Below are 114,308 nucleotides of genomic sequence, written 5' to 3'. Positions count from 1 at the left end.
CGAGATGATTCGCCGCACGATGTCCATTCCGTCCTCGCCGCCCGCGAGCGCCATCTCCGGCTCGTGCCGGTACTCGGGCGGCAGGGCTGCCATCGACGTCGCGTTCACGTACGGCGGGTTCGTCAGGATCACGTCGTAGCGTGCGTCGGGTTCCGCGCGGAACGCGGGCAGCGGCGCGTAGAGGTCGCCGCGATGCAGCGTGATGCGCTCGTCGAGGCCATAGTCGCCCACGTTGATCCGGGCGACTTCGAGTGCCTTGTCGGACAGGTCGACCGCGTCGATCTCGGCGTTCGGGAACGCGCTGGCGGCGAGGATCGCGAGGCAGCCGGAGCCGGTGCACAGCTCGAGCACAGCGCCGACCTGCTCGGGATCGGCGACATACGGCTGCAGCCCGTCGTCGAGCAGCTCGCCGATGAACGAGCGCGGCACGATCACGCGCTCGTCGACGTAGAAGCGGTGGCCGTGCATCCACGCTTCATGCGTGAGGTACGCGGCCGGCACGCGTTCGGTCGCGCGTCGTTCGATCACCGCGAGCACGGCCGCGATTTCATCGGGCAGCAGGCGCGCATCGAGGAACGGCTCGAGCGTGTCGAGCGGCAGGTCGAGCGTGTGCAGCACGAGGTAGGCGGCTTCGTCGTACGCGTTGTCCGAGCCGTGGCCGAATGCGAGCTTGGCCTTCGAGAAGCGCGTGACCGCGTCGCGCAGCAGGTCGCGAATAGTTGCAAATGGTGTCGTCATGCGAGGCTCCGTCAGGCGATCAGTTGTTCGAGCACGCGTCGGTACACGTTCTTCAGTGGGTCGACGAAGCGCACGTCGATGTGCTCGTCGATCTTGTGGATGCTGCCGTTCGGCGGGCCGAACTCGATCACCTGCGGGCAGATGCGCGCGATGAAGCGTCCGTCGGACGTGCCGCCCGTCGTCGACAGCTCGGTCGTGAGGCCGGTCTCGGCGCGGATCGCGTTCTCCAGCGCGTTCGACAGGTCGCCGCGCGGCGTGAGGAACGGCAGGCCGCTCACCGACCACTTCAGCGTGTATTCGAGGCCGTGCTTGTCGAGGATCGCATGCACGCGTGCCTGCAGGCCCTCGACGGTGCTCGCCGTCGAAAAGCGGAAGTTGAACATCAGGTCCGCGTGGCCGGGGATCACGTTGGTCGCGCCGGTGCCGGCATGCAGGTTCGACACCTGCCAGGTGGTCGGCGGGAAGTATTCGTTGCCTTCGTCCCACTGTTCGGCGGCGAGCTCGGCGAGCGCCGGCGCGAGCAGGTGGATCGGGTTCTTCGCGAGGTGCGGGTACGCGATGTGGCCCTGCACGCCCTTGACGACCAGCTCGCCCGACATCGAGCCGCGGCGGCCGTTCTTCACGACGTCGCCCAGTTCCGTGGTCGAGGTCGGCTCGCCGACGATGCAGTAGTCGAGGCGTTCGCCGCGCGCTTCGAGCAGTTCGACGACCTTCACGGTGCCGTCGGTGGCCGGGCCTTCCTCATCGCTCGTGATCAGGAACGCGATCGCGCCGCGGTGGCCGGGGTGGGCCGCGACGAATTCCTCGGATGCGACGACGAACGCCGCGAGCGACGTCTTCATGTCGGCCGCGCCGCGGCCGTACAGCTTGCCGTCGCGATGTGCGGGGACGAACGGCGGCGAGGTCCACTGCTCGAGCGGGCCGGTCGGCACGACGTCGGTGTGGCCCGCGAACGCGAGCAGCTTGCCGTCGCGGCCGTCGGCGCCGCGCTTGACGGCCCACAGGTTGGTCACGCCATGCGACGCGATGGTCTCGCATTCGAAGCCGAGCGCGGCGAGGCGCTCGGTCATGATCTGCTGGCAATGCTGGTCGTCGGGCGTGACGGACGCGCGGGCGATCAGCTGTTCGGTAAGGGCTAGGGTGGCGGACATGGTTCGGACCACTTTCGATAAAAAATGCCGGCGCGGTGGCCGGCAGTGACGAGACGTCGGGCTGCACCCGCGGGCGCAGCGCGGGCGGCCCTAGGCGGCAAACAGCGCCGCGTACTGATCGGCCACGAAGCCGAGCGATTTCACGCGGCCGTTGACGACGAGCACGGGACGCTTGATGACCGACGGCTTGTGGATCATCAGCGCGACCGCGCCGGACCGCGTTTCCGCGGCCGCCTTCATGGCATCGTCCAGGCCGCGCCACGTCGTGCCGCGCTTGTTCACGAGCGCGTCGAGCGACACGTCTTTCAGCCAGTCTTCGACGAGCGGTGCGCTGACGCCGAGCTTCTTGAAGTCGTGGAACTCGAACTCGACGCCGTGATCGTCGAGCCACACGCGGGCCTTCTTCACGGTGTCGCAGTTCGGAATGCCGTAGACGACCACGGTGTGCGGCTTGGCCATCAGTCGCCTCGCAGCAGCTCGTTCAGGCCGACCTTCGCGCGGGTCTTCGCGTCGACTTTCTTCACGATCACCGCGCAGTACAGGCTGTGCGAGCCGTCCTTCGACGGCAGGTTGCCGGCAACGACGACCGAGCCGGCCGGGATGCGGCCGTAGCTGACTTCGCCCGTTTCGCGATCGTAGATCTTGGTGCTCTGGCCGAGGTACACGCCCATCGAGATCACCGAGTTCTCCTCGACGATCACGCCTTCGACGACTTCCGAGCGCGCGCCGATGAAGCAGTTGTCCTCGATGATGACGGGATTCGCCTGCAGCGGTTCGAGCACGCCGCCGATGCCGACGCCGCCCGACAGGTGCACGTTCTTGCCGATCTGCGCGCACGAACCGACCGTTGCCCACGTGTCGACCATCGTGCCTTCGTCGACGTACGCGCCGATGTTGGTGTACGACGGCATCAGCACGACGTTCTTCGCGATGAACGAGCCGCGGCGCGCGATGGCCGGCGGCACGACGCGGAAGCCGCCCGCGGCGAAGTCTTCAGCGGTGTAGTTCGCGAACTTCGACGGCACCTTGTCGTAGAACTGCGAGTAGCCGCCGGCCGGCATCGGCGCGTTGTCCTCCAGGCGGAACGACAGCAGCACGGCCTTCTTCAGCCACTGGTGCACGGTCCAGTTGCCGTCGATCTTCTCGGCGACGCGCAGTGCGCCTTTGTCGAGTTGCTCGATCGCATGAGCGACGGCTTCGCGGACGTCGGCGGGCGCGGCCTTCGGCGACAGCTCGGCGCGGTTTTCCCAGGCGGTATCGATGATTTGCTGAAGTTGTTGCGACATGTTCGTTTTCGCAGAAGATGAATGGAATTGATCGGGATGGACGTCTTACCGCGCGAGAGCCCGGCAGAAATCGACGATGCGTTGCGCGCCCTCGACGCATTCAGGGGTGCCCGCGACGAGCGCGATCCGGATGAAATCGCGGCCCGGATTCGTGCCATGCGCGTCGCGCGCCAGGTACGAGCCGGGCAGAACCGTCACATTATAGTCGGCGTACAGGCGGCGGGCGAACTCGGTGTCCGACAGGCCGGTGCGCGCGACATTGGCCCACAGGTAGAACGCGGCGTCGGGCAGCTTCACGTCGATCACGTCGGCCAGCATCGGCGTGACCGTGTTGAACTTCTGCAGGTACAGCGCGCGGTTCTCGCGCACGTGCGCCTCGTCGTTCCACGCGGCGATGCTCGCGTGCTGCCAGACCGGCGACAGCGCCGCACCGTGGTACGTGCGGTACAGCAGGAATTTCTTGAGCAGCGCGGCGTCGCCGGCGACGAAACCCGAGCGCATGCCCGGCACGTTCGAGCGCTTCGACAGGCTCGACAGCATCACGAGGCGTTCGAAGCCGCGGCCGAGGCGGTGCGCGGCCTCGAGGCCGCCGAGCGGCGGCGCCGCTTCGTCGAAATAGATTTCCGAATAGCATTCGTCGGACGCGATCACGAAACCGTGGCGGTCGGACAGCGCGAACAGCTCGCGCCAGTCGTCGAGCGTCAGCACGGCACCCGTCGGATTGCCCGGCGAGCACACGTACAGCAGCTGGGTGCGCGCCCAGACCTCGTCGGGCACGGCCGCGTAGTCACACGCGAAGTTGCGCGCCGGGTCGCTGTTCGCGAAATAGGGTTCGGCACCGGCTAGGAGCGCCGCGCCTTCGTAAATTTGATAGAACGGATTCGGACAGAGTACGATCGCCTTCTTGCCGTCCGCGCTCGCGCGCGAGTCGATCACCGTCTGTGCGAGCGAGAACAGCGCCTCGCGCGATCCCGACACGGGCAGCACTTGCGTGGCCGGATCGATCGCCGGCAGCCCGTAGCGGCGTTCGAGCCACTGCGCGATCGACGTGCGCAGCGCGTCCGAGCCGGCCGTGGCCGGATACGATGCGAGGCCGTCGAGCGCGGCTACCACGGCGTCGCGGATCAGCGCCGGCGTCGGGTGCTTGGGCTCGCCGATGCCGAAGCTGATCGGTTTCAGGCTGGCGCCGGGCATACCGGCACCGGGCGTACCGGCACCGGGCGTCACGTCCTTGAACAGGGCGCGCAGCTTTTCGAAGGGATAGGGCTGGAGCGAGTCGAGTCGAGGGTTCACGGGCGAAGCGGCCGTCGCGGCCGGTTGGAGCGAAAGGGGCGGCGCAGGTGCCGCACGGCTGCGAACGGGCGCCGACGGCGCGCGGCTCGCAGCGGACGATTATAGCGTGACGCAATGCGGTCACGGCCCGCCGGAGCGGCGGCCGGGCCGGTCGAATAAAGGGTATCGAACCAAATGAATAACGCGGTACGCGGCAGCCTGCCGACGCTGGCCATCCTGATCGGCGCTTCGGTATGGGGCCTGATCTGGTATCCGCTGCGCATCCTTGCGTCGCTCGGCCTCACCGGCACGCTGGCGAGCGCGCTGACGAGCCTCGTCGCTTTCCTGTTCGTGGTCGTCGTGCGCCACCGCACGATCGCGACGCTGCGCTGGCACTGGGTGCTGCCGGGCATCGCGATCACGGCCGGCGTGACCAACCTCGGCTTCGTGTGGGGCACGATCCACGGGGAAGTGCTGCGCGTGATGCTGCTGTTCTACCTGACGCCGGCGTGGACCGCGATCTACGCGCATTTCCTGCTGCGCGAGCGGCTGACCTGGGCCGGCGCGGGGCTCGCGGCGCTGTCGATCGGCGGCGCGATGCTGATGCTGTGGTCGCCGACGCTCGGCGTGCCGCTGCCGGCCAACCCGGCCGAATGGGCGGGGCTCGCGGCCGGCCTGAGTTTCGCGATGAGCAACGTGCTCGTGATCAAGGCGAGCCGCGAGCTGCCGGAGATGCGCGCCGAGATGCGCACCGCGACGCTGTTCGGCGGCGCGGCGGTGTTCGGCGCGATCGCGTCGCTGTTCGAGGGGCTGCCGGCCGCGCCGGCCGGCGGCCAGCTCGGCACCGCCGCGCTGATCATCGTCGCGATCGGCGTGACGATCGCGGTGAACAACCTGCTCGTGCAATACGGGCTTGCGCGCGTGCCGGCAAACCGCGCGTCGATCATCATGCTGTTCGAGATCGTGATCACCGCGCTGTCCGCATGGGTGTTCGCGAGCGAACTGCCGAGCGCGCGCGAGTGGGCGGGCGGCGCGTGCATCGTGCTGGCGACGCTGCTGTCGAGCCGGGTCCATCGTGCCGCGCCGGCACGGGGCAAACCCGGCGACGGGCGGGACGGCGCACGCGCGATGGTATGATGGAAGCCGTTTGCGGGGCCCAACGCTGGATGCGCGCGGCCCCGCTTTTGAATTCCGGGGCGCATCGCGCACACGGGCCGTCCGGCCCCGCGCGTCGCGGCCCGTCCGTTTCACACCTTCTTCACATCCGATACCGCCGTGCGTCTGAGCTCGATCAAACTCGCTGGCTTCAAATCCTTTGTCGATCCCACGCATTTCCAGGTTCCGGGCCAGCTAGTCGGCGTGGTCGGCCCGAACGGGTGCGGCAAGTCCAACATCATCGATGCCGTGCGCTGGGTGCTCGGCGAGTCGCGCGCGTCCGAGCTGCGCGGCGAGTCGATGCAGGACGTGATCTTCAACGGCTCGACCGCCCGCAAACCCGGCAGCCGGGCAAGCGTTGAGCTGATCTTCGACAACTCCGACGGCCGCGCGGCCGGACAGTGGGGCCAGTACGGCGAGATCGCCGTGAAGCGCGTGCTGACGCGCGACGGCACGTCGAGCTACTACATCAACAACCTGCCGGCGCGCCGCCGCGACATCCAGGACATCTTCCTCGGCACGGGCCTCGGCCCGCGTGCGTACGCGATCATCGGCCAGGGCATGATCGCGCGGATCATCGAGGCGAAGCCGGAAGAGCTGCGCGTGTTCCTCGAGGAAGCCGCGGGCGTGTCGAAGTACAAGGAGCGCCGCCGCGAGACCGAGAACCGCCTGCACGACACGCGCGAGAACCTGACGCGCGTCGAGGACATCGTCCGCGAGCTCGGCGCGAACCTCGAGAAGCTCGAGGCGCAGGCCGTCGTCGCGACCCGGTACAAGGAACTCGTCGCCGATGGCGAGGAGAAGCAGCGCCTGTTGTGGCTGCTGCGCAAGAACGAGGCCGCGGGCGAGCAGCAGAAGCAGCTGCGCGCGATCGAGCAGGCGCAGATCGACCTCGAGGCGCAGACGGCCCGGCTGCGCGAGGTCGAGTCGCAGCTCGAGACGCTGCGGGTCGCGCATTACTCGGCGAGCGACGCAATGCAGGGCGCGCAGGGCGCGCTCTACGAGGCGAACGCTGAAGTGAGCCGCCTCGAGGCCGAGATCAAGTTCATCGTCGAATCGCGCAACCGCGTGCAGGCGCAGATCGCCGCCTTGAACGCGCAGCGCGAGCAATGGCGCGCGCAGGCCGAGAAGGCGCAGGACGAGCTCGAGGAAGCCGAGGAAGCGCGCGCGATGGCCGACGAGAAGGCCGCGCTCGCTGAAGACAACGCGGCCGCGAAACACGACGCGCTGCCGGCGCTCGAAGCGAAGTGGCGCGATGCGCAGGCGCAGCTCAACGACGAGCGCGCGCGCATTGCGCAGACCGAGCAGTCGCTGAAGCTCGAGGCCGCGCACCAGCGCAATGCCGACCAGCAGCTCCAGCAGCTTCAGCAGCGCCATGAGCGCCTGAAGTCCGAGGCGGGCGGGCTTGATGCGCCGGACGAAACGCAGCTCGAAGAGTTGCGCATGCAGCTCGCCGAGCAGGAAGAGATCCTCGCCGAGGCGCAGGCGCGCTTGGCCGATGCGCAGGAAGCGCTGCCGCGTCTCGACGGCGAACGCCGTGCCGCGCAGGAGCGCGTGCAGGCCGAAAGCACGCAGATCCACCAGCTCGAGGCGCGGCTCGCCGCACTCAAGCAGCTGCAGGAGAACGTGCAGACCGAAGGCAAGATCCAGCCGTGGCTCGACAAGCACGAACTCGGCGCGCTGCCGCGCCTGTGGAAGAAGCTGCACGTCGAAGCGGGCTGGGAAGCGGCGCTCGAGGCCGTGCTGCGCGAGCGCCTCGCCGCGCTCGAAGTATCGAATCTCGACTGGGTGAAGGCGTTCGCGACCGATGCACCGCCCGCGAAGCTCGCGTTCTACGCGCCGCCGGCCGCCGGTGAACCGCCGGCCGCCGCGGCCGGGCTGCGCCCGGTGCTGTCGCTCGTGCGCATCGACGATGCGGGCATTCGTGCGGTGCTGAACGACTGGCTCGGCAACGTGTACGTCGCCGACGACGTCGCGCAGGCGCTCGCGACGCGTGCGCAACTGCCGGCAGGCGGCGCGTTCGTCGTCAAGGCCGGCCACATCGTCACGCGCGTCGGCGTGCAGCTGTACGCGGCCGATTCGGAGCAGGCCGGGATGCTGGCCCGCCAGCAGGAAATCGAGAACCTGGCCCGCCAGGTGCGTGCGCAGGCGCTGCTCGCTGACGAAGCCCGCACGGCCGCGGTGCGGGCGGAAGCCGCGCACACGCAGGCCGCGCAGGCGCTCGGCGACGTGCGCGCGCAGGCCGAACGCGCGACGCAGCGCGTGCACGCGCTGCAGATGGACGTGCTGAAGCTCGCGCAGGCGCACGAACGCTATACGCAGCGCAGCACGCAGATCCGCGAGGAACTCGAGGAAATCGGTGCGCAGATCGACGAGCAGCGCGCATTGCGTGCTGAATCGGAAGCGAACTTCGAGCGTTTCGACGGCGAACTCGCGGAACTGCAGGCGCGCTTCGAGGACAACCAGCTCGCGTTCGAAGCGCTCGACGAATCGCTGACGCAGGCGCGCCAGGAAGCGCGTGACCTCGAGCGCGGCGCGAACGACGCGCGCTTCGCCGCGCGCAACGCGGTTACGCGGATCGACGAGCTCAAGCGCAGCATCCAGGTCGCGCACGAGCAGAGCGAGCGTGTCGCCGCGTCGCTGGAAGACGCGCGCGCCGAACTCGAAACGATCAACGAGCAGACCGCGCACACGGGCCTGCAGGACGCGCTCGAAATTCGCGCGGTGAAGGAAGAAGCGCTGCAGGCCGCGCGGATCGAACTCGACGACCTGACTGCGAAGCTGCGCGCGTCGGACGAGCAGCGTCTCGTCGCCGAGCGTTCGCTGCAGCCGCTGCGCGACCGCATCACCGAGCTGCAGTTGAAGGAGCAGGCCGCGCGCCTGTCCGTCGAGCAGTTTGCCGAGCAGCTCACGACAGCCGAGGTCGACGAGGAAGCGCTGCGCGAGAAGCTGACGCCGGACCTGAAACCGTCGTATCTGCAGGGCGAGGTCACGCGCCTGAACAACGCGATCAACGCGCTGGGCCCGGTGAACATGGCCGCGCTCGACGAGCTGAAGGCCGCGAGCGAGCGCAAGGTGTTCCTCGATGCGCAGTCGGCCGACCTGACCGATGCGATCACGACGCTCGAGGACGCGATCCACAAGATCGACCAGGAAACCCGCACGCTGCTGCAGGGCACCTTCGACGAGGTCAACCGTCACTTCAGCGACCTGTTCCCGCGCCTGTTCGGCGGCGGCCAGGCGAAGCTGATCATGACGGGCGACGAAATCCTCGACGCGGGCGTGCAGGTGATGGCGCAGCCGCCGGGCAAGAAGAACGCGACCATCCACCTGTTGTCGGGCGGCGAGAAGGCGCTGACCGCCACCGCACTGGTGTTCGCGATGTTCCAGCTGAACCCGGCACCGTTCTGTCTGCTCGACGAGGTCGACGCGCCGCTCGACGACGCGAACACCGAGCGTTTCGCGAATCTCGTGCGCGCGATGTCCGCCAAGACGCAGTTCCTCTTCATCTCGCACAACAAGATCGCGATGGAGATGGCGCAGCAACTGATCGGCGTGACGATGCAGGAGCAGGGCGTATCGCGGATCGTCGCGGTGGACATGGAAACCGCCGCGGGTTTTGCCCAGAATTGACGTTTGACGAAACCGGACCGCGTTCGCGCGGCGCATGGGCGCCCGTTCGCGGGTCCGACGAAAAAGAATTGCTGATGGAGCGTGCATGGACGAGTTGACACTCGGTTTGATCGGCGCCGGCGCCGTCGTGGTGGGCGGCGTCGTGGTCTACAACGCGTGGCAGGGCGCGAAGGTGCGGCGCAGGATGCCGCGCCCGATGCCGGAAGAGGCGGCCGAGGCGATGAATCGCCCCGAGCGCGACGAGGAGCTGCCGTTCATCGAGCCGGTGCGCCAGCCCGCGCGCCGCGAACCTGCGGCACCGGCGCCGGGCGCCGCGAGCACGCCGGCTGACGCAGCGCGCGTCGAGCCGACCTTCGGCGGCGTGGCGCCTGCCGACATGCCGGCCGATCTGCAGGCCGAGGCCACCGGCGGCGACACGCCGTCGGAATCGACCGAGCCGGCCAGGCAGTCCGTCGACGCAGGTTCGGTCGCCGCCGCACATGAAGCGCCGGCCGGCGACGCATCGAACGAGCCGGCCGAACCCGTGCTGCCGGCCGCGACGACGGTCTCCTCGGCACCGCCCGCGATCGTCGACCGCCGGATCGACTGCATCGTGCCGATTCGCCTCGGCGGGTCGCTGCCGGGCGAGAAGATCCTGCCGGCCGCGCAGCGGCTGCGCCGCGCGGGCAGCAAGCCCGTGCATATCGAAGGCAAGCCGGAAGGCGGCCAGTGGGAACTGCTGCAGAACGGCGTGCGCTATGAAGAACTGCGCGCGGCCGCGCAACTCGCGAACCGCAGCGGCGCGCTGAACGAGCTCGAATTCTCCGAGTTCGTGACGGGCGTCCAGCAGTTCGCCGATGCGATCGACGGCGCACCGGAATTCCCGGACATGATGGAGACGGTCGCGATGGCGCGCGAGCTTGACGGCTTTGCCGCGCAGTGCGACGCGCAACTGTCGATCAACGTGATGTCGGACGGCGCGCCGTGGTCGGCGAACTACGTGCAGGCCGTCGCATCGCAGGACGGGCTGCTGCTGTCGCGCGACGGCACGCGTTTCGTGAAGCTCGACGCGAAGCAGAACCCCGTGTTCATGCTGCAGTTCGGCGACACGAACTTCCTGCGCGACGACCTGACGTACAAGGGCGGCAACATGATCACGCTGGTGCTCGACGTGCCGGTCGCCGAAGAGGACATCCTGCCGTTCCGGCTGATGTGCGACTACGCGAAGTCGCTGTCCGAGCGGATCGGTGCGCGGGTCGTCGACGATTCGCGCCGGCCGCTGCCGGAATCGACGCTCGTCGCGATCGACCAGCAACTGATGAAGCTGTACGCGAAGCTCGAGGAAGCGGGCATCCCGGCCGGTTCGCCGGTCACGCGCCGCCTGTTCAGCCAGTAACGCGTTTCACGGGCGGTGGCCCTCGGTGCCGCCGTCCGTCGCTGCACTGCCGCACACACGCGGCCTGTGTGCGCTGCAGCCGGCTTGCGCGGCACGCATCGCGTGCCCCCGTCGCGGCGTCAAACTGAGATAATCGAACATCCGATTTTTCAGAACGAAACTGCCGCCAGCATGGCCCGAACCCAAGCCGAACCGCCAGCCAGCCAGCCCGACACGCGTGCCGCGTGGCTGCGCGACCAACTCGAGCGGGCGAATTACGCCTATTACGTGCTCGACCAGCCGGATCTGCCCGACGCCGAATACGATCGACTGTTCGGCGAGCTGCAGCAACTCGAAACCGATCATCCCGAACTCGTGACGCCCGATTCGCCGACGCAGCGCGTCGGCGGCGAAGTGGCGGGTGGTTTCACGCCGGTCGTCCATGATGCGCCGATGCTGTCGCTGAACAACGGCTTCGCCGACGAGGACATCGCCGCGTTCGACAAGCGCGTCGCCGATGCGCTCGACAAGACGACCGATCTCGCCGGCTCGGTGACGGATCCTGTCGAATATGCGTGCGAGCTGAAGTTCGACGGGCTCGCGATCTCGCTGCGCTACGAGCACGGCGTGTTCGTGCAGGCGTCGACGCGCGGCGACGGTACGACCGGCGAGGACGTGACGGAAAACGTCCGCACGATCCGCTCGATCCCGCTGAAGCTGAAGGGCGCGCACGTCCCGGCCCTGCTCGACGTGCGCGGCGAGGTGCTGATGTTCAAGCGCGATTTCGCACGCCTGAACGAACGCCAGCGCGCGGCCGAGCAACGCGAATTCGCGAACCCGCGCAACGCGGCGGCCGGCAGCCTGCGCCAGCTCGATCCGAAGATCACCGCGCAGCGTCCGCTGTCGTTCTTCGCGTACGGGATCGGCGTGCTCGACGGCATGCCGATGCCGGACACGCACAGCGCGCTGCTCGACTGGTACGAGTCGTTCGGTCTGCCGGTGAACCGCGAGCGCGCGGTCGTGTACGGCGCCGACGGCCTGCTCGGGTTCTTCCGCAAGGTCGGCGAGAAGCGCGAGTCGCTGCCGTACGACATCGACGGCGTCGTCTACAAGGTGAACCGGCGCGACGAACAGGATCGCCTCGGCTTCGTGTCGCGTGCACCGCGCTTCGCGCTCGCGCACAAGTTTCCCGCACAGGAAGCGCTGACCAAGCTCGTCGCGATCGACGTACAGGTCGGCCGCACGGGTGCGATCACGCCGGTCGCGCGGCTCGAACCCGTGTTCGTCGGCGGCGCGACGGTGACCAACGCGACGCTGCACAACGAGGACGAAGTGCGCCGCAAGGACATCCGGATCGGCGATACCGTGATCGTGCGGCGTGCGGGCGATGTGATCCCCGAGGTCGTCGGCGCGCTGCTCGATCGCCGGCCGGAAGACGCGGCCGAATTCGTGATGCCGACCGAGTGCCCGGTGTGCGGCTCGAAGATCGAGCGGCTGCCGGACGAGGCAATCGCGCGCTGCACGGGCGGCCTGTTCTGCCCGGCACAGCGCAAGCAGGCGCTGTGGCACTTCGCGCAGCGTCGCGCGCTCGACATCGACGGGCTCGGCGAGAAGATCATCGATCAGCTCGTCGAACTGAATCTCGTGCGCACGCCGGCCGACCTGTTCAATCTCGGTTTCGCGACGCTTGCGGAACTCGACCGGTTCGCCGAGAAGTCCGCACAGAATTTGCTCGACTCGCTCGAGAAGGCGAAGCACACGACGCTCGCGCGCTTCATCTACGGGCTCGGCATCCGCCATGTGGGCGAATCGACCGCGAAGGATCTCGCGAAGCACTTCGGGTCGCTGACCCCGATCATGGACGCGTCGATCGAGGAACTGCTCGAAGTCAACGACGTCGGGCCGATCGTCGCCGAGTCGATCCACCAGTTCTTTGCGGAAGAACACAACCGCACCGTGATCGAGCAGCTGCGCGCGCCCGGCAAGGTCACGTGGGCCGAAGGCCCGCCCGCGCCGAAGGCGCCACAGGGCGTGCTGGCCGGCAAGACGGTCGTGCTGACGGGCACGCTGCCGAATCTCACCCGCGACGCGGCGAAGGAGATGCTCGAAGCGGCGGGCGCGAAAGTCGCGGGCTCGGTATCGAAGAAGACGGATTACGTGGTCGCGGGCGCCGATGCCGGCAGCAAGCTCGCGAAGGCCGAGGAACTCGGCATCCCCGTACTGGACGAAGACGGACTGCACCAACTCCTGGAGGGCAACACCCCATGATTCGCGAGATCCTGAAGATGGGCGATCCGCGCCTGCTCGAAGTCGCCAAGCCGGTCGAGCAGTTCGACACGCCGGAACTGCACGAGATCGTCGCGGACATGTTCGAGACGATGCATCACGCGAACGGCGCGGGGCTCGCCGCGCCGCAGATCGGCATCGGGCTGCAGCTCATCATCTTCGGCTTCGGCAGCAACAACCGCTATCCGGACGCGCCGCCCGTGCCCGAGACCGTGCTGATCAACCCGAAGCTCGAGTACATGCCGCCGGACATGGAAGAGGGCTGGGAAGGCTGCCTGTCGGTGCCGGGCATGCGCGGCGTCGTCAGCCGCTATGCGAAGGTGCGCTACAGCGGCTACGACCAGTTCGGCGCGAAGATCGACCGCGTCGCGGAAGGCTTCCACGCGCGGGTCGTCCAGCACGAATACGACCACCTGATCGGCAAGCTGTATCCGATGCGAATCACCGACTTCACGCGCTTCGGCTTCACCGAGGTGCTGTTCCCGGGGCTCGATCCGACCGACGACGACTGACCGGCACGCGGCGGTGCGCGATGTTGCGCGCCGTCGTGCTGGAAACGAAAAAGCCCGCTTGCGCGGGCTTTTTCATTGCGTGGCACGCGGTGCGTGCCCGCTGTCAGAACGACTCGTCGGGCGACAGGTAGCGCCATTGCCCTTGCGGCAGCGCGCCGAGCATCACGCGGCCCATCCGCACGCGCTTCAGGCCGATCACTTCGAGACCGACCAGTTCGCACATCCGGCGGATCTGGCGCTTCTTGCCTTCACGCAGCACGAAACGCAGCTGTTCGCCGTTCTGCCAGCTCACCATCGCGGGCTTCAGTGCGACACCGTCGAGTTCGAGGCCGTGGCGCAGCTTCGCGAGCGATTCGGCGGGGAAGTGCTGGTCGATGTCGAGCAGCCGTTCGCCGAAGCGCACGCGCACCAGATACTCCTTGTCGATGTCCGACTGCTCGCCGATCAGCTGCTTCGCGATCCGGCCGTTCTGCGTCAGCACGAGCATGCCGGTCGAATCGATGTCGAGCCGGCCGGCCGGTGCGAGTGCGTGCAGATGCTGCGGCGAGAAGCGCAGCGGCGAGCGGTCGCCGCTCCACTGGTTGGCGCGCGTGATCAGCACCGACGCGGGCTCGTAGCCGTCTTCCGCCTGACCGGACACATAGCCGACCGGCTTGTGCAGCAGGATCGTCACTTGCGCGGCCTGCGCGGCGCTCGCGCGCTCGTCGATCTCGATCTTCTGGTCGGGACGAACCTTGGTGCCGAGCGTGTCGATGCGTTCGCCGTCGACGAGCACCCAGCCCTTTTCGATCCATTCGTCGGCTTCGCGGCGCGAGCACAGGCCGAGCTCGGACATGCGCTTCGACAGGCGCATCAGGCCGGTTTCGTCGCCGTGATCGATGTCGGGGGCGCGGCGCTTGACCGGTTGTGCGGTCGTCGGCGCGGTGCCCGTCGAGCGGCGCTCGCCGAAGCTGCGCTTTTCGCCGTAGCCGGTTGCTTTGTCACGATACGGTGCGCGTGCGCCGCCTTCGGCGCCAGCGCGGCGCGGTCGTGCATCGTCGTCGCCGCGGCGTGCCGGGCGGTCGGACGAGGTACTGCGTTCGCCGAAGCTGCGCTTGGGTGCATCGCCGGTTGCCTTGTCGCGATAGGGGGCGCGTGCACCACCTTCGGCTCCTGCGCGACGCGGCCGTGTATCGTCGTCGCGGCGAGCCGGGCGGTCGGTCGACGTACGGCGTTCACCGAAGCTGCGCTTCGGTGCATCGCCGGTTGCCTTGTCACGATAGGGCGCGCGTGCGCCGCCTTCGGCGCCAGCGCGGCGCGGACGCGCATCGTCGTCGCTGCGGCGTGCCGGGCGGTCGGTCGACGTACGGCGTTCGCCGAAGCTGCGCTTCGGTGCCTCGCCGGTTGCCTTGTCGCGATAGGGTGCGCGTGCGCCGCCTTCAGCACCTGCGCGGCGCGGCCGTGCATCGTCGTCGCTGCGGCGAGCCGGGCGGTCGGACGATGTACTGCGTTCGCCGAAGCTGCGCTTCGGTGCGTCGCCGGTTGCCTTGTCACGATACGGTGCGCGTGCGCCGCCTTCGGCACCTGCGCGGCGCGGCCGCGTATCGCCATCGCTGCGGCGAGCCGGGCGGTCGGACGGCGGACGGCGATCGTCGAAGCTGCGCTTCGCGCCTTCGCCGGCCGCCTTGTCGCGATACGGTGCGCGTGCACCGCCTTCTGCGCCTGCGCGGCGCGGCCGTGCATCGTCGTCGCTGCGGCGAGCCGGGCGGTCGGTCGACGTACGGCGTTCGCCGAAGCTGCGCTTCTCGCCATAGCCGTCTGCCTTGTCGCGATAGGGGGCGCGTGCACCGCCTTCTGTGCCCGCGCGGCGCGGCCGCGCATCGGGCTGGCCTTCGGCGCTGCGATACGGACGCGCGGGACGCGCGTCGCCGCGTTCGGCACCGCCGTCACGCGGTGCGCGCTTCGCCGGCGCACGATCCGCACCCGGGCGTTCCGCGCCGCGCGGCTTGAACGCGCGTTCGCCGGCGGCTGCCGGAGCGCCGGCCTTCTTCGGGCGCGGCGGCTTGTCGGCCGCGGGCGGCGGGGCGGGGCGCACCGCCTTGCGAGCGACGAGGCTGCCGGAGCGGACGGGTGCGCGGGTCGGCGACGCCGGACGCGGATTCTTGACGGTTAATTTGGTGCGCATAAACGCTGGGATTCATTCAGACTGCGATCGCGCGCAGCAATTCGGTTTCGAGCTGGATCTGCAGGCGGTTGTCGGACAGGCCGGCACCATCGAGCAGGAAGATGTCCTCGACGCGTTCGCCGAGCGTATTGATCCGCGCCGCGTGGACGCCGACCTGATGCTCGGCCAGTACGCGCGCGATCGAATAGAGAAGGCCCGGCCGGTCGTTGGCGGACACGGACAGGATGTAGTACTGGCCGCGCTCGTCGGCCCGGAGGTCGACGCGCGGCGTGATCGGAAACGTCCGGGACAGCCGCGACAGGCGGCCCTTGGACGGCTCCGGCAGCGGCGCGGTCTCGGCAAGGCGCGTCGCGAGCTGCTGTTCGACGAGATTCGCGATGTCGCGATAGCGCACGTCGCGTTCGGTCTGCGTGACGATGAAATTGTCGAGCGCATAGCCGTGCCGCGTGGTGCTGACGCGCGCATCGAGCACCGACAGTCCGTTGCGGTCGAAGTACGCGCAGATGCCCGCGAACAGGTCGGGGCGGTCCTTCACGTACACGAGCACCTGCAGCGCGTCGCCGATCGGCGACGGCCGCGCGCGGACGATCGCCGTCTCGGCGTTCACGTGCCGGTACAGCACGCGCGTCTGCCATGCGATGTCGGCCGCGTCGTGACGCAGGAAGAAGCCGACGTCGAGCTGATCCCACAACGCACGGTGCGCGTCGTCGGGCACGGTCTCGAGGCGCAGCAGCGCGAGCGCCTGCTCCTGGCGCGACTTCAGTTCCGAATGCGCGTCGGGGTTGGCGCCGCCGAGCACCGCGAGCGTGATGCGGTACAGGTCCTCGAGCAGCTTGCCCTTCCACGTGTTCCACACCTTCGGGCTCGTGCCGCGGATATCGGCGACGGTCAGCAGGTAGAGCGCGGTGAGGTAGCGTTCGTTGCCGACGACTTCCGCGAAGCGCTTGATGACCTCGGGGTCGCTCGTGTCCTGCTTCTGCGCGACCTGGCTCATCGTCAGGTGATGCTGGACGAGCCACACGATCAGCGCCGCGTCGTCGCCGGTGATTCCGTGCTCGCGGCAGAAGCGCCGCGCGTCGGCCATCCCGAGCGTCGAATGGTCGCCGCCGCGGCCTTTCGCGATGTCGTGGAACAGCGCGGCGACATACAGCACCCACGGGCGCTCGAAATTGCCGATCAGCTGGCTGCAGAACGGGTATTCGTGCGCATGCTCGGCTACCGCGAAGCGGCGGAGGTTGCGCAACACCATCAGGATGTGCTGGTCGACCGTATACACGTGGTACAGGTCGTGCTGCATCTGGCCGACGATGCGGCGGAAATTCAGCAGGTAGCGGCCGAGCACGCTCGTCTGGTTCATCAGCCGGAATGCATGCGTGATGCCCTCGGGCTGCTGCAGGATCTGCATGAACGTGCGGCGGTTCTGCGGATCGCGCCGCCACGTGTTGTTCATGATCTCGCGCGAGTTGTACAGCGCGCGCAGCGTGCGGGCGGACAGGCCCTTCACGCCGCGGGTCACCTCGTACAGCAGGAAGGCTTCGAGGATCGCGTCGGGATGGCGTTCGAACACGCCGTCGTCGACGATCTCGAGCATGCCCTGCTTCTCGACGAAACGATCGGGCGACAGCACGCGCGTGATGCCGCTCGTCGCGGGGAACAGCTGCGCCTCGATGTTCTGGATCAGGATCGTCGCGAGCTGCGTGACCGCCTTCGCGGCCCAGTAGTAGCGGCGCATCAGCTGCTCGCTCGCGCGCTTGGCCTGCGTCGGCCGGTAGCCGAAGCTCTCGGCGGCCTGCGTCTGCAGGTCGAACACGAGCATGTCCTGGCGGCGGCCGGCGATCACGTGCAGCCGCGCGCGCAGCGTCTTCAGGAATCCTTCGTTGCGGCGCAGCTCACGCGCCTCGCGCTCGGTGATGAGCCCGCGTGTGTCGAGCTCGCGCCAGCTGCTGCCGAAGCCGGCCGCGCGCGCGATCCACAGGATCGTCTGCAGGTCGCGCAGCCCGCCGGGGCTTTCCTTCACGTTCGGCTCGAGGCTGTACGGCGTGTCCTGGAACTTCGCGTGGCGCTGGCGCATCTCGAGCACCTTCGCGGTGAAGAACGCGCGGGCGTCGAGCGCCTCGTGATACCGCACGGTGAAGCGCTCGAACAGCGCGGTGCTGCCGACGATGCGGCGCGCCTCGAGCAGCGAGGTCTGCACGGTGACGTCCTGCGACGCTTCCTCGATGCATTGCGCGACCGTGCGCACGCTGCTGCCGATCTCGAGGCCGAGATCCCACGCCATCCCGATGAAGCGCTCGATGCGGGCGTCGAGCGCCGGGTCGTGCGCGTCGGGCAGCAGCACGAGGATGTCGACGTCGGAGTAGGGCGCGAGCTCGCCGCGTCCGTAGCCACCCACGGCGACGAGCGCGAGCGTCGCGGGTACTCCGCACTCGTCCCACACGCGCTTGAGCGCATCGTCGGTGAGTTTCGACAGCGCGTGCATCAGCGACGCGACGTTCGCCGCGCTGCGAAAGCGCTCGAGCATGTCGACCTTGGCGGCCTTGAATTCGGCGCGCCGCGACAGCGCTTCGGGCGAGGGGGCGGCGTGAGCGCTCATGGGTGGCCGTTCAGGTCGAGGGCGGGCAAGGTGGGCAGGGCGGGCGCGACGGCGCTCAGACCGCGGCGGCCGGTTGCGCGAACACCGGGCGTGCCGGCGTGCCGGCCGACACGGTCAGCACCTCGTAGCCCGTCTCGGTGACGAGCACGGTGTGCTCCCATTGCGCGGACAGGCTGCGGTCGCGCGTCTTGACCGTCCACTGGTCGGGCATCGTGCGGATGTCGCGCTTGCCGGCGTTGATCATCGGCTCGATCGTGAAGATCATCCCGGCCTTCAGCTCGATGCCGGTGCCCGGACGGCCGTAGTGGACGACCTGCGGATCTTCGTGGAACACCGTGCCGATGCCGTGGCCGCAGTATTCGCGCACGACGCTGTAGCCCTGCGCTTCCGCGTGCTTCTGGATCGCGTAGCCGATGTCGCCGAGGTGCGCGCCGGGCTTGACCTGGTCGATGCCGAGCCACATGCACTCGTAGGTGGTCTGCACGAGGCGCTTCGCGAGGATCGAGCCCTCGCCGACGATGAACATCCGGCTGGTGTCGCCGAAGTAGCCGTTCTTGATCACGGTGACGTCGATGTTCAGCGCGTCGCCGTTCTTGATTACCTTCTCGCCCGGAATGCCGTGACAGATCACGTCGTTGACCGAGATGCAGGTGGCCTTCGGGTACGGCGGGTAGCCGGGCGGCTGATAATTCAGCGGCGCGGGGATCGTGCCCTGCTCGTTGAGCATGAATTCGTGACAGAGCCGGTCGAGTTCGGCGGTCGTGACACCCGCGACGACGTGCGGCGTGATGAAGTCGAGCACTTCGCTCGCGAGACGGCAGGCGACGCGCATCTCGGCGATGTCGTGTTCGTTTTTGAGCGTAATAGCCATCGAGGTATGCCTGGAATGCGGTGAATTGACGGATTATCGCACCTTATGGCTGGCCTCGCAGCCCCTGCCGGCGGTGCCGATGCGGGTTTTCGGGGATTGTCCGGCCGGCTGCCGCGCGGCAAGCGAAAGTGGCGGGCGACTTGAGAGCCGACAAATCGGCGTGCTATACTCTTTGGCTAAGTCGACATCCAAATGCCGAACATGCCTCATTTTGGGGCGGCATGGCGATGAAAGGCTTGTGGCACGCGCATTTTCGCACGTGCCGAATCGCAAGCCGGCGCAACCAAGGGTGCCGGCCGCGCGGAACGAAGGTCCTTCGGGGCGCGTTCGCGCGGCGGTACGGCAGCCGGCTTAAGACCCAACCCTCGTGGAGAATTTACATGGCAGTTACGATGCGCCAAATGCTGGAAGCGGGTGTCCACTTCGGTCACCAGACGCGCTTCTGGAACCCGAAGATGGCTCCGTTCATTTTCGGTCACCGCAACAAGATTCACATCATCAACCTCGAAAAGACGCTGCCGATGTTCACGGACGCACAGAAGTACGTGCGCCAGCTGGCAGCAAACCGCGGCACGATCCTGTTCGTCGGCACGAAGCGTCAATCGCGTGACACGATCGCCCAGGAAGCGCAGCGCGCAGGCATGCCGTACGTCAACGCACGCTGGCTCGGCGGCATGATGACCAACTTCAAGACGCTGAAGGTTTCGATCAAGCGCCTGAAGGACATGGAAGCGGCCGTCGAATCGGGCGAAACCGAGAAGATGAGCAAGAAGGAAGCGCTGCTGTTCGAACGCGAAATCGCCAAGCTGCAAAAGTCGATCGGCGGCGTGAAGGACATGGGCGGCATTCCGGACGCGATCTTCGTCGTCGACGTCGGCTACCACAAGATCGCCGTCACGGAAGCGAACAAGCTGGGCGTGCCGGTCATCGCCGTGGTCGACACGAACCACTCGCCGGAAGGTGTGGATTACGTGATCCCGGGCAACGACGACTCGAGCAAGGCAGTCGCGCTGTACGCTGAAGGCGTGGCCGACGCGATCCTCGAAGGCCGTGCGAACGCGGTCAACGAAGTGGTCCAGGCAGCGCGCGGCGACGACGAGTACGTCGAGGAAAACGCGTAACTGGCCCCGAGCCGGCGCAAAAAGGGGGCTCTCAACAGGCCCCCTTTTTTTAAGCTTGTGCGCCGGACCTGATCGCGCTGAATCGGCGCGGGTCCGGAAACGATTTTCGGCCGTTCGCGTCCAAGCGGGCGGCGTTGTGAATACAGACTCAAGGAGCGAATGATGGCGGCAATTACCGCAAGCATGGTGGCAGAACTGCGCGCAAAGACCGACGCACCGATGATGGAGTGCAAGAAGGCGCTGACGGAAGCCGACGGCGACCTGGCCAAGGCTGAAGAGCTGCTGCGCGTCAAGCTCGGCAACAAGGCGAGCAAGGCGGCATCGCGCGTGACGGCCGAAGGCGTCGTCGCATCGTTCGTCGGCGGCAATGCAGGCGCGCTGGTCGAACTGAACTGCGAAACCGACTTCGTCGCGAAGAACGACGACTTCCTCGCATTCTCGAAGACGGTTGCGGAACTCGTCGCGACGCAGAACCCGGCCGACGTGGCCGCGCTGTCGGCGCTGCCGCTCGAAGGCTCGACGGTCGACGCAGTGCGCCTGGCACTGATTGGCAAGATCGGCGAGAACGTCTCGATCCGCCGTTTCGTGCGCTTCGAAACCGCGAACAAGATCGCGACGTACCTGCACGGCGCGCGTATCGGCGTGATCGTCGAGTACACGGGTGCGGACGAGCAGGTCGGCAAGGACGTCGCGATGCACATCGCCGCGATGAAGCCGGTCGCGCTGTCGTCGGCCGACGTGCCGGCGGAACTGATCGACACGGAACGCCGCGTGGCCGAGCAGAAGGCTGCGGAATCGGGCAAGCCGGCTGAAATCGTCGCGAAGATGGTCGACGGCAGCGTCCAGAAGTACCTGAAGGAAGTGTCGCTGCTCAACCAGACGTTCGTGAAGAACGACAAGCAGACGATCGAGCAGATGCTGAAGGCAGCGGACTCCACGGTGCAGAAGTTCGCGCTGTTCGTCGTCGGCGAAGGCATCGAGAAGCGCCAGGACGACTTCGCCGCCGAAGTGGCCGCGCAAGTCGCAGCAGCAAAGCAGCAGTAAGCAGTCAGGCAGTATCCGCGGCGGGCGTCCGCTCCGCCGCGGTCGGCGGCGCCGTCGGCCGGCCGGGAACCCCGGTCCGACCGTCGGCGCTTGCCCGAATCAGTATTTCGCCCCTACAGTTCGTGGTTGTCATCCTCTCGTCGCTCGGAAGCCCCTATGTCCAATGCCTATAAACGCGTCCTCCTCAAACTCTCCGGCGAAGCGCTGATGGGCGACGATGCCTTCGGCATCAATCGCGCGACGATCGAACGGATGGTGGCGGACATTGCCGAAGTCGTGGGTCTCGGTACGCAGCTTGCGGTCGTGATCGGCGGCGGTAACATTTTCCGCGGTGTCGCGGGCGGTGCGGCCGGCATGGACCGCGCGACGGCCGACTACATGGGGATGCTGGCGACGATGATGAACGCGCTGGCGCTGCAGGACGCGATGCGCCACGCCGGCATCGTCGCACGCGTGCAATCCGCGCTGCGCATGGACCAGGTCGTCGAGCCGTACATCCGGCCCCGCGCGATCCGTCAGCTCGAGGAAGGCAAGGTCGTGATCTTCGCGGCCGGCACGGGCAACCCGTTCTTCACGACGGACACGGCCGCCGCGCTGCGCGGTTCGGAAGTGGGCGCCGAGGTCGTGCTGAAGGCGACCAAGGTCGATGGCGTATATTCTGCCGATCCGAAGAAGGATCCGTCGGCCACGCGCTACGCGACGATCAGCTTCGACGAGGCGATCAGCCGGAATCTGCAGGTGATGGACGCGACGGCCTTCGCGCTGTGCCGCGACCAGAAGCTGCCGATTCGCGTGTTTTCGATCAACAAGCCGGGCGCGCTCAAGCGTATCGTGCTGGGCGAGGACGAAGGTACGCTCGTCCACGTGTAAACTCCCGCGGATGCGGGCAAGCGGCGTGGGTCGCCGGCCGTGGTGCGTCGCGCGCCGGGCGGGGCCCGCGTTCTTTGAAGGTTGAAGGTTTGGAGGTTGAAATGAGTGTCGCTGATGTCAAGAAGGGCGTAGAGCAGAAGATGCAGCGCTCGATCGAAGCGTTCAAGAACGATCTGGCGAAGATCCGCACGGGCCGTGCGCATACCGGTCTGCTCGATCACGTGCAGGTCGACTACTACGGTTCGATGGTGCCGATCTCGCAGGTTGCGAACCTGACGCTCGTCGACGCACGCACGATCGGTGTGCAGCCGTGGGAAAAGAACATGGTCGCGAAGGTCGAGAAGGCCATCCGCGAAGCCGATCTCGGCCTGAACCCGGCGACGGCCGGCGACCTGATCCGCGTGCCGATGCCGGCGCTGACGGAAGAGCGCCGCCGCGAGCTGACCAAGGTGGTCAAGAGCGAAGGCGAAACGGCCAAGGTCGCGATCCGCAACCTGCGCCGCGACGCGAACGAAGCGCTCAAGAAGCTCGTGAAGGACAAGGAAATCTCGGAAGACGACGAGCGCCGTGCGAGCGACGACGTGCAGAAGCTGACGGACAAGCACGTTGCCGAAGTCGACAAGCTCGTGCAGAGCAAGGAAGCCGAGATCATGACGGTCTGACGACCGTCCTCGCGCGCCGCCTTCTTTCCGCATTACTGTCTCAACGGCCATGACCTATACAAGCTCTACTGTTCGCGTGCCTGACGTCGGCGCCGTGCCGCGTCATATCGCGATCATCATGGACGGCAACGGCCGTTGGGCGACCGAACGCCGCCTGCCGCGCGTCGCGGGGCACACCCGCGGCGTGGATGCCGTGCGGGCGGTGGTCGAAGGCTGCGCGCGCGCCGGCGTCGAATACCTGACGCTGTTCGCGTTCAGTTCGGAAAACTGGCGCCGGCCGAACGACGAAGTGTCGTTCCTGATGCGGCTGTTCATCACCGCGCTCGAGCGCGAGATCGGCAAGCTGCATGCGAACGGGATCCGCCTGCGGGTGGTCGGCGATCTCGAACGCTTCGAGCCGCGCATCCGCGAACTGATCCGCCGCGCCGAAACCAAGACGGCGCGCAACACCCGCCTGACCCTGACGATCGCCGCGAACTACGGCGGCCGCTGGGACATCCTGCAGGCGACGAAGAAGCTCGTCGAGCAGGCCGTGCGCGAGGGTCGCGAGGTCGACGTGACCGAAGACGCGTTCGCGCCGCACCTGGCAATGGCCTATGCGCCGGAGCCCGATCTCTTCATCCGCACCGGCGGCGAGCAGCGCGTCAGCAATTTCCTGCTGTGGCAGCTCGCGTACGCGGAATTCTATTTCACCGACAAATACTGGCCGGACTTCGACGGCGCGGCGCTGGCCGACGCGATCGCGTCGTATACCGAGCGCGAGCGCCGTTTCGGGCGCACCAGCGCGCAGCTCGAACCGCAATCGCAGAACGCCGATTCCCTTTCATGCTGAAGACCCGTGTGATCACGGCGGTCGTGATGCTGGCAGTGTTGCTGCCGGTGACGCTGTTTGCGCCGCTCGCCGCGTTCGGCGCGCTGATCGGCGTCGTGCTCGTGTTCGCCGCGTGGGAATGGGCGCGCCTGCTGAAGCTCGGCGCGGTCGGCTCCGTCGTCTACGCGATCGTCGCGGCGGCCGCGCTCGCGGCGACCGCGCCGCTCGGCGTCGGTGCGGCTTCGTCCCGTCCCCTTTTCATGGCAGCCGGCGTGTTCTGGCTGCTGGTCGGCCCGTTCTCGCTGCGACGCAAGCCGGAACTCGCGGGCGGCGTGTGGCGGGCGTTCCTGCTCGCGGCCGGGCTCGTCGTGTTCGCGGCCTGCTGGCATGCGCTCGTCGCGGCGCGTGCCGAGGGCGTTCCGTTCGTGCTGTCGCTGCTTCTGGTCGTCTGGCTGGCCGATATCGGTGCATACTTCGCGGGCAAAGCCTTCGGAAAGCGTAAACTGGCCATTACGATCAGTCCCGGGAAGAGCTGGGAAGGTGCGATCGGCGGCTGGTTCGCCGTGATGGTCGTCGCGGGTGTCGCGATGGCTGCGCACTGGTTTGAGCCGACCCTGTTTTCCGCATTCGCGGCGCGCTACGGGATGCCCGGCGCGTGGGCCGCGTTGACGCTGCTGGTCGCCTACAGCGTGATCGGCGACCTGTTCGAGTCGCTGCTCAAGCGTCAGGCGGGCGTGAAGGATTCCAGCGGCCTGCTGCCCGGGCACGGCGGCGTGCTCGACCGCGTCGACGCGCTGCTGCCCGTGCTGCCGCTCGCAATGCTGCTGCTTGGTTAAACCACTATTTCTGTTATGCAAAAACGTCTGACACTGCTCGGTTCCACGGGCTCGATCGGAGACAGCACGCTCGACGTGGTCGCCCGCCATCCCGAGCGTTTCTCGGTCTATGCGTTGACCGCGCACCGCAACGGCGACAAGCTCGTCGAGCAGTGCCTGCGCTTCGCGCCCGAAGTCGCGGTGGTCGGCGATGCGAACACGGCGGCGCACGTCGAGGCAAAACTGCGCGCGGCGGGCAGCACGACCGTGGTGCTGTACGGGCCGCAGGCGCTCGTCGACGTGTCGAAGAGCGACGGCTGCGACACGGTCGTCGCGGCGATCGTCGGCGCGGCCGGCCTTGCGCCGAGCCTTGCGGCCGCGCGCGCCGGCAAGCGCATCCTGCTTGCGAACAAGGAATCGCTCGTGATGTCTGGCGCGATCTTCATGGACGCCGTGCGCGACCATGGCGCGATCCTGTTGCCGGTCGACAGCGAACACAACGCGATCTTCCAGTGCATGCCGCGCGACGAGAACGAGCACGGCGGGATCTCGAAGATCATCCTGACCGCGTCGGGCGGCCCGTTCCGCACGCGCGAGCCGGCCACGCTCGCCGACGTGACGCCGGACGAAGCCTGCAAGCACCCGAACTGGGTGATGGGCCGCAAGATTTCGGTCGATTCCGCGACGATGATGAACAAGGGCCTCGAGGTGATCGAGGCGCACTGGATCTTCGGTCTGCCGGGCGACCGGATCGACGTGCTGATCCACCCGCAGAGCGTGATCCATTCGCTCGTGTCGTACCGCGACGGCTCGGTGCTCGCCCAGCTCGGCAACCCCGACATGCGCACGCCGATCGCGCACGCGCTGGCGTTCCCGGAGCGCGTCGACGCGGGCGTCGACCAGCTCGACCTCGCGCAGATCGCGCAGCTGTCGTTCGAGAAACCCGATTACACGCGGTTCCCGTGCCTCGCGCTCGCGCTGAAGGCGCTTGAGGAGGGCGGTATCGCGAGCGCCGCGTTGAACGCGGCGAACGAAATTGCGGTCGAAGCGTTTCTCGAGCGCCGGATCGGCTTCATGGCGATCGCGGCCACGGTCGACGCAGTGCTCAACGCGCTGCCGAACCGCAGCCCGAACGGGCTCGACGACGTCCTTGCGGCGGATGCCGAGGCACGCCGCCTCGCCGCCGAGATCATTGCGAAAGCGCCTGCGCCACGCGTGGAGCGTACTGTCTGAATGAGGTGCTCATGAACGTGCTGGTCGAACTGATCGCGTTTGCGGTGGCGATCGGGGTGCTGGTCGTCGTGCATGAGTACGGACATTATCGCGTCGCGCGCTGGTGCGGCGTGAAGGTGCTGCGTTTCTCGATCGGTTTCGGCCAGCCCGTCGCGCGCTGGGTCAGCCGCAGGACGGGCACCGAGTGGACGCTGTCCGCACTGCCGCTCGGCGGTTACGTGAAGATGCTCGACGAGCGCGAGCCGGGGCCGGGCATCAAGCCCGAGGAGCTCGACCAGGCGTTCAACCGGCAATCGGTGTTCAAGCGCATCGCGATCGTCGCCGCCGGCCCGATCGCGAACTTCCTGTTGGCAATCGTCCTGTTTTCCGTCGTATTCGCAACCGGCGTGACCGAGCCGGCCGCGGTGCTCGCGCCGCCGGCCGCCGGCACGGTGGCGGCTCGCGCGGGCTTCGACGGCAACGAGACGATCGTGTCGATTCGTGACGTGCACGCAGGCGACGCGCAGGGCGGCGAGGCCGTGCCGGTGCGTTCGTGGTCGGATTTGCGCTGGAAGCTGCTGGCCGCCGCGTTCGATCATCGCGAGGTCGTGCTCGGCGCGCGCGACGGCGGCGCATCGACGTTCGATTTCCGCGTCGACCTGCGCAACGTTCCCGAAAGCGCGCTGGACGACGATTTCATGATGCACCTGGGCTTCGAGACCGGCGGTGGCACGTTGTCGGTGGCGTCGGTGCAGCCCGGCAGCGCGGCCGAGCACGCTGGCCTGAAGGCCGGCGACAAGCTGCTCGCGCTCGACGGCAAGCCCATCGGCGGCGCCTCGCGCTTCATCGACGCGGTGAAGCACCACGCGGGCCAGGCGGTCGATCTGCGGGTCGAGCGGGGCGGCGCCACACAGACGGTGTCGATCGTGCCGCAGGCGCAGCGCGACGACGAGACGGGGCAGCAGGTTGGCCGCATCGGCGCAGCGCTGTCGATGCATACGCCGTCGGTCGACGTGCGCTACGGGCCGATCGAGAGCCTGCAGCTCGGCGCGCACCGCACGTGGGACATCGCCGTTTATTCGCTGAAGATGTTCGGGCGCATGATCACGGGCAACGCGTCGCTGAAGAACCTGTCCGGTCCGGTGACGATTGCGGACTACGCGGGCAAGAGCGCGCGGCTCGGTCCGTCGGCCTTCCTGTCGTTCCTCGCCCTTGTCAGCATTAGCCTCGGGGTGTTGAACTTGCTGCCGATTCCCGTTTTGGACGGGGGGCATCTGTTATATTATCTGGTTGAAGCCGCGACCGGGAAAGCCGTTTCGGAGCGCTGGCAGCTGATTCTGCAAAGAGCCGGGTTGATCTGCATCGTCGCATTGTCGGCGATCGCGCTGTTCAACGACCTGGCTCGGTTAATCCATTTCTGAAGCGTCAGGCGGCGGCCAGTCGGCCGCCGCCTGATTTGATGCAGCTAAATATTGGGGATGCACGTTGTTCAAACCTCATCGCTTTGTACCTAAGACAGTTGCAGCGGCCGCGCTCGCCGCGCACGGCCTCGCGGCGCATGCAGCGGCACCGTTCGTGGTGCAAGACATCAAGATCGAGGGGTTGCAGCGCGTCGAAGCGGGTTCGGTGTTTGCCTACCTGCCGATCAAGCAGGGCGATACCTTCACCGACGACAAGGCATCCGAAGCAATCCGCGCGCTGTACGCGACGGGCTTCTTCAACGACGTGCGCATCGCCACCCAGGGCAACGTCGTGATCGTGCAGGTGCAGGAGCGTCCGGCCATTGCGTCGATCGACTTCACCGGCACGAAGGAATTCGACAAGGACAACCTGACGAAGGCGCTGCGCGCGGTGGGTCTGGCCGACGGCCGCTACTACGACAAGGCGCTCGTCGACAAGGCGGAGCAGGAGCTCAAGCGTCAGTACCTGACGCGCGGCTTCTACGCAGCCGAGGTCAAGACGACGGTCACGCCGGTCGACGCGAACCGCGTGTCGATCCTGTTCGCGGTCGCCGAAGGCCCGAGCGCGAAGATCCGCCAGATCAACTTCATCGGCAACAAGGCGTTCAGCACCAGCAAGCTGCGCGACGAGATGCAGTTGTCCACGCCGAACTGGTTCTCCTGGTACACGAAGAACGACCTGTACTCGAAGGAAAAGCTGACGGGCGACCTCGAGGCCGTGCGCTCGTACTACCTGAACCGCGGCTACCTCGAGTTCAACATCGAGTCGACCCAGGTGTCGATCTCGCCCGACAAGAAGGACATGTACCTGACGGTCACGCTGCACGAAGGCGAGCCGTACACGGTGTCGGGCATCAAGCTGTCGGGCAACCTGCTCGATCGCGAAGCCGAACTGACCAAGCTGATCAAGATCAAGCCGGGCGATCGCTTCTCGGCCGAAAAGCTGCAGCAAACGACGAAGTCGATCGTCGACAAGCTCGGCGAATACGGCTATGCATTCGCGACCGTCAACGCGCAGCCGGACATCGACCAGGCGAACCACAAGGTGAACCTGAACCTCGTCGTCGATCCGAGCCGCCGCGTGTACGTGCGCCGCATCAACGTGGTCGGCAACACGCGTACGCGCGACGAAGTCGTGCGCCGCGAAATGCGCCAGCTCGAAAGCTCGTGGTTCGATTCGAACCGCCTCGCGCTGTCGAAGGATCGCGTGAACCGTCTCGGCTACTTCACCAACGTCGACGTGACGACGGTGCCGGTCGAAGGCACGAACGACCAGGTCGACGTGACCGTGAAGGTCGATGAAAAGCCGACCGGCGCGATCACGCTGGGCGCGGGCTTCTCGTCGACGGACAAGGTGGTGCTGTCGGCGGGCGTGTCGCAGGACAACGTGTTCGGCTCGGGCACGAGCCTGTCGGTGAACGTCAACACCGCGAAGAGCTACCGCACGCTGACCGTCACGCAGGTCGACCCGTACTTCACGGTCGACGGCATCAAGCGGATCACGGACGTCTACTACCGCACGTACCAGCCGCTCTACTATTCGACGAGCTCGAGCTTCCGGATCATCAGCGCGGGCGGCAACCTGAAGTTCGGCATTCCGTTCTCGGAAGTCGACACCGTCTACTTCGGCGCGGGCTTCGAGCAGAACCGTCTCGATGTCGATTCGAACACGCCGCAGAGCTACCAGGATTACGTGAACCAGTTCGGCCGCGTGTCGAACACGGTGCCGCTGACCGTCGCGTGGTCGCGCGATGCGCGTGACAGCGCGCTGATCCCGAGCCGCGGCTACTTCACGCAGGCGAACGTCGAGTACGGTGTGCCGGTCGGCAAGATCCAGTACTACAAGGCTGACCTGCAGGCGCAGTACTACTATTCGTTCTCGCGCGGCTTCATCCTGGGCATGAACCTGCAAGGCGGCTACGGTAACGGTATCGGCAACCCGTACCCGATCTTCAAGAACTACTACGCGGGCGGTATCGGCTCCGTGCGTGGCTACGAGCCGAGCTCGCTGGGCCCGCGCGACACGAAGACGAACGACCCGATCGGCGGTTCGAAGATGCTCGTCGGCAACATCGAATTGACGTTCCCGCTGCCGGGCACCGGCTACGACCGTACGCTGCGCGTGTTCACGTTCCTCGACGGCGGTAACGTGTGGGGCAACGCGCCGGGCGGCACGAGTACCGGCGCGAACGGCCTGCGTTACGGCTACGGTGTGGGTCTCGCGTGGATCTCGCCGATCGGCCCGCTGAAGCTGAGCCTCGGCTTCCCGCTGCAGAAGCATGAAGGCGACCAGTACCAGAAATTCCAGTTCCAGATCGGGACGGCGTTCTGATCGAACGCATGACAACAGCAACGAGAGGGTAATTTTGCTAACCGGTAAGTTTTCGAAACGAGTGATGTGTGCGCTGACCGTTGCGCTGGCCTTGGGCGCGGCGACGGCGCATGCTCAGGACGTCGCCCGCATCGCGGCGGTCAATTCGGATCGGATCCTGCGCGAGTCGGCGCCCGCCAAGGTGGCGCAGACGAAGCTCGAAGCCGAGTTCGCGAAGCGCGACAAGGAACTGCAGGACCTCGCGGCGCGCCTGAAGTCGATGTCCGACTCGCTGGACAAGAACGGAGCGTCGCTGTCGGCGGCCGATCGTGCGCAAAAGCAGCGCGATCTCGCGCAGCTCGACACCGACTTCCAGCGCAAGCAGCGCGAGTTTCGCGAGGACCTGAACCAACGCCGCAACGAGGAACTCGCGGCGGTGCTGGAGCGCGCGAACAAGGTCATCAAGCAGATCGCCGAGCAGCAGAATTACGACCTGATCGTGCAGGAAGCCGTGTACGTCAGTCCGCGCATCGACATCACCGACAAGGTGCTCAAGGCGCTCGCGTCCGGCTCGACGAACTGAACGGAGCAGACGACGAATGGCATTGACGCTCGAGGAACTCGTAAAGCGGTTCGGCGGCGAGATCGCCGGCGACGCCCAGTGCAAGGTGGGCGGCCTCGCGCCGCTCGACCAGGCAGGCCCTCAGCAACTCGCATTTCTCGCGAATCCGAAGTACCTGTCGCAGGTCGAGACGACTCGCGCCGGCGCGGTGCTGATCGCGCCGAAGGATCTCGAAAAGCTGCGCGCGGCCACTGACGGTCAGCCGGCCGGCCCCGGGATGGCCGTCCCCCGTAATTTCATTGTGACGCCGAATCCGTACGCGTACTTCGCGCGCGTCGCGCAGATGTTCATCGATCTCGCCACGCCGCCGCGCGCGCCCGGCGTGCATCCGAGCGCGACGATCGATCCGGCCGCACAGGTTGCCGCGAGCGCGGTGATCGGTCCGCACGTGACGGTCGAGGCCGGCGCGGTGATCGAGGACGGCGTGCAGCTCGACGCGAACGTGTTCGTCGGCCGCGGTACGACGATCGGCGCGGGTTCGCACCTGTATCCGAACGCATCGGTGTACCACGGCTGCAAGATCGGCCCGCGCGCGATCATCCATTCGGGTGCCGTGATCGGTTCCGACGGGTTCGGCTTCGCGCCGGATTTCGTCGGCGACGGCGATGCGCGCACCGGCAGCTGGGTCAAGATCCCGCAGGTCGGCGGCGTGACGGTCGGCCCGGATGTCGAGATCGGTGCGAACACGACGATCGATCGCGGCGCGATGGCGGACACCGTCATCGAGGAATGCGTGAAGATCGACAATCAGGTCCAGATCGGCCACAACTGCCGGATCGGCGCCTATACGGTGATCGCGGGCAGTGCGGGCATCGCCGGCAGCACGACGATCGGCCGCCACTGCATGATCGGCGGCGCGGCGGGCATCGCCGGCCACGTGACGCTCGGCGACTATGTCATCATCACCGCGAAATCGGGCGTGTCGAAGTCGCTGCCGAAGGCCGGCATCTACACGAGCGCATTCCCGGCCGTCGACCACGGCGAATGGAACCGGAGCGCCGCGCTCGTGCGCAACCTCGACAAGCTGCGCGAGCGCATCAAGGCGCTCGAAACCGCGCTGGCCGCCCAGGGCGGCACGGACGCCTGACCGACGCCATGCGAGACCAGCAACCGGGCACGGCCAGCGCTACCGGCCCGGTTTGCCAGACTGGGCCGCGCGGCGGCCCGCTTCAGCCTTTGCATCACCACCGCGCAGCCTCTGCGTGAGACGAACCATCATGAGCACTGAAAAAATCAATCTCGACATCCACAAGATCCTCACGCTGCTGCCGCACCGCTACCCGATTCTGCTCGTCGATCGCGTGCTCGAACTCGAGCCGCACAAGGGGATCAAAGCGCTGAAGAACGTGTCGATCAACGAGCCGTTCTTCCAGGGACACTTCCCGAAGCGGCCGGTGATGCCGGGTGTGCTGATCCTCGAGGCGCTCGCTCAGGCAGCCGCGCTGCTGACGTTCGCGGAAGAGCAGCCGAAGGATCCGGAAAACACGCTGTACTACTTCGTCGGCATCGACGGTGCGCGCTTCAAGCGCGTGGTCGAACCGGGCGACCAACTGATTCTGAACGTGACGTTCGAACGTTACATCCGCGGCATCTGGAAGTTCAAGGCGGTGGCGGAAGTGGACGGCAAGGTGGCGGCGGAAGCCGAACTGATGTGCACGGTCAAGACGGCCGACGCGGCGCCCTGAGCGACGCGGCACGCATGGGTATCGTAACGCGAGCAACGCGACACATCATATCGAGAGGCAACGGCGCATGACCAGGATTCATCCCACCGCGATTGTCGAACCGGGCGCGCAGATCGACGAGTCCGTCGAGATCGGGCCGTATGCGATCGTCGGGCCGCACGTCACGATCGGCGCGCGTACGACGATCGGCTCCCACAGCGTGATCGAAGGTCACACGACGCTCGGCGAGGACAACCGAATCGGCCATTACGCGTCGGTCGGCGGCCGTCCGCAGGACATGAAGTACAAGGACGAGCCGACGAAGCTCGTGATCGGCAACCGCAACACGATCCGCGAATTCACGACGATCCACACCGGCACCGTGCAGGATGTCGGCGTGACGACGCTCGGCGACGACAACTGGATCATGGCCTATGTGCACATCGGTCATGACTGCCGCGTCGGCAGCAACGTGATCCTGTCGAGCAACGCGCAGATGGCCGGTCACGTCGAGATCGGCGACTACGCGATCATCGGCGGGATGTCGGGCGTGCACCAGTTCGTGCGCATCGGCGCGCATTCGATGCTGGGTGGCGCGTCGGCGCTCGTGCAGGACGTGCCGCCGTTCGTGATCGCCGCCGGCAACAAGGCCGAGCCGCACGGCATCAACGTCGAAGGCCTGCGCCGGCGCGGTTTCTCGCCCGACGCGATCTCGGCGCTGCGCAGCGCGTACCGCCTGCTGTACAAGAACGGCCTGTCGCTCGAGGAAGCGAAGGTGCAGTTGCGCGAGCTGGCGGTCGCGGGCGGCGAAGGCGACGCAGCGGTCACCGCGTTCGTCGAGTTCATCGACGCGTCCCAACGCGGCATCATCCGCTAAGCGATGTCGCTCCCGACCAATCAGCTCCGGCTCGCGATGGTGGCCGGCGAGCCGTCGGGCGATCTGCTCGCGGCGTCGCTGCTCGGCGGGCTTCAAGAGCGACTGCCCGCGTCGACCCGATACTACGGGATCGGCGGGCAGCGGATGCTCGCGCACGGCTTCGACTCGCACTGGCAGATGGACAAGCTCACGGTGCGCGGCTACGTCGAGGCGCTGGGCCAGATTCCCGAGATCCTGCGGATTCGCGGCGAGTTGAAGCGCCAGCTGCTCGCGGAGCGGCCCGACGCGTTCATCGGCGTCGACGCGCCGGACTTCAATTTCAACGTGGAGCAGGCCGCGCGCGATGCGGGCATCCCGTCGATCCACTTCGTGTGCCCGTCGATCTGGGCGTGGCGCGGTGGGCGGATCAAGAAGGTCGCGAAGTCCGTCGACCACATGCTGTGCCTGTTCCCGTTCGAACCGGCGATCCTCGACAAGGCGGGCGTTGCATCGACGTATGTCGGTCATCCGCTCGCCGACGAGATTCCGCTCGAGCCCGACACGCACGGCGCGCGCATCGCGCTCGGCCTGCCGGCAGACGGCCCGGTGATCGCGGTGCTGCCGGGCAGCCGGCGCTCGGAGATCGGGCTGATCGGCCCGACGTTCTTCGCGGCGATGGCGCTGATGCAGCAGCGTGAGCCCGGCGTGCGGTTCGTGATGCCGGCGGCGACGCCTGCGCTGCGCGAACTGCTGCAGCCGCTCGTCGACGCGCATCCGCAACTCGCGCTGACGATCACCGACGGCCGCTCGCAGGTCGCGATGACGGCCGCCGACGCGATCCTCGTGAAGAGCGGCACCGTCACGCTGGAAGCCGCGCTGCTGAAGAAGCCGATGGTGATCTCGTACAAGGTGCCCTGGCTGACCGGGCAGATCATGCGCCGGCAGGGTTATCTGCCGTACGTCGGCTTGCCGAACATCCTGGCGGGGCGCTTCGTCGTGCCCGAGTTGCTGCAGCATTTCGCGACGCCCGAGGCGCTCGCCGATGCGACGCTCACGCAGCTGCGCGACGACGCGAACCGCCGCACGCTGACCGAAGTCTTTACCGAAATGCATCTTTCGCTGCGGCAGAACACGGCCGCGAAGGCCGCCGAAGCCGTTGTGCGCGTACTCGAGCAGCGCAGGGGGCGCGCATGACGGCCGCCCGTGCACCACGCCGCCGCGCGTCGGCCGACCTGCAGGGCGGGTTCGACTTCAGTCGGCCCGACGAGATCGTCTGCGGCGTCGACGAAGCGGGCCGCGGCCCGCTCGCGGGGCCGGTCGTGGCCGCCGCGGTGATCCTCGATCCCGCGCGGCCGATCGACGGGCTCGACGATTCGAAGGCGCTGTCCGCGAAGAAGCGCGACGCGTTGTACGACTTGATCGTCGCGCGCTCGAGCGCGTATTGCGTCGCGTCGGCCAGCGTCGACGAAATCGACACGCTGAACATCCTGCACGCGACGATGCTGGCGATGAAGCGGGCCGTCGAGGGCCTGTCGGTGCTGCCGACGCTTGCCCAGATCGACGGCAACCGCTGTCCGACGCTGATGGTGCGTGCCGAGGCGATCGTCAGCGGCGACGCGCTCGTGCCGAGCATCTCGGCCGCGTCGATTCTCGCGAAGGTCACGCGCGACCGCATGCTCGTCGATCTGCATGAACGCTTCCCGGTGTACGGCTTCAACGTGCATGCGGGTTACGGCACCCCGAAACACCTTGCCGCGCTGCGCGAGCACGGCCCGTGCGAAGCGCATCGGCGCTCGTTCGCCCCCGTGCGCGAGGCATTCGACCTGATGGCCGGTTCCCGCTGAGAACGGGCTTGCGCCGGCCGCCAGAAGGGCCGAGCGCAAGGAAGCGGAAGCGGCGCTGGCGTATTCGCAACGAGCATGACGCCACGATCGGCCTTTCCGGCGGCTCCCGCCGGAAAGGGATTTTTTAGTTTCGTGAACGGGCGTTGCCGGCCGCATTGCGACGTCGCGCGTCGCTGGTTCGGCGCGGCCCGACGGCGCGCCGTGCTTCTTGCACGCGCCCGAAGGCACTCCCCTTGGGGGACAGCCGGCAACGCACGTTCGCAAGCCCGTGATTAGCGGGAACAGGCCCCTGATGAAGAGCATTACATCCCGCGACAACCCGCTGTACAAACGCCTGAAGGCGCTCGCGGGCTCGACGTCCCACCAGCGGCGCGGCGGCCAGGCGCTGCTCGAAGGTTTCCATCTCGCCGGCGCGTATCTCGATACGGGCGCGACACCGGAGCTGTGCGTCGCGACCGAAGGCGCGCTCGCGCACGCCGAAGCGCAGGCGATCATCGCGCGCATCGACGCGCAGCGGGTCGTCACGCTGCCCGACGCGCTGTTCGGCCAGTTGTCGAACGTGGTCAGCGGCGTGGGTTTCCTGCTGCTCGTCGATCGGCCCACGCAGCCGCTGCCCGAGCGCGTCACGCATACGTCGGTCGTGCTCGACGGCGTGCAGGATGCCGGCAACGTCGGCTCGATCCTGCGCAGCGCGGCGGCGGCCGGCGTGCGGCACGTGTTCTGCGCGCCGGGCACCGCCTATGCGTGGTCGTCGAAGGTGCTGCGTTCGGGGATGGGCGCGCACTTCCTGCTGTCGATCCACGAGGATGTCGAGCCGGACGCGCTCGCCGGGCGGCTCGATGTGCCGGTCGCGCTGACGGATTCGCACGGCGCGCAAGCGGTCTACGACTGCGACCTGGCCGGGCCCGTCGCGTGGGTGTTCGGCAACGAGGGCGCCGGCGTGTCGGCGTTCTGGCGCGACGCGGCCACGCATCGCGTGACGATCCCGCAGCCCGGTGGAATGGAGTCGCTGAATGTCGCGGCCGCGGCGGCGGTGTGCCTGTTCGAGCAGGTGCGGCAGCAGCGGCGCGCATGACATGACGACGTGACGCACGGCGTTGCCCGCGCGTATCCCGCATCACGAAAAAAAGGCCGCGTAAGCGGCCTTTTTGCTGTTGGCGGCGGCCTGACGGCGGCCGGCGCGCCAGTCGTCAGTACGACTGCCGGTCGAGACGGATTTCCTGCAGGATCGTCGTCGCGATTTCCTCGATCGACTTGTGCGTCGACGACAGCCACTTGATCCCTTCGCGGCGCATCATCGCCTCGGCCTCGTTGATCTCGTAGCGGCAGTTCTCCGGCGCCGCGTACTTGCTGCCGGGGCGGCGCTCGTTGCGGATCTCCGACAGGCGCTGCGGGTCGATGGACAGCCCGAACAGCTTGTCGCGATGCGGCGACAGCGCCGACGGCAGCTTGCCGCGCTCGAAGTCTTCCGGAATCAGCGGATAGTTGGCCGCTTTCACGCCGTACTGCATCGCGAGATACAGGCTCGTCGGCGTCTTGCCGCTGCGCGACACGCCGACCAGGATCACGTCGGCTTCGGACAGGTTGCGGTTCGACTGGCCGTCGTCGTGCGCGAGCGAGAAGTTGATCGCCTCGATCCGCGTCTTGTATTCCTCGGTATCGGCGTTCTGGTGGCCGCGACCCATCGCGTGGCTCGACTTCAGCTCCAGTTCCTGCTCGAGCGGCTCGACGAAGCGCTGGAACATGTCCAGCACGAGCGCGTTCGAGCGCTTGACGATGTCGTTCGACTCGCTGTCGACGAGCGTCGTGAAGACGATCGCGCGGCGGCCGTCGTGCACCGCGGCGTCGTTGATCTTCTCGACGGTCGCATAGGCTTTATCGAGCGAGTCGACGAACGGTAGGCGCACGAGGCGGAATTTCTGGTCGAACTGGGAGAGGATCGAATGCGCGAAGGTTTCGGCAGTGATCCCGGTGCCGTCGGAGACGATGAAAACGGTAGGCAGCATGAATCTGGGCGTCGAGCGTGAAGGGCGGTTGCGCGGGCGGCTGGAGGTTCGCCTCCAGACGCGGTGACAAGGTCGCGCCACATCCGGCAGCCGGCACGGTAGAATAGCGGCAACCTGTTGGATAAGCAATTGCGGGGGCAGGATACGAACGGCGCCCCAGGCTTGGCCGCTCGATTCAAAAATTCCCGGCAAGTTCGGCGATTTGTCTGAATATATCGCCCTTCTGCCGGGATTTTTGCAAATCGGGTCGAAAGATTTTTCGCCGCTGCGATTGTTTCTCCAACAGGTTGCGCAAGACGCGCCGCGCCTTTTTGCAGGCGCCCGCGTCCGAGCCCACTTGCGCAATCGAGCATTTTTTTCACACTTAGGGGCTTGTATGACTAACGCAGCAAACGTCGCAAAGGACCAGGCGTATGTAATCCCGTTCGAGCAGTTGCGGATGACCGATGTGGAAATCGTGGGCGGCAAGAATGCGTCGCTCGGCGAGATGATCAGCCAGCTTTCCGAAGCAGGCGTTCGCGTACCCACCGGTTTCGCCACGACCGCGCTCGCCTTCCGTGATTTCCTCAAGCACAACGATCTGACCGATCGCATCGCCAAGCGTCTCGAGTCGCTCGACATCGACGACGTGAAGGCGCTCGCCGAAGCCGGTGCCGAAATCCGCAAATGGATCGTCGATGCGCCGATGCAGGCACGTCTCGAAGAGGAAATTCGCGCCCAGTTCGAAATCCTGAAGAGCGGCTCGCCGGCCGAGCTGTCGTTCGCCGTGCGTTCGTCCGCGACCGCGGAAGACCTGCCCGACGCCTCGTTCGCCGGTCAGCAGGAGTCGTATCTGAACGTCGTCGGCATCGAGGACGTCCTCGATCGCATGAAGCACGTGTTCGCGTCGCTCTACAACGACCGCGCGATCTCGTATCGCGTGCACAAGGGCTTCACGCACGCCGAGGTCGCACTGTCGGCCGGCGTGCAGCGCATGGTCCGCTCGGACGTCGGCGCGGCCGGCGTGATGTTCACGATCGACACCGAATCGGGCTTCAAGGACGCCGTGTTCATCACGTCGAGCTACGGCCTGGGCGAAACCGTCGTGCAGGGCGCCGTGAACCCGGACGAGTTCTACGTGTTCAAGACGACGCTCGCGCAGGACAAGTACCCGATCATCCGCCGCTCGATCGGCTCGAAGCTGATCAAGATGGAATTCACGCAGCCGGGTGAGCCGGGCCGCGTGAAGACGGTCGACGTGTCGCACGAGCAGCGCAACCGCTACTCGATCACCGACGAAGACGTGATCGAGCTCGCGAAGTACGCGGTCATCATCGAGAAGCACTACCAGCGTCCGATGGACATCGAGTGGGGCAAGGACGGCCGCGACGGCAAGATCTTCATCCTGCAGGCACGTCCGGAAACGGTGAAGAGCCAGGCGAGCGGCAAGGCCGAGCAGCGCTTCAAGCTGAAGGGCCAGTCGCAGGTGCTGGCGACGGGCCGCGCGATCGGCCAGAAGATCGGCGCGGGCCCCGTGCGCGTGATCCAGGATCCGTCGGAAATGGAACGCGTGCAACCGGGCGACGTGCTGGTGGCGGACATGACCGACCCGAACTGGGAGCCGGTGATGAAGCGTGCGGCGGCGATCGTCACGAACCGTGGCGGCCGGACCTGCCACGCGGCGATCATCGCGCGTGAGCTCGGCGTGCCGGCAGTCGTCGGCTGCGGCGATGCGACCGACGTGCTGAAGGACGGCGCGCTCGTCACCGTGTCGTGCGCGGAAGGCGACGAAGGCAAGATCTACGACGGGCTGCTCGAGACGGAAGTCACGGAAGTGCAGCGCGGTGAGCTGCCGGAAATCCCGGTCAAGATCATGATGAACGTCGGCAACCCGCAGCTCGCGTTCGACTTCTCGCAACTGCCGAACGCTGGTGTTGGCCTCGCGCGTCTCGAGTTCATCATCAACAACAACATCGGCGTGCACCCGAAGGCGATCCTCGAGTACCCGAACATCGACCAGGACCTGAAGAAGGCGGTCGAGAGCGTGGCGCGTGGTCACGCGTCGCCGCGCCAGTTCTACGTCGACAAGCTGACGGAAGGCGTCGCGACGATCGCCGCGGCGTTCTATCCGAAGCCCGTGATCGTGCGTCTGTCCGACTTCAAGTCGAACGAGTACAAGAAGCTGATCGGCGGTTCGCGCTACGAGCCGGACGAGGAAAACCCGATGCTGGGTTTCCGCGGCGCGTCGCGCTACATCGCGGAAGACTTCGCGCAGGCGTTCGAGATGGAATGCCGTGCACTGAAGCGCGTGCGCGACGAGATGGGCCTGACCAACGTCGAGATCATGGTGCCGTTCGTGCGTACCGTGAAGCAGGCGGCGCGCGTCGTCGGCCTGCTCGAGAAGTTCGGCCTGAAGCGTGGCGAGAACGGCCTGCGCCTCGTGATGATGTGTGAAGTCCCGACCAACGCGATTCTTGCCGAAGAGTTCCTCGAACACTTCGACGGTTTCTCGATCGGTTCGAACGACCTCACGCAGCTCACGCTCGGCCTCGATCGCGACTCGGGCATGGAACTGCTGGCCGTCGACTTCGACGAGCGCGACCCGGCCGTCAAGTTCCTGCTGAAGCGTGCAATCGATACCTGCCTCCGGATGGGCAAGTACGTCGGCATCTGCGGCCAGGGCCCGTCCGATCACCCGGACTTCGCGCAATGGCTGACCGACGAAGGCATCGTGTCGATCTCGCTGAACCCGGACACGATCATCGATACGTGGCAGGCGCTTGCCAACCGGAAGTAACGGTCGGTCATGCAGCTTCGACGAAAGGGCGGCCCGCCGCTCTTTCGATGAAGGCAGAATGCAAGGTTCATGCTATAAACACCCCGGTAGGCACCGGGGTGTTTTTGTTTGTACTTACCGAGCCGCGAACATAGCGAGCGTGAGGGCTGTTTTTCGGGAGACCACAATGATGTCGGGGCATCTGTTCTGGTGGGTGGGAGTCGGCGTGCTGGTCGTCGCCGAATTGCTGACCGGCACGTTTTATCTGCTGATGATCGCGCTCGGCTTTCTCGCGGGCGCGCTGCTGCAGCTCGCCGGTTTCGCGCTGCACGTGCAGTTAGGGGCCGCCGCCGCGGTCGCGATCATCGCGATGATCGTGCTGCGTCGCTCGGGGCTTGGGCGCAAGCAGAAACGCGACACGTCGGCGAATCCGGACGTCAATCTCGATATTGGCTCGACCGTGACGGTCGACGTATGGCATGACGGCCGCGCGCGCGTGCAGTATCGCGGCGCCGACTGGGACGTCGAGCTCGCGACCGGCGAGCGTGACGATGCGCACGTGTATCAGGTGAGTGCCGTGCGCGGCAACAGCCTCGTCGTCGTCGCGAAACCCGCGCGCTGATCGTCCACGCATATAACAAGGAGGGAATACTTCATGGATTCGCTGATCATCTGGGTCGTCCTGCTCGTCATCGCCATCGTGATCGTGTCGAAGACGGTGAAGATCGTGCCGCAGCAGCATGCGTGGGTGCTCGAACGATTCGGGCGCTATCACGCGACGCTGTCGCCCGGTCTCAATATCGTGCTGCCGTTCATCGACCGGGTCGCCTACCGGCACGTGCTGAAGGAAATTCCGCTCGACGTGCCGAGCCAGGTCTGCATCACGCGCGACAACACGCAGCTGCAGGTCGACGGCGTGCTGTACTTCCAGGTCACGGATCCGATGAAGGCCTCATACGGGTCGAGCAACTTCGTGCTCGCGATCACGCAGCTCGCGCAGACGACGCTGCGCTCGGTGGTCGGCAAGCTCGAACTCGACAAGACCTTCGAGGAGCGCGACTTCATCAACCACAATATCGTGTCGGCGCTCGACCAGGCCGCCGCGAACTGGGGCGTGAAAGTGCTGCGCTATGAGATCAAGGACCTGACGCCGCCGAAGGAGATCCTGCACGCGATGCAGGCGCAGATCACCGCCGAGCGGGAAAAGCGCGCGCTGATCGCCGCATCCGAAGGCCGCAAGCAGGAGCAGATCAACCTCGCGTCGGGCGCGCGCGAGGCGGCGATCCAGAAGTCCGAAGGCGAGCGGCAGGCCGCGATCAACCGGGCGCAGGGTGAGGCGTCCGCGATTCTCGCGGTGGCCGAGGCGAACGCGCAGGCAATCCAGAAGATCGCGAACGCGATCCAGTCGCAGGGCGGGATGGATGCCGTGAACCTGAAGGTCGCCGAACAATATGTCGGCGCGTTCTCGAACCTCGCGAAACAGGGCAATACGCTGATCGTGCCGGCGAACCTGTCGGATCTCGGCACCGCGATCGCGTCGGCGCTCACGATCGTCAAGAACGCGGCGCCGGCCGCGGGCGGGAAGGGCTGAGCGCACGCGCGGTTCCAGGCGCAGGCGGGCGTGGCATGCGCCGCGCCTGCGGCGAATCGTCGCACGGCGCAATCGCGATCCCGTTTGCATGGCGACGGGCGGCGCAGGGTTTCATTCGGGGCGCTGATCGGCCGCTCGATCGGCACCCGCACGAATCACGCCCTACAAAGCAACACGGCCCGCTTCGAGCGGGCCGTGTCGTTTGCGATGCGGATCGGGTGGTCAGGTACCGGCGCGCATGATGCGGGCCTTTTCGCGTTCCCAGTCGCGCTTCTTCTCGGTTTCGCGCTTATCGTGCAGCTTCTTGCCCTTCGCGAGCGCGATGTCGCATTTCACGCGACCGCCCTTGTAGTGGAAGTTCAGCGGCACGAGCGTGTAGCCGCGCTGCTCGACCTTGCCGATCAGTTTCTTGATTTCCTCGCGGTGCAGCAGCAGCTTGCGCGTGCGGACCGGATCGGGCGTGATGTGCGTCGAGGCTTCAGGCAGCGGGCTGATGTGGGTGCCGATCAGGAAGATCTCGGCGTTCTTGACCACGACGTAGCCTTCCTTGATCTGGCCGCGCCCGGCGCGCAGCGCCTTGACTTCCCAGCCCTCCAGCACGAGCCCCGCCTCGTAGCGTTCCTCGATGTGATAATCGAAGTGCGCTTTCCTGTTGTCGATGATGCTCATGAAAGGATTGGGCCAACTCGTTTAAAATCACGATTTTAGCAAAGCGGGGCGAGAATCGCCCGGCCTTGCGTTCTCACTTCGAGCGATGCCGCGCGATTTATGGCAGATGTCCAGAAAACAGTATTGATCCGTCATTCGGCGGAACAGATGTTCGACCTCGTCACCGACGTGGCCGACTACCCCAATTTCCTGCCCTGGTGCGGCGGCGTCGAGATTCGCCGTCAGGACGACAGCGGGATGGAAGCGCGCATCGACATCAACTTCAAGGGTATCAAGCAGCATTTCGCGACGCGCAACACGCAGCAGCGCCCGACGCGGATCGACATGGAGTTCGCGGACGGCCCGTTCAAGAAGTTCACGGGCTCGTGGCGCTTCATTCCGCTGCGCGCCGATGCGTGCAAGATCGAATTCGCGCTGCACTACGAGTTCTCGAGCATCCTGCTCGAGAAGATCATCGGGCCGGTGTTCAGCCATATCGCGAACACGTTCGTCGATTCGTTCGTGAAGCGCGCCGACCAGCGCTACGGGAAGGGGTGACGCGATGCTGTCGATCGAAGTCTGCTACGCGCTGCCGGATCGCCAGACGCTGATTCCGGTGTCGCTGCCCGACGGCGCGACCGTGCGCGCGGCGATCGATGCGAGCGGGGTGCTCGCGCTGCACCCGGAGATCGATCTCGCCCACGCGAAAACCGGCGTGTTCGGCAAGCTCGCGTCCCTCGACGCGCCGCTCGCCGACCACGATCGCGTCGAGATCTACCGACCGTTGATCGTCGATCCGAAGCTCGCGCGCCAGCGGCGCGTCGACAAGACCCGCCGCGAGGGCTCCGTCGAGGGTCGCAAGTGGATGCACAAGGACGCGCGCTGACGCGTTGCTCCGGCGCCGCTCCGGCGCTTTCGTTCCGATTCGTCAGACCAGGTGCGGCCGCGCTCAGTGGGCCGTGACATTCGCGCGGCCGGCCGTATCGCCCCCCGCGTGCGTGTCGCCGTGCCGGCGCACCGACGCATAGACGCCCGCCAGCAGCAGTGCGAGCGCCGCGATCTCGAGCGCGCGCGGCATCCGGTGGTCGTAGACGAACGCGTAGAGCATCGCGAACACGGTTTCGAACACGATCAACTGGCCCGACAGCGTGAGCGGCAGCCGCTTCGACGCCGCGTTCCACAGTCCGTTGCCGAGCCACGACGCGCCGATCGCCAGCGCGAGGTTCAGCAGCCAGAACAGTTGCCAGCGCGATGCCGGGACGGCCGCCTGCGCCGTGCCGGCCGGCAGCGCGAGGATCGCGAGCCAGCAGAGGCCGCCGATCAGGCCCGTCACGACACCCCACAGCACCGACCATTCGTTGCCGCCGAAATGATGGTGGCGCTGCAGGTAGCGCGCGTTCGCGACCGCGTACCAGGTCCAGCTTGCCAGCGCGCCGCTTGCGCACGCGATACCGGCGAGCTTCTGGCCGAGCGTCGTCGCCTGTGCGGCTTCCGATGTGAAGAGGTCGACGTTGATGCAGACGATGCCGGCGATCACCAGCGCGAGCGGGGCGGCGAGACGCCGCAGCGGCACCGCGCCATGGTCGCCGAGGCCCGCGAGCGTGACGGTCACGGGCAGCACGCCGACGATCAGCGAGCTGGGCGCGATGCCGATCAGGTGCACGGCGCCGGACAGCAGCATGTAGTACGCGACGTTGCCGACGAGCGCGAGCTTCACGAGCGCGACGAGATCCTCGCGGGTCAGCCGCGCGAGCAGCGAGCGGGCGGCCGGCAAGGCCGCCGCCAGCGACACGAGGCCGTACATCGCATAGCGGCCCGCGCTCAGCAGCAGCGGCGAGAAGTCGGTCATCAGCCGCGGCACGAGAAACACCATGCCCCACAACGCGCCTGCGAGGACGCCATACACTACACCGCGCTGCATCGACTGCTCCGAACGAAAGACTGACGAGCGCGCATCTTAGCGACGGCGGCGCGAGCGCGTCTTGTTCATTCCTGCACTCGGAAGCGGGTGGCGTTCGGGATCGGCCGCGAGCGCTGCCGCGATCCGGTCCTGTTTGTCGCGGATCGCGGCGCGCAGGCACGCCCTGCGACGACCGGCGGATCAGCCCTCGGCCGGTTCGGCCGCCGCCGCACTGTCGCCCGCCGCGGATGACCGCCCAGGGCGGCGTACGGCGCGCAGCTTGCCGCTGTTGCCGCCGCCGCAGTAGAACGTGTCGCGACCGTCGGACTCCAGCCCCGACACGCCGACGCCGGGCGGCATGTCGACCTGCTCGAGCACCTGCCCGGTGCGCGGGTCGATCCGCCGCAGCTCGCTCTCGTCTGCCTCCCAGGTGCCATGCCACAGCTCGCCGTCGACCCACGTCACGCCGGTGACGAAGCGGTTCGATTCGATCGTGCGCAGCACGGCGCCCGATTGCGGATCCACCTGATGAATCTTGCGCTCGCGGTATTGGCCGACCCATAGCGTGCCTTCGGCCCAGGCGAGCCCGGAATCGGCGCCGCCGCCGGGCGCGGGTATCGTCGCGAGCACGCGGCCCGAGTCGGGATCGATCTTCTCGATGCGGTCCTCGACGATCTGGAACAGGTGGCGTCCGTCGAACGCGGTGCCCGCGTGCGCGGCGACGTCGAGTGTGCGCACGGTCGTGCCGCGTTCCGGGTCGAGCGCGTTCAGCTTGTCGCCGGACGCGAACCACACGTGCTGCCCGTCGAACGTGACGCCGTGCACGCCGTCGCCGCCCGGAAACGGGCCGTATTCGCGGAGGATGTTTGCCGTGGATCGTTTCATGTCTGTCGCCTCGTCGTTGGTGTACCCATCCTAGTCGCCCGGCAGCGGCGCGGGGAGTAACAAGGTCGTCGCGAATCCGGGCAGCGGCGGCGTCATCCAGCGGCGCGCTCGACCACGGCCGAGCGCCTGCACCTTGTCCGCTTCGGCGAGCGCGTCGAGCGCACGCTGGACGGTGCGCTGGCTCGCACCGAGCGCGAGGGCCAGTGCGGAACTCGACCACGCCTCGCCGTCCGCGAGCAGCGCGAGCACGGCCGCGTGGCGGTCGTCGACGGGGCGCGCGAGCACGACGGTTTCGCGCGGGCCGAGCGGTTCGAGCGCGAAGCCGTGTGGCGTCGCGGTGACGTTCGCGAGCGGCCGCAGCATCGCGCGCAGGCGGCCGATCTCGACGCGCAGGCGGGCACGATGCGATTCGTCCGCGTGTTTCGCGCGAAACGCCGCGGCGACGAGCGCGTTTCTCGACACGTCGCCGGGCCATGCCTCGCCGAGCATGCGGGCGAGCACGAACAGCACTGGGCGGCGCGCGAGCGACACCGTCGTGCGCGCGTCGCGCACCGCGTGGCGGCATGCATCGACGACGAGTGCGTTCGATTCGAGCAGCGCCTCGACCTCGTCGAGCAACACGAGCCGCGACGCACCGCGCGCGATGAACCGCGCGGCCGGCGTATCGAGCACGCGCGCGGCCGTGTCGACTTCGGCCGTCAGCGCGGCGATGCCGGCGTCCCGTGCGGCCGCGCGTGCACGGGCGAGGGCCATGCGCGCCGCGTGCGGGCGGATCCGGCGCATCGCGATGCCGGCCGCGATCAGTTCATGCGCCGCGCGCGACGCGGCCGGCAGCGGTGCGGGATCGAGGCTCGCGAGCCGGCGTTCGGCGTCGTCGACGTGCCCGATCAGCAGCAGCCGGCGCACGACGAGATAGCGCGCATGCGCGGCGTTCGCGTGGTCGCCGTGCGCATCGAGTGTCGCGCAGGCGGCGTCGAGCGCGCGCGACGGCCAGCCGAGGTCACGCGACGCCAGCGCGATCTCGGCTTCCGCGACGACGCAGCGCGCCCGCGCGACGGCCTCTTTCGCGCCGAATGCGCGGGCCGCGCCGCGCACGAGCGCCCGCGCACGCTCGAAATCGCCGAGTTGCGCCATCGCGATGCCGCGCAACGCGAGCGCCGGCGCGTCGTCGCGCAGCGCGACGCGGTTCAGCGCGCCGAGCGGGTCGCCCGCCGCGAGCGCGCGTGCCGCGGCCGTGATCAGCGAATCCATCCGAATCCCGACACAGTTGTCACTCCCTGCCGTCCGATGCCCGGCCCTAATCTAGCACCACGCACACGGCAGATGCGCCGTGCCCGGATCCCTGTCCCAAGGAGGAACCCGCAATGACGAACCATCTCACCGGAACACGCGCCGAATGGCTGGCTGCGCGCCGCGCGCTGCTCGACGCGGAAAAGGCACTGACACGGCAGAGCGACGAGCTCGCGCGGCGGCGCCAGGCGCTGCCGTGGGTGCGCGTCGACAAGACCTACCGGTTCGATACCGAGGACGGCCCGGCGACGCTCGACGATCTGTTCGGCGGCCGCTCGCAGCTGCTCGTCTATCACTTCATGTTCGGCCCCGACTACAAGGCCGGCTGCCCGTCGTGCTCGGCGCTGGCGGATGGCTTCGACGGCTTTGCGGTCCACCTCGCGAACCACGACGTGACGCTCGCCGCGGTGTCGCGCGCGCCGCTCGCGAAGCTGCTCGCGTACCGGCAGCGGATGGGCTGGCGCTTTCCGTGGGCGTCGTCGGACGGCGGCGAGTTCAATTTCGACTTCAACGTGTCGTTCACCGAAGCGCAGCAGCGCGCGGGCGACGTCGAATACAACTACGCGCGGGCCGGCCACGCGATGGACATGGACCCGCCGCCGGCCGCCGTCGCCCAGTTCGCGGCGACGTGCGGCACCGACGCCGCCACGTACGCGCTCGACCGGCCGGGGATGAGCGCGTTCGTGCGCGAGGACGGCGTCGTCTATCACACGTATTCGACCTACGCGCGCGGGCTCGACGGACTGTGGGGTATGTACCAGTGGCTCGATCGTGCGCCGCTCGGGCGCAACGAGACGGGCGTGTGGTGGCGTCGTCATGACGAATACGCACGCGGTTGAGCGCGGGTCGAACAGCAACGGGAGCGAGTGATGGGCATCGCGACGAAACCGGCTGCGACCGGCGCTGCGGCAGGCGGCCGGCTCGCGTTCGGCGCCGCGCTCGTCGCAGTGTTCGCCGCAGCCGCGTGGGCGACGCTCGCGCAGCACGCAGCGATGGACGCGATCGGCGGCATGCCGATGGCGGGCGGCTGGACGTTGTCGGCCGGATGGCTCAGGCCGTGCGGATGGCACGCAGGGCACGCGTTCGCCGGGTTCGCCGGCATGTGGGGCGCGATGACGGTGACGATGATGCTGCCGGTGCTGGCGCCGGTGCTCTGGCGATACCGGCAAAGCCTTGGCCCGGTGGGCGACGCGCGTGCGGCATGGTTCGTAGCGATTGCGGGCGCCGGGTATTTCTCGGTGTGGATGGCGGTCGGTGCGGCGGTGTTCCTCGTCGGCGCGGCGTTGGCGGCGGCCGTCACACGGCTGTCCGCACTTGCTGCCGCAATGCCGTTTGCTGCCGGCGCGGTCATGTTTGGCGCCGGCGTGCTGCAGTTTTCCGGCTGGAAGCTGCGCCGGCTGGCCTGCTGCCGGCACGCACCGGACGACGAAGGTGCGCGGCGGACAGGTGCCGGCGCCGCGTGGCGGCACGGCGTGCGGGTCGCGCTGCGGTGCGGTGCCTGCTGCGGGAACCTGATGGCCGTTGCACTGGCGGCCGGCATGATGGATCTACGCGTGATGGCGGTCGTGACGGTGGCCATTGCCGCCGAGCGGCTGGTTCCGGCCGGCGAATGGGTCGCGCGGATGGTCGGAGGCGTCGCGACCGGCGCCGGCGCAGCGATGATCGCGTGTGCCGCGGCGGGGCTCGCCTAGCGGCGCTCGAGGCCGCCACCGCGCATCGAGCGGGGCGGCCGCTGCGCCGCCGTTGGAGCCTGCGTCGTACGGCGACGACGCGCGATCGGCCCGAATTCCGGCCGGCTGCGCGAATGGGTCGATGCCCGGGTGAAACGAAAAGCGATCGAAAACGAACCGAACGGCGATCCGAACGATTCGGCCCCCGAACGCTCGAAGACGGCTAACCCGTTGTTCGTGTTGTGAAAATTCGCAGCGCTTCGCGTATAATTCGCTTTTGCGCCCATAGGATTTGCCATGCGTCTGATCCAAAAAGCACTCACTTTCGATGACGTGCTCCTCGTTCCCGCCTTCTCCGACGTTCTCCCGCGTGACACCAGCCTGAAGACCAAGCTGACCCGCAACATCTCCCTGAACATGCCGCTCGTGTCCGCCGCGATGGACACGGTCACCGAAGGTCGCCTCGCGATCGCGATGGCGCAGCAGGGTGGTGTGGGTATCGTCCACAAGAACCTCACGCCGGCCGAGCAGGCCCGCGAGGTCGCGAAAGTCAAGCGTTTCGAATCGGGTGTCGTGCGCGACCCGATCACGGTCCCGCCGCAGATGAAGGTGCGCGATGTGATCGCGCTGTCGCGTCAGCATGGCATCTCGGGCTTCCCGGTCGTCGAAGGCCCGCAGCTCGTCGGCATCGTCACGAACCGCGACCTGCGTTTCGAATCGCGCCTCGACGAACCGGTCAAGTCGATCATGACGCCGCGCGAGCGTCTCGTCACGGTCAAGGAAGGCACGCCGCTCGCCGAAGCGAAGGCGCTGATGCACAGCCACCGCCTCGAGCGCGTGCTGGTCGTCAACGACGCGTTCGAACTGCGCGGCCTGATGACCGTCAAGGACATCACAAAGCAGACCGAACACCCGGATGCGTGCAAGGACGAACACGGCAAGCTGCGCGCAGGCGCGGCGGTCGGTGTCGGCCCCGACAACGAAGAGCGTGTCGAGCTGCTGGTGCAGGCCGGCGTCGACGTGATCGTCGTCGATACCGCGCATGGTCACAGCAAGGGCGTGCTGGAGCGCGTGCGCTGGGTCAAGCAGAACTTCCCGCACGTCGAGGTGATCGGCGGCAACATCGCGACGGCCGCTGCCGCGAAGGCGCTCGTCGAATACGGCGCGGACGCGGTCAAGGTCGGTATCGGCCCGGGCTCGATCTGCACGACGCGGATCGTCGCGGGCGTCGGCGTGCCGCAGATCAGCGCGATCGCGAACGTGTCGGACGCGCTGAAGGGCACCGGCGTGCCGTGCATCGCCGACGGCGGCGTGCGTTTCTCGGGCGACGTGTCGAAGGCCCTCGCGGCCGGCGCGAACGCGGTGATGATGGGCAGCATGTTCGCGGGCACCGAAGAGGCGCCGGGCGACGTGTTCCTGTATCAGGGCCGCCAGTACAAGTCGTATCGCGGCATGGGTTCGGTCGGCGCGATGAAGGACGGCGCGGCGGACCGCTACTTCCAGGACAACTCCGCGAACATCGACAAGCTCGTGCCGGAAGGCATCGAAGGCCGCGTCGCGTACAAGGGCTCGGTCAACGCGATCCTGTTCCAGCTGGTCGGCGGCGTGCGTGCGAGCATGGGCTACTGCGGCTGCCGCACGATCGACGAACTGCACGACAAGGCCGAATTCGTCCAGATCACCGCGGCGGGCATGCGCGAGTCGCACGTGCACGACGTGCAGATCACGAAGGAAGCACCGAACTACCACGTGGACTAATCGCCGATGAAACCGCTGCTGCGAGCCGTGCTGATCGTCGATGCCATGCTGCTGCTGGGGTTCGGCGTGCTGTTCGTGCTGACACCCTGGCAGGCGCTGTTCAATGCGCTGCAACTCGCGAACATCCAGCCGGCGATGCTCGGCCAGGCGTTCGGCATCGCGCTGCTCGGGCTCGCGTGGCTCGCGTTCCATGCGGCGGTCAACGGCGAACTCACGACGCCCGTCGCGCGCGTGGTCGGCCATGTGAACTGGCTGATCGGCGTGCTGACGGTCGTGTGGTCGTTCGGCACCGGCAACGGTCCCGCGCTCGCGGCCGCCGGCCGGGTGCTGTCGGCGATGGCCGGTGTCGCGCTGATCGTGCTCGGCCTCGGCGGCGTGCGGCTCGCATCGGCCGTGCGGCGGCGCGAGAAGGCGCAGGTGCTCGAGGCCCGGGACGCGAAGCGTCCGGCCGAACCGGCGCCGGCCTCTGCACCGCAGCAGCGGGTCGAACCGGTCGTCGGCCGTCCGGCCGCGCCTGCGGCGCCGGCCGCGGCAGCCACGCCGGCCGCCTCCGACCGATTGTCAGGCAGCGTCGCATTCGACGCGCGCCCGCCGTCGCGGGATTGACCGGCGATGCGTCGCGCGAGCCGCCTGCCGCCCGACGCCGTTGTCCATGTTATTGACGCAGCGCTTCATGCGCTGCTTTTCTTATTCTCTTCATCCCGTCCGCAGCCATGCACGACAAAATCCTGATTCTCGACTTCGGTTCGCAAGTCACCCAACTGATCGCGCGCCGCGTGCGCGAAGCGCACGTCTACTGCGAAATCCACCCGAACGACGTGTCCGACGACTTCGTCCGCGAGTTCGCGCCGGAGGCGGTGATCCTGTCGGGCAGCCACGCGAGCACGTACGAAGACCACCAGCTGCGCGCGCCGCAGGCCGTTTGGGATCTCGGCGTGCCGGTGCTCGGCATCTGCTACGGCATGCAGACGATGGCCGTGCAGCTCGGCGGCAAGGTCGAGTGGAGCGACCACCGCGAATTCGGCTACGCGGAAATGCGCGCGCACGGCCATACGCGCCTGCTCGACGGCATCGAGGATTTCACGACGGCCGAAGGCCACGGCATGCTGAAGGTCTGGATGAGCCACGGCGACAAGGTCGCCGAGCTGCCGCCGGGCTTCGCGCTGATGGCGTCGACGCCGAGCTGCCCGATCGCCGGCATGGCCGACGAGGCGCGCGGCTACTACGCGGTGCAGTTCCACCCGGAAGTCACGCACACGGTGAAGGGCCGCCAGATCATCGAACGCTTCGTGCTGCAGATCGCCGGCGCGAAGCCCGACTGGATCATGAGCAACCACATCGAGGAAGCCGTCGCGAAGATTCGCGAGCAGGTCGGTGACGAGGAAGTGATTCTCGGCCTGTCGGGCGGCGTCGATTCGAGCGTCGCGGCCGCGCTGATCCACCGTGCGATCGGTGACCAGCTGACCTGCGTGTTCGTCGATCACGGCCTGCTGCGCCTGAACGAGGGCAAGATGGTGCTCGACATGTTCGAGGGCCGCCTGCATGCGAAGGTCGTGCACGTCGACGCATCCGAGCAGTTCCTCGGCCACCTGACCGGCGTGACGGATCCGGAAGCGAAGCGCAAGATCATCGGCCGCGAATTCGTCGAGGTGTTCCAGGCCGAAGCGCAGAAGCTGTCGAAGGCGAAGTGGCTCGCACAGGGCACGATCTATCCGGACGTGGTCGAGTCGGGCGGTACGAAGACGAAGAAGGCGACGACGATCAAGAGCCACCACAACGTCGGCGGCTTGCCGGAAACGCTTGGCCTGAAGCTGCTCGAACCGCTGCGCGACCTGTTCAAGGACGAAGTGCGCGAACTGGGTGTCGCGCTCGGCCTGCCGCCGGAGATGGTGTACCGCCATCCGTTCCCGGGCCCGGGCCTCGGCGTGCGGATTCTCGGCGAAGTGAAGCGCGAATACGCGGACTTGCTGCGTCGCGCGGATGCGATCTTCATCGAGGAACTGCGCGGCACGACCGCCACGGCGCAAGACGCGGCAGCCGGCCTGTGCGGCGAGGCCGACGTCGGCAAGACCTGGTACGACCTGACGAGCCAGGCATTCGCGGTGTTCCTGCCGGTGAAGTCGGTCGGCGTGATGGGCGATGGCCGCACGTATGACTACGTGACGTCGCTGCGCGCGGTGCAGACCACCGATTTCATGACCGCGCACTGGGCGCACCTGCCGTACGCGCTGCTCGGCCGTGCGTCGAACCGGATCATCAACGAGGTGCGCGGGATCAACCGTGTGGTGTACGACATCTCGGGCAAGCCGCCGGCGACGATCGAGTGGGAGTGATGCGGCGCCGAGGCGTGCCTCGGTAGCCAATCACGGCATCGGATGATGCGAACGCCCGGCAGGGGAACCTGCCGGGCGTTTTTTTGTGCCGTACGAGCCGGGATGGCATCTCAGGGCTGCTTCGACAAGCAGGCGGTCGCATCCGCACGATCTCTGCCGAGCTCCGCCAGATACGGCCACGGATAAATGCCGCGCGCATGACCGTCGCCGAACAGCAGGCGGATGCCGTAGCCGGCCGCTTCCACGCCGTCCAGCGTCAGGCCGGGTTGCGCGTCGACCCGGCCGCCACCGAGACGGATCTTCCGGCATGCGGCGCACGGGCAATCGCTGCGCAACCGCACGTAGCCGATGCGTTGCATGTCGCCGTCCGGCCAGCGCAGCACCAACGCACGGGCCGCATGATCGACGCGGATCTCGGTCGGCATCATCATCGTGCGTCATCTCCGACCTGCGCGATCGCGATCCGCACGGCCTTGCGCACCTCGGGATCGCGATCCTCCAGGGCGCCGCGCAGCGCGGGCAGCGTCGCCGGATCGCGCAGTTCGCCCAGCACGAGTGCCGCCTCCTTGCGCAGGTTGCTGATCGCATGCGACAGCAGTCCGACGACGGCCGGCGCCGCGGCCGCGTCGCGCAATTGCCCGAGTGCACGCACCGCACGCAAGCGCACCTGCCAGTAATCGTCGTCGAGCGCGGCGACGAGCGGTGCGCGTGCGGCCTCCACGCGCAGCTTGCCGAGCGTCGCGGCGGCTTCCTCGCGTACCTGCCATTCGGCGTCGCGCAGCGCCGCAAGCAACGCGGTGACGACGGCCGCGTCGTCGGGCGCCGCGAATCCGACCGCACCGATCGCGATGCGCCGCACGTCCGCATGCGTGTCGGTCGTTGCAATGCGCGCGAGCGGCGGCAGCGCGCGGGCGTCCTTGAGCCAGCCGAGCACGGCGACGGCCTCGGCGCGCACGGCCGACACCGGCGCGTCGAGCGCGCGCAGCGCCGGCACGAATGCGTCGGGATCGCGCAGTTCGCGCAACCCGCGCAGCACGGCGACGCGCACGAACGGTTCGGCGTGTTCGGCCCAGCGGCACAGCACGGCGCCGGACGCGACGTCCTTCAGTTCGGACAGGCCTTGCGCGGCGATCGCGCGCACGCCGTCGTCGGGGTCGAACAGCGCACGGCACAGCGCGTCGACGACATCGGGTTGTTCCCACGCGGCAAGCACGCGTGCGGCTTCGCCGCGCACGTCGGCGCACGGATCGTCGCGCAGTGCCGCAACGAAGGTCGGCACGAGCTCGGGATCCTCGAGATCGGCGAGTTCGAGCAGCGCAATGCGGCGCACCGATGCATCGGCTGCGGCAACGCGTGAGACGAGCGCGGCATGGTCGGAATCGTGCGCGCCGGGCAGCGGGAAAGCAGGGGAAGAAGCGGTCATGGTCGAAAACTCGGAGCAGTCAGGAGCGTGCGGTCAGGCGGCGTCGCGCAGCAATGCCAGGCAGCGGCGCTTGATGTCGACGAACGCGCAGCGCAGGTTTCATGTGTCGTGAGCACGGTAGTGGGAAAGCGCCGCGCCGGCGGCGCGCGGGATCAGCGCAGCAGGTACGGGATGTCCACCTTGACCGCGCCGGTCGGGCAATCGCGTTCGCATGGCATGCAGTACCAGCATTCGTCGAACTGCATGTACGCCTTGCCCTTGGTCACGTCGATCGCGAGCAGGTCGAGCGGGCACACGTCGACACAGACGGTGCAGCCCTTGTCGGCGATGCAGCGGTCCTCGTCGATCGTCACGGGCGCGCTGCTGCGCAGGAAGATGTCGTGCGGGGTATGGGGCACGGTAAGGCTCCTCGGAGTCAGAGTACGGCCGCGCGTGCGGCCGGTTCGCGGATGCGCAAGTGCGCGTAGGCGCTGCGTTCGTCGTCGGCGAGCGGCACGACGTAGGGTTCGACCGGCCGCTTCTCGCTGCGCATCGTGCCGTCGACGCTTTTGCGCAGCCAGGTGTGGCAGAACCATTCGGCGTCGTTGCGATGCGGGAAGTCGACCCGATGGTGATACAGTCCCCAGCGGCTCTCGGTGCGGAACAGCGACGCACGCGTGGCCATTTCGGCGCAGTCGCGGATCGCGCGCACTTCGGCCGCGCGCATCAGTTCATGCGGGTGATTCGCCTTGATTTCTTCGATATCCTCAGTAATTCCGTCAAAGCGTTGCAAACCGATTTCCATCTTGCGCGTCACCTTCGGTGGTTGAAGATAGTCGTTCACCATGCGGCGCAGCTTGTATTCGACCTGCGCCGGCGCGAGGCCGCGCTCGCGCGCGAGCGGCGCGAGCACGCGGGTGCGTTCGGCGGCGACCTGTTCGTCGTCCACCGGCGCGTGATCGCGGCCGGCCACGTAGTCGGCGGCGTTCTGCCCGGCGAACCAGCCGTAGGTGAACGCGCCGAGCATGTAGTTGTGCGGGACGGCGGCCATGTCGCCGGCCGCGTAGAGCCCCGGCACGGTCGTTTCCGCGCGCGCATTCACGTACACGCCGGACGCGCTGTGGCCGCTGCACAAACCGATCTCGGAGATGTGCATCTCGACCATCTGGCGCCGGTAGTCGGTGCCGCGTCCCGCATGGAAGCGGCCGCGGCTCGGCCGCTCGTTCGTGTGCAGGATCTGTTCGATGGTCTGGATCGTTTCCTCGGCGAGGTGGTCGAGCTTCAGGAACACCGGACCGTTGCCGCTTTGCAGTTCCTGGTAGAACTCCCACATCATCTGGCCGCTCCAGTAGTCGCATTCGATGAAGCGCTCGCCCTTGCCGTTCGCGGTGAAGCCGCCGAGCGGGCCCGTCACGTACGCGCACGCCGGGCCGTTGTAGTCCTTGATCAGCGGGTTGATCTGGAAGCACTCGAGGTTCGCGAGCGCCGCGCCCGCGTGATACGCCATCGCGTAGCCGTCGCCCGCGTTGGTCGGGTTCTCGTACGTGCCCATCAGGTAGCCGGACGCCGGCAGCCCGAGACGGCCGGCCGCGCCGCAGCACAGGATCACGGCCTTCGCGCGGATCACGTGAAAATCGGCGGTGCGGCAGTCGAAGCCGAGCACGCCGCTCGCGCGGCCCTGCGCGTCGGTCAGCACGCGCGTCGCGACGATCCGGTTCGTGATGGCGATGCGCGCGCGCTTCAGCTGCCGGTACAGCACCTTCTTGATGTCGTGTCCTTCCGGCATCGGCAGCACGTACGAACCCATGTGGTGGACCTTCTTCACCGCGTAGTCGCCGGTGCCGTCCTTTTCGAACTTCACGCCCCAGCGGTCGAGCTGCTCGATCGTCGCGAAGCTGTGCGTCGCATACGCGTAGACGGCTTCCTGGTCGACGATCCCGTCGTTGGCGATCGTGATCTCGCGCGTGTACTGCTCGGGCGTCGCATGGCCGGGGATCACCGCGTTGTTCAGGCCGTCCATCCCCATCGAGATCGCGCCGCTGCGCTTCACGTTGGCCTTCTCCAGCAGCAGCACGCGCAGTGACGGGTCGCGCTCCTTGGCCTTGATCGCGGCCATCGGGCCGGCCGTGCCGCCGCCGACCACGACGATGTCGTATTCGAGTACATGGGTATTCATTGCGGGTTCCTTGCAGGTTGGAGCGCCTTCTGCCGATCGATGCGCAACCGGTACTGGAAGGCGTCGCCGCGGAAGTACAGGTGTTCGTAGTCGATCGGCGTACCCGACGCGTCGTGCGTCAGGCGCTCGATCCGCAGCACCGGGCTGCTTTCCTCGACGCGCAGCGCATCGACGATTTCATCGTCGGCGAGGATCGCGTCGATCGACACGTCGGCGTGGCCGAGCGGCACGCCGCAGTCGTTCTCGAGGATCAGGAAGATGTCGCGGGTCGCGAGATCCGCGCCCGCGAGCCGCTTGCCGAGCGCCTCGGGCACCCACGTCTGTTCGAGCGACACGGGCTCGCGGTTGAGCAGCCGCACGCGGTGGATCTCGACGAGCGGCGCGCCTTCCGGCACGTTCAGCTTCGTCGCGAGATGGCGGTCGGCCTTCACGGTGCGAACGCTGCGCAGCTGGTTGACGATCTCGTAGCCCATCGACGACATCGCCTCGGCGAAGCCCTGCAGCGACGTCACGTTCTGGAACGCCTTCGGCTTCGACACGAAGGTGCCCTTGCCGTGCAGCCTGAACAACAGACCTTCCTTCTGCAGGTCGCCGAGCGCCTGGCGCACCGTGATGCGGCTCACGTCGAACATCGCGCACAGTTCGTGCTCGGATGGCATCCGGCTGTGCGGCGCATAGGTGCCGTCGAGGATCCGCGCGCGCAGCGTGTCCTTGATCTGCACGTAGAGCGGGGCCGCCGACAGCGGCACGACGTTGGGTGGGGTCATCGGTCAACTTGTTATGACAAGATGACTCGAGTGTAGTGAGCGCGCTCGCGCGTCCAAACCAACGATTTCTGATTTCGACTTTCCGATTCCGGAAAAGCGGGGCGGCGGCGCGGTCGACGCTCGTCGGGATCTGCCCCTTGTCGGTCGCTCGAATCGGCCGACGATCGGACATTCGCGCTGCCCGGTGTCGTGCGTGTCGATTTTCCGGTACGCCGTTCGTCGTGTTGATATCGACCGGGCTGGCCGCGCGGCCGCGGTCCGGTTCCTCATCGATGCCTGTACGACGGAGAGAAAGGAGAGACCATATGCCTGATTCCCGCTATCGCTGGGTGATCGTCGCCGCGGGCGGCCTGATGGGCTGCATCGCGATCGGCGCGATGTTCTCGCTGCCCGTGTTCCTGCGAGCCATTGCACGCGACACGGGCTGGTCGATGACCGGCATTTCCGCCGCGATGACGCTCGGCTTCCTCGCGATGGCCTTCGCGAGCATCGGTTGGGGCAGCCTGTCGGACCGCATCGGCACGCGCGCGGTGGTCGTGACGGGCGCCGTGCTGCTGTCGGTGAGCCTGGCGCTCGCGAGCCGTGCACCGTCGCTGCTCGCGTTCCAGCTGATTTTCGGGCTGGCCGTCGGCAGTGCGACGGCCGCGGTGTTCGCGCCGATGATGGCATGCGTGACCGGCTGGTTCGACACGCACCGCAGCCTCGCGGTATCGCTGGTGTCGGCCGGCATGGGCATGGCGCCGATGACGATGGCGCCGCTCGCGGCCTGGCTCGTGTCGAGCCACGGCTGGCGCACGTCGATGCTGGCGATCGCCGTGCTGGCCGCCGTCGTCATGATTCCGGCGTCGCTGCTCGTGCGCCGTGCGCCCGTGCTTGACGGTCCACTCGACGGGCCGACGCCGGCAGGCGGGCCCGCGACCGCGCCGCTGTCGGTCGGCGGCGCGCTGCGCTCGCCGCAGTTCCTCGTGCTGCTGCTGACCAACTTCTTCTGCTGCGCGACGCACTCCGGCCCGATCTTCCATACGGTCAGCTACGCGGTGACCTGCGGAATCCCGCTGATCGCCGCGGTGTCGATCTACAGCGTCGAGGGGCTCGCGGGCATGGGCGGACGCGTCGCGTTCGGGCTGCTGGGCGACCGCCTCGGCGCGAAGCGCATGCTGGCGGCGGGGCTGCTCGCGCAGGCGCTCGGCTATTACTTCGTGCGCACGCTGGACGGGTTCTACGTGGTCGCGACGCTGTTCGGCTTCATCTATGCGGGCGTGATGCCGCTCTATGCGGTGCTCGCGCGCGAGAACTTCCCGCTGCGGATGATGGGCACCGTGATCGGCGGCTGTGCGATGGCCGGCAGCCTCGGGATGGCGGCGGGGCCGGTCGCCGGCGGCCTGATCGTCGATGCGCTGGGCAGCTACGGCTGGCTGTACCTCGGATCGTTCGCGATCGGCATCGGCGCGTTCCTCGTCGCGATGATGTTCCGGCCGTTTCCCAAGGAGCGCTCGCAGCCGGTCGCCGCATGACCTGGCTGCCCCGAAACGGCGATTTCGGCGGAATGACGAACGCGGGTTCCCCCGGACGAAAATAAAAAAACGGGGGTGGCGTTGCGTGCATAAATCGCGCCAAGACCACGCCAAACCCGTGCGGAGCCTGCTGCGGCGCAGCACAGCGGCAAGTCGCGGCGATCGGCACGCATGCGCACCGATTCGGCCCCTAAAAATACAATATCGAGCATCCGTTCGAATGGCCTGTCATACGCGCGTCACCCTGCTAGAATTCGGCTGCCGCATTGTTCCGATTGACTGATGAGACTGCTTGACGCACTGGTCGAACAACGAATCGCCGCCGCCGCCGCGCGGGGCGAGTTCGACGATTTGCCGGGTACCGGCGCGCCGCAGGCGCTGGATGACGACCTGCTCGTACCCGAGGAGGTGCGGGTGGCCAACCGTATCCTGAAGAACGCGGGCTTCGTGCCGCCGGCCGTCGAGCAACTGCGCGCGCTGCGCAACCTGCAGGACGAACTGCAGGCGGTCAGCGACCGCGCCGCGCGCTGCCGGCTGCAGGCGAAGATCCTTGCGCTCGACATGGCGCTCGAATCGCTGCGCGGTGGCCCGATGGTGATGCCGCGCGACTATTGCCGGCGCATCGCGGAGCGTCTGTGCGAGCGCGGGCTCGATGACATGCCCGCCGAAGCGGGGCCGATGTGAGCACCGACGCGCTGCACGACGCGGCAGCCGGATCCGCAGCCTCTACCGATTCTCCCGTTCCCGAAACCGCACCCGTGTCGGCGCGCGACCTGCATTTCATGCGTCTCGCGCAGGCCGCCGCCGACGAGGCGCGCGCGGCCGGTGAAGTGCCGGTCGGCGCGGTGCTGGTGTGCGGCGACGAGGTGATCGCACGCGGCTTCAACCATCCGATCGGCGGGCACGACCCGTCGGCCCATGCGGAAATGGCCGCGCTGCGCATGGCCGCGCAGCATCTGCAGAATTACCGGATGCCCGGCTGCGAGCTGTACGTGACGCTCGAGCCATGCCTGATGTGCGCGGGCGCGATCATGCACGCCCGCATCGCACGGGTCGTCTACGGCGCCGCCGATCCGAAGACGGGCGCGTGCGGCAGCGTGATCGACGCGTTCGCGAATCCGCAGCTCAACCACCATACCGAGGTGACCGGCGGCGTGCTCGCCGACGAGTGCGGCGCCGCGCTCAAGTCGTTCTTCGCGGAACGCCGCCGCGCGCTGCGTGAAGCGCGGCTCGCCCGCGACGCCGAAGCCGGCGCGTCATAAGCGCCCCCGAACGCGCCCGTCCCCCGAAGCGGGGCGGGCTGCTCGGTTCCGTGAACCCGAGACGGTTCGGACCCTCTAAGCAGGTTTGACGACCCTGAACCCTTCCGCCATGTCCTTCCAGCCCGCCGCGTCCTACACCATCCGCCTGCTGGCGCCGTCCGGTTATCCGCATGATCCCGACGCGATCAATCGCGCGCTCGAACGCCTGAGCGGCGCGCAGCAGCGCATCGAGAATATCGAGGCGACGCAGCGCCGCTTTCAGCGTTTTGGCGGGACCGACGGCGAGCGGGCAGGCGACCTGAATCGCCTGGCGGATCCGGAGCGCGCGCTGCCTGACATCGGGCTCGCAGTGCGCGGCGGCTACGGTGCCGCCCGCATCCTGCACGGGCTCGACTATCGCGGGCTCGAGCGCCGCCTGCGCGACCAGCCGATCGCGCTGGTGGGCCACAGCGACTTCACCGCGATCCAGCTCGCGCTGTACGCGAAGGCGCGCATCAAGACCTTCGGCGGCCCGATGCTGTCGGCCGACTTCGGCGCGGAAACGCCGAGCGACTTCACGATGCAACACTTCTGGCAGACGCTGTCGCAGCCGACCACGACGATCATCGCCGAAGCGCCGCAGGTGCAGACCGTGAACGTGACGGGCACGCTGTGGGGCGGCAACCTTGCGATCCTCACGTCGCTCGTCGGCACGCCGTACATGCCCGATATCGAAGGTGGCATCCTGTTCATCGAGGACGTCAACGAGCAGCCGTTCCGGATCGAACGGATGATCTACCAGCTGCATCTGTCGGGGCTGCTCGCGCGCCAGCAGGCGCTCGTGCTCGGGCAGTTCACGGGCGCGCGGCCGTTCGACTACGACAACGGCTACGACATGCAGGCGATGATCGACCAGGTGCGCTCGGTGATCGGCATCCCGGTCGTCACGGGGCTGCAGTTCGGTCATGTGCCCGACCTGCTGACGCTGCCGTTCGGCGCGCAGGCGCAGCTCGTCGCGAATGCGCACGGTTTCCGGCTTACGCTGTCGGACTATCCGCATCTCGGCTGAGCCGGGCAGGCACCATCGAAAGGCGGGGGTTCCCCGCCTTTTCTTTAGGTAAGTGCGCAACTAACGGTCATAAATTTTCATCACCGCCGATCGGGTTTGTCTCATGGCGTGCACCATTTTTGTCAACAAAATAGCCGGAGGGGTCTACACCGGAAACCGCCTTGAATAAGCGTGAGATTCTTGGCGTGCCTGGCTTTCGTGCGCCGCGCACGGATCTGGCGCGACGGCGTGCACACGGATTGTGCGCATTTCAGGAAAAGAATTGTTGACAATCTTTATGTCCATCCTAGGATGAGGACTATCACACGATGCAGATCATGAACGAGCCCGATTCCCATCCGTCCGGTACGGCCGGCCCCGAAGCGATCGCCGAGCGGATCCGCACGGCGATCCTCGAGCATCGGCTCGCGCCCGGCGCGAAGCTGACGGAGGCGCAGCTCTGCGACGTGTTCAGCGTGAAGCGCGGGACGATCCGGCAGGCGCTCGCGCTGCTCGCGGCCGACAAGCTGGTCGATCTCGAGCCGAACCGTGGAGCGTTCGTCGCGAGTCCGACGCTGCAGGACGTGCACGAGGTGTTCGAGATGCGCCGGATCATCGAGCTGGCCGTCGTCGAGCGGCTCGCGACGGGGCCGGGCGCGAAGCGGCTGAAGGGTGTCGCCGCGCTGATCGACAAGGAACGCAAGGCGTTCGAGCGGCACGATTTCGCGGCGTGGATCCGCCTGTCGGGCGAATTCCATACGGCGCTCGCGGCGCTGACGGGCAATGCGACGCTCTGCGAGTGCCTCGACGGGCTCGTCGCACGCTCGACGCTGATGTCGGCGCTGTATGAATCGCACGGGCGCAGCCCGTGCTCGTGCGATGACCACGACGAGATCCTGAGCGCGCTGGAAGCGGGGGATCCGAAGCGGGCGGTGACGCTGATGGCGCACCACCTGCAGCATGTCGAACTGAAGATGCTGGACCGGCCCGCGCAAGGGCAGGTCGATTTGCGCGAAGTGTTCGGCGGCGCCTGAGCGGCGACGCGAACCGGCCCGCGCGCCACACGACGAGAGCAATGCAGGCCGGCGGTTTGCGCCGCCGGCCGCCAGTCCGACTCCGGGCGACGATCCGGAGCGATATCGATGACGGTGGAGCGGCCGGGCGGCCGCGTCAAGGAGAAGTCATGGCTCAGTTCAGTGTGGCGCACGACAGCACCTATCCGGCGGAAGAACGCGGCGAGGGCGGGGGTTCCCCGTTGCCGGACGGTTACAGTCAACGTTTGTACAACGAAGATTTAGCACCCCTTAAAAATCAGACATGGGGTGCGTACAACATCTTCGCGTTCTGGATGTCGGACGTGCACAGCGTCGGCGGCTACGTGTTCGCGGGCAGCCTGTTCGCGCTCGGGCTGACGAGCTGGCAGGTGCTGATCGCACTGATCGTCGGCATCACGATCGTGAACCGGCTGTGCAACCTGATCGCGCGCCCGAGCCAGCAGATCGGCGTGCCGTATCCGGTCGCGTGCCGCGCGACGTTCGGCGTGCTCGGCGCGAACGTGCCGGCCGTGATCCGCGGGTTGATCGCGATCGCGTGGTACGGCATCCAGACCTATCTCGCGTCCAGCGCGCTCGTGATCGTCGTGCTGAAGTTTTTCCCGCAATGGCTGCCGTACGCGGACGTCCATCGGTACGGCTTCCTCGGGCTGTCCGCGGTCGGCTGGGCCGGCTTCATGCTGCTGTGGGTGCTGCAGGCGTTCGTGTTCTGGAACGGGATGGAGACGATCAAGAAGTTCATCGACTTCGCGGGCCCGGCCGTCTACGTCGTGATGTTCATCCTGGCCGGCTACATGGTGTGGCGCGCGGGCTGGCGCAACATCGGCCTGAACCTCGGCGGCGTCAAGTATCACGGCGCGGAAGTGATTCCGGTGATGATCACGGCCGTGTCGCTCGTCGTGTCGTACTTCTCCGGGCCGATGCTGAACTTCGGCGACTTCTCGCGCTACTGCCGCTCGTTCGGCGACGTGAAGCGCGGCAACTTCTGGGGGCTGCCGGTCAACTTCCTCGCGTTCTCGCTCGTCACGGTGATCACGACGGCCGCGACGCTGCCGGTGTTCGGCGAACTCATCACCGACCCCGTCGCGACGGTCGGCCGCATCGATCATCCGACCGCGGTGATCCTCGGCGCGCTGACCTTCACGATCGCGACGATCGGCATCAACATCGTTGCGAACTTCGTGTCGCCCGCGTTCGACTTCTCGAACGTCGCGCCGCGGCTGATCAGCTGGCGCGCGGGCGGGATGCTCGCCGCCGTCGCGTCGATCTTCATCACGCCATGGAACCTGTTCAACAACCCGGCCGTGATCCACTACACGCTCGACGTGCTCGGCGCATTCATCGGCCCGCTGTACGGCGTGCTGATCGCCGACTTCTACCTCGTCAAGCGCGGCCGCCTCGTGCGCGACGACCTCTACACGATGTCGGAGAGCGGCACCTACTGGTACACGGGCGGCGTGAACCGCCGCGCGCTCGCCGCGCTGCTGCCGGCCGCGGTGATCGCGGTCGTCTGCGTGATGGTGCCGGGCTGGCAGGCTGCTGCGAACTTCTCGTGGTTCATCGGCGCGGGGCTCGGCTTCGTGTTCTACCGGCTGCTCGTGAGCACGAAGGCCTGAGGAGCGCGCGATGAAGATCAAGCTGATCAATCCGAATACGACGCAGCGGATGACGGATGCGATGGGCCGCTGCGCGCGTGAAGTCGCGGCCGCGGGCACCGAGATCGTCGCGGTGAGCCCGCCAATGGGGCCGCCGTCGATCGAAGGCTATTACGACGAGGCGCTCGCGACGCCCGGGCTCCTCGCCGAGATCGCGCAGGGCGAGCGCGACGGCTGCGACGCGTACGTGCTCGCGTGTTTCGGCGATCCGGGCCTGTATGCGGCGCGCGAGGTCGCGCGCGGGCCGGTGATCGGGATCGCCGAGGCGGCGATGCACGCGGCGAGCGTGCTCGCGCCGGGCTTCTCGGTCGTCACGACGCTCGCGCGCACCTGCGGGATGGCATGGCATCTCGCCGAGCGCTACGGGATGAAGCGGTTCTGCCGCAACGTGCGCGCGACCGACGTCGCGGTGCTCGAGCTCGACCGGCCAGGCTCGGCCGCGCGGCGGATCATCGTCGACGAATGCCGGCGCGCGCTCGACGAGGACGGCGCCGACGCGATCGTGCTCGGCTGTGCGGGGATGGCCGAATTCGCGCACGAGATCGAGCAGCAGATCGGCGCGCCGGTCGTGGAAGGCGTGACGGCGGCCGTCAAGTGGGCCGAGGCGCTCGTCGCGCTGCGCCTCGCGACCGCGAAGCGCGGCGACTATGCGCGGCCGCTGCCGAAGCGCTATGACGGCGAATTCGCGCGCTTCAGCCCGGCGGAGGACGCGTCGCCGGCCGCCGCCACGGGGCGCAGCGGGATCGCCGAGCCGGAACGGGCGCCGGATTTGCCGCACCCGCACATACACACCGTCTGACATGCACTATCTGCGCCGCTGTATGGGCGCGTCTGCACCTTTTCGCTACACTGGGCCGTCATCGCATCGCCCCGCGCGGCCGGCCTCCGGCACACGCGCGGGTCGATGCGAACCCATTATTCCGGCAAGCTTTCGTCGCACTTCGAACCCATGTCACTCGATCCCAACTATCCTCGCGACCTGATCGGCTACGGCCGCCATCCCGTGCAGGCGAACTGGCCCGGGCGCGCCCGCGTCGCCGTGCAATTCGTCCTGAACTACGAGGAGGGCGGCGAGAACTGCGTGCTGCACGGCGATCCGGGCTCCGAGCAGTTCCTGTCCGAAATCGTCGGCGCGGCCGCGTATCCGGACCGCCACATGAGCATGGAGTCGATCTACGAATACGGTTCGCGTGCCGGCGTATGGCGCATCCTGCGCGAATTCGAGAAGCGCGGGCTGCCGCTGACGGTGTTCGGCGTCGGCATGGCGATCGAGCGCCATCCGGAACTGGCGCGCGCGTTCGTCGAGCTCGGTCATGAGATCGCGTGCCACGGCTGGCGCTGGATCCACTACCAGAGCATGACGCCCGAACTCGAGGCCGAGCACATGCGCCTCGGGATGGAAGCGATCGAGCGCGTGACGGGCGAGCGCCCGCTTGGCTGGTATACCGGCCGCGACAGCCCGAACACGCACCGTCTCGTCGCGGAATATGGCGGCTTCCTGTACGACTCCGACAACTATGGCGACGACCTGCCGTTCTGGATGGACGTCGCCGTGTCGGGCGGCGCTACGTCGCCGCAGCTGATCGTCCCGTACACGCTCGATACGAACGACATGCGCTTCGCGACGCCGCAGGGCTTCAACACCGGCGATCACTTCTTCGACTACCTGCGCGACGCATTCGACGTGCTGTACGCCGAGGGCGACGAAGCGCCGAAGATGCTGTCGATCGGCATGCACTGCCGGTTGCTGGGCCGGCCGGGGCGTTTTCGCGGGCTGCAGCGTTTCCTCGACCACATCGAGCAGCACGATCGCGTATGGGTGACGCGCCGTGTCGATATCGCGCGTCATTGGCGTGAACATCATCCGTATCAGCCCAATCATCGAAACGAAGGGAAAGCATGAAGGCGATGCGTTACACGTTGGATCAACTCAACACGATGGCGCCGAGCGCATTCGTCGCGGCGCTGTCGGGGATCTTCGAACATTCGCCGTGGGTGGCCGAGGTCGCCGCGGCCGAGCGGCCGTTCGCGAGTATCGACGCGCTGCACAAGACGATGTCGGGTGCGGTCGAGACGGGTGGCGAAGCGCGCCAGCTCGCCCTGATCAACGCTCACCCGGAGCTGGCCGGCAAGGCCGCCGTGCGCGGCGAGCTGACGGCCGAGTCGACGCGCGAGCAGAGCGGCGCGGGTCTCGACCAGTGCACGCAGGAAGAGTTCGACAAGCTGCTGACGCTGAATCGCACGTATCGCGAGAAGTTCGGTTTCCCGTTCATCCTCGCGGTGCGCGGCTATGACCGGCACGGCATCATCGCGAACTTCGAGTCGCGCGTGAATCACTCACGCACCGAGGAACTGCGCGCGAGCCTCGACCAGATCTACCGGATCGCGCGCTTCCGCCTCGACGACCTGATCGACGCCTGACACCGCAACACGGCCTGCTGCGTCGCAGCGGCCTGATCGCCCACTGAAACAAGGAAACATCATGGCTGTTCCGCTTCTCGATCCCAACGCACCCGATTTCACGCGGCGCTACGTGAACCTTGCCGACCCGCGTCTCGGTGCGCAGGCGCTCGAGGCCAGCGACGACTTCTTCGCGCCGAAGGACCGGATGCTGAACCCAGAGCCGGCGGTGTTCATCCCCGGCAAGTACGACGATCACGGCAAGTGGATGGACGGCTGGGAGACGCGCCGCAAGCGCACGACGGGCTATGACTGGTGCATCGTCAAGCTCGCACGGCCGGGCGTGATCAAGGGTTTCGACATCGACACGAGCCACTTCACCGGCAACTTCCCGCCGGCCGCGTCGATCGAGGCCGCGTACGTGGCCGATGGCGCGCCGACGCATGCGACCGAGTGGGTCGAGATCGTGCCGTCGACGACGCTGCAGGGCAACAGCCATCACTACGTCGAAGCGAGCGATGCCCGTGCGTTCACGCACCTGCGCGTGAACATCTATCCGGACGGCGGCATCGCGCGCCTGCGCGTGTACGGCCAGCCGCAGCTCGACTGGGCCGGCGCGAGCGCGACCGAGCAATTCGACCTCGCGGCGATGGAAAACGGCGGCTACGTGGTGGCCGCGAACAACCAGCACTTCGGCGTCGCGTCGAACCTGCTGCTGCCGGGCCGCGGCGTGAACATGGGCGACGGCTGGGAAACCCGGCGCCGCCGCGAGCCGGGCAACGACTGGGCGATCATCGCGCTCGCGCAGCCGGGCGTGATCCGCAAGATCGAAGTCGATACCGCGTTCTTCAAGGGCAACTACCCGGACCGCTGCTCGATCCAGGCGGCGTACGTGTCGGGCGGCACCGACAGCTCGCTGATCACGCAGTCGATGTTCTGGCCGGTGCTGCTCGGCGAACAGAAGCTGCAGATGGACAAGCAGCATTACTTCGAACACGAAATCGCCTCGTTGGGCCCGGTAACCCACGTACGCCTGAACATCATTCCGGACGGTGGCGTATCGCGCGTGCGTCTGTGGGGGACGCTCGACAAATGAAGACGCTTGCCATCGAACCGCTGACCAAGGAAGCGTTCGCGCCGTTCGGCGACGTGATCGAAACGGAGGGCGCGAAGCAGATTCCGATCAACCTCGGTACGACGATCCGCTTTCACGATCTCGCGAAAGTCGACGTGGCGGACGAAGACGGCCGCACGCTCGTCAACCTGTTCCGCGGTCAGCCGCGCACGCTGCCGTTCGAGGTGAAGATGCTCGAGCGCCATCCGCTCGGCAGCCAGGCGTTCGTGCCGCTGAACGACCAGCCGTATCTCGTCGTCGTCGCGCCGGCGGGCGATCTCGATGCGTCGAAGATCCGCGCGTTCGTGACGAGCGGGTGGCAGGGCGTCAACTATGCGAAGGGCGTGTGGCATCACCCGCTGATCGCACTCGGCGGCGTCAGCGACTTCATCGTCGTCGATCGCGGCGGTGAAGGCCTGAACCTGAACGAGCAGGACCTGCAGGAATCGCTGTGGCTTACCGAGGACGCGCTCGATGCGCTGACGGCCTGAGCCGGATTGCTGCCGTTGCCGTTCGAAGCAACCCGCGCGATTCGCGCGGGTTTTTTTATGCGTGGCGCGCGGGCATCACGGCGCGGCTCGGGGCTCTTCGACGTGGGTGTCGCACTTGCGCCCGACGTCGCGTACGCGTACGACGTCGTGGCTCCGGGGCGTGCGCATGACGATCCACGCATCGTCGCGTTTCGCGGCGGGCTCGCGGACGAAGTTGCGACGACACGGACGTGACGTTGCGGGTGCGCCGGGGCATCGGCCGCGTGCTATCGTGCCCGCATCGCCACTGCCCGAAGTCCGGTTCCGGACCCGTCCCCGATGAGTCAACCTGAAAACGACCTCGCCGTCCTGCTGCGCACGATGCAACCCGAGCTGCATCGCGGTGCCTTCGCATTCGTCGCACTGCCGGCCGATTCAGAAATATCGTTATCCGAAGCGATCGCGACGTTCCGCGAAGCGGAAGGCATGACGGTCGTGGTCGACGAAGAGACTGCAGTACGTCGCGGCTGGCCCGTGCTGTTTCGTGCCGCGTGGATCACGCTGACCGTGCATTCGGATCTCGCGGCGGTCGGCCTGACGGCCGCGTTCGCGCGGGCATTGGGCGCGGCCGGCATCAGCTGCAACGTGATGGCCGCTGCGTATCATGACCACATCTTCGTGCCGTTCGACGACGGCCCGCGCGCGCTCGATGCGCTCGTCGCGCTGCAGCGCGACGCGATGCGCGGCTAGCGGGCGACGCATTTCATCCAGGCAAAAAAACGGGCCCGTTTCCGGGCCCGCGAACGGAGAGGATACGCCGGCAACCGACCGCCGGCGCACGGCGGCTTACTTGACCGCGCCACCCTCGAACCAGGCGGCGAGCTTTACGCGCTCGTCGTCGGTCATGTGCGTGACGTTGCCGATCGGCATCGCCTTCAGGCGCACGGCCTGTTCGTAGATACGCTGCGCGTTCTTCGACACTTCGTCCGGCGTGTCGAACATCACGCCGGCGGGCGCGCTGCCCATCAGCGTCGGCTTGGCCGAGTGGCACTCGACGCAGCGCTGCTGCAGGATCGGCATGATGTCGTTGATCACGATCTTCGGGGCGTTCGCTGCCTGCGCTTCCGGTGCGACCGGCTTCGGCATCGTCCACACGAGCGCGCCCGACAGCAGTGCGACGCCGCCGATCGGCAGGTACCACAGCTGCTTGCCGCGGTGACGCATCACGAAGAACTGACGGATCAGCGCGCCGGCCAGCATGATCAGCACGAGCACGACCCAGTTGAACTTGTTCGTGTACGTCATCGCGTAGTGGTTCGACAGCATCGCGAACACGACCGGCAGCGTGAAATACGTGTTGTGCACCGAGCGCTGTTTGCCGCGCTTGCCGTAGATCGGGTTCGGCTCTTCGCCCTTGAGCATCTTGTCGACCATCTTGCGCTGGCCCGGGATGATCACGAAGAACACGTTCGCCGACATGATCGTCGCGAGCATCGCGCCGACGATCAGGTACGCCGCACGGCCCGCGAAGATGTGGCACGCGAGGTACGCGGCGACGACGACGTAGAGGCCCACGCAGATGCCGAGCACCCGATCGTTGGTGCCGAGGATGCGGCACAGCGAGTCGTAGACGATCCAGCCGGCCGCGAGGAAGCCGAGCGCGGATGCGACGGCGACCACCGGGCCCATGTCGAGCACGCTCTTGTCGATCAGGTACGTGTTCGGTGCGAGCAGGTACAGCACGAAGAACAGCGAGAAGCCCGACAGCCAGGTCGTGTATGACGGCCACTTCGACCAGTGCAGGTCATCCGGCATTTCCGGCGGGGCGACCGTGTACTTCTGCATGTTGTAGAAACCGCCGCCGTGGACGTGCCACAGCTCGCCGAACACGCCGCGCTTGCGCTGGTTCGCGTCGGTAGGCGGTTTCAGGCTGTTGTCGAGCGCGACGAAATAGAAGGACTCGCCGATCCACGCAATGGCGACGATGACGTGCAGCCATCGCAGCGCGAGGTTCAGCCAGTCGGTGATGAAGCCTTCCATGAAACTCCTCCAGACTCAGATCGTTATCTTTGATGCGGGCGCCGATGCGTGTGTCAGCTGCCGCGATAGGTGCTGTACGACCACGGCGACACGAGCAGCGGCACGTGGTAGTGCGATGCGGTGTCGGCGATGCCGAAGCGCAGCACGACGCGGTCGACGAAACGGGGTTCGGGCACCTTCACGCCGAGCGACGCAAAGTAGTCGCCGGCATGGAATACGAGTTCGTATTCGCCGGCGGCGAGCGCGGCACCTTCGAGCAGCGGTTCGTCGCAGCGGCCGTCGCTATTGGTCAGCACGGTCTTGATCGCGCGGCGCGATTCGCCGTCCAGCGCGTAGAGGTCCACCTTGATGGCAGCGCCGGGACGACCGTGCGCCGTATCGAGTACGTGGGTAGTGAGCTTTCCCATTCGTTGTGTCCTTGTGTGAATGCGAGGTTCGGCGGCGGCTCGATCCATTGACTGTGCGGCGGATCGAGGCTCCACGTCACGTGGCTACATACCCGTCGGCGAGATTGAAGCGAGCGCCGTGCAGGCATTGTAAAAAGGTTCCCCGCGCAAATACGGGCGCGATAGCAAAGATAATGCGCCGCGCATGAACCGCTGTCGACGGCACGCCGGGAGCGGCCCGCGGCCTGCGATTCCGGGGCGTCGCGCCTCGTGCGCGGCGTACCATATCGAAACCGTGAAGCGCGGTATTCGGGTTCGCGCATTGTGCGCCGCGCGCGCTTGGGCGATGCTGCCGCCGTGCGCGTCGGGCCGTGAGCCCGCGCGCACCCCGAAGACGGCGTGCACGCCGGGTAACCGGGCCAGCGCGTTCGAACGGACGCAGGCACCGGGGCGTGCCGCGAATCAGCGTTCGAACGGCTTTGTGAACGTCTCCGGGAGCGGCTCCCGGCGGCAGAACGACGCGGAGAACGCATGAACCTCGAGCAGCACGCCGGCGCACGCGCGCCACAGCCATCCTCATCCCGCCCGAAAACCCTGCTGGTCAAGCACGCCGACGTGCTCGTGACCATGGACGACACGCGCCGCGAACTGCGCGACGCGGGGCTCTATATCGAAGACAACCGGATCGTCGCGGTCGGCCCGAGCGCCGAGCTGCCCGAGAGCGCCGACGAAGTGTTCGACCTGCGTGGTCACCTGGTGATCCCGGGGCTCGTGAACACGCACCATCACATGTACCAGAGCCTCACGCGCGCGGTGCCGGCCGCGCAGAACGCCGAGCTGTTCGGGTGGCTCACGAACCTGTACCGGATCTGGGCGCACCTGACGCCCGAGATGATCGAGGTGTCGACGCTGACCGCGATGGCCGAGCTGCTGCAATCGGGCTGCACGACGTCGAGCGACCACCTGTACATCTACCCGAACGGCAGCCGGCTCGACGACAGCATCGGCGCCGCGCAGCGGATCGGCATGCGGTTTCACGCGAGCCGTGGCGCGATGAGCGTCGGCCAGCGCGACGGCGGGCTGCCGCCCGACTCGGTCGTCGAGCGCGAGCCCGACATCCTGCGCGACGCGCAGCGCCTGATCGAGACCTATCACGACGAAGGCCGCTACGCGATGCTGCGCGTGGTCGTCGCGCCGTGCTCGCCGTTCTCGGTGAGCCGCGGCCTGATGCGCGACGCGGCCGTGCTGGCCCGCGACTACGGCGTGTCGCTGCACACGCACCTGGCCGAGAACGTCAACGACATCGCGTACAGCCGCGAGAAGTTCGGGATGACGCCCGCCGAATACGCGGAAGATCTCGGCTGGGTTGGCCACGACGTGTGGCACGCGCACTGTGTGCAGCTCGACGATGCGGGCATCGCCCTGTTCGCGCGCACCGGCACCGGCGTCGCGCACTGTCCGTGTTCGAACATGCGGCTCGCGTCGGGCATCGCGCCGGTGAAGAAGATGCGTCTCGCGGGCGTGCCGGTCGGGATCGGCGTCGACGGTTCCGCGTCGAACGACGGCGCGCAGATGGTCGCGGAAGTGCGGCAGGCGCTGCTGCTGCAGCGGGTCGGCTTCGGGCCCGATGCGATGACCGCGCGAGAAGCGCTCGAGATCGCGACGCTGGGTGGCGCGAAGGTGCTGAACCGCGACGATATCGGTGCGCTGAAGCCCGGCATGGCCGCGGACTTCGCCGCCTTCGACCTGCGCCAGCCGCTGTTCGCGGGCGCGCTGCACGATCCGGTCGCGGCGCTCGTGTTCTGCGCGCCATCGCAGACGGCGTATACGGTGGTGAACGGGAAGGTGGTGGTGCGGGAAGGGCGGCTCGCGACGCTCGACCTGCCGCCCGTCATCGAGCGCCACAACGCCCTGGCGCACGCCCTCGTGGAGGCGTCGCGCTGACGCACGGGCGCAGGGGTTGCGCCGCGCGCCGCGGATCAGGCGCGCGGCGGCGGTTGCGGCTGCCAGGCCGTACCGCGACAGCCTGACCGGCGCGCGCCGTGCGCGATCAAGCCTCGATCAGCGTGCGGGTCGCTTCGGCGACGAGGCTGCGCAGCCAGCGCACTTCGTCGGAATAGTGGCAGCGTTCGTGCCACAGCTGGTAGTACTGCATCGGCGGGAAGTCGAGCGGCGCCGGCACGACCGACAGCGGCAGGAACTTCGCGTAATGATCGGCGAACAGGCGCGTCGTCGTGAAGATCAGGTCGGACTTCACCAGCACGTACGGTGCGAGGTTGAAGTACGGCAGCGTGACGACCACGTGGCGCTTGAGCCGCTCGCGCGCGAGGTGCACGTCGATCGCGCCGCGCTGGCCGACCGAGTAGGGCGTCGGCGCGAGATGCGGCGCGTTCAGGTACTGGTCGAGCGTGAGCCCGCCGCGCTTCGCGAACGGGTGCGTGTTGCTCATCAGGCAGACGATTTCGTCGACGAACAGGTTCGACAGGTGCAGCTGTTCGGGCGGCTCGGGCCAGTTGCCGACGACGATGTCGAGCTTGCCGTCTTCCAGCGCGAGCTCGTAGTCGAACGCGGGGCCGAGCGAGTGGAACTCGAGTGTCGCATTCGGCGCGGCCAGGCGGAAGCGCTCGACGACGGTCGGCACGAACAGCACGTTCAGGTAGTCGGGGCAGCCGATCCGGTAGCAGCGGATCGACGTGGCCGGGTCGAAATTGTGCTGCTGGAACTTGATGCGCTCGATTTCACGCAGTGCGTTCTGCACCGGTTCGAGCAGGCGCAGCCCGTATTCGGTCGGGACCATGCCGGACTTGCCGCGCACGAGGAGCGGGTCGCCGGTGATGTCGCGCAGGCGCCGCAGCGCGGCGCTGATCGCCGGTTGCGACTGGTTCAGTTTGACGGCCGCGCGCGTGACGCTGCGCTCCATCAACAAGGTGTGCAAGACGCGCAAGAGGTACGTGTCGATCGCCTCGCGTTGCTGACTCATGATATCTCCGTTTATATGTCCGGGCTGATCGAGGGGGCGTGGGGGTATATGGTTTTTAATATGAACGAAAACCAGCGTCAAGAGATGGATACCCGCAGACGCCCGCCGGCCGGGCCTCGACACGGGGCCCGAACGGAGCGCAATGCAGGCGCGCGCGGCGCCGCGCGGATGCGCGTTGCACGCATCCGGTGGTCAGGGCACCGCGCGCGACGCGTCAGTCGTCGATGCGCATGCCGACTTTCAGCGTGACCTGCCAGTGGATGACCTGGTCGCCTTCGATGTGGCCGCGTGTTTCGGTCACCTGGAACCAGTGCAGGTTGTGCAGCGTCTTGCCGGCTTTCGAGATCGCGTTGCGGATGGCGTCGTCGCACGATTGCCGCGACGAGCCGGTCAGTTCGATCAGCTTGTAGACGTGGTCGCTCATGATGCGCTCCCTGGTATGTCGGTATGTGGTCAGTATGGGCGGCCGGCGCGAGCGGCGGGCCCGAAGCGGCGCCGTGCGTGTCCGGCTTCTTGAGTGATAGGTATGATGGGCGGCAAGTGCAACCTCAATTGGAGGCGGGGGACATCGTGGAAGTCGGATTTTGCGGACCGGGATTGATGGGCGCGCCGATGATTCGGCATTTGCTGGCGGCGGGCCACCGGGTCAGCGTATGGAACCGGACGCGCGGCAAGGCCGAGGCGCTTGAAAAAGACGGCGCGCAGGTGGTCGATACGCCGCGCGAACTGGCCGAGCGCGTCGACACGGTGTTCATGTGCGTGCTCGACGGGCGTGCGGTCGGCGACGTCGTGTTCGGCGAGCACGGGCTCCTTGCGGGCGATGCGAATGCACGCCGCTTGAAGCGCATCGTCGATCATTCGAGTATTCCGCCTGCCACGACGCGCGACTACGCGGCGCGCGCGGCCGCGCTCGGCGTCGGCTGGATCGACGCGCCCGTATCGGGCGGCGTGCCCGGCGCGCAGGCCGGTACGCTCGCGGTGATGGCGGGCGGCGGTGCGGCCGACCTCGACGCGGTGCGGCCGCTGATCGACGCTTACGCGTCGCGCATCACGCACATGGGCGACGCCGGCGCGGGCCAGACCGCGAAGCTGTGCAACCAGGCGATCGTCACCGCGACGGTGACCGCGATCGCGGAAGCCGTTGGCCTGGCGCAGGCGAGCGGCATCGACGCCGCGCGTCTGGCCGACGCGCTGGCGGGCGGGTGGGCCGACTCGGTGCTGCTGCAGACCTTCGTGCCGCGCATGACGTCAGGCGGCCATCCGCCGATGGGTGCGCTGAGCACGTTCCAGAAAGACGTTGATGCGATCGCCGACGCCGCGCGCGACACGGGCGCGGTGATGCCTGTATCGGCTACGGTCCAGCAGGTGCTGCGGCTGGGCGCCGCGCAGGGGCTCGCCGGCGCCGATTTCGCCGCGTTCATCGACATCGTCCGGCCCGGCAACGGGCGCGGGACGGCACGGTGATTGCGCGGGGGCCGTGAAGCGGGAAGCTGAATGGCCGATGGGCCGCCCGGAGGCGGCCCATCGTGTCGGTATCGGTTCAGCCGAGGGAGCGCGGTGTCGTGTCGCCGGCGTTCTGGCGTCCGAGGCCGCCGCGCAGGCTCGCCTTCGTGCCCGCACCAAATTCGGGCAGGATGCGCGCGCGGGCGCGGCTCGCGAACACGAGGAACCCGAAGCCGTTCGCCTCGTACCAATAGCCGCCGTTCTCGAGGCCGTCGAGCGGCTGTTCGAGCGCGTTGGCAATCGATTCGATGCAGCGCTTGCGCAGTTCGGCGATGGCCGGATAGGGCGGCTGCGCGCCGCGCACGCTGCACAGGAGCACGTCGAGGCCGGGCAGCACATGCGCGTAGAGGACGGGTTCGTCCTGCGCACGGGCGCGGGCAATCTTGGTGTCGAGCTGCGCAAACGGTTTCGAGTGGCGCAATACCGCGAGGAATGACTCCTGGCCATCCTGCTGCGCCCGTCGACGTTTTTTCGGGAAGGACATAAACACTCGCCTCAAAAACAATTGCAAGAAATGCGGCACTTTCATGCGACCCACTCCCGGCTATGTACGCCGCATGTCGATCCTTTATAGCACACGAAAATGCTGCACTCGTGCGGTACGACGATCAATGTCTCCCGTCGACCCGCTTGCCACGATGATCGACACAGCCAGCGTCTCGGCGCCCGTACTGTCGTTTAGTCTCCATCATAGACCTGCTTTTCCCGCGCGTGCATTCGTGCGTCACAAAAAAATGAGATAAGCCTCGCGCGGCGGCGTGCGGCGCGCGCATGAAAAAGGCCCGCATTGTGCGGGCCCGGCAGACGCAGCGCAGCGTGGCGCGGTGCTCAGCGTTGCTTGAGCGAATCGCGGATCTCGCGCAGCAGCACGATGTCTTCCGGCGTCGCGGCCGGCGCGGCTTCTTCCGGCTTGCGCAGCTTGTTGATGAATTTCACCATCAGGAAAATGATGAACGCGAGGATCACGAAGTTGATCGCCACGGTGATGAACGAACCGTAGCCGAATGCGGCGACGCCCGCAGCCTGCAGGTCCTTGAACGAATCGGGATTACCCTTGAACGACGGGGGGATGGTGCCGAGCAGAACGAACTTGTTCGAGAAATCCAGACCGCCGGTCAGCACGCCGATGACCGGCATGATGAGGTCTTTCACGACCGAGTCGACGATCTTCGAGAATGCGCCGCCGATGATCACGCCGACGGCGAGATCCATCACATTGCCTTTGACGGCGAACTCCTTGAATTCCTTGATTATGCTCATGAGCGGCTTTCTCCTGGTTGGGGCGAGGGGAAGGCGTGCCGCGACGCGCAGGGCTGCGAAACGTCGGATGGGATCGGAGGCACGCCGATGGCCGCATGATAGCGAACGTGCCCCATTGCTGGTAGCCCATCTTGAAATGATTGACAAATCCTGCGGCCGGCGATCCGGCGGCCGGCGCGAGTGGCAATCAAAGGAGGCGTGGCGTGAGAGGCGGGCGTCGCGCGATGCATCGACGCCCGCGTGCGAATGCTCAGGTGTTGTCGTCGGTCCAGCCGTCGTCGTTGCTGCCGAGATCGACACCGCCGCCGCCGCCGTTGCCGTCGCTCCAGTTCGAATTGTCGCCGCGACCGAAGTCGAAGCCCGGATCGTTGTTCTCCTGGCGCCGGCGCTGGTCGTCGACGATCACGTCGCGTTCGACCACGCGCTCGCGGCCGCCCGACATCGCTTCGCCGAGCAGCACGCCGGTCAGCAGCCCGCCCATCCCGCCGCCGAAACCACCGCCTTGCTGGACCACGACGGGCGGCTGCTGTTGCGGATACGGTTGCGGGGGATACGGCTGTTGCGGGTATGGCTGTTGCTGATACGGCTGGCCTTGCATGCCGGTCATGCGATCGGCTTCCTGCGCATACACGGAGCCGCTGCCGTTCGCCGGCGCCGCGGGCTGCGCGCCCGGATCGGGGCGGCCTTCGACGCGCGCCTTCACGCTCGCATGCCGCTGCTCGAGTTCGTCGATGCGATACGGCGGCACCGGGTTCTTGCCGTTCGACAGCGTTTCGACGAGCGTGCGTGCATCGGTCTCGATGCCTTCGAGCTCGCCGGTGAGCGCGGCGGCGCCGGGCAACGTCGACAGCTTCGCGTCGAGTTTCAGCGGACGAATGTCGTTCAGCACGTCGGTCGCGCGCTTCAATTGCGTGCGGCGTTCGTCGTCGGCGCGGCCGTCGTCGGCCGAGCGCGCGCGCCGCAGCGTCCAGCGCAGCACCAGCGCGATGAGCGCGACGATCAACGCGATGCCGATCCACATGCCGGTCGACGGACCGTGTTTCGCGACCGGCGCGGCCGGTGCGAGCGACGACTGCAACGAGCCGGTCTGCGTGGCCGATGGCGTGTTGCCGCTCACGCGCGCGGCGTCCGCGCGAATGCGCGATTCGGTCTGCGCGAAGTGCGACGCATCGGTGAAGCGCAGTTGCGGATCGAGCGACTTCGCCTGCTGCAGTTGCGCGAGCGCGTCCGACGCGCGGCCTTCACGGTCCAGCACCTGTGCGTACAGGTAGCGCGCATGCGCGTTGTTCGGATGGGCGTCGATGACTTGCGACAGCTGCGTGTCGGCGCGCTGCCAGTCGCGTTGTGCGATCGACTGCTCGACTTGCTGCAGCGACGGGACTGCAAATGCGGCGGACGACAGCAGCATCAGCGAGAAGCCGAGTGCGGCGAGAGATTTCTTCATGGTCGAACCGGGCGCGAGCGCCCGTCTCCTGACGATCGATGCGCGCCGCGAGCCGGGCGGGCCGCGGCGCGGTTGCCGTTACTGCGCGGGCGTGTCGAGCTGCTTCTTCAGCGCGGCGAGGCGGTCTTCCACCGACGGGCCCTTGTTCAGCGCGGCGAGCTTGTCCTCGAGCGCCTTGCCGCTCGACGTGTCGGCCGAGTTCAGGCGTGCGTCCGAGCGCGCGTTCTGCAGCGCGACCTTGTCCTCGAGCTTCTGGAAATCCTCGGACAGGTTCTTGCCGCCGATGCCGCCGAGCGCGCTTGCCGCGACGTCCTTTGCCTGCGCGATTTCGTGCTTCGCCTGCAGGATGTTCGAGCGTGAGTTCAGGTCGTTGCGGCGCTGGCGCATGTCGGCGATCTGCCCCTTCAGCTTGTCGACCGACGGTTCGAGCGTCGTCAACTCGGCCGCGAGTGCATCGCGCTCGGCTTCCGCGTTCGACTGCGCGGCGAGCGCCTCGCGTGCGAGTGCTTCATCGCCGGCCTGCAGCGCGCGCTTCGCGCCGTCTTCGTACTTCTTCACCTTGTCGTCGGCCGCATCGCGCTTGCTGCGCTGGGTCGCGACTTGTGCCTCGATCTCGATCAGCGAATTCTCGGCACGGCCGATGCTGTCGTCGAGCTCCCGCACGATCTGCCGTGCGTCGCGCGACGGATCCTGTACCGAGTCGGCCGCATCGTTCAGCAGGCCTTTGATCGTGCGCGAAATAGAGTCGAAAAGCGACATGAAATCCTCCGTGGTTGAAAGGTGCCGCGTGAGCGGCAGTACCCGTCGCGAATCGGTTCCGACCCGCGTGAGCCGGCGGATATTACACCGCCGCCTCCTTAAATACGGCTTAAGCGCTGGAGTTCAAGCGCCATGCGTGCGCAGTATTCGAACCTTTCGCGTTTGAAAGCAACGTCGCGGCACGCGCCGGGCTGCGTGTCCATGATAGGCGGAGCATGCCGCCAATACGTTCTGCAAATCACGGCCGTGCGGGAATTTTTACAAAAAATCGCGAAGTCAATCGGTCGATTTCATTAAAATGCGCTGTCACGTCGCGGGAACGGATCGCCGCGCGGCGGGGTCTGTCGACGTGACAGTTGCCACGATGCACCCACTCTGATTCATCCGCTTGCATTTCCGCATGCGTCCGAGGGCGCCACGCCGCCTGCCATTCCGACATGCCAATTATCAAACGACCGTCTTCTTCTTCCGACCGGAACGAACCCCACTACACATTGCGCCGTTCGCCGTCGGGAGCCTACTACCCCGATGACGACAACGGCGACGACGATCGGCGCACGCAGCGCCGTGGAGGCGGGGGCGGCGGCCGCTCGTTCGGTTCGCGCGTCGCGCTGTGGTTCGTCGGGCTGTTCGCGACGCTCGCGATCGTCGGCGCGCTGATCGTCGGCTATGCACTCGTCGTGATGGCACCGCAACTGCCGTCGCTCGATGCGCTGACCAACTACCAGCCGAAGGTGCCGTTGCGCGTGTTCACCGCCGATCACGTGCTGATCGGCGAGTTCGGCGAGGAGCGCCGCAGCCTCGTGCGCTTCCAGGACATTCCCGACGTGATGAAGAAGGCCGTGCTCGCGATCGAGGACTACCGCTTCTACGAACACGGCGGCGTCGACTTCCTCGGCATCCTGCGCGCGGGCGTGGCCGACCTGATGCACGGCGGCGCGCGCCAGGGCGCGAGCACGATCACGATGCAGGTCGCGCGCAATTTCTTCCTGTCGAGCGAGAAGACCTACACGCGCAAGATCTACGAGATGCTGCTCGCGTACAAGATCGAGAAGGCGCTGACGAAAGACCAGATCCTCGAGCTGTACATGAACCAGATCTACCTGGGCCAGCGCTCGTACGGCTTCGCGGCTGCCGCGCGCGTGTATTTCGGCAAGGACCTGAAGGACATCACGCTGGCGGAAGCGGCGATGCTCGCGGGGCTGCCGAAGGCGCCGTCCGCGTACAACCCGGTCGTCAACCCGAAGCGCGCGAAGGTGCGTCAGGAATACATCCTGAAGCGCATGCTCGAGATCGGCTACATCACGCAGCCGCAGTACGACCAGGCGGTGAAGGAGGAGATCCGCGTGCGCACGCCGGGCAACCAGTATGCGGTGCATGGCGAATACGTGTCCGAGATGGTGCGGCAGATGATGTACCAGCAGTACAAGGACGAAACCTATACGCGCGGGCTGACCGTCACGACGACGATCAACTCGGCCGACCAGGAAGCGGCGTACCAGGCCGTGCGTCGCGGCATTCTCGATTACGAGCGCCGCCACGGCTATCGCGGGCCGGAAGCCTCGATCAACCTGCCGGCGGCCGGCGACGAGCGCGACGAGGCGATCGACGACGCGCTCGCCGATCATCCGGACAACGGAGATCTGCAGTCGGCGGTCGTGCTGGCGGCGTCGCCGAATGCGGTCGAGGTGCAGTTCGTCGGCGGTGCGACGACGACGATCGGCCCGACCGGGCTGCGCTTCGTGTCGGCCGCGCTGGGTCAGCGCGCGAATGCCACGCTGCGGATCAAGCCGGGTTCGATCGTGCGCGTGCTGAAGGACGGCAAGACGGGCTGGCAGGTCGTGCAGCTGCCGCAGGTCGAAGGCGCGCTCGTCGCGATCGCGCCGCAGGACGGTGCGATCCGCTCGCTCGTCGGCGGCTTCGACTTCAACAAGAGCAAGTTCAACCACGTGACGCAGGCGTGGCGCCAGCCGGGTTCGTCGTTCAAGCCGTTCATTTATTCGGCGTCGCTTGACAAGGGCCTCGGACCGGCGACGATCATCAACGATGCACCGCTGTACTTCCCGCCGAGCGTGCCGGGCGGCACCGCGTGGGAGCCGAAGGACGACGACCAGCCGGACGGCCCGATGTCGATGCGTACCGGCCTGCAGCGTTCGAAGAACCTCGTGTCGATCCGGATCCTCGCGTCGATCGGCACGCAGTACGCGCAGCAGTACGTGACGCAGCGCTTCGGCTTCGATCCGGCGAAGACGCCGCCGTACCTGCCGATGGCGCTCGGTGCGGGTCTCGTGACGCCGCTGCAGCTCGCGACCGGCTATGCGGTGTTCGCGAACGGCGGCTACAAGGTCGATCCGTACCTGATCGCCGAAGTCGACGACGCGCACGGGCAGGCGCTGCAGAAGTCGCAGCCGGTGGTGGCAGGCGGCACGGCGCCGCGCACGATCGAAGGTCGCAACGCGTACGTGATGAACAGCCTGCTGCACACGGTCGCGACGGCCGGCACGGGCGCGGGCACCAACGCGCTCGGCCGCGGCGACCTGCAGGGCAAGACGGGTACGACGAACGATGCGAAGGACGGCTGGTTCGCCGGCTACCAGCAGTCGCTCGTCGCGGTCGCGTGGATGGGCTTCGACCAGCCGAAGAGCCTCGGCAGCCGCGAATTCGGCGCGCAGCTCGCGCTGCCGATCTGGGTGAACTACATGCGCACCGCGCTGAACGGCGTGCCCGAGCAGCAGATGCCGATGCCGGACGGCCTGACGACGCTCGACGGCGAGCTGTACTACGCCGATCGCACGCCGGGCAACGGCTTCGTCGGGAGCGTGGACATCAACCCGGCCGAGAACGCGATCAGCGCGAACGACGCACTCGGCTCGGCCGGCGCGGCCGGGCTTGCGCCGCCGCCCGTCACGCAGCAGGAGAAGCAGCAGATCATGGACATGTTCGAGAACAAGTAAGCGATACGCGAATGTTTCGCATGCGACGGGCGCCTTCGGGCGCCCGTTTTTTTTGCGTGTCGTCGTGCGTCAGCCGGGGAGGGCGATTCGACATGACGCGCAGGCCGGCGCGAACGTGATGCCGACCGATTCCTGCCGTTAGCGCGCGCGGTACGCGTGCCGGATCGCCGTGAATCGTATGTGCGTGTCGGCGGTATCGTCGGTGACGATACGGACCACGAAACTCGCTTCGCGAATGATCCGGCCGGTGGGGAGAGCCGTGCGACGGCCGCGGCGCCGCCACGCCGCGGCACGTGTGCTCGGCGGCGTCATCTGCCTATTTCGCGTCCGGCCCGCTTCGTGCGGGTAAAACGCTGCGCGCTCAACCACTTGCGTGTTTGCCCGGCGGGTTATCAACAGGGCTGTCAACATAAACTGGGGATAACCCGGAGCACCATGCGCAGGTTCAGTGCTGCAGTTTCGCGTGCGCGAGATGCATGCCGAGTGTCGCGGGGTCGGTATTCGTGCCCGACAGCAGCACGCCGACCCGCTTGCCCTGCAAGGTCTCGCGCAGCGGGCCGAGCAGCGCCGCGAGCGCCGCCGCGCACGCCGGTTCGACCGCGAGCTTCAGGTGTGAGAACAGGAACAGCATCGCCGCGCGCAGCGCGTCGTCGGACACCGTGACGATGCGGTCGAGGTGGCGCCGGCACAGCTGGTAGCTGTATTCCTCGGTGTGCGGCGCCATCAGCGAATCGGCGATGGTCTGCATTGCGCTCATCTTGATCGTGTGATTCGCCGCGAAGCTGCGGCACATCGCGTCGGCGCCTTCCGGCTCGACGCCGTACACGTGCACGCGCGGATTCGCGAGCCGCAGCGCGGTCGCCATGCCGGCCGCGAGCCCGCCGCCGCCGATCGGCACGATCACCGCGTCGAGATCGGGCGTCTGCGTCGCCCATTCGTAGCCGAGCGTCGCGGTGCCGAGAATCGTGTGATAGCCGTTGAACGGATGGATGAAGAAGCGGCCTTCCTCGGCCTCGATCCGCCGCACGAGGTCGAACGCCTGCGACGCGCTGCCGGCGAGCACGACTTCCGCGCGGTACTGCTTGCACTGCGCGATGCGCGTCGGGCTTGCGGTATGGAACATCACGACCTTCGCACTGCTGCCGAGCCGCATCGCCGCATACGCGACGGCCGCCGCATGATTGCCGGCGGAGACACACGTGACGCCGGCGTTCTTGCGTGCTTCGTCGAGTGCCAGCAGGTGCGTGAACGCACCGCGCGCCTTGAAGCTGCCGCTCGCCTGCAGCAGCTCGAACTTGAAGTTGACGTGCGTGCCCTCGAGGGACGGCAGGTCGGCGCGCTCGAACACCGGCGTGCGCGCGACCCACGGCGACAGCGCGAAATGTTGCGCGGCGATTTCGTCGAGCGTCGGAATCGGCTCGCCGTCGATCGTCGTATGGGCAGTGCCCTGTTGTTCAGTCGACATGACGTGGCGGGTGGCGGGGGTGGGGCCGGCCCGCACACGCAGGCCGGCGTGGCGGGGGGCAGTCAGTGTGCGTCGACCGACATGCTGCGGATGAACTTGCGCAGGAACTGCTCGCAGGCGGCGAGCTGCGCGAGCTCGACATATTCGTTCGGCTTGTGCGCCTGCTCGATGTTGCCGGGCCCGCACACGACGCTCGGGATGCCCGCGCGTTCGAACAGGCCGGCCTCGGTGCCGTATGCGACCTTGCGCTTGTCCTGGTCGGCCGTCAGCGCGCGCACGAGCTGCGTGATCGCGGCCTGTTCCGTCGCGTCGAGGCCCGGTGCTGCCGCGATCTTCGAGAACTCGATCGCCGCGTTCGGATGTTCGCGCAGCATCTGCGGCAGCAGCGTTTCCTGCGCATACGCTTCGATGCGCGTGAAGATCTGCTCGGGATCGAGCGTCGGCAGGTTGCGGAACTCGAAGTCGAACCGGCATTCGGCCGGCACCGTGTTGATCGCGTTGCCGCCCTGGATCGTGCTCGTCTGCGCGGTCGTGAACGGTACGTCGTACAGCTCGTCGAACGGGCCTTCGGCACGGAAGCGCTCGGCGATGTCGCGGATGTGGCAGATGAGGCGCGCGGCGTATTCGATCGCGTTCAGGCCCTTCGGCGTCAGCGACGAGTGCGCGGCGTGACCGCGCACGCAGCAGCGGTACGCGTTGATGCCCTTGTGCGCGATGATCGGCCGCATGCTGGTCGGCTCGCCGACGATGCAGCCGGACGGCTTCACGCCGCGCTTGACGAGATCGGCGATCAGCAGCGGTGCGCCCGCGCAGCCGATTTCCTCGTCGTAGGACAGCGCGAAATGAATCGGCTTCGCGAGCTTCGTCGCCTGCATCTCGGGCAGCAGCGCGAGCGCCGTGCCGATGAAGCCCTTCATGTCGCAGGTGCCGCGGCCGTACAGGCGGCCATCGCGGATTTCCGGCGCGAACGGGTTGCTGTCCCACTGCTGGCCGTCGACCGGCACGACGTCGGTGTGCCCCGACAGCACGATGCCGCCGTCGGTCGAGCCGTCGTGCGCGGGCACGGTCGCGAACAGGTTGGCCCAGCCTTCGCGCGGATCGTGCGTGAGCGTCGACACGATGCCCTTCGCGGCAAGGGCGTCGCGCACCGCTTCGATCAGGCCGAGGTTCGGTACGCGGCTCGTCGTGTCCATCGACACCAATTGCTTGATCCAGGGCAGGCTGACGAGCGAAGCGTCGCCTTGGTCGGCGGCGGACGGCGCCGTCGCGTCGAGAGTGGACATGGCAAAACTCCGTCTGAGGAATGGGAAAATCATACTCAAAAACGCGTCGGCCCGCCTTTGCCGGCCGCGATGCGGTGCAGCATCGCGGCCGCGGCGTCAGCGTGCCGCGCTCGCGGCGTCGGCGCGCGGCGCGAGCGCGCGCAGCGTTTCCTTGATCGTCGACACGCGGATCGCGAGATCGGGCGAGCGCGTCTCGATGCGCAGCTTGTCCTGGCCCGCGAGCTTGATGTGCCGGTGCTTCTGCACCATTTCGATGATGCGCATCGGATCGATCGGCGGGTTCGGCTCGAACTGCAGCCCGATCGCGACCTCGCTCGCGTCGATCTTGACGATGCCGAGCGGCTTCGCGGCCAGCCGCAGCCGGTGCGTCTCGACCAGCGCGTGCGCCTGCGGCGGCAGTTTGCCGAAGCGATCGATCAGCTCTTCCTGGATGCCGTCGATCGCGTCGCCGTGCTCGCAGTTCGCGAGACGCTTGTACAGCGACAGCCGTTCCTGCACGTCCGCGCAGTAGTCGGCCGGCAGGATCGCGGGCGCATGCAGGTTGATTTCCGTCGTCGCGGCGAGCGGTGCGGTGAGGTCGGGCTCCTTGCCGTTCTTCAGCGCCTTCACCGCGTCGTTCAGCATGTCGGTGTACAGCTGGAAGCCGATCTCGTGGATCTCGCCCGACTGCTTGTCGCCGAGCACCTCGCCGGTGCCGCGGATCTCGAGGTCGTGCATCGCGAGATAGAAGCCCGAACCGAGCTCCTCCATCTGCTGGATCGCCTCGAGCCGGCGCTGCGCCTGCTTGGTCAGCGACTGCGGATCGTGGACCAGCAGGTACGCATACGCCTGGTGGTGCGAACGGCCGACGCGGCCGCGCAGTTGGTGAAGCTGCGCGAGGCCGAACTTGTCCGCGCGGTGCATGATGATCGTATTCGCGCTCGGCACGTCGATGCCGGTCTCGATGATGGTCGTGCACAGCAGCACGTTCGCGCGCTGCGCGACGAAATCGCGCATCACGCGTTCGAGTTCGCGCTCGTGCATCTGGCCGTGCGCGATCACGATGCGCGCTTCGGGCACGAGTTCCTCGAGCATGGCCCTGCGGTTCTCGATCGTCTCGACCTCGTTGTGCAGGAAGTACACCTGGCCGCCGCGTTTCAGCTCCCGCAGCATCGCCTCGCGGATCACGCTTTCTTCCTCGCGGCGCACGAAGGTCTTGATCGCGAGCCGCTTCTGCGGCGCGGTTGCGATCACCGAGAAGTCGCGCAGCCCCTCGAGCGCCATCCCGAGCGTACGCGGGATCGGCGTGGCGGTCAGCGTCAGCACGTCGACTTCCGCGCGCAGCGCCTTCAGCGCTTCCTTCTGGCGCACGCCGAAGCGGTGTTCCTCGTCGATGATCACGAGGCCGAGGCGCTTGAACTGCACGTCCGACGACAGCAGCTTGTGCGTGCCGATCACGATGTCGACGGTGCCTTCGTTGATCTGCGCGATCGCTGCATTCACTTCCTTCGTGGTCTTGAAGCGCGACAGCTCGACGATGCGCACCGGCCAGTCAGCGAAGCGGTCGACGAAGGTCTGCGTGTGCTGCTCGGCAAGCAGCGTGGTCGGCGACAGCAGCGCGACCTGTTTGCCGCCCATCACCGCGATGAATGCGGCGCGCAGCGCGACCTCGGTCTTGCCGAAGCCGACGTCGCCGCACACGAGGCGGTCCATCGGCTTGCCGCTCGTCATGTCGCCGATCACGGCCGCGATGGCCGCGGCCTGGTCGGGCGTTTCCTCGAAGCCGAAGCTCTCCGCGAACTTCACGTAGTCGCGCGGCTCGAGCGCGAACGCATGGCCTTCGCGGGCCGCGCGGCGCGCGTACAGGTTCAGCAGCTCGGCCGCCGTGTCGCGAATCTGCTGCGCGGCCTTGCGCTTCGCACGCTCCCACTGGCCCGAGCCGAGCGCGTGCAGCGGTGCGCTGTCGGGATCGGCGCCGCTGTAGCGCGAGATCACGTGCAATTGCGCGACCGGCACATAGAGCTTGCTGTCGCCCGCGTATTCGAGGTGCAGGAATTCGGTCTCGCCTTCGCCGAGATCCATCGACACGAGGCCCATGTAGCGGCCGATGCCGTGCTGTGCATGGACGACCGGGTCGCCGACCTTCAGCTCCGACAGGTCGCGCACCATCGCATCGACGTTGCTCGCCTGTTCCTGGCGGCGGCGGCCCGCGCGCCGGCCGAGCGCGCCGTACAGCTCGGTTTCGGTGACGATCGCGTAGCCTTCGCCCGGCACCGCGAAGCCGCTCGCGAGCGGCGCGACACCGAGCGCGAACGGCGCATCGCTTTCGAGCCAGCCCGCGAAGTGGTCGTTCGACGCGGGGCGCAGGTGATGCTCGGCGAGCAGTTGCAGGATCGTTTCGCGGCGGCCGGCCGATTCGACCGTCAGCAGCACGCGCTTGCCCGACGATTCGACGAACGTGCGCAGCGCGGCGAGCGGATCGTCGGCATGGCGATCGACCGTGAGCTCGGGCAGGCCCGTCGCCCAGCCGCCGGCCGGCTGCGCGGGCAGCACGACGCGCGCGAACGGCTTCGCGAACGCGAAGAAATCCTCGTCGGACAGGAACAGGCGCTGCGGCTCGAGGATCGGCCGCTCGCGGTCGTGCGCGAGGAACGCGTGGCGCTGCTTCGTATCGGCCGTGAAGCGGCGGATCGACGCCTCGAGATCGCCGGTGAACACGAGGTGCGCGTCCTGCGGCAGGTAGTGGAACAGCGTGGCCGTCTCGTCGAAGAACAGCGGCAGGTAGTACTCGATGCCGGCCGACGGCACGCCGTTGCCGATGTCCTTGTAGATCGGCGCGCGGCTCGGGTCGCCTTCGAAGGTCTCGCGCCAGCGGCTGCGAAAGGCCGTGCGCGCGGCTTCGTCGAACGGAAACTCGCGGCCGGGCAACAGGCGCACGTCGCGAACCGGGTAGAGGCTGCGCTGCGTATCGGGATCGAACGCGCGGATCGAGTCGACCTGGTCGTCGAACAGGTCGATCCGGTACGGCAGCGGCGAGCCCATCGGGTAGAGGTCGATCAGCGAGCCGCGCACGCAGTATTCGCCGGGCCGCACGACCTGGCTCACGTGTTCGTAGCCGGCCAGCGTGAGCTGCGCCTTCAGCTTCGCTTCGTCGAGCCGCTCGCCCTGCGCGAACGCGAAGGTGTACGCGGCCATGAACGACGCGGGCGGCATCCGGTACAGCGCGGTGGTCGCGGGCACCAGCAGGATGTCGCAGCGGCCCTCGCCGAGGTCGTGCAGCGTCGCGAGGCGCTCGGAGACGAGATCCTGGTGCGGCGAGAACGTGTCGTACGGCAGCGTTTCCCAGTCCGGCAGCAGGCGCACGCGCGCATCGGGCGAAAAGTAGCGGAGTTCCTGCGACAGCCGCTGCGCGTCGACCGCGTTCGCACAGATCACCGCGAGGAGCGGGACCGCGGCGCGGTTTTCGGCGAGATAGCGGGCGATGGCGAGTGCGTCGGCGGAGCCGTGCGTGCCGTCGAAGGCGAACCGCTGGCCCGGTTTGACGCGGGCGACGGGCGAGGCGAACGGGATGGAAGCGTTGTCTGGCATAGGGACGGCAGGGGTGGCGGGCACGGGCGCGGCGCGGTGCGCCGGTCGAGACGAAAGACCTATTATAAAATCCGCTTCTCGATTTCATCTTTCCGGCGTTTCCACTTCGTGACTCCCCGACTTTTCGCCCTGATTCCTTGCGCCGGCACGGGCAGCCGCTCCGGTTCGGCCGTGCCGAAGCAATACCGCACGCTGGCCGGCCGCGCGCTCCTGCATTACACGCTCGCCGCGTTCGACGCGTGCAGCGAATTCGCGCAGACGCTCGTCGTCCTCGCGCCCGACGACACGCACTTCGACGCGCGCCGCTTCGCGGGCCTGCGCTTCGCGGTGCGCCGCTGCGGCGGCGGCTCGCGGCAGGCGTCGGTGCTGAACGGCCTGCTGGAGCTGGGCGAATTCGGCGCGACCGACCAGGACTGGGTGCTCGTGCACGACGCCGCGCGCCCCGGCATCACGCCGGAGCTGATCCGCACGCTGGTCGCGGCGCTGAAGGACGATCCGGTCGGCGGCATCGTCGCGCTGCCGGTGGCCGATACGCTCAAGCGCGTGCCGGCCGGCGGCGACGCGATTGCCCGCACCGAGCCGCGCGACGCGCTGTGGCAGGCGCAGACGCCGCAGATGTTCCGCATCGGCATGCTGCGCGACGCGATCCTGCGGGCGCAGCGGGAAGGGCACGACCTGACCGACGAGGCCAGCGCGATCGAATGGGCCGGTCATACCCCGCGCGTCGTGCAGGGCAGCCTGCGCAACTTCAAGGTCACGTACCCGGAAGATTTCGCGCTCGCCGAGGCGATCCTCGCGCGCGCCACGAACGCTTCCTGACTTTCACCTCATCTCACACCGGAATACGCATGGATTTCAGAATCGGACAAGGCTACGACGTGCACCAGCTCGTCCCGGGGCGCCCCCTCATCATCGGCGGCGTGACGATTCCGTACGAGCGCGGCCTGCTCGGCCATTCGGACGCGGACGTGCTGCTGCACGCGATCACCGACGCGCTGTTCGGCGCGGCGGCGCTCGGCGACATCGGCCGCCATTTCTCCGACACCGACGCCGCGTTCAAGGGGGCCGACAGCCGCGTGCTGCTGCGCGAGTGCGCCGCCCGCGTGAAGGCGGCCGGCTTCACGATCCAGAACGTCGACAGCACCGTGATCGCGCAGGCGCCGAAGCTCGCGCCGCATATCGACGGGATGCGCGCGAACATCGCGGCCGATCTCGGGTTGCCGCTCGAGCGCGTGAACGTGAAGGCGAAAACCAACGAGAAGCTCGGCTACCTCGGCCGCGGCGACGGCATCGAGGCGCAGGCCGCCGCGCTGCTGGTGAAAGAGGGCGCGTGAGCGCCTGAGGCCGGTTTGACGCCGGCCCGAAGCGGCGCGCAGGTTGCGCCGCCGCAATGAAAAATGCCACGCGCTTGCGTGGCATTTTTCATTTTTGGCCCGGAGCGGCGGGTGCGGCGTCGAATGACCGCCGCACCGCGCTGCCGGCCGCGCGGTGCGCTTACTCGCCTTCGGCGGCGATCACCTGCGCGGCGGCGTTGATCACCGACGCGATGCGGCCGACGTCGCGCAGCTGCGTCGTCGTCATCCCTTGCTCGTTCTTCAGCAGCGCATAGTGCGACTTCACGCAGAAGTGGCACTTGCCGACGATCGACGCGGCGAGCGCGTACATCTCGAAGCGGCGCTTGTCGACGCCGCCGTGCGACGCATACGCGCCCATCCGCAGCTCGGCGCGCTGCGTCTTCAGGTCGGCGTCGTCGGCCATCTCGACATACGGATACCAGGTGTTGTTCATCCCCATCAGCGCGGCCGCCGTCAGCACGGCGTTCGTCTCTTCGGGCGACAGCACGCCGGCTTCACGGATCGTCTTCACGAGCACGGTGCTCTTCGCCGCGACCGCCGCCGCCAGCGCCACGCCGACCGCATCGTTGCCTTCGAGCGACGAGCGCGAGATCGTGCCGTCGAGGTTCAGGCGAATGTCCTTCGCGTAGTCGGGGATACGCGCCTTAATCGAGTCGATGAATTCCATTGATATCTCCTATGGGTTGGCCGTTAAAAAAGCCCGCAGGCAGGACGTGCGCCGCGGGCTTCGTGCATCGATGCGCTTACAGCGTTGCGCCGCCGACTGCACGGTTGCACGGGCACAGTTCGTCCGTTTGCAGGCCGTCCAGAATGCGCAGGACTTCTTCCGGGCTACGGCCGACGTTCAGGTTGTTCACCGAAACGTGCTGGATCGTGTTGTCCGGATCGACGATGAACGTCGCGCGCAGGGCCACGCCGGCTTCCTTGTCGCGCACGCCGAGCTGGTCGATCAGCTCGCCCTTGACGTCGCCGAACGAGTAGTGGTTCAGCTTGTCGAGGTCCTTGTGCTCACGGCGCCATGCGAGCTTCACGAATTCGTTGTCCGAGCTGCCGCCCAGCAGGACGGCGTCGCGCTCTTCGAACTGCTTCGTCAGCTTCGCGAACTCGACGATTTCCGTCGGGCACACGAACGTGAAATCCTTCGGATAGAAGTAGATGATCTTCCACTTGCCCGGGAACGACGCTTCGGTGACGGTCTCGAACGCCGACTGGCCGTTTTCCTCGTGATTGTTGAAGCCCGGCTTCGCGGCTACGACGGTGAATGCTTCGAGTTTATCGCCCACGGTTTTCATGCGGATACTCCTGTATGAGTTGGGAAGAAGACTGAGTCAAGCTACCTCGGTGCTGCAACGTTGATGTGACAGCATGCGAAGACTGTAACACTATTAACCAGGCGATTCAATAGATTTTGACTAACGATTCCCATAGTTTTTTTCAACCGCGGCGATAGTGTGACGCGCAAGCGGCATGCGCGAACGCGTCACGCCGTCGCACGCGCCTTGCCGGCGCCGGGGAATTCGAGCGTGACTTCGAGGCCCGCGTCGGGGCTGCGGTTGCGCAGGCGCAGCGCGCCGCGATAGCGGCCCACGAGGCGCAGCACGATCGCCATGCCGAGCCCCGTGCCGTCCGCCTTGGTGCGCGCCGTGTCGACGCGGTAGAACGGCCGCATCACGAGCGGCAACTGGTCCTCGGGGATGCCGGGGCCTTCGTCGCTCACCGACAGCTCGACCCGCGCGTGCGTCACGCGCGTCTCGAGCGTGATGCGCGACACGCCGTCCTGCCGGCTCTGGCCGTATTTGCGCGCGTTCTCGACGAGGTTGCCGATCACGCGGCGCATGTCGGTCTCGTCGGCTTCGATCACGGCGCTCGGCGCGAGTCGCGTGCGGATCTCGACGCCGTCCTCGCTCGACACGCGCGCGGCGACTTCGTGCGCGATCGACGACAGGTCGACCGGCTCCGGCTTGCGCTGGGACGGACGCGCGTAGTCGATGAAGGCCGCGATGATGCGGTCCATCTGTTCGATGTCGTCGACCATCGCATCCTTGGTCGCCTGGTCGGACGGACTCATCTCGGTCTCGAGCCGCAGCCGCGCGAGCGGCGTGCGCAGGTCGTGCGAGATGCCTGCGAGCATCAGCGCACGATCGGCCTCGAGCTGTTCGAGGTCGCGCACCATCTGGTTGAAGCTGCGGTTGGTTTCGGCCGCGACGCCCATCCCGCGCTCGGGCAGCAGCTCGGGCGTCTGGCCCGAGCCGATCTGGCGCGCGGCGAGCGCGAGCCGCGAGAACGGCCGGTTCACGAGACTCGTGATGAACGCGGAGCCGAACAGCGACAGCGCGAGCGCGAACAGGCCCCAGCCCGCCCACTGCAGGCCCGTGACGCTGTCGAGCTGGTCGCGGTCGAGCGCGACCCAGTAGTCGTCGTCGTCGATCTTGAAGCTGATCCACACGCCGGGAATGTCGTTGACCGACTGCGCGATCACGGTCTCGTCGCCCAGCCGGCTGCGGATATCGTGTTCGATCAGGCGGTTCAGCGATTCGTCGGGCTGCAGCTTGAACTTGTCGGTTTTTTCGCGCGGGTAGACGCGCACGCCCTCGTTGCTCTCGAGATCCTGCAGCAGCGCGCGCCGCAAATCGGGATCGGAATAGAGCAGGGCGGTGCGCGTGAGCTTCACGATCGCGACGAGCTGGAGCGCGACGCGCTGCGCACGCGGCTCGCGCTCGATCACGCGAAAGCTCTGGAACCACGCGGCGAGACTGACCGAGATCAGCAGCGCGATCAGCAGGAAGGTGCGCCAGAACAGCCCGCCGAACGCGAGCTGCAGGAGGCGCCGGTCGATACGCATGGGACGGGCCGAGGACAGGCGAAACCGGAAAGGAAAAAGATCAGGCGGCGCCGTCCGGAATGAACACGTAGCCGAGGCCCCAGACGGTCTGGATGAAACGCGGGCTGCCCGGATCCGGTTCGATCAGCTTGCGCAGGCGCGAGATCTGGACGTCGAGGCTGCGGTCGAACACTTCGTATTCACGGCCGCGCGCGAGCTCCATCAGCTTCTCGCGCGACAGCGGCTGGCGCGGATGACGCGCGAACACCTTCAGCACCGAGAATTCGCCGGTCGTCAGCGGAATTTCCTGGCCCGACTTCGTGAGCGTGCGCGTCGCGAGGTTCAGCGAGAACTCGCCGAACTCGAATACCTCGGTGGTTTCCGACGGCGCGCCCGGCAGTTCGGCCGGCGCCTGGCGGCGCAGCACCGCGTGAATGCGTGCGACGAGTTCGCGCGGGTTGAACGGCTTCGGCAGGTAGTCGTCGGCGCCCATCTCGAGGCCGACGATGCGATCGACATCCTCGCCCTTCGCGGTGAGCATGATGATCGGCGTGCGATCGTTGCTGCCGCGCAGGCGGCGGCAGATCGACAGGCCGTCTTCGCCCGGCAGCATCAGGTCGAGCACGAGCAGGTCGAAGCGCTCGCGCACCCAGAGCTTGTTCATCGCAGTCGCGTTCTCCGCGACGTATACGTTGAAACCCTGCTCGCCGAGATATCGGCGCAGCAGATCGCGCAGGCGCGGGTCGTCGTCGACGACGAGAATCTTGGAGGGGTTTTTCGTTTCCATGAGCGGCATCTTATCGCGAATGGGAAATCACGCACGGTCGCGCAATTTCGCGCGTTACAGTCCGTTACAAAATTTACCCGTAGTGTCGCGCGGAGTAAAGGCACGCTATAGAGATTCCTTTACTCGAAGCCGGAGTTCGGTAGATACTCCCCTGCACTCCATCTTTCATCTTTGTACACCCGAATTCCGCAGGGTTTTTCAAGTACCAGAGGTAACCGGTTGCCGCGTGACGAAGCGAACAAATCGACCAGAGAAGCGAGGACGGTCATGCGATCTGCGCGGATTGCACTGATGCTGACGATCGCACTTGCCGGTCCATATGCGTCGAACTTCGCGTATGCGCAGCGCCCCGAGCCGGGCGCATCGTCGCGCAAGCTGCAGCGCGGCAAGGCGCCGCAGTCCGACCGCGCCGCCGACACGGCGGTCCGGTCCGCCGTGCCTCCCGATCTCGACCAGCACCGCCGCGACGGGCACATGACGCCCGAGGAGCGCCACCTGCTGCGCCAGCACATCGAGGACGCCGTTCGCGAGCTGTACAAGCGCTGACACGCACGCGTGCTCGCACGGCAACGAAAGATTCCGTAGCAATTTTTCCGTCAACTTTCGCATGCGTGCTGCCGTTGAACCTGCATCCGCACCGCCGGTGCGTTCCGGGAGTCCACGACGATGAAAGCGAACGCTGCCACCCCGGCATCGCCCGCGATGCAGGCGCCGCTCGACGCCGACGACGCGCTGTTCTTCCTGAGCCGTACCGGCTTTTCTCCCGCACCGCCCGAGGTCGCCCGCATCGTCGGCATGACGCGCGCGCAGGTCGTCGCCGACACGCTCGGCAACGTGCGCCGCGACCCCGTCACGCCCTGGCCCGACTGGGTCGCCGAGTTGCCGCCGACCCGCGCGCAGCGCCAGGCGCTGACGCCCGACATGCAGCGCGACGAGCAGCGCGAACGCAATCGCCGCTACGATGCGTTGCGCGCGGCGTGGGTCAACGAGATGGTCGCGACGCCGTCGCCGCTCACCGAGCGCATGACGCTGTTCTGGCACGGGCACTTCACGTCCGGGCAGGACAAGGTCCCGTATCCGCAGACGATGGCCGCGCAGCATGCGCTGTTTCGCCGCGAGGCGCTCGGCAGCTTCGACACGCTGCTGCATGCGGTCGCGAAGGATCCGGCGATGCTCCAGTATCTCGACGGCGCGAGCAATCGAAAGGGACGCCCGAACGAGAATTTCGCGCGCGAGGTGATGGAACTGTTCACGCTTGGCGAAGGGCATTACACGCAGCACGACGTGACCGAAGCCGCGCGCGCGATGACCGGATGGAGCGTCGATCCCGATACGCTGCGCTTCGTGGTGCGGCCCGAGTGGCACGACACGGGCGACAAGACGATACTCGGCGAGACCGGTGCGTTCGACGGCGACGGGTTTCTCGACATCCTGCTGAAGCGGCCCGACACCGCACGCTTCATCGCGGGCAAGCTGTGGCGCGAGTTCGTGTCCGATACGCCGGACGCCGGCGCGCTCGAGGTCGTGGCCGAACGGTTTCGCGCGAGCGGCTACGACATACGCACGGCGCTCGCCGCGCTATGGTCGACCGACGCGTTCTGGGACCCGGACAATCGCGGCGTGCTCGTCAAGTCGCCGGCCGAGTTCGTCGTCGGGTCGGTGCGACTGTTCGACGTCGCGTACGGCGATCCGCAGATGCTCGCGAACACCGTGCGCACGCTCGGGCAGAACCTGTTCTATCCGCCGAACGTGAAGGGCTGGCCGGGCGGCGCGATGTGGATCAACAGCACCACGCTGCTCGCGCGCAAGCAGTTCGTCGAACAGCTGTTCCGCGCGACCGAGGCGGCCGGCATGCGGGCACCCGCGCATGCGATGGCGCAGCCGTTGCCGAATGCGCGTGCGCATGCGATGCCGGTTGCGGACACCGCCTCCGGTGCCAGCATGCCCGGGGCCGGTATGCCCGGGGCCGGTATGCCCGGTGCCGGTATGCCCGGCGCGCCGGTCAAGCCGGCACGCGGCGGCCTGCGGTTCGACCTCGAACGCTGGCTCGCGCAGTATCGAGTACGGCCCCAGGCGCGCGCCGGCTTGTCCACCGAGCTTCAACTGCAGCACGCGGTGCTGCCGGTGTCGCCGGTCGCGGCGATCGATACGGACTCGACCGGCAGCGCGTATCTCGAGGCATTGCTGATGGATCCGGCCTATCAACTGAAATGACCGAAACGACGACGAACAGGCGCGCTGCAGCGGCGGCCATGCCGCGCGGCGAACCGAAGGATGCACGATGAACCGACGTGATTTTCTGACGCTCACGGGCGCCGCGGCCGCGGCGGGCGTGTCGTTGTGGCAGCCGGCCGCGCAGGCGGCTTCGATGGCCGCGGCGGGGCGGGCCGGCTATGCGAACGTGCTGATCCTCGTCGAGCTGAAGGGTGGCAACGACGGCCTCAACACGGTGGTGCCGTATGCGGATCCGCTCTACTACCCGTTCCGCCGCGGCATCGGCATCAAGCGCGACCAGGTGCTGCAGCTCGATGCGCATACGGGGCTGCACCCGGCGCTCGCGCCGCTGATGCCGCTGTGGCGCGACGGGCAGGTCGCGATCGTGCAGGGCGTCGGCTATCCGCAGCCGAACCTGTCGCATTTCCGTTCGATCGAGATCTGGGATACCGCGTCGCGCTCGGACCAGTACCTGCACGAAGGCTGGCTCACGCGCACGTTCGCGCAGGCGCCGGTGCCGCCGGGCTTCGCGGCGGACGGCGTCGTGCTCGGCAGCGCCGAGATGGGACCGCTCGCGAACGGCGCGCGCGCGATCGCGCTCGTCAATCCCGCGCAGTTCATCCGCGCCGCGCGGCTGGCCGAGCCGTCGTCGCTGCGCGAACGCAACCCGGCGCTCGCACACATCATCGACGTCGAGAACGACATCGTGAAGGCAGCGGACCGGCTGCGCCCGCGCGGCGGGATGCGCGAGTTCAGGACGGCCTTTCCGGCCGGTACGTTCGGGACGTCGGTGAAGACCGCCATGCAGGTGCTCGCGGCATGCGAAGCGTCGGGGCCCGGCGCGCAGGACGGCGTCGCGGTGCTGCGGCTCACGCTCAACGGGTTCGACACGCACCAGAACCAGCCGGGGCAGCACGCCGCGCTGCTCAAGCAGTTCGGGGAAGGGATGAGTGCGATGCGCGACGCGCTGATCGAGCTCGGGCGCTGGAACCAGACGCTCGTGATGACGTATGCGGAATTCGGACGGCGCGTGCGCGAGAACCAGAGCAACGGCACCGATCACGGTACCGCTGCGCCGCACTTCGTGATGGGCGGCCGCGTGGCCGGCGGGCTGTACGGTGCGGCGCCCGCGCTCGGGCACCTCGACGGCAACGGCAACCTGCCGGTCGCGGTCGATTTCCGTCAGCTGTATGCGACCGTGCTCGGGCCGTGGTGGGGACTCGATGCGACGCACGTGCTGCAACAGCGCTTCGACACGCTGCCGCTGCTGAAGGTGTGATGGGGGGCGCGCGTTGCGGCGCGGGTCAGCGGCGGCGCGCGGCGCGCCATGCGATCCACAGCTTGCGGATCGGCGTCAGCGCGATGCGCTGGTGCAGCACCTGGTAGCCGTCGCGCTCGATTTCGTCGAGCAGCGCGCCAGCCAGTGCGATCTGCGCACGCAGCGTGCGTTGCGTGCGGCGTTCGGAGGCGGGGATCGCTGCTTCGGCGGCGGCGAGCGCTTCGCGCGCGCGGGCCGTCTGAAACTGCAGCAGCTCGGTGAAGGCCGGGCTGTAGCGGCGGTTCAGCAGGTCGGCCGCGGTCACGTTGTAGCGTTGCAGTTCGTCGATCGGCAGATAGATGCGGCCATGGCGCGCATCGTTGCCGAGCTCCTGAACGAATTGCGCGAGCATCAGCGCGTGGCCGGCATTCGCGGCCCACGGCTGCGGGTCGGCCGGATTCGCGGCGCTTGCGCGCGCGACCAGCGACGCGAAGGTGCCGCCGACCTGCGCGATGTAGCGCTGCAGGTTCGCGAAATCCAGGTAGCGCGCCTGTTCGAGATCCATCCCGTAACCGTTCACCAACGTGCGCAGCGCATCGGCTTCGGCCGCGATCGCCGGGTGATGCTGCGCGAGCGCCTTCGTGACCGGGTGCGACGGTTCGCCGGCGGCGAGCGCCGCGAGTTCCTTGTGCCACCACGCGAGCTTCGTGTGTCCGACGGTCGGGTCGCTGGTTTCCTTGACGGTTTCCTCGAGTTCGCGGCGCAGCGCGAACAGGGCGGTCAGGCGCGGTTCGGCGGCGAGCGGCGCCTGGCGCAGCGCGTAGTAGACGCTGGAGCCCGCGGGGGCGGCCTTTTGCTGACAGTAGTCGTCGAAGTTCACGGGTGGGATCGAGGCGGAGGCGGGTTCGGGGGCGCGCGCCGGCGCGTGGCCGGCACGTCGAGCGCGGCATTCTAGCACCGCTGTCCGGCGGGCGCCGGCGGGGCGAGACAATGCTGCACAGATCGGGTAGAATCTCGCGCTCGCCTGATCGGGCGTGCCGGTTTTCGGACCGGCATGAAGTCCCGGGCGCGTGGAGAACGCATCTTGCGTGCCGCGCGGTCAGGTGACGGACAATGCGCGTGAGTGGCGAAATTGGTAGACGCACCAGGTTTAGGTCCTGACGCCCGCAAGGGTGTGCCGGTTCGAGTCCGGCCTCACGCACCAGAAGTTGGACGCGCTCCCGTCAGGGGGCCGTTCCCGAAAAAGCGCTGCCGGTCGACCGACCGGCAGCGCTTTTTTCTTGACGCCGGTGTTTTTCTCCGCCGGGGATCCGTCCACGCGCACGCACGGAAAATCGTGCCTGGCGAGTGTAATATCGTGCTCACTTTACCTATAAGAAGCACAACTACACCGAGGGCAATCGATGAAGACCACCGTGTACGCCCCGATTTCCGTTCTGGCGCTGATGCTCGCCGCGCCGGCATGTGCATCAACGCCCGCCGATAACATCGCATGGAGCACCGGGCCGGCGCAGACGGTTGCATCGTCGTCGGTGTGCTCTGCTTATTTGGGGCGCGTGATTTCGAGCGGTGACCGGATGACGACGGAAACCGTGCTGAAAGCGGTCGGCAGGGCGCTGGCCGGCACAGCACCCCCCCTCGTCATTGGCGCGCACCAGGGCGCAGCCCCCAATCCGTGCGCGCGGCCCGGCTTGTGATGGGCGCGCAAGCGAACCGTAGCGATCATCGCTTCACCCTGAATCAAACCCGATAACCCGCGTCGCGCATCGCCCAACCGCAGCGCTTTGTCGTTTTGAGTGACGCGTCTAGTCCCAGAAACTCCGCACCGCGACCGCCACGATCACCGGCACCGAAAACACCAGCGGAATCGCGAAATACTGCGCTTCGCGATCGACGATCCAGCTATAGATCAACCACGCCACGCCGATCGCGAACGTGATGAGGCCGACCAGCACGGCGGCGATATTCAGAGCCAGCTTTGAAGGCTGGCGGCGCGCTTTGTCGTTGGTGTCGGGTTCGCGCGGAGACGATTTCATCTGACGAGGGGCCTGGCAAGTGTAAAAGCACAGGAAACCCCATCCGCATCGATCGCGCAAGGGCCGGCGCATGCCGGCCCCGTATCTTGTGTGAAGGCGCGTTACAACCCGAACGACGCCGCCAGTTCGTCGAGCAGTTCGCGCTGGAACGCGACGAACCGCTTGCCCGGCTGTTGCGCGATCGCGAGGTCGAGCATCGGATCGGCGACCTCGGTGCGCACGCCGGCCAGTTCCTCGACGATCGCGAGCCCGCAGAACGGCACGTACGCCTCCGAATACCCGCCTTCATGGACGATCACGAGCCGCCCGCCGCAGTGGCGCTGTGCTGCGTCCTTCACCGCCCGCGTCATGAACCGGTAGCTGTCGGTATGCAGCAGCATGCGCGCGAGCGGATCGACCGCGCTCGCGTCGAGGCCGCTCGCGACGACGATCAGTTCCGGCCGGAACCGTTCCAGCGCCGGCAGCACGATCCGCTCCAACGCATACCGATACGCGTCATCGCCGCTGCCTGCCAGCAACGGCACGTTCAGGTTCGCCCCGACGCCCGCGCCTTCGCCGCGGTCGCCGCCGCCGCTGTAGCCGGGCGGAAAGCAGCGGTCCTGATGCAGCGAGATCGTCAGCGTGTCCGGATCGTCGTAGTAGATCGACTGCGTGCCGTTGCCGTGATGCACGTCCCAGTCGATCACCGCGACGCGGCCGATGCCGTGCTTCGCGCGCGCGGCCTCGATCGCGATCGGAATGTTCGCGAGCAGGCAGAAGCCCATCGGGCGATCGCGCAGGCAGTGATGGCCGGGCGGCCGCGACAGCGAGAACGCGTTGGCCGCATGCTCGGCGACGACGGTGTCGATCGCCGCGATCGCGAGGCCCGCGGACAGCGTGGCGATCTCGTAGCTGCCCTTGCCGAACGGCGCGAGATCGCCGAGGTCGCCGCCGTGCGCATCGCTGAGCGCGCGGAACGCGTCGAGATAGCTCGCCGGATGGATGCGCAGCAGATCGCCGGGGGTGGCCGGCGCGGCGCCGCGCATGTCGAGGTGAGCGGCAAGGCCCGACGCCTGCACGAGCGACAGGAAGCGGCGCTTCGAATCGGGAGACTCCGCGTAGCCGGCGCTCGATGGCGGCTGGACCCAGCCGCCGACCGGGAAGAACAGCGCGTGTGTGCCGCCGGTGTGCCAGAAGGTGCGTTCGTCGGTGAAGAAGGCAGTGCGATTCATGGATGAGCTTGACCTGTCACGGTTGGGAAGAAACGGAAGTCATGGGCGTGCGCGCGCGGCGATCGATATGGCGCAGCGCGGCGAACGACGCGATCGCGCCGGCGGTGGCGGCCGCGAACAGCGCATGCATCGTGCCGCCGGCATCGAGCAACAGCCCCGCGAGCAGCGGGCCGGCCGCGAGGCCCGCACCGATCACGAAATTGAGCGTCGCGACGAGGCGCCCCGACGTATCGATCCGCGCGACGGTCGCGAGCATGAACGGCAGCACGAACGTCCATGCGAACTTGAACGCGAAGATCGCGGCGCTGTAGCCGCTCGCATCCGGCAGCGCGGCGAGTGCGACGAGCGATGCCGCGAGCAGCGCGTAACCGGCGGCCAGCATCGCGCGCCGGGCAAGCCGGCCGCCCGCGCACGCTGCGAGCGCTGCGCCGGCAATCCCCATCACGCTCGCGATCGCGAGCACGTTGCCGGTCGACTGCGAATCGAGTCCGGCTTCCGCTGCCGCGCGGCTCGCGAACGTCCACACGCTGCCGATCGCGAGATAGAACGTCAGCACCGCGCCGATCGCGAGCGCGACGAAACGTCGTGATGCATCCGCCGCGGCGCCGCGCGCGGCCTGCGCCGATGCGGTCCGTGCACCGAGCGTCGCCGGAAAGCCGCGCGACAGCGGCGCCGCGAGCAGCGCAAGCACGGCCAGCGCGACATACAGCGCGCGTAGCCCGAACGCGGCGAACACGTGAGGCAGCACGAACAGGCCGATCGCGCCGGCGATCAACTGGCCGACGACCCACAGCCCGTACACGCGATCGCTGTTCTCGCTCGTGGCCGCGCTGGTCATGCAGAGCACCATCAGCGAGCCGCCGCCGAGTGCGGTGACGGCACGCAGCGCGAGCAGCGCGCTGAAGCCCGGCATCCACAGCGCGGTCAGCAGGTTGCCCATACCGAACAGGGCGATCGCGCAGGCAGCGACGCGGCGCGCATCGACGCGGCCGAGCCACAGGTACGACGGTACGGTTGCGAGGCTGAACGCGCCGAGTTCGACGAAGAAGTAAGTGCCGATCTGCGACGCGGACAGCCCGAGCTGCGTCGCCAACTGACCGGCGACGGCCGGCGCGACGAGCAGCAGCAGCGGCGTGATGGCCGCGAACACGACGAGTGCGACGAGTGTCGAGCGCGCGAAGGGCGCTGCGCGGCCGTCGGACGGCAGTGCGGCATCGGAGCAAAGGGTTTTCATGGCGGGATCTCGCTGGACGGAATCAGAACAGGTGGTACATGCCGACCATCGCGCCGAACTGCGATGCGCCGGCAAGCGGCGTTGGGTCGTATTCGTAGACGGTCTGCGAGCTCTGGCCGCTGTTGCGCGCGTAGCCGAGGTTCGCGTAGGCGACGGTGCGTTTCGACAGCGCGGAGGTGGTGCTCGCGATGAACAGCGTCGGGTGGCCGATCGCCGGCGTGTGCGAATCGGTGTGGTAGACGCCCGCGTTCAGTCCGACTCCGCTCGAGGTCAGGTAGCGCGCACCGCCCCACACGATCGTGCGCGCCGCATCGAGGTCGCCGCCCAGGCGTTCGACGCCCGCATAGACGGTGAGCGGCAGTGACGCGAATGCATAACGTGCGGCGAGCGTGCCGAGGTCGCGGCGGCGTGCGGACGCGTCGTCCGCGGCGGATGCGTCGCCGTGCGCCTGATGCAGCACCGCACTGACCGACAACCCGTTGCTCGTGTACTGGCCGCCGAGTTCGAGCACGCGCCCGGCGCGCGCGTTGCCCGCGACGCCGGCCGTCGCCGCGAGGGCCTCGACGTCGAAGCCGGCGAACGTCGGCGACTGATACTTGATCGAGTGGTCGATGAAGTTCGCCGTCATCGGCACGATCACGCCCTGGCCGCTGTACGACGCGTACCACAGCGGGTCGTAGAACAGCGTCTTGTCGAACAGCACGCTGAATTGCCGGCCGAGCGTGACGGTGCCGGCCGGGCCCGCGATACCCACGTACGCGCCGCGAAAGAAGGCGTAGCCGGGGACGGTCGCGGTGCCGTCGTTGAGGTTGAGGCCCTGTTCGAGCTTGAACAGCGCGCGCCAGCCGCCGCCGAGATCCTCGTGGCCCTTCAGTCCGACCTGCGAAGGCAGGATCCCGTAGTTCTGCAGCTGCACGGCTGCGTGCCGTCCGTCGGCATGCGTCAGGTACTGCACGCCGGCGTCGAGCGCGCCGTACAGCGTGAGGGTCGATTGCGCGTGCGCGGCAACGCTGCACGCGGCGAGCGCCGCGGCGGCCGCGGCTGTGCGGATGAAGCGGGGTGTCATCACGTGGGGTTCTCCATACCGTCCTGCATCGTGTGTTGTTGTCGCGACGCAGTGTCCGCAGCGGGAAAGCGGGCGAACAGTCGTGCAGATGAACGGTGTGGAAAACCCGCGGTGCACGGCGTGGACGTGCCGCGACGCCGCGATGCGGCGTGCTGCGCGGCAGCAACGGGTGGCGTACCGTTCAAATGGATGGGGCTGCCGCGTGTTCCGGCAGTGACGCCCGCCAAAAATGCCGGTCGCTATAATCGGCCGGTCTGCGTTGCGCGCATCGGCGGCCCGGTCGGGCAGGGGAGCGGAAGGTGAGGATCACGACGGATATCGGGCAGGATCTCGACGCGCTGCGCGACGTGCCGGCTGCGATCGTGCTCGACGAATCCGCATGGCCGGCGTTGCCGTCACGGCGGGCCGATTTCGACGGCGTGACGCGCGGCGATGCAGCGCAGCGCGAACTCGGCCTGATGCTGCTCGACCTGTACGCGGTCGCCGCGCAGTCGGGCATCGGCGAATTCGAGTGCCGCTTCTTTTCGCTGCTGCGGGCGCTCATCCCCTTCGACGCCGCGTGGACCGGCGTCGCCACGCACGCGCCGACCGGCCCGGTGATGCACAACAGCTTCCTGTATCGCCTTCCGCATGCGTTCTTCAGCGACTGGAAACGCGTGCGCGACTGCGATCCGCTCGCGCAACGCACGCTGCTCGGCGCACACGGTCGAGCGGTGCGCCTGTCGGTCGTCGAACCGGGGTTCGACGCGCGGTTTCGCGACTGGTGCGTGAAGTACGGGCTGGCTCAGTTGATGTGCGTGTGTACGCTCGATCGCCGCTTCGGGTTGACGACCTTCATGTCGATCTATCGCCAGGGCCTGAATCGTCCGTTCACTGACGACGATGCGAGCCGCTTCGAGGAAGTGATCCCGCATCTGGCGGCCGCGCTGACGATCAACCGCGCGGCGCAGCTCACGCGCGAGCGCGACGACGCGGTTGCGCCGGCGGCACGCGCGCTGTGCGACAACTTCGGCGTGCTGCATCACGCCGATCACGGCTTCGACGACGTGCTGCGCACCGAATGGCCGACGTGGACGGGCCCGCGCGTCCCGGAGCCGCTGGTCGCGCATGGGCGGCGTCAGTCGGGCCAGCCGTTCATCGGCGAGGCGTTGCGCATCCAGTGCGTGCCCGTTGCGGGGCTGTTCCAGATCGAGGCACGGCCGCGCTCGCTGCTCGACCGGCTGAGTCCGCGCGAACTGGCGGCGATCCGCTATTACGGCACCGGGCGCTCGCACAAGGAGGTCGCGCAGCAGATGGCGATTTCGCCGACGACCGTGCGTCACTACCTGCGCTGCGCGTACCGCAAGCTCGGCATGCACGACAAGAGCCAGATCGCCGGCGTGCTCGGCGCGGCCGGCGGCCCGAGCGTCGACGAGCCGCCGGGGGCGAGCGGCGCGTCGCGCTGAATCGCTCGTGCGAAGCGATGCTGCGGGCGCTTGCGTAAATGGTTGTGCCCGCAACCATTGAGCGTTATGCTCGTCAGCTCCCAGCAGACGGAATTCCATCATGAACGACACGAATTCAGGGTCGGTGCGCGCCGCGGTGGTCGGTGTCGGCGCGATCGGCGGATTGCTCGCGGCTGCGCTGTCGCGCGCCGGCATGACGGTGAGCGCCTACGCGCGCGGTGCGACGCTCGATGCGCTGAATGCGCACGGCGTGCGCGTGATCGACGAGGCGGGCGCGGTGTCGTCGGTCCCGGTGCGCGCGAGCGACGACGCGGCCGCGCTCGGCGTGCAGGACTACGTGGTGATCGCGCTGAAGGCGCAGGCGTTGCCGGCGCTGGCCGCGCGCATCGCGCCGCTGGTCGGGCCCGGCACGGTGATCGTCGCCGCGATGAACGGGCTGCCGTGGTGGTTCACGCACGGGCTCGCGGGCCCGCTCGACGGCGTGCGGCTCGACGCGGTCGACCCGGACGGTGCGGTCTCGGCGGCGCTGCCGCCCGAGCAGGCGATCGGCTGCGTCGTGCACCTGTCGTCGAGTACCGATGCGCCGGGTGTCGTGCGCCGCGGCCGCGGCAACCGCCTGATCATTGGCTCGCCCGATGCGCGCCTTGACGCGCCGACGGCACGATTCGCAGCGGCGCTCGCCGCGGGCGGCTTCGACGTCGAATCGACGCCGGCGATCCGCACCGAGATCTGGGCGAAGCTGTGGGGCAACATGAACATGAATCCGTTGAGCGCGCTCACGGGTTCGACCGCCGAGCAACTGCTCGACGATCCGTTCACGCGGGATCTCGCGTTGCGGATGATGGAGGAGGCGGCCGCGATCGGCGCGAAGCTCGGTCTCGATGCGGGGATGGGCGGGCCGGAGCGGATCGCCGTGACGCGCAAGCTCGGCGCGTTCAAGACGTCGATGCTGCAGGATTTCGAGGCGGGGCGACCGCTCGAGATTGGGCCGATCCTCGGCGTGTTTCCGGAACTGGGGCGCAAGCTCGACGTGCCGACGCCGTATTGCGACGCGGTGCTGGGGTTGCTGCGTCAGCGCGCGGCGAACAGCGGGCTATAGCGCAAGGGGATCGCCGCGGCGATGGTCTGGCCTGATGAAGAACGACGAGGAGTCGTTCGGTAGGTGCCCTGCAGGGAAAACCGGGCCGCCGCCCATGCGCTTGCGCGATTCACGCGACTGGGACGACTGGGGCGATCTGCAGGATTCGTCTGAATAAAGCGGCGGGCGCTGGATCGCTCGTGACGCCTCTGCGCGGTCAGCGTGGCGATTCCGGTGCATGCGCCACACATTCGCAACGCGCGTAGGGCACGGATCGCGCCGGCCGGGCGATTCACTCGTCGCGTTCGACCGCGTGCGCGACCACCTTGTCGAGCAGCCGCTCGAACGTCTGGCGCTCGTTGTCGGACAGGCATGCGAGCAAGCCTTCATTCCACTTGCGCACGATCGGCATGATCCGGCGATGCAGCGCGCGACCGTTGGTCGTCAGCGCGATCAGCACGATCCGGCCGTCGTCCTCGCTCGCGCTGCGCTCGAGCAGTCCCTGGCGCAGCAGCGCTTCCGCCGCGCGGCTCGCCTGGCTCTTGTCGAGATTGGTGTGGCGTGCGAGATCCATGATCGAAAACGGACCGAAGGCGCCGACGGCGGCGATCACGCGCGCCTCGGGCAGCGAGATGTCCAGCTTGTGCCGGTACACGTCGGCGATCCCGCGGTCGGATCGCTTCGCGAGCGCATGGAGGCGATAGGTCAGAAACTGATCGAGCCCGGCTTGACGGCCTTTCATGTCGAATCCTGAAGAAAAAGGGCGGGCCCGATTGTTCCTGTATCGCGCGCTCGGGTCAACGGTCAGTGTGCGCCGTACTTCAGCCGTGTCAACTGCTCAGCTTCGTTCGCGAGCAGATTCGCCGCGTCGCGGATCGCGACGTCGAGCGTGATCGGCCCGGGTGCCGGCGAGAAGCAGCCGGCGAAGTGTTCGGACAGGCGCGGCAGCGCGGCCGGGTCGACGGCGCCCGACAGCAGCGACGCGGGTACGCCGGTGGCCTGCGCGTGACGGCAGGCGATAAACGGCGCCTTGCCGTGCAGCGTCTGCACGTCGGAGCGGCCTTCGCCGGTGATCAGCCAGTCGGCGCCGACGAGCGCCGCGTCGAGCCCGACCTGGCGCGCGACGACCTCCGCGCCGGCTTCGAACCGCGCGCCCAGCATGTGCAGCGCAAAACCGAGGCCGCCCGCGGCGCCGGCACCGGCTAGGTCGCGGCCGCGCCGGTCGAGCGCCGCCTCGAGCAGGTCGGCGAAGTGGCCGAGCGCGGCGTCGAGGGTCGCGACTTGCTCGGGCGCCACGCCCTTTTGCGGACCGAACACCGCGGTCGCGCCATGCGCGCCCGTCAGCGGATTGTCGACGTCGGACATGCCGATGAATTCCGCTTCCTTCAGGCGCGGATCGAGCCCCGACGCGTCGATCCGCGCGATGTCGGCGAGCCGCGCGGGGACGGGCTCGACCGGCTGGCCGGCCGCGTCGAAGCATTGCAGGCCGAGGCCCGCGAGCAACCCTGCGCCCGCGTCGTTGGTGCTGCTGCCGCCGAGCGCGACGAAGAAGCGGCGCACGCCTTCGTCGAGCAGCGTGCGGATCGCTTCGCCCATCCCGCGCGTGCTGCGCGCGTCGACCGGCACGCTCATGCCGACCGCGTCGGTGATGCCGACGATCTCGGCCGTCTCGACGATCGCGGTGCGCGCGTCGATCACGCCGACCGCCGCGTCGCGTGCCGCGAGCGACGCGCCGGCCACCCGCAGCGCACGACGCGTGCCGCCGCCTGCCAGCATCGCATCGAGCGTGCCTTCGCCACCGTCGGCCATCGGGCAGCAGCGCACGACCGCGTCGGGCCGTGCGCGGCGGATGCCGGTGGCGATCGCGTCCGCGACCTGCTCGGCGGAAAGCGAGCCTTTGAACGAATCGGGCGCGATGACGACGACAGGCGCGGACGGGTGGTGCGGCATGGTGTCTCCGGGAAGCGTAATTGGTGTGAAAAATGGGGCGGCGACGGTGGCGCACCCTCAATCGGAGCTTACAGGATGGTGGGCACGCGGTGGATACGGCGTTCGGCATAGCGACAATCCGCGCGCATTGCCGTGCACGGGCGCGGGCGGCACGCGGGTGCGCACCCCTGTCATGAGGGATCTGGCGGTACGAGGAAAATTGTTTGCTAGAATAGTCGATTCTTCCGGCCAAAGCCGTGCTCCGAGCCGCTTGCGCTAGCCATTCGGCGCGTGCAGGGATGGCGTGGCGCTCCGGCGCGGCGTGTGCATGTGATGCACATCTCGCCGCAGGCAGGCACGGCAAGGAAAACCCGATTCGCTCGAATAATTTTAGGACGATTGAAGCCATGGCTAACGTTGTTGAGAACCTCGGCAAGCTTGAACGCCGCGTGACGATTTCCCTGCCGAAAGACACCGTGCAGAAGGAAATCGACGCCCGTATCCAGAAACTCGCGAAGAACGTTCGCATGCCGGGTTTCCGCCCGGGCAAGGTGCCGCTTAAGATGGTCGCCCAGCAGTACTCGGGTCAGGTCGAAGCGGAAGTGCTGAGCGACAAGATCGGCCAGGAATTCTTCACGATCAGCCGCGCGGAAAACCTGCGCGTGGCCGGCCAGCCGAGCTTCGAGCCGAAGCAGGAGCAGGCCGAGGACGCATACGCGTTCGACGCGACGTTCGAGGTGTACCCGGAAGTGAAGATCGGCGACCTGGCGACGGCTGAAGTCGAGCGCTCGACGACGTCGATCGGCGACGCCGAAATCGACCGCACGCTGGACATCCTGCGCAAGCAGCGCGTGCACTTCCACGCTCGCGGCGAAGCCGGCGAGCACGGCGACGGCGGCGCGGACACCGCGGCGAAGAACGGCGACCGCGTGACGGTCGACTTCGTCGGCAAGATCGACGACGTCGCGTTCCAGGGCGGCACGGCCGAAGACTTCCCGTTCGTGCTCGGCGAAGGCCGCATGCTGCCGGAATTCGAAACGGCGGCGCTCGGCCTGAAGGTCGGCGAAGCGCGTACGTTCGACCTGAAGTTCCCGGACGACTACCACGGCAAGGACGTGGCGGGCAAGACCGCGCAATTCACAGTCACGATGAAGAAGATCGAGTGGCCGCACCTGCCGGAAATCGACGGCGAATTCGCGAAGTCGCTCGGCATCGAAGACGGCGACCTGACGAAGATGCGTGCCGAGATCAAGGAAAACCTCGAGCGCGAAGCGAAGCGCCGCACGCAGTCGATCGTCAAGAACCAGGTGATGGACGCGCTGCTGAAGATTTCCGAACTCGACGTGCCGAAGGCGCTGATCGAGCAGGACCAGCAACGCCTCGTCGAAATGGCTCGCCAGGATCTGGCACAGCGCGGCGTGCCGAACGCGAAGGACGCACCGATCCCGGCCGAGATGTTCGCCGAGCAGGCAGAGCGTCGCGTGAAGCTGGGCCTCGTGCTGGCCGAGCTGGTGAAGTCGAACGGCCTCGAAGCGAAGCCGGAACAGATCCGTGCGGAAGTCGACGAGTTCGCGAAGAGCTACGAAGACCCGAAGGAAGTGGTCCGCTGGTATTATTCCAACCAGCAGCGCCTCGCCGAGATGGAAGCGTTCGTCGTTGAAAGCAACGTCGTCGACTTCGTGCTGGGCAAGGCAAAGGTGACGGACAAGGAAGTGAGCTTCGAGGCACTCGCGAGCGCATCGGCGCAAGCGTAAGTTTCGCTCTAGCGGCGTGCCGGCTGTCTGAGCGACGGCCTGCACGCCGTTTTTACGTCAAGCGCACGGTTGCCATTAATATGGCGATTGAGCGGGCGGCTTCCTTCCGTTCAATTTTCCATTCGAACAAGGTTCATTGAATGATCACTCGCGCTGAATTGCTGGACATGCTTGCTTCGAACGCGCCGCAGGGTTTCGAGGCGCAAGCGCTGGGGCTGGTGCCGATCGTCGTCGAAACGAGCGGCCGCGGCGAGCGTTCGTACGATATTTATTCGCGTCTCCTGAAGGAGCGTCTGGTGTTCATGGTCGGCGAAGTGAACGACCAGACCGCCAACCTCGTGGTCGCGCAATTGCTGTTCCTCGAGAGCGAGAATCCCGACAAGGACATCAGCCTCTACATCAACAGCCCGGGCGGCTCGGTGTCGGCCGGCATGGCGATCTACGACACGATGCAGTTCATCAAGCCGGACGTGTCGACCCTCTGCATGGGCCTCGCGGCCAGCATGGGCGCGTTCCTGCTCGCATCGGGCGCGAAGGGCAAGCGTTTCGCGCTGCCGAACTCGCGCGTGATGATTCACCAGCCGCTCGGCGGCGCACGCGGCCAGGCATCCGACATCGAGATCCAGGCGCGCGAAATCCTCTACCTGAAGGAACGGCTGAACAACCTGCTCGCGCAACATACGGGGCAGGACGTCGAGCGCATCGCGCGCGACACCGACCGTGATAACTTCATGTCGAGCGAGGACGCGAAGGCGTACGGGCTGATCGACCAGGTGCTGCTGAAGCGCCCCTGAATTTAAGTGGGGTGCCGCCCCGATTCGGGCGGCGCCCCCTGCAACGTCCCGAGTGCCTTGAGCATCTGCGGCAAGCGCATCCAGCCGGCTCCGGTCGCGCCCTAGGCGCGGCGTTCGGAGCATTCGGCGTATCATGTCATTTACCTGTCCGGAGGCTCTACATTCATGGCGGACAAAAAAGGTTCGAACAGCGAGAAGCTGTTGTATTGCTCGTTCTGCGGAAAGAGCCAGCATGAGGTGAAGAAACTCATTGCCGGCCCGTCGGTATTCATCTGCGATGAATGCATCGACCTCTGCAATGAGATCATTCGCGACGAGGCGGCTGCCGCCGGCGTCGAGGCCAGCCTGTCCCGGTCGGATCTGCCGAGCCCGCAGGAAATTCGCGACATCCTCGATCAGTACGTGATCGGGCAGGAGCGCGCGAAGAAGATCCTCGCGGTGGCCGTGTACAACCACTACAAGCGCCTGAAGCATCTCGACAAGAAGGACGACGTCGAGCTGTCGAAGAGCAACATCCTGCTGATCGGCCCGACGGGCTCCGGCAAGACGCTGCTCGCGCAGACGCTCGCGCGGTTGCTGAACGTGCCGTTCGTGATCGCCGATGCGACGACGCTGACCGAAGCCGGCTACGTCGGCGAGGACGTCGAGAACATCATCCAGAAGCTGTTGCAGAACTGCAACTACGAGGTCGACAAGGCCCAGCGCGGGATCGTCTACATCGACGAAATCGACAAGATCAGCCGCAAGTCGGACAACCCGTCGATCACGCGCGACGTGTCGGGCGAGGGCGTCCAGCAGGCACTGCTGAAGCTCGTCGAAGGCACGATGGCGTCGGTGCCGCCGCAGGGTGGCCGCAAGCATCCGAACCAGGATTTCATTCAGGTCGACACGACCAACATCCTGTTCATTTGCGGCGGCGCGTTCGACGGTCTCGAGAAGGTGATCACCGATCGCACGGAAAAGACGGGCATCGGCTTTGGCGCGACGGTCAAGAGCAAGCAGGAACGCGACGCGGGCGAAGTGCTGCGCGAGACGGAACCGGAAGACCTGATCAAATTCGGTCTGATCCCCGAATTGATCGGCCGCCTGCCGGTGGTCGCGACGCTCGGCAAGCTCGATGAAGCCGCGCTGATGAAGATCCTCGTCGAGCCGAAGAACGCGCTCGTCAAGCAGTATCACAAGCTGTTCGCGATGGAGCGCGTCGAGCTGGAAATCCGGCCGGGCGCGTTGCAGGCAGTCGCCCGCAAGGCGATCCGCCGCAAGACCGGCGCGCGCGGCTTGCGTTCGATCATCGAACAGGCATTGCTCGACGTGATGTACGAGCTGCCGGCGATGAAAGGGGTCAGCAAGGTCATCATCGACGAGAACGTGATCGATGGCGACGGCAAACCCCTGCTGATCTATGAGGACACGCCGAAAGTGGCGGGTTCGAACTGACCGGCTTGCCGACGATGTTCTGCGAAAAAGGCCGTTCATGAGTCCGTGGGCGGCTTTTTTTCGTTTATCTTGTGGGTAACTCTGACTCGACACGCGGTGGTTACTTTCTTACCGAATATTTCCCGCACTTGAAGGCTTGCAATTCGTTGTGGCGGCCTCAATTACCGAACAATTGATTCCACTCATGGGGAAATGAAATGTCAGGCACCCAACTTCTCCCGCCGGAACGCATCACGCTCCCGCTGCTGCCGCTGCGGGACGTCGTCGTTTTCCCGCACATGGTGATTCCGCTCTTCGTGGGCCGGCCGAAATCGATCAAGGCCCTCGAAGCAGCGATGGAAGGCGGCAAGCACATCATGCTCGTCGCCCAGAAAACCGCGGCCAAGGACGAACCGACCGAAAAGGACATGTACGAGGTCGGTTGTATCGCCAACATCCTGCAGATGCTGAAGCTGCCGGACGGCACTGTGAAGGTGCTCGTCGAGGGCCTGCAGCGTGCGAAGGCGTTGTCGATCGAAGAACAGGAGACGCAGTTCTCCTGCGACGTGATGCCGCTCGAGCCCGATCACGCCGACAGCGCGGAAACGGAAGCGCTGCGCCGCGCGATCGTGTCGCAGTTCGACCAGTACGTGAAGCTGAACAAGAAGATCCCGCCGGAGATTCTCACGTCGCTGTCGGGCATCGATGAAGCCGGTCGCCTCGCGGACATGATCGCCGAGCGTCTGCCGCTGAAGCTCGACCAGAAGCAGCACATTCTCGAGATGTTCCCGGTCATCGAGCGCCTCGAGCACCTGCTCGCGCAGCTCGAAGCCGAGATCGACATCCTGCAGGTCGAAAAGCGCATCCGCGGGCGCGTGAAGCGCCAGATGGAAAAGAGTCAGCGCGAGTACTACCTGAACGAACAGGTCAAGGCGATCCAGAAGGAACTGGGCGAAGGCGAGGAAGGTGCGGATCTCGAGGAACTCGAGAAGCGCATCAACGCCGCGCGCATGCCGAAGGAAGCGAAGAAGAAGGCCGACGCCGAGCTCAAGAAGCTGAAGCTGATGTCGCCGATGTCGGCGGAAGCGACCGTCGTGCGCAACTACATCGACACGCTGATCGGCCTGCCGTGGCGCAAGAAGAGCAAGGTCAACAATGATCTGTCGAACGCCGAGCAGGTGCTCGACGAGGATCACTTCGGCCTCGAGAAGGTGAAGGAACGCATCCTCGAGTACCTCGCGGTGCAACAGCGCGTGGACAAGGTCAAGGCGCCGATCCTGTGCCTCGTCGGGCCCCCGGGCGTCGGCAAGACCTCGCTCGGCCAGTCGATCGCGCGTGCGACGAACCGCAAGTTCGTCCGGATGGCGCTCGGCGGCGTGCGTGATGAAGCCGAGATCCGCGGTCACCGCCGGACGTACATCGGCTCGATGCCGGGCAAGATCCTGCAAAGCCTCGCGAAGGTCGGCGTGCGCAATCCGCTTTTCCTGCTCGACGAAGTCGACAAGATGGGCATGGATTTCCGCGGCGATCCGTCGTCGGCGCTGCTCGAAGTGCTCGATCCGGAACAGAACCACACGTTCGCCGACCACTACATCGAAGTCGACTTCGACCTGTCGGACGTGATGTTCGTCGCGACGTCGAACTCGCTGAACATCCCGCCGCCGCTGCTCGACCGGATGGAAGTGATCCGTCTGTCGGGCTACACGGAAGACGAGAAGGTCAGCATTGCGCAGCGTTACCTGTTGCCGAAGCAGAAGAAGAACAACGGGCTGAAGGACGGCGAGGTCGACGTCACCGAACAGGCGATCCGCGACATCATCCGCTACTACACGCGCGAAGCCGGTGTGCGTTCGCTCGAGCGGGAAGTGTCGAAGATCTGCCGCAAGGTCGTGAAGATGCTGCTGCTGAAGAAGGCATCGGGCGCGATCAAGGTCGATGGCGAGAACCTCGATACGTTCCTCGGCGTGCGCAAGTACGACTTCGGCCTCGCGGCGAAGGAAAACCAGGTCGGTCAGGTGACGGGCCTCGCGTGGACGGAAGTCGGCGGCGACCTGCTGACGATCGAAGCCGCGGTGATGCCGGGCAAGGGCAACGTGATTCGCACGGGTTCGCTCGGCGACGTGATGAAGGAGTCGGTCGAGGCTGCGCGTTCGGTCGTGCGCTCGCGTTCGCGGCGTCTGGGCATCAAGGACGAAGCGTTCGAGAAGCAGGACATCCACATCCACGTGCCGGAAGGTGCGACGCCGAAGGACGGTCCGTCGGCCGGCGGTGCGATGACGACCGCGCTGGTATCGGTGCTGACGGGGATTCCCGTGCGTGCCGATGTCGCGATGACGGGCGAGATCACGCTGCGTGGCGAAGTGCTGCCGATCGGCGGGCTGAAGGAAAAGCTGCTGGCTGCGCATCGCGGCGGCATCAAGCTCGTGCTGATTCCGGAAGAGAACGTGAAGGATCTCGCGGACATTCCGGACAACGTGAAGAACGCGATCGAGATCGTGCCGGTCCGCTGGATCGACAAGGTGCTCGAGCTCGCGCTCGAACGTACGCCGACCCCGCTGCCGCCGGAAGAAGAGGCGAAGGCTGCGGCGCCGGTTGGCGAGGCGGCGAAGGATGCCGGCTCGACGGAAGTCGTCAAGCACTGAGAAGCTGAACACCGTCACTGACGGTTGTTCACGAAACCCGCGGCGTGTCCGCGGGTTTTTTTATGCGCATCGGCATCGCGTGCGTGCGCGTTGAACAATGGGCGTTGAAAAAAAATTCTCGTGCGGGCTTGGCAAAATGATCGGGGATGAATTAAACTTGCGGGCTCGCTGGTTGTTGATGCCGAAACGCAGATCGCAGCCAGAACGAATCGGAAACGGGTGCTTAGCTCAGCTGGTAGAGCGGCGCCCTTACAAGGCGTAGGTCGGGGGTTCGAACCCCTCAGCACCCACCAGTTTCCTGATTCAGCCAGACCAAGGAGCGGTAGTTCAGTTGGTTAGAATACCGGCCTGTCACGCCGGGGGTCGCGGGTTCGAGTCCCGTCCGCTCCGCCAGAAAATGAAGAAGCCCGCCTTGTGCGGGCTTTTTCATTTGTGTTTCCGTTCGTGCCCGCGCGGGCACGTGACTGCGGAGTGGAGGAAGCCGCCTGCGCGGCTTCCGGCGGGACTCGAAGGGCTGCGCGTGCACGCGCAGCCGCGGCCTGCGGGATGTAGGCGAGTCCCGTCCGCTCCGCCAGAAAATGAGAAAGCCCGCCTTGTGCGGGCTTTTTCATTTGCATCGCCGGTCGCGCCCGTTCGTTGCGCACCTGCTTTTCTCCCGTGCCACCCCGTATGTTGTAATATCGGACGTTTTGTCCAATTTTCCCGTCACGCATGCTCGATTTCTTCCGTAATCACCAGCGCCTGATGATGGCGCTCCTGCTCCTGATCGTGTTACCGGGGCTGGGTTTCGTCGGGATCCAAGGTTTCCGCGGCTTCTTCGACGACAGCGCGAACGTCGCGGCGATCAACGGGCACAAGATCACGCGGGTCGAATTCGACGGCGCGTTCCGCCAGCAGATCGACCAGGCGCGCCAGGCGCTCGGTGGGCAGTTCGACATCAAGGCATTCGACACGCCGGAACATCGCAAGCAGGTCCTCGACGGCCTGATCCAGCAACGCGTGCTGGCCGACGAGACCCAACGTCTGCACCTGACCGCATCCGACAACGCCGTGCGCGACGCGCTGATGAGCGACCCGATGATCGCGTCGCTGAAGAAACCCGACGGTTCGATCGACGTCGAGCGCTATGCCCAGCTGCTGTCGTTCCAGGGGATGACGCCCGAGCAGTACCAGGAGCGCGTGCGCTACAGCCTCGCGCTGCAGCAGATTCCGGCCAGCATCGTGGCGAGCGCATTCACCCCGAAGGGCCCGGCGCAACGCCTGTCGGATCTGGCCGCGCAGCAGCGCGAAGTGCAGGCGCTCGTGCTGAAGACGAGCGACTACGCGGCGAAGGTGCAGCCGACCGACGCGCAGCTCACCGCGTACTATGACGCGCACAAGCAGAGCTTCGCGACGCCGGAAACGGCGACGATCCAGTATCTCGTCTATTCGCCGGCCGCGGCCGCCGCGAGCGCACAGCCGAACGATGCGGACATCAAGAAGTTCTACGACGACAACCCGACGCACTTCCGCTCGGAAGCGCAGGTACGCGTGAGCCACATCTTCATCGCCGCGGCGAGCGACGCGAGCGCTGCCGACAAGGCGGCAGCGAAGGCGAAGGCCGAGCAGCTGCTGGCCGACGTGAAGGCGCATCCGGACCAGTTCGCGCAGATCGCGCAGAAGAACTCGCAGGATGCACCGTCGGCAGCGAAGGGCGGCGATCTCGGCTTCATCACGCGCGGCTCGACGGCGGGCGGCAAGGCGTTCGACGATGCCGCGTTCGCGCTGAAGCAGGGCGACGTCAGCGGTGTCGTGCAGTCGGATCTCGGCTTCCACATCCTGAAGGCGACGGAAGTGAAGCCGTCGGTGGTCAAGCCGTTCGCCGACGTGAAGGACCAGATCGCGGTGCAGTTGAAGCAGCAGTATGCAGCGAAGGCGTTCACGGACAACGCGGAAGGCTTTACGTCGACCGTGTATGAAAAGGCGAAGACGCTGCAGCCGGCCGCCGACAAGTACAAGCTGACGATCCAGACGGCCACGGTCATGCCGACGCCGAATCCGCAACTGCCGCCGACGAGCCCGCTGAACAATCCGAAGTTCCTCGCTGCCGTGTTCGCGAGCGACTCGGTGAAGAGCCAGAACAACACGCAGGCGATCGACGTGGGCAACAACACGCTGATCTCGGCGCGCGTGACCGACTACAAGCCGGCTGCCGTGCCGGCGCTCGACACGATCAAGGACGCGGTGCGTCAGAAGGTCGTCGCCGAGCAGGCCGCGGAACTCGCGAAGAAGGACGGCGCGGCGAAGCTGGCCGAGCTGCAGAAGTCGAAATCGGCTGATGGCTTCACGGCCGTGCAGAAGGTGTCGCGCATGCAATCGCAAGGCCTGACGCCGGCGGCGCTGAGCGCCGTCTACAAGGTCGATGCGAAGACGCTGCCGGCCTACGTCGGTGTCGATCTCGGTGCGGACGGCTACGCGATCTATCGTGTGAACGCGGTGATCCCGGGCACGGCCGTCGATCCGCAGCAGCTCGCGGCCGCGCAGCAGCAGATGGCGCAGGTCGAAGCGCAAAGCGAAGGCGAAGCGTATCTCGCCGCGCTGCGCGACCGCTCGAAGGTGAAGCTGTACGGCACCACGCCGAGCCAGTCGCAGGACAGCGGCAACTGAGCGAAGCGCCGTTCACGGTTTCGCACGCAACAACAGAAAGCCCCGCTTCAAGCGGGGCTTTCTGTTTTCCGGCAACGGTGAATCGTCAGGTCAGCCGCGCGGTTTGCCGAGCAGCGGTTTCAGCGCCGGCCAGACGTTGTCGAGCAGGATGCCCTGCGCCTGTTGAGCGGGGTGCATCTGGTCCGACTGGAACATCTCCGGCTTGTTCTCGATGCCGGCCAGCAGGAACGGCACGAGCGGGACGCCGAGTTCCTTCGACAGCCGCGTATAGACCGCATGGAATTTCTGCGTGTAATCGGGCCCGTAGTTGGGCGGCACGTACATGCCGACCAGCACGACCTTCGCGCGCGCTTGCCGCGCATCGGCGATGATGTCACGCAGGTTCTGTTCGGTCGTCGCGAGCGGCACGCCGCGCAGTGCGTCGTTCGACCCGAGTTCGACGACGACGATCGACGGCTTGAGCCGTTGCAGCACCGCGGGCAGCCGTGCGCGGCCGCCGCTCGTGGTGTCGCCGCTGACGCTTGCGTTCGCGACGCTATAATCGATTCGCTCGGTCGCGAGCCGTTGCCGCAGCAGCGCAACCCAGCCGGTGTCGCGCGGCAGTCCGTATTCGGCCGACAGGCTGTCGCCGAGCACGACGAGCGCGGGCCGGCCCTGGCCCGATGTCGGCGCCGCCGTCGCGGCGCGTGCGGGCACGGTTGCTGCGAGCAGCGTACCCAGCAGCGCGGCGAGCGCCGCGCGTCTCTTCCAGTGGAATGTCGTGTCCATGTTCAAGATTACCGATCCGATCATCGAAGTCCAAGACGTATGCAAGCGGGTCGCCGACGCAACGGGCGAGCTGACGATCCTCGACGGCATCACGCTCAGTGTGCGATCCGGCAGCAGCCTCGCGATCGTCGGTGCGTCGGGGTCCGGCAAATCGACGCTGCTCGGCCTGCTTGCGGGGTTGGACAGCGCGACGAGCGGCACGGTTCGCCTGCTCGGTCGCGCGCTCGACCA

At 67.1% G+C, this 114,308-nt stretch carries 102 protein-coding genes and 3 tRNA genes (2 of these 105 only partly in view); 64 read left to right on the top strand and 41 right to left on the bottom strand.

The features are described from left to right. The 5 genes from prmB to dapC all read right to left on the bottom strand — a co-directional run. Positions 1–738 carry the 5' portion of a 50S ribosomal protein L3 N(5)-glutamine methyltransferase gene (gene prmB, locus ACVK00_RS22385; protein WP_284889553.1) on the bottom strand. 171 nt of this gene lie to the left of the window's left edge, so only the first 738 of its 909 coding nucleotides appear in the window; the start codon lies at positions 736–738; its stop codon lies beyond the left edge, outside the window. Between the two features lie 11 nt (positions 739–749). Then, positions 750–1,889: a succinyl-diaminopimelate desuccinylase gene (gene dapE, locus ACVK00_RS22380; RefSeq protein WP_284889555.1), complete on the bottom strand. Its 1,140-nt coding sequence runs from the start codon at positions 1,887–1,889 to the stop codon at positions 750–752. A gap of 90 nt (positions 1,890–1,979) precedes the next feature. Further along, positions 1,980–2,348: an ArsC family reductase gene (locus tag ACVK00_RS22375; protein WP_006755454.1), complete on the bottom strand. Its 369-nt coding sequence runs from the start codon at positions 2,346–2,348 to the stop codon at positions 1,980–1,982. Then, positions 2,348–3,175 carry a 2,3,4,5-tetrahydropyridine-2,6-dicarboxylate N-succinyltransferase gene (gene dapD, locus ACVK00_RS22370; RefSeq protein WP_006478479.1) on the bottom strand — a complete coding sequence of 276 codons (828 nt, stop codon included), beginning with the start codon at positions 3,173–3,175 and terminating at the stop codon, positions 2,348–2,350. The genes ACVK00_RS22375 and dapD overlap by 1 nt, the downstream gene beginning before the upstream one ends. Before the next feature lie 45 nt (positions 3,176–3,220). Further along, complete coding sequence (gene dapC, locus ACVK00_RS22365; RefSeq protein ID WP_284889686.1) at positions 3,221–4,468, bottom strand: succinyldiaminopimelate transaminase; 1,248 nt, start codon at positions 4,466–4,468, stop codon at positions 3,221–3,223. A gap of 174 nt (positions 4,469–4,642) precedes the next feature. Here dapC and ACVK00_RS22360 point away from each other — a divergent pair, with 174 nt between their 5' ends. From ACVK00_RS22360 to def, 5 genes are all read left to right on the top strand, one after another. Continuing rightward, positions 4,643–5,584 carry a DMT family transporter gene (locus ACVK00_RS22360; RefSeq protein WP_228904691.1) on the top strand — a complete coding sequence of 314 codons (942 nt, stop codon included), beginning with the start codon at positions 4,643–4,645 and terminating at the stop codon, positions 5,582–5,584. A gap of 138 nt (positions 5,585–5,722) precedes the next feature. Further along, positions 5,723–9,235, top strand: a complete 3,513-nt coding sequence (smc, locus tag ACVK00_RS22355; protein WP_228904689.1) for a chromosome segregation protein SMC — start codon at positions 5,723–5,725, stop codon at positions 9,233–9,235. Between the two features lie 85 nt (positions 9,236–9,320). Then, positions 9,321–10,610 (top strand): cell division protein ZipA C-terminal FtsZ-binding domain-containing protein, encoded by a 1,290-nt coding sequence (locus ACVK00_RS22350; RefSeq protein WP_354122988.1) that lies wholly within the window; start codon positions 9,321–9,323, stop codon positions 10,608–10,610. 171 nt (positions 10,611–10,781) lie between these two features. Continuing rightward, complete coding sequence (gene ligA / locus ACVK00_RS22345) at positions 10,782–12,857, top strand: NAD-dependent DNA ligase LigA (protein WP_228904685.1); 2,076 nt, start codon at positions 10,782–10,784, stop codon at positions 12,855–12,857. Then, positions 12,854–13,387, top strand: coding sequence for a peptide deformylase (def, locus tag ACVK00_RS22340; protein WP_166724928.1), 534 nt, complete (start codon positions 12,854–12,856; stop codon positions 13,385–13,387). The genes ligA and def overlap by 4 nt, the downstream gene beginning before the upstream one ends. Before the next feature lie 103 nt (positions 13,388–13,490). Here def and ACVK00_RS22335 read toward each other — a convergent pair whose 3' ends face one another. Genes ACVK00_RS22335 through map form a run of 3 tightly spaced genes read right to left on the bottom strand, consistent with a single transcriptional unit; the run spans position 13,491 to position 19,015 of the window. Further along, on the bottom strand, positions 13,491–15,551 hold the full coding sequence (locus ACVK00_RS22335) for a pseudouridine synthase (protein WP_284889692.1): 2,061 nt from the start codon (positions 15,549–15,551) through the stop codon (positions 13,491–13,493). A gap of 16 nt (positions 15,552–15,567) precedes the next feature. Then, positions 15,568–18,144, bottom strand: coding sequence for a [protein-PII] uridylyltransferase (locus tag ACVK00_RS22330; protein WP_212085710.1), 2,577 nt, complete (start codon positions 18,142–18,144; stop codon positions 15,568–15,570). Between the two features lie 55 nt (positions 18,145–18,199). After that, positions 18,200–19,015 carry a type I methionyl aminopeptidase gene (gene map, locus ACVK00_RS22325; protein WP_006752148.1) on the bottom strand — a complete coding sequence of 272 codons (816 nt, stop codon included), beginning with the start codon at positions 19,013–19,015 and terminating at the stop codon, positions 18,200–18,202. Positions 19,016–19,395: 380 nt separating this feature from the next. Here map and rpsB point away from each other — a divergent pair, with 380 nt between their 5' ends. The 16 genes from rpsB (at position 19,396) to ACVK00_RS22245 (ending at position 35,382) form a co-directional block, all read left to right on the top strand. Further along, entirely contained in the window at positions 19,396–20,136 is a 741-nt protein-coding gene (gene rpsB / locus ACVK00_RS22320) for a 30S ribosomal protein S2 (RefSeq protein WP_011352461.1), read from the top strand. 162 nt (positions 20,137–20,298) lie between these two features. Beyond that, the gene (tsf, locus tag ACVK00_RS22315) at positions 20,299–21,180 is read left to right on the top strand and encodes a translation elongation factor Ts (protein ID WP_228904673.1); all 882 of its coding nucleotides are present in this window, start codon (positions 20,299–20,301) and stop codon (positions 21,178–21,180) included. A 156-nt stretch (positions 21,181–21,336) separates the two neighbouring features. Further along, positions 21,337–22,050, top strand: a complete 714-nt coding sequence (pyrH, locus tag ACVK00_RS22310) for a UMP kinase (RefSeq protein WP_006752151.1) — start codon at positions 21,337–21,339, stop codon at positions 22,048–22,050. A 101-nt stretch (positions 22,051–22,151) separates the two neighbouring features. Further along, positions 22,152–22,712 (top strand): ribosome recycling factor, encoded by a 561-nt coding sequence (frr, locus tag ACVK00_RS22305; RefSeq protein ID WP_006752152.1) that lies wholly within the window; start codon positions 22,152–22,154, stop codon positions 22,710–22,712. Positions 22,713–22,761: 49 nt separating this feature from the next. Continuing rightward, positions 22,762–23,544 carry a polyprenyl diphosphate synthase gene (gene uppS / locus ACVK00_RS22300; RefSeq protein ID WP_006758563.1) on the top strand — a complete coding sequence of 261 codons (783 nt, stop codon included), beginning with the start codon at positions 22,762–22,764 and terminating at the stop codon, positions 23,542–23,544. Continuing rightward, complete coding sequence (locus ACVK00_RS22295; protein ID WP_284889741.1) at positions 23,538–24,359, top strand: phosphatidate cytidylyltransferase; 822 nt, start codon at positions 23,538–23,540, stop codon at positions 24,357–24,359. The genes uppS and ACVK00_RS22295 overlap by 7 nt, the downstream gene beginning before the upstream one ends. A gap of 15 nt (positions 24,360–24,374) precedes the next feature. Next, the gene (locus ACVK00_RS22290; protein WP_228904669.1) at positions 24,375–25,571 is read left to right on the top strand and encodes a 1-deoxy-D-xylulose-5-phosphate reductoisomerase; all 1,197 of its coding nucleotides are present in this window, start codon (positions 24,375–24,377) and stop codon (positions 25,569–25,571) included. Positions 25,572–25,582: 11 nt separating this feature from the next. After that, on the top strand, positions 25,583–26,971 hold the full coding sequence (rseP, locus tag ACVK00_RS22285; protein ID WP_228904660.1) for an RIP metalloprotease RseP: 1,389 nt from the start codon (positions 25,583–25,585) through the stop codon (positions 26,969–26,971). Positions 26,972–27,035: 64 nt separating this feature from the next. Continuing rightward, positions 27,036–29,342, top strand: a complete 2,307-nt coding sequence (gene bamA, locus ACVK00_RS22280; RefSeq protein ID WP_006752157.1) for an outer membrane protein assembly factor BamA — start codon at positions 27,036–27,038, stop codon at positions 29,340–29,342. Between the two features lie 64 nt (positions 29,343–29,406). Next, entirely contained in the window at positions 29,407–29,904 is a 498-nt protein-coding gene (locus tag ACVK00_RS22275; protein WP_041489826.1) for an OmpH family outer membrane protein, read from the top strand. Positions 29,905–29,920: 16 nt separating this feature from the next. Further along, positions 29,921–31,030, top strand: coding sequence for a UDP-3-O-(3-hydroxymyristoyl)glucosamine N-acyltransferase (lpxD, locus tag ACVK00_RS22270; protein ID WP_354122987.1), 1,110 nt, complete (start codon positions 29,921–29,923; stop codon positions 31,028–31,030). 130 nt (positions 31,031–31,160) lie between these two features. Then, positions 31,161–31,628 carry a 3-hydroxyacyl-ACP dehydratase FabZ gene (gene fabZ, locus ACVK00_RS22265; protein ID WP_006495559.1) on the top strand — a complete coding sequence of 156 codons (468 nt, stop codon included), beginning with the start codon at positions 31,161–31,163 and terminating at the stop codon, positions 31,626–31,628. 67 nt (positions 31,629–31,695) lie between these two features. Next, on the top strand, positions 31,696–32,484 hold the full coding sequence (gene lpxA, locus ACVK00_RS22260; RefSeq protein WP_166724710.1) for an acyl-ACP--UDP-N-acetylglucosamine O-acyltransferase: 789 nt from the start codon (positions 31,696–31,698) through the stop codon (positions 32,482–32,484). Between the two features lie 3 nt (positions 32,485–32,487). Continuing rightward, entirely contained in the window at positions 32,488–33,657 is a 1,170-nt protein-coding gene (gene lpxB, locus ACVK00_RS22255) for a lipid-A-disaccharide synthase (protein WP_284889902.1), read from the top strand. Continuing rightward, positions 33,654–34,307 (top strand): ribonuclease HII, encoded by a 654-nt coding sequence (gene rnhB, locus ACVK00_RS22250; protein WP_284889903.1) that lies wholly within the window; start codon positions 33,654–33,656, stop codon positions 34,305–34,307. The genes lpxB and rnhB overlap by 4 nt, the downstream gene beginning before the upstream one ends. Positions 34,308–34,599: 292 nt before the next feature. After that, entirely contained in the window at positions 34,600–35,382 is a 783-nt protein-coding gene (locus tag ACVK00_RS22245; protein ID WP_284889905.1) for a TrmH family RNA methyltransferase, read from the top strand. Positions 35,383–35,497: 115 nt separating this feature from the next. Here ACVK00_RS22245 and ppsR read toward each other — a convergent pair whose 3' ends face one another. Continuing rightward, entirely contained in the window at positions 35,498–36,313 is an 816-nt protein-coding gene (gene ppsR / locus ACVK00_RS22240) for a posphoenolpyruvate synthetase regulatory kinase/phosphorylase PpsR (protein ID WP_228904653.1), read from the bottom strand. Between the two features lie 376 nt (positions 36,314–36,689). Here ppsR and ppsA point away from each other — a divergent pair, with 376 nt between their 5' ends. From ppsA to ACVK00_RS22225, 3 genes are all read left to right on the top strand, one after another. Next, entirely contained in the window at positions 36,690–39,089 is a 2,400-nt protein-coding gene (ppsA, locus tag ACVK00_RS22235) for a phosphoenolpyruvate synthase (protein WP_228904652.1), read from the top strand. A 166-nt stretch (positions 39,090–39,255) separates the two neighbouring features. After that, complete coding sequence (locus tag ACVK00_RS22230; RefSeq protein ID WP_284889907.1) at positions 39,256–39,690, top strand: NfeD family protein; 435 nt, start codon at positions 39,256–39,258, stop codon at positions 39,688–39,690. Between the two features lie 33 nt (positions 39,691–39,723). Next, entirely contained in the window at positions 39,724–40,659 is a 936-nt protein-coding gene (locus ACVK00_RS22225) for an SPFH domain-containing protein (protein WP_228904650.1), read from the top strand. 222 nt (positions 40,660–40,881) lie between these two features. Here ACVK00_RS22225 and smpB read toward each other — a convergent pair whose 3' ends face one another. Beyond that, positions 40,882–41,328: an SsrA-binding protein SmpB gene (gene smpB / locus ACVK00_RS22220; protein WP_006758548.1), complete on the bottom strand. Its 447-nt coding sequence runs from the start codon at positions 41,326–41,328 to the stop codon at positions 40,882–40,884. Between the two features lie 99 nt (positions 41,329–41,427). Between smpB and ACVK00_RS22215 the strand changes: the two genes are divergently transcribed. Then, positions 41,428–41,865 carry a type II toxin-antitoxin system RatA family toxin gene (locus ACVK00_RS22215; protein WP_228904646.1) on the top strand — a complete coding sequence of 146 codons (438 nt, stop codon included), beginning with the start codon at positions 41,428–41,430 and terminating at the stop codon, positions 41,863–41,865. Between the two features lie 4 nt (positions 41,866–41,869). After that, the gene (locus ACVK00_RS22210) at positions 41,870–42,193 is read left to right on the top strand and encodes an RnfH family protein (RefSeq protein WP_228904644.1); all 324 of its coding nucleotides are present in this window, start codon (positions 41,870–41,872) and stop codon (positions 42,191–42,193) included. Positions 42,194–42,256: 63 nt separating this feature from the next. Here ACVK00_RS22210 and ACVK00_RS22205 read toward each other — a convergent pair whose 3' ends face one another. From ACVK00_RS22205 to ACVK00_RS22195, 3 genes are all read right to left on the bottom strand, one after another. Continuing rightward, the gene (locus ACVK00_RS22205; RefSeq protein WP_228904640.1) at positions 42,257–43,228 is read right to left on the bottom strand and encodes a DMT family transporter; all 972 of its coding nucleotides are present in this window, start codon (positions 43,226–43,228) and stop codon (positions 42,257–42,259) included. A gap of 180 nt (positions 43,229–43,408) precedes the next feature. Further along, on the bottom strand, positions 43,409–44,092 hold the full coding sequence (locus ACVK00_RS22200; protein ID WP_284889914.1) for a Vgb family protein: 684 nt from the start codon (positions 44,090–44,092) through the stop codon (positions 43,409–43,411). 30 nt (positions 44,093–44,122) lie between these two features. Next, entirely contained in the window at positions 44,123–45,343 is a 1,221-nt protein-coding gene (locus ACVK00_RS22195) for a helix-turn-helix domain-containing protein (protein WP_284889916.1), read from the bottom strand. Between the two features lie 113 nt (positions 45,344–45,456). Between ACVK00_RS22195 and ACVK00_RS22190 the strand changes: the two genes are divergently transcribed. The 5 genes from ACVK00_RS22190 to guaA all read left to right on the top strand — a co-directional run bounded on the left by ACVK00_RS22190 (position 45,457) and on the right by guaA (position 51,143). After that, entirely contained in the window at positions 45,457–46,221 is a 765-nt protein-coding gene (locus tag ACVK00_RS22190) for a DUF899 domain-containing protein (protein WP_228904637.1), read from the top strand. A gap of 30 nt (positions 46,222–46,251) precedes the next feature. Continuing rightward, a complete protein-coding gene (locus ACVK00_RS22185; protein ID WP_284889918.1) occupies positions 46,252–47,073 on the top strand; it encodes a DUF2182 domain-containing protein in 822 nt (273 codons plus the stop codon). 276 nt (positions 47,074–47,349) lie between these two features. Next, positions 47,350–48,810 carry an IMP dehydrogenase gene (gene guaB / locus ACVK00_RS22180; protein WP_006755813.1) on the top strand — a complete coding sequence of 487 codons (1,461 nt, stop codon included), beginning with the start codon at positions 47,350–47,352 and terminating at the stop codon, positions 48,808–48,810. 6 nt (positions 48,811–48,816) lie between these two features. Continuing rightward, positions 48,817–49,416, top strand: coding sequence for a hypothetical protein (locus ACVK00_RS22175; protein WP_175660533.1), 600 nt, complete (start codon positions 48,817–48,819; stop codon positions 49,414–49,416). 107 nt (positions 49,417–49,523) lie between these two features. Beyond that, on the top strand, positions 49,524–51,143 hold the full coding sequence (gene guaA, locus ACVK00_RS22170; protein WP_284889924.1) for a glutamine-hydrolyzing GMP synthase: 1,620 nt from the start codon (positions 49,524–49,526) through the stop codon (positions 51,141–51,143). A 110-nt stretch (positions 51,144–51,253) separates the two neighbouring features. On the opposite strand, the gene ACVK00_RS22165 is transcribed toward guaA, so the two are convergent. The 5 genes from ACVK00_RS22165 to ACVK00_RS22145 all read right to left on the bottom strand — a co-directional run bounded on the left by ACVK00_RS22165 (position 51,254) and on the right by ACVK00_RS22145 (position 55,488). After that, a complete protein-coding gene (locus tag ACVK00_RS22165) occupies positions 51,254–51,574 on the bottom strand; it encodes a gamma-butyrobetaine hydroxylase-like domain-containing protein (RefSeq protein ID WP_284889925.1) in 321 nt (106 codons plus the stop codon). Further along, the gene (locus ACVK00_RS22160; protein ID WP_354122986.1) at positions 51,571–52,566 is read right to left on the bottom strand and encodes a HEAT repeat domain-containing protein; all 996 of its coding nucleotides are present in this window, start codon (positions 52,564–52,566) and stop codon (positions 51,571–51,573) included. Before ACVK00_RS22160 ends, ACVK00_RS22165 begins: the two co-directional genes overlap by 4 nt. A 152-nt stretch (positions 52,567–52,718) precedes the next feature. Beyond that, positions 52,719–52,964, bottom strand: coding sequence for a 4Fe-4S dicluster domain-containing protein (locus ACVK00_RS22155; RefSeq protein ID WP_006755644.1), 246 nt, complete (start codon positions 52,962–52,964; stop codon positions 52,719–52,721). A 17-nt stretch (positions 52,965–52,981) separates the two neighbouring features. Further along, positions 52,982–54,721, bottom strand: a complete 1,740-nt coding sequence (locus ACVK00_RS22150) for a fumarate reductase/succinate dehydrogenase flavoprotein subunit (protein ID WP_284889933.1) — start codon at positions 54,719–54,721, stop codon at positions 52,982–52,984. Beyond that, entirely contained in the window at positions 54,718–55,488 is a 771-nt protein-coding gene (locus ACVK00_RS22145; RefSeq protein ID WP_175660539.1) for a GntR family transcriptional regulator, read from the bottom strand. The genes ACVK00_RS22150 and ACVK00_RS22145 overlap by 4 nt, the downstream gene beginning before the upstream one ends. Positions 55,489–55,793: 305 nt before the next feature. Here ACVK00_RS22145 and ACVK00_RS22140 point away from each other — a divergent pair, with 305 nt between their 5' ends. The 13 genes from ACVK00_RS22140 to ACVK00_RS22080 all read left to right on the top strand — a co-directional run bounded on the left by ACVK00_RS22140 (position 55,794) and on the right by ACVK00_RS22080 (position 66,732). Beyond that, positions 55,794–57,002, top strand: coding sequence for an MFS transporter (locus ACVK00_RS22140; RefSeq protein ID WP_284889937.1), 1,209 nt, complete (start codon positions 55,794–55,796; stop codon positions 57,000–57,002). 282 nt (positions 57,003–57,284) lie between these two features. Continuing rightward, entirely contained in the window at positions 57,285–57,686 is a 402-nt protein-coding gene (locus ACVK00_RS22135; protein WP_006760552.1) for a DnaJ family domain-containing protein, read from the top strand. After that, complete coding sequence (gene tadA / locus ACVK00_RS22130; protein WP_228904628.1) at positions 57,683–58,264, top strand: tRNA adenosine(34) deaminase TadA; 582 nt, start codon at positions 57,683–57,685, stop codon at positions 58,262–58,264. The genes ACVK00_RS22135 and tadA overlap by 4 nt, the downstream gene beginning before the upstream one ends. Before the next feature lie 109 nt (positions 58,265–58,373). After that, complete coding sequence (ldcA, locus tag ACVK00_RS22125; RefSeq protein ID WP_175797905.1) at positions 58,374–59,312, top strand: muramoyltetrapeptide carboxypeptidase; 939 nt, start codon at positions 58,374–58,376, stop codon at positions 59,310–59,312. Between the two features lie 308 nt (positions 59,313–59,620). Beyond that, complete coding sequence (locus ACVK00_RS22120; protein WP_284889943.1) at positions 59,621–60,325, top strand: GntR family transcriptional regulator; 705 nt, start codon at positions 59,621–59,623, stop codon at positions 60,323–60,325. A 149-nt stretch (positions 60,326–60,474) separates the two neighbouring features. Further along, positions 60,475–61,959 (top strand): NCS1 family nucleobase:cation symporter-1, encoded by a 1,485-nt coding sequence (locus tag ACVK00_RS22115; protein WP_228904625.1) that lies wholly within the window; start codon positions 60,475–60,477, stop codon positions 61,957–61,959. 10 nt (positions 61,960–61,969) lie between these two features. Then, on the top strand, positions 61,970–62,797 hold the full coding sequence (locus ACVK00_RS22110) for an aspartate/glutamate racemase family protein (protein ID WP_284889945.1): 828 nt from the start codon (positions 61,970–61,972) through the stop codon (positions 62,795–62,797). Positions 62,798–62,947: 150 nt separating this feature from the next. After that, positions 62,948–63,901, top strand: a complete 954-nt coding sequence (puuE, locus tag ACVK00_RS22105; RefSeq protein WP_284889947.1) for an allantoinase PuuE — start codon at positions 62,948–62,950, stop codon at positions 63,899–63,901. After that, positions 63,898–64,419: a 2-oxo-4-hydroxy-4-carboxy-5-ureidoimidazoline decarboxylase gene (uraD, locus tag ACVK00_RS22100; protein ID WP_228904622.1), complete on the top strand. Its 522-nt coding sequence runs from the start codon at positions 63,898–63,900 to the stop codon at positions 64,417–64,419. Before puuE ends, uraD begins: the two co-directional genes overlap by 4 nt. A gap of 61 nt (positions 64,420–64,480) precedes the next feature. Further along, a complete protein-coding gene (alc, locus tag ACVK00_RS22095) occupies positions 64,481–65,494 on the top strand; it encodes an allantoicase (protein ID WP_175762889.1) in 1,014 nt (337 codons plus the stop codon). Then, positions 65,491–66,003 carry an ureidoglycolate lyase gene (locus ACVK00_RS22090; protein WP_166723331.1) on the top strand — a complete coding sequence of 171 codons (513 nt, stop codon included), beginning with the start codon at positions 65,491–65,493 and terminating at the stop codon, positions 66,001–66,003. The genes alc and ACVK00_RS22090 overlap by 4 nt, the downstream gene beginning before the upstream one ends. A 6-nt stretch (positions 66,004–66,009) precedes the next feature. After that, positions 66,010–66,237 carry a hypothetical protein gene (locus ACVK00_RS22085; protein ID WP_228904621.1) on the top strand — a complete coding sequence of 76 codons (228 nt, stop codon included), beginning with the start codon at positions 66,010–66,012 and terminating at the stop codon, positions 66,235–66,237. A gap of 84 nt (positions 66,238–66,321) precedes the next feature. Beyond that, positions 66,322–66,732, top strand: a complete 411-nt coding sequence (locus tag ACVK00_RS22080; protein ID WP_228904620.1) for an ACT domain-containing protein — start codon at positions 66,322–66,324, stop codon at positions 66,730–66,732. A 96-nt stretch (positions 66,733–66,828) separates the two neighbouring features. Here ACVK00_RS22080 and ACVK00_RS22075 read toward each other — a convergent pair whose 3' ends face one another. Together ACVK00_RS22075 and uraH are read right to left on the bottom strand one after the other, a co-directional pair. Continuing rightward, positions 66,829–68,022 (bottom strand): urate hydroxylase PuuD, encoded by a 1,194-nt coding sequence (locus ACVK00_RS22075; protein ID WP_006754395.1) that lies wholly within the window; start codon positions 68,020–68,022, stop codon positions 66,829–66,831. Between the two features lie 53 nt (positions 68,023–68,075). Beyond that, positions 68,076–68,429: a hydroxyisourate hydrolase gene (gene uraH / locus ACVK00_RS22070; protein WP_011657188.1), complete on the bottom strand. Its 354-nt coding sequence runs from the start codon at positions 68,427–68,429 to the stop codon at positions 68,076–68,078. 510 nt (positions 68,430–68,939) lie between these two features. Between uraH and ACVK00_RS22065 the strand changes: the two genes are divergently transcribed. Next, positions 68,940–70,352, top strand: a complete 1,413-nt coding sequence (locus ACVK00_RS22065; protein ID WP_284889981.1) for an 8-oxoguanine deaminase — start codon at positions 68,940–68,942, stop codon at positions 70,350–70,352. 106 nt (positions 70,353–70,458) lie between these two features. On the opposite strand, the gene ACVK00_RS22060 is transcribed toward ACVK00_RS22065, so the two are convergent. Then, positions 70,459–71,388, bottom strand: coding sequence for a LysR substrate-binding domain-containing protein (locus tag ACVK00_RS22060; RefSeq protein WP_006478550.1), 930 nt, complete (start codon positions 71,386–71,388; stop codon positions 70,459–70,461). A gap of 214 nt (positions 71,389–71,602) precedes the next feature. Then, on the bottom strand, positions 71,603–71,812 hold the full coding sequence (locus ACVK00_RS22055; protein ID WP_006755984.1) for a dodecin: 210 nt from the start codon (positions 71,810–71,812) through the stop codon (positions 71,603–71,605). A gap of 146 nt (positions 71,813–71,958) precedes the next feature. On the opposite strand from ACVK00_RS22055, the gene ACVK00_RS22050 reads away from it, so the two are divergent. Next, entirely contained in the window at positions 71,959–72,852 is an 894-nt protein-coding gene (locus ACVK00_RS22050) for an NAD(P)-dependent oxidoreductase (protein WP_228907628.1), read from the top strand. A 76-nt stretch (positions 72,853–72,928) separates the two neighbouring features. Here ACVK00_RS22050 and ACVK00_RS22045 read toward each other — a convergent pair whose 3' ends face one another. From ACVK00_RS22045 to ACVK00_RS22030, 4 genes are all read right to left on the bottom strand, one after another. Beyond that, entirely contained in the window at positions 72,929–73,375 is a 447-nt protein-coding gene (locus ACVK00_RS22045; protein WP_027784713.1) for a hypothetical protein, read from the bottom strand. Between the two features lie 344 nt (positions 73,376–73,719). Next, entirely contained in the window at positions 73,720–74,151 is a 432-nt protein-coding gene (mscL, locus tag ACVK00_RS22040) for a large conductance mechanosensitive channel protein MscL (RefSeq protein ID WP_006752022.1), read from the bottom strand. Between the two features lie 250 nt (positions 74,152–74,401). Then, a complete protein-coding gene (locus tag ACVK00_RS22035; protein ID WP_284890023.1) occupies positions 74,402–75,595 on the bottom strand; it encodes a tetratricopeptide repeat protein in 1,194 nt (397 codons plus the stop codon). A gap of 78 nt (positions 75,596–75,673) precedes the next feature. Further along, complete coding sequence (locus ACVK00_RS22030) at positions 75,674–76,354, bottom strand: PspA/IM30 family protein (protein WP_006752024.1); 681 nt, start codon at positions 76,352–76,354, stop codon at positions 75,674–75,676. A 437-nt stretch (positions 76,355–76,791) separates the two neighbouring features. Here ACVK00_RS22030 and ACVK00_RS22025 point away from each other — a divergent pair, with 437 nt between their 5' ends. After that, a complete protein-coding gene (locus ACVK00_RS22025) occupies positions 76,792–79,308 on the top strand; it encodes a penicillin-binding protein 1A (RefSeq protein WP_284890025.1) in 2,517 nt (838 codons plus the stop codon). A 445-nt stretch (positions 79,309–79,753) separates the two neighbouring features. Here the strand turns inward: ACVK00_RS22025 and ACVK00_RS22020 are convergent, their stop codons facing one another. The 3 genes from ACVK00_RS22020 to mfd form a co-directional block, all read right to left on the bottom strand. After that, the gene (locus tag ACVK00_RS22020) at positions 79,754–80,773 is read right to left on the bottom strand and encodes a threonine/serine dehydratase (RefSeq protein WP_284890027.1); all 1,020 of its coding nucleotides are present in this window, start codon (positions 80,771–80,773) and stop codon (positions 79,754–79,756) included. A gap of 62 nt (positions 80,774–80,835) precedes the next feature. Beyond that, positions 80,836–82,056, bottom strand: a complete 1,221-nt coding sequence (argE, locus tag ACVK00_RS22015; protein ID WP_105834009.1) for an acetylornithine deacetylase — start codon at positions 82,054–82,056, stop codon at positions 80,836–80,838. A gap of 96 nt (positions 82,057–82,152) precedes the next feature. Next, positions 82,153–85,623 carry a transcription-repair coupling factor gene (gene mfd, locus ACVK00_RS22010; RefSeq protein WP_284890030.1) on the bottom strand — a complete coding sequence of 1,157 codons (3,471 nt, stop codon included), beginning with the start codon at positions 85,621–85,623 and terminating at the stop codon, positions 82,153–82,155. Positions 85,624–85,731: 108 nt separating this feature from the next. On the opposite strand from mfd, the gene ispD reads away from it, so the two are divergent. Both ispD and ispF read left to right on the top strand, forming a co-directional pair. Next, positions 85,732–86,442, top strand: a complete 711-nt coding sequence (gene ispD / locus ACVK00_RS22005; protein WP_284890032.1) for a 2-C-methyl-D-erythritol 4-phosphate cytidylyltransferase — start codon at positions 85,732–85,734, stop codon at positions 86,440–86,442. Between the two features lie 29 nt (positions 86,443–86,471). Continuing rightward, positions 86,472–86,957: a 2-C-methyl-D-erythritol 2,4-cyclodiphosphate synthase gene (gene ispF / locus ACVK00_RS22000; RefSeq protein ID WP_175660552.1), complete on the top strand. Its 486-nt coding sequence runs from the start codon at positions 86,472–86,474 to the stop codon at positions 86,955–86,957. Between the two features lie 160 nt (positions 86,958–87,117). Here the strand turns inward: ispF and ACVK00_RS21995 are convergent, their stop codons facing one another. The 4 genes from ACVK00_RS21995 to ompR form a co-directional block, all read right to left on the bottom strand. Next, positions 87,118–87,645: a carboxymuconolactone decarboxylase family protein gene (locus ACVK00_RS21995; protein WP_006752031.1), complete on the bottom strand. Its 528-nt coding sequence runs from the start codon at positions 87,643–87,645 to the stop codon at positions 87,118–87,120. Between the two features lie 76 nt (positions 87,646–87,721). Beyond that, positions 87,722–88,270: a peroxiredoxin gene (locus tag ACVK00_RS21990; RefSeq protein WP_006478563.1), complete on the bottom strand. Its 549-nt coding sequence runs from the start codon at positions 88,268–88,270 to the stop codon at positions 87,722–87,724. Positions 88,271–88,458: 188 nt separating this feature from the next. Then, positions 88,459–89,820, bottom strand: coding sequence for an ATP-binding protein (locus ACVK00_RS21985; RefSeq protein ID WP_175764088.1), 1,362 nt, complete (start codon positions 89,818–89,820; stop codon positions 88,459–88,461). Between the two features lie 40 nt (positions 89,821–89,860). Next, positions 89,861–90,595 carry an osmolarity response regulator transcription factor OmpR gene (ompR, locus tag ACVK00_RS21980; RefSeq protein WP_004192636.1) on the bottom strand — a complete coding sequence of 245 codons (735 nt, stop codon included), beginning with the start codon at positions 90,593–90,595 and terminating at the stop codon, positions 89,861–89,863. Between the two features lie 258 nt (positions 90,596–90,853). Here ompR and ACVK00_RS21975 point away from each other — a divergent pair, with 258 nt between their 5' ends. The 3 genes from ACVK00_RS21975 to ACVK00_RS21965 all read left to right on the top strand — a co-directional run bounded on the left by ACVK00_RS21975 (position 90,854) and on the right by ACVK00_RS21965 (position 94,079). Further along, the gene (locus tag ACVK00_RS21975) at positions 90,854–91,132 is read left to right on the top strand and encodes a hypothetical protein (RefSeq protein ID WP_166723320.1); all 279 of its coding nucleotides are present in this window, start codon (positions 90,854–90,856) and stop codon (positions 91,130–91,132) included. Positions 91,133–91,252: 120 nt separating this feature from the next. Then, positions 91,253–92,800 (top strand): DUF1800 domain-containing protein, encoded by a 1,548-nt coding sequence (locus ACVK00_RS21970; protein ID WP_456826960.1) that lies wholly within the window; start codon positions 91,253–91,255, stop codon positions 92,798–92,800. 67 nt (positions 92,801–92,867) lie between these two features. Beyond that, a complete protein-coding gene (locus ACVK00_RS21965; RefSeq protein WP_284890442.1) occupies positions 92,868–94,079 on the top strand; it encodes a DUF1501 domain-containing protein in 1,212 nt (403 codons plus the stop codon). Positions 94,080–94,104: 25 nt separating this feature from the next. Here the strand turns inward: ACVK00_RS21965 and hpnD are convergent, their stop codons facing one another. Beyond that, entirely contained in the window at positions 94,105–94,938 is an 834-nt protein-coding gene (hpnD, locus tag ACVK00_RS21960; protein WP_354122985.1) for a presqualene diphosphate synthase HpnD, read from the bottom strand. 237 nt (positions 94,939–95,175) lie between these two features. Here hpnD and ACVK00_RS21955 point away from each other — a divergent pair. Further along, positions 95,176–95,262: transfer RNA gene (locus tag ACVK00_RS21955), tRNA-Leu, on the top strand. Between the two features lie 199 nt (positions 95,263–95,461). Then, positions 95,462–95,755 (top strand): hypothetical protein, encoded by a 294-nt coding sequence (locus ACVK00_RS21950; RefSeq protein ID WP_228904599.1) that lies wholly within the window; start codon positions 95,462–95,464, stop codon positions 95,753–95,755. Between the two features lie 108 nt (positions 95,756–95,863). Here ACVK00_RS21950 and ACVK00_RS21945 read toward each other — a convergent pair whose 3' ends face one another. From ACVK00_RS21945 to ACVK00_RS21930, 4 genes are all read right to left on the bottom strand, one after another. Beyond that, complete coding sequence (locus tag ACVK00_RS21945; RefSeq protein WP_006752038.1) at positions 95,864–96,094, bottom strand: hypothetical protein; 231 nt, start codon at positions 96,092–96,094, stop codon at positions 95,864–95,866. Between the two features lie 101 nt (positions 96,095–96,195). Then, on the bottom strand, positions 96,196–97,305 hold the full coding sequence (locus ACVK00_RS21940) for a class II histone deacetylase (RefSeq protein ID WP_284890469.1): 1,110 nt from the start codon (positions 97,303–97,305) through the stop codon (positions 96,196–96,198). Positions 97,306–97,321: 16 nt separating this feature from the next. Continuing rightward, positions 97,322–98,539: an MFS transporter gene (locus ACVK00_RS21935; RefSeq protein WP_284890471.1), complete on the bottom strand. Its 1,218-nt coding sequence runs from the start codon at positions 98,537–98,539 to the stop codon at positions 97,322–97,324. 22 nt (positions 98,540–98,561) lie between these two features. Then, positions 98,562–99,608, bottom strand: coding sequence for a porin (locus tag ACVK00_RS21930; protein WP_284890473.1), 1,047 nt, complete (start codon positions 99,606–99,608; stop codon positions 98,562–98,564). 296 nt (positions 99,609–99,904) lie between these two features. On the opposite strand from ACVK00_RS21930, the gene ACVK00_RS21925 reads away from it, so the two are divergent. Both ACVK00_RS21925 and ACVK00_RS21920 read left to right on the top strand, forming a co-directional pair. Beyond that, entirely contained in the window at positions 99,905–101,050 is a 1,146-nt protein-coding gene (locus ACVK00_RS21925; protein ID WP_284890475.1) for a helix-turn-helix transcriptional regulator, read from the top strand. Between the two features lie 100 nt (positions 101,051–101,150). After that, complete coding sequence (locus ACVK00_RS21920) at positions 101,151–102,149, top strand: 2-dehydropantoate 2-reductase (protein ID WP_228904588.1); 999 nt, start codon at positions 101,151–101,153, stop codon at positions 102,147–102,149. A 271-nt stretch (positions 102,150–102,420) separates the two neighbouring features. Here the strand turns inward: ACVK00_RS21920 and ACVK00_RS21915 are convergent, their stop codons facing one another. Then, positions 102,421–102,870, bottom strand: a complete 450-nt coding sequence (locus tag ACVK00_RS21915; RefSeq protein ID WP_284890479.1) for a MarR family winged helix-turn-helix transcriptional regulator — start codon at positions 102,868–102,870, stop codon at positions 102,421–102,423. 62 nt (positions 102,871–102,932) lie between these two features. Beyond that, positions 102,933–104,078 (bottom strand): glycerate kinase, encoded by a 1,146-nt coding sequence (locus tag ACVK00_RS21910; protein WP_284890481.1) that lies wholly within the window; start codon positions 104,076–104,078, stop codon positions 102,933–102,935. 386 nt (positions 104,079–104,464) lie between these two features. On the opposite strand from ACVK00_RS21910, the gene tig reads away from it, so the two are divergent. The 7 genes from tig to ACVK00_RS21875 all read left to right on the top strand — a co-directional run bounded on the left by tig (position 104,465) and on the right by ACVK00_RS21875 (position 113,309). Beyond that, on the top strand, positions 104,465–105,811 hold the full coding sequence (gene tig, locus ACVK00_RS21905) for a trigger factor (RefSeq protein ID WP_284890482.1): 1,347 nt from the start codon (positions 104,465–104,467) through the stop codon (positions 105,809–105,811). Positions 105,812–105,951: 140 nt separating this feature from the next. Beyond that, positions 105,952–106,605, top strand: a complete 654-nt coding sequence (gene clpP, locus ACVK00_RS21900; RefSeq protein WP_006496351.1) for an ATP-dependent Clp endopeptidase proteolytic subunit ClpP — start codon at positions 105,952–105,954, stop codon at positions 106,603–106,605. 165 nt (positions 106,606–106,770) lie between these two features. Beyond that, positions 106,771–108,042, top strand: coding sequence for an ATP-dependent Clp protease ATP-binding subunit ClpX (gene clpX / locus ACVK00_RS21895; RefSeq protein WP_006754177.1), 1,272 nt, complete (start codon positions 106,771–106,773; stop codon positions 108,040–108,042). Between the two features lie 197 nt (positions 108,043–108,239). Further along, the gene (lon, locus tag ACVK00_RS21890) at positions 108,240–110,663 is read left to right on the top strand and encodes an endopeptidase La (protein ID WP_006754178.1); all 2,424 of its coding nucleotides are present in this window, start codon (positions 108,240–108,242) and stop codon (positions 110,661–110,663) included. 217 nt (positions 110,664–110,880) lie between these two features. Then, a tRNA-Val gene (locus tag ACVK00_RS21885) sits at positions 110,881–110,956 on the top strand. A 23-nt stretch (positions 110,957–110,979) separates the two neighbouring features. Then, positions 110,980–111,056 (top strand) — tRNA-Asp (locus tag ACVK00_RS21880). Positions 111,057–111,374: 318 nt separating this feature from the next. After that, positions 111,375–113,309 carry a SurA N-terminal domain-containing protein gene (locus tag ACVK00_RS21875; protein WP_228904584.1) on the top strand — a complete coding sequence of 645 codons (1,935 nt, stop codon included), beginning with the start codon at positions 111,375–111,377 and terminating at the stop codon, positions 113,307–113,309. A 90-nt stretch (positions 113,310–113,399) separates the two neighbouring features. Here the strand turns inward: ACVK00_RS21875 and ACVK00_RS21870 are convergent, their stop codons facing one another. Further along, positions 113,400–114,077 carry an arylesterase gene (locus ACVK00_RS21870; protein WP_166725715.1) on the bottom strand — a complete coding sequence of 226 codons (678 nt, stop codon included), beginning with the start codon at positions 114,075–114,077 and terminating at the stop codon, positions 113,400–113,402. Here ACVK00_RS21870 and ACVK00_RS21865 point away from each other — a divergent pair. Continuing rightward, on the top strand, positions 114,076–114,308 hold the beginning of the coding sequence (locus ACVK00_RS21865) for an ABC transporter ATP-binding protein (RefSeq protein WP_011657158.1). Its footprint extends 469 nt past the window's final position; 233 of the gene's 702 nt are visible here — the first part of the coding sequence; the start codon lies at positions 114,076–114,078; the stop codon falls past the right edge of the window. The two genes, ACVK00_RS21870 and ACVK00_RS21865, sit on opposite strands and share 2 nt — an antisense overlap.

It is taken from the genome of Burkholderia sp. PvR073 (assembly GCF_054055695.1).
The sequence above is the reverse complement of the archived record's forward strand: the minus strand, read 5'-3'. Positions and strand labels throughout refer to the sequence as shown.

Coding starts and splice junctions, on each gene's coding strand:
- dapE (WP_284889555.1), bottom strand. CDS start 1,889: ATGTCCGCCACCCTAGCCCTTACCGAACAGCTGATCGCCCGCGCGTCC.
- ACVK00_RS22375 (WP_006755454.1), bottom strand. CDS start 2,348: ATGGCCAAGCCGCACACCGTGGTCGTCTACGGCATTCCGAACTGCGAC.
- dapD (WP_006478479.1), bottom strand. CDS start 3,175: ATGTCGCAACAACTTCAGCAAATCATCGATACCGCCTGGGAAAACCGC.
- ACVK00_RS22360 (WP_228904691.1), top strand. CDS start 4,643: ATGAATAACGCGGTACGCGGCAGCCTGCCGACGCTGGCCATCCTGATC.
- ACVK00_RS22350 (WP_354122988.1), top strand. CDS start 9,321: ATGGACGAGTTGACACTCGGTTTGATCGGCGCCGGCGCCGTCGTGGTG.
- ligA (WP_228904685.1), top strand. CDS start 10,782: ATGGCCCGAACCCAAGCCGAACCGCCAGCCAGCCAGCCCGACACGCGT.
- def (WP_166724928.1), top strand. CDS start 12,854: ATGATTCGCGAGATCCTGAAGATGGGCGATCCGCGCCTGCTCGAAGTC.
- ACVK00_RS22335 (WP_284889692.1), bottom strand. CDS start 15,551: ATGCGCACCAAATTAACCGTCAAGAATCCGCGTCCGGCGTCGCCGACC.
- ACVK00_RS22330 (WP_212085710.1), bottom strand. CDS start 18,144: ATGAGCGCTCACGCCGCCCCCTCGCCCGAAGCGCTGTCGCGGCGCGCC.
- map (WP_006752148.1), bottom strand. CDS start 19,015: ATGGCTATTACGCTCAAAAACGAACACGACATCGCCGAGATGCGCGTC.
- rpsB (WP_011352461.1), top strand. CDS start 19,396: ATGGCAGTTACGATGCGCCAAATGCTGGAAGCGGGTGTCCACTTCGGT.
- tsf (WP_228904673.1), top strand. CDS start 20,299: ATGGCGGCAATTACCGCAAGCATGGTGGCAGAACTGCGCGCAAAGACC.
- pyrH (WP_006752151.1), top strand. CDS start 21,337: ATGTCCAATGCCTATAAACGCGTCCTCCTCAAACTCTCCGGCGAAGCG.
- frr (WP_006752152.1), top strand. CDS start 22,152: ATGAGTGTCGCTGATGTCAAGAAGGGCGTAGAGCAGAAGATGCAGCGC.
- uppS (WP_006758563.1), top strand. CDS start 22,762: ATGACCTATACAAGCTCTACTGTTCGCGTGCCTGACGTCGGCGCCGTG.
- ACVK00_RS22295 (WP_284889741.1), top strand. CDS start 23,538: ATGCTGAAGACCCGTGTGATCACGGCGGTCGTGATGCTGGCAGTGTTG.
- ACVK00_RS22290 (WP_228904669.1), top strand. CDS start 24,375: ATGCAAAAACGTCTGACACTGCTCGGTTCCACGGGCTCGATCGGAGAC.
- rseP (WP_228904660.1), top strand. CDS start 25,583: ATGAACGTGCTGGTCGAACTGATCGCGTTTGCGGTGGCGATCGGGGTG.
- ACVK00_RS22275 (WP_041489826.1), top strand. CDS start 29,407: ATGTGTGCGCTGACCGTTGCGCTGGCCTTGGGCGCGGCGACGGCGCAT.
- lpxD (WP_354122987.1), top strand. CDS start 29,921: ATGGCATTGACGCTCGAGGAACTCGTAAAGCGGTTCGGCGGCGAGATC.
- fabZ (WP_006495559.1), top strand. CDS start 31,161: ATGAGCACTGAAAAAATCAATCTCGACATCCACAAGATCCTCACGCTG.
- lpxA (WP_166724710.1), top strand. CDS start 31,696: ATGACCAGGATTCATCCCACCGCGATTGTCGAACCGGGCGCGCAGATC.
- lpxB (WP_284889902.1), top strand. CDS start 32,488: ATGTCGCTCCCGACCAATCAGCTCCGGCTCGCGATGGTGGCCGGCGAG.
- rnhB (WP_284889903.1), top strand. CDS start 33,654: ATGACGGCCGCCCGTGCACCACGCCGCCGCGCGTCGGCCGACCTGCAG.
- ACVK00_RS22245 (WP_284889905.1), top strand. CDS start 34,600: ATGAAGAGCATTACATCCCGCGACAACCCGCTGTACAAACGCCTGAAG.
- ppsR (WP_228904653.1), bottom strand. CDS start 36,313: ATGCTGCCTACCGTTTTCATCGTCTCCGACGGCACCGGGATCACTGCC.
- ppsA (WP_228904652.1), top strand. CDS start 36,690: ATGACTAACGCAGCAAACGTCGCAAAGGACCAGGCGTATGTAATCCCG.
- ACVK00_RS22230 (WP_284889907.1), top strand. CDS start 39,256: ATGATGTCGGGGCATCTGTTCTGGTGGGTGGGAGTCGGCGTGCTGGTC.
- ACVK00_RS22225 (WP_228904650.1), top strand. CDS start 39,724: ATGGATTCGCTGATCATCTGGGTCGTCCTGCTCGTCATCGCCATCGTG.
- smpB (WP_006758548.1), bottom strand. CDS start 41,328: ATGAGCATCATCGACAACAGGAAAGCGCACTTCGATTATCACATCGAG.
- ACVK00_RS22215 (WP_228904646.1), top strand. CDS start 41,428: ATGGCAGATGTCCAGAAAACAGTATTGATCCGTCATTCGGCGGAACAG.
- ACVK00_RS22210 (WP_228904644.1), top strand. CDS start 41,870: ATGCTGTCGATCGAAGTCTGCTACGCGCTGCCGGATCGCCAGACGCTG.
- ACVK00_RS22205 (WP_228904640.1), bottom strand. CDS start 43,228: ATGCAGCGCGGTGTAGTGTATGGCGTCCTCGCAGGCGCGTTGTGGGGC.
- ACVK00_RS22200 (WP_284889914.1), bottom strand. CDS start 44,092: ATGAAACGATCCACGGCAAACATCCTCCGCGAATACGGCCCGTTTCCG.
- ACVK00_RS22195 (WP_284889916.1), bottom strand. CDS start 45,343: ATGGATTCGCTGATCACGGCCGCGGCACGCGCGCTCGCGGCGGGCGAC.
- ACVK00_RS22190 (WP_228904637.1), top strand. CDS start 45,457: ATGACGAACCATCTCACCGGAACACGCGCCGAATGGCTGGCTGCGCGC.
- ACVK00_RS22185 (WP_284889918.1), top strand. CDS start 46,252: ATGGGCATCGCGACGAAACCGGCTGCGACCGGCGCTGCGGCAGGCGGC.
- guaB (WP_006755813.1), top strand. CDS start 47,350: ATGCGTCTGATCCAAAAAGCACTCACTTTCGATGACGTGCTCCTCGTT.
- ACVK00_RS22175 (WP_175660533.1), top strand. CDS start 48,817: ATGAAACCGCTGCTGCGAGCCGTGCTGATCGTCGATGCCATGCTGCTG.
- guaA (WP_284889924.1), top strand. CDS start 49,524: ATGCACGACAAAATCCTGATTCTCGACTTCGGTTCGCAAGTCACCCAA.
- ACVK00_RS22165 (WP_284889925.1), bottom strand. CDS start 51,574: ATGATGATGCCGACCGAGATCCGCGTCGATCATGCGGCCCGTGCGTTG.
- ACVK00_RS22160 (WP_354122986.1), bottom strand. CDS start 52,566: ATGACCGCTTCTTCCCCTGCTTTCCCGCTGCCCGGCGCGCACGATTCC.
- ACVK00_RS22150 (WP_284889933.1), bottom strand. CDS start 54,721: ATGAATACCCATGTACTCGAATACGACATCGTCGTGGTCGGCGGCGGC.
- ACVK00_RS22145 (WP_175660539.1), bottom strand. CDS start 55,488: ATGACCCCACCCAACGTCGTGCCGCTGTCGGCGGCCCCGCTCTACGTG.
- ACVK00_RS22140 (WP_284889937.1), top strand. CDS start 55,794: ATGCCTGATTCCCGCTATCGCTGGGTGATCGTCGCCGCGGGCGGCCTG.
- ACVK00_RS22135 (WP_006760552.1), top strand. CDS start 57,285: ATGAGACTGCTTGACGCACTGGTCGAACAACGAATCGCCGCCGCCGCC.
- ldcA (WP_175797905.1), top strand. CDS start 58,374: ATGTCCTTCCAGCCCGCCGCGTCCTACACCATCCGCCTGCTGGCGCCG.
- ACVK00_RS22120 (WP_284889943.1), top strand. CDS start 59,621: ATGCAGATCATGAACGAGCCCGATTCCCATCCGTCCGGTACGGCCGGC.
- ACVK00_RS22115 (WP_228904625.1), top strand. CDS start 60,475: ATGGCTCAGTTCAGTGTGGCGCACGACAGCACCTATCCGGCGGAAGAA.
- ACVK00_RS22110 (WP_284889945.1), top strand. CDS start 61,970: ATGAAGATCAAGCTGATCAATCCGAATACGACGCAGCGGATGACGGAT.
- puuE (WP_284889947.1), top strand. CDS start 62,948: ATGTCACTCGATCCCAACTATCCTCGCGACCTGATCGGCTACGGCCGC.
- uraD (WP_228904622.1), top strand. CDS start 63,898: ATGAAGGCGATGCGTTACACGTTGGATCAACTCAACACGATGGCGCCG.
- alc (WP_175762889.1), top strand. CDS start 64,481: ATGGCTGTTCCGCTTCTCGATCCCAACGCACCCGATTTCACGCGGCGC.
- ACVK00_RS22090 (WP_166723331.1), top strand. CDS start 65,491: ATGAAGACGCTTGCCATCGAACCGCTGACCAAGGAAGCGTTCGCGCCG.
- ACVK00_RS22080 (WP_228904620.1), top strand. CDS start 66,322: ATGAGTCAACCTGAAAACGACCTCGCCGTCCTGCTGCGCACGATGCAA.
- ACVK00_RS22075 (WP_006754395.1), bottom strand. CDS start 68,022: ATGGAAGGCTTCATCACCGACTGGCTGAACCTCGCGCTGCGATGGCTG.
- uraH (WP_011657188.1), bottom strand. CDS start 68,429: ATGGGAAAGCTCACTACCCACGTACTCGATACGGCGCACGGTCGTCCC.
- ACVK00_RS22065 (WP_284889981.1), top strand. CDS start 68,940: ATGAACCTCGAGCAGCACGCCGGCGCACGCGCGCCACAGCCATCCTCA.
- ACVK00_RS22060 (WP_006478550.1), bottom strand. CDS start 71,388: ATGAGTCAGCAACGCGAGGCGATCGACACGTACCTCTTGCGCGTCTTG.
- ACVK00_RS22055 (WP_006755984.1), bottom strand. CDS start 71,812: ATGAGCGACCACGTCTACAAGCTGATCGAACTGACCGGCTCGTCGCGG.
- ACVK00_RS22045 (WP_027784713.1), bottom strand. CDS start 73,375: ATGTCCTTCCCGAAAAAACGTCGACGGGCGCAGCAGGATGGCCAGGAG.
- mscL (WP_006752022.1), bottom strand. CDS start 74,151: ATGAGCATAATCAAGGAATTCAAGGAGTTCGCCGTCAAAGGCAATGTG.
- ACVK00_RS22035 (WP_284890023.1), bottom strand. CDS start 75,595: ATGAAGAAATCTCTCGCCGCACTCGGCTTCTCGCTGATGCTGCTGTCG.
- ACVK00_RS22030 (WP_006752024.1), bottom strand. CDS start 76,354: ATGTCGCTTTTCGACTCTATTTCGCGCACGATCAAAGGCCTGCTGAAC.
- ACVK00_RS22025 (WP_284890025.1), top strand. CDS start 76,792: ATGCCAATTATCAAACGACCGTCTTCTTCTTCCGACCGGAACGAACCC.
- ACVK00_RS22020 (WP_284890027.1), bottom strand. CDS start 80,773: ATGTCGACTGAACAACAGGGCACTGCCCATACGACGATCGACGGCGAG.
- argE (WP_105834009.1), bottom strand. CDS start 82,056: ATGTCCACTCTCGACGCGACGGCGCCGTCCGCCGCCGACCAAGGCGAC.
- mfd (WP_284890030.1), bottom strand. CDS start 85,623: ATGCCAGACAACGCTTCCATCCCGTTCGCCTCGCCCGTCGCCCGCGTC.
- ispF (WP_175660552.1), top strand. CDS start 86,472: ATGGATTTCAGAATCGGACAAGGCTACGACGTGCACCAGCTCGTCCCG.
- ACVK00_RS21995 (WP_006752031.1), bottom strand. CDS start 87,645: ATGGAATTCATCGACTCGATTAAGGCGCGTATCCCCGACTACGCGAAG.
- ACVK00_RS21990 (WP_006478563.1), bottom strand. CDS start 88,270: ATGAAAACCGTGGGCGATAAACTCGAAGCATTCACCGTCGTAGCCGCG.
- ACVK00_RS21985 (WP_175764088.1), bottom strand. CDS start 89,820: ATGCGTATCGACCGGCGCCTCCTGCAGCTCGCGTTCGGCGGGCTGTTC.
- ompR (WP_004192636.1), bottom strand. CDS start 90,595: ATGCCGCTCATGGAAACGAAAAACCCCTCCAAGATTCTCGTCGTCGAC.
- ACVK00_RS21975 (WP_166723320.1), top strand. CDS start 90,854: ATGCGATCTGCGCGGATTGCACTGATGCTGACGATCGCACTTGCCGGT.
- ACVK00_RS21970 (WP_456826960.1), top strand. CDS start 91,253: ATGAAAGCGAACGCTGCCACCCCGGCATCGCCCGCGATGCAGGCGCCG.
- ACVK00_RS21965 (WP_284890442.1), top strand. CDS start 92,868: ATGAACCGACGTGATTTTCTGACGCTCACGGGCGCCGCGGCCGCGGCG.
- ACVK00_RS21950 (WP_228904599.1), top strand. CDS start 95,462: ATGAAGACCACCGTGTACGCCCCGATTTCCGTTCTGGCGCTGATGCTC.
- ACVK00_RS21945 (WP_006752038.1), bottom strand. CDS start 96,094: ATGAAATCGTCTCCGCGCGAACCCGACACCAACGACAAAGCGCGCCGC.
- ACVK00_RS21940 (WP_284890469.1), bottom strand. CDS start 97,305: ATGAATCGCACTGCCTTCTTCACCGACGAACGCACCTTCTGGCACACC.
- ACVK00_RS21935 (WP_284890471.1), bottom strand. CDS start 98,539: ATGAAAACCCTTTGCTCCGATGCCGCACTGCCGTCCGACGGCCGCGCA.
- ACVK00_RS21920 (WP_228904588.1), top strand. CDS start 101,151: ATGAACGACACGAATTCAGGGTCGGTGCGCGCCGCGGTGGTCGGTGTC.
- ACVK00_RS21915 (WP_284890479.1), bottom strand. CDS start 102,870: ATGAAAGGCCGTCAAGCCGGGCTCGATCAGTTTCTGACCTATCGCCTC.
- ACVK00_RS21910 (WP_284890481.1), bottom strand. CDS start 104,078: ATGCCGCACCACCCGTCCGCGCCTGTCGTCGTCATCGCGCCCGATTCG.
- tig (WP_284890482.1), top strand. CDS start 104,465: ATGGCTAACGTTGTTGAGAACCTCGGCAAGCTTGAACGCCGCGTGACG.
- clpP (WP_006496351.1), top strand. CDS start 105,952: ATGATCACTCGCGCTGAATTGCTGGACATGCTTGCTTCGAACGCGCCG.
- clpX (WP_006754177.1), top strand. CDS start 106,771: ATGGCGGACAAAAAAGGTTCGAACAGCGAGAAGCTGTTGTATTGCTCG.
- lon (WP_006754178.1), top strand. CDS start 108,240: ATGTCAGGCACCCAACTTCTCCCGCCGGAACGCATCACGCTCCCGCTG.
- ACVK00_RS21875 (WP_228904584.1), top strand. CDS start 111,375: ATGCTCGATTTCTTCCGTAATCACCAGCGCCTGATGATGGCGCTCCTG.
- ACVK00_RS21870 (WP_166725715.1), bottom strand. CDS start 114,077: ATGGACACGACATTCCACTGGAAGAGACGCGCGGCGCTCGCCGCGCTG.